The organism is Flavobacterium sp. LS1R10 (genome assembly GCF_003968825.1).
Taxonomy (GTDB): Bacteria; Bacteroidota; Bacteroidia; order Flavobacteriales; family Flavobacteriaceae; genus Flavobacterium.
The window spans coordinates 57,672-173,014 of sequence record NZ_RYDH01000003.1 but is presented as its reverse complement, the minus strand read 5'-3'; the positions used below and the strand labels follow the sequence as shown (position 1 = coordinate 173,014).

98 protein-coding genes, 3 tRNA genes, 6 pseudogenes and 1 CRISPR repeat array (2 of these 108 cut by a window edge) are annotated in these 115,343 nt (G+C 34.5%); of the genes and pseudogenes, 56 read left to right on the top strand and 51 right to left on the bottom strand.

Annotated elements, in window-relative coordinates; all coding sequences use genetic code 11:
* A CRISPR array of direct repeats spans positions 1-961; the repeat unit is 36 nt; unit sequence AATATCGTGTTTTCTAATCTTTAATCAAACCACAAC; it reaches 1,904 nt to the left of the window's first position.
* A gap of 359 nt (positions 962-1,320) precedes the next feature.
* Both EKL96_RS07895 and cas9 read right to left on the bottom strand, forming a co-directional pair.
* The gene (locus EKL96_RS07895) at positions 1,321-1,560 is read right to left on the bottom strand and encodes a type II toxin-antitoxin system ParD family antitoxin (protein ID WP_126460518.1); all 240 of its coding nucleotides are present in this window, start codon (positions 1,558-1,560) and stop codon (positions 1,321-1,323) included.
* A 55-nt stretch (positions 1,561-1,615) separates the two neighbouring features.
* On the bottom strand, positions 1,616-5,956 hold the full coding sequence (gene cas9, locus EKL96_RS07890; protein ID WP_126460515.1) for a type II CRISPR RNA-guided endonuclease Cas9: 4,341 nt from the start codon (positions 5,954-5,956) through the stop codon (positions 1,616-1,618).
* Between the two features lie 442 nt (positions 5,957-6,398).
* Between cas9 and EKL96_RS07885 the strand changes: the two genes are divergently transcribed.
* From EKL96_RS07885 to EKL96_RS07865, 5 genes and pseudogenes are all read left to right on the top strand, one after another.
* Positions 6,399-8,387, top strand: coding sequence for a DUF349 domain-containing protein (locus EKL96_RS07885; protein ID WP_126460512.1), 1,989 nt, complete (start codon positions 6,399-6,401; stop codon positions 8,385-8,387).
* 148 nt (positions 8,388-8,535) lie between these two features.
* A complete protein-coding gene (locus EKL96_RS07880) occupies positions 8,536-8,883 on the top strand; it encodes a hypothetical protein (RefSeq protein WP_126460509.1) in 348 nt (115 codons plus the stop codon).
* A 115-nt stretch (positions 8,884-8,998) separates the two neighbouring features.
* Positions 8,999-9,475, top strand: a complete 477-nt coding sequence (locus EKL96_RS07875) for a hypothetical protein (protein ID WP_126460506.1) — start codon at positions 8,999-9,001, stop codon at positions 9,473-9,475.
* A gap of 130 nt (positions 9,476-9,605) precedes the next feature.
* Positions 9,606-9,764 (top strand): annotated as a pseudogene (locus tag EKL96_RS14430) (coproporphyrinogen III oxidase); the annotation flags it as partial.
* A gap of 13 nt (positions 9,765-9,777) precedes the next feature.
* A pseudogene (locus tag EKL96_RS07865) lies at positions 9,778-10,315 on the top strand (Crp/Fnr family transcriptional regulator).
* Positions 10,316-10,326: 11 nt separating this feature from the next.
* Here EKL96_RS07865 and EKL96_RS07860 read toward each other — a convergent pair.
* The 4 genes from EKL96_RS07860 to def form a co-directional block, all read right to left on the bottom strand.
* The gene (locus tag EKL96_RS07860; protein ID WP_126460503.1) at positions 10,327-11,775 is read right to left on the bottom strand and encodes an APC family permease; all 1,449 of its coding nucleotides are present in this window, start codon (positions 11,773-11,775) and stop codon (positions 10,327-10,329) included.
* Positions 11,776-11,822: 47 nt separating this feature from the next.
* Positions 11,823-12,596 carry a nucleoside triphosphate pyrophosphohydrolase gene (gene mazG, locus EKL96_RS07855; RefSeq protein WP_126460500.1) on the bottom strand — a complete coding sequence of 258 codons (774 nt, stop codon included), beginning with the start codon at positions 12,594-12,596 and terminating at the stop codon, positions 11,823-11,825.
* 81 nt (positions 12,597-12,677) lie between these two features.
* The gene (locus tag EKL96_RS07850; protein ID WP_126460497.1) at positions 12,678-13,160 is read right to left on the bottom strand and encodes a DUF5606 domain-containing protein; all 483 of its coding nucleotides are present in this window, start codon (positions 13,158-13,160) and stop codon (positions 12,678-12,680) included.
* An 86-nt stretch (positions 13,161-13,246) separates the two neighbouring features.
* Positions 13,247-13,834 (bottom strand): peptide deformylase, encoded by a 588-nt coding sequence (def, locus tag EKL96_RS07845; protein ID WP_126460494.1) that lies wholly within the window; start codon positions 13,832-13,834, stop codon positions 13,247-13,249.
* A 195-nt stretch (positions 13,835-14,029) separates the two neighbouring features.
* On the opposite strand from def, the gene EKL96_RS07840 reads away from it, so the two are divergent.
* Positions 14,030-16,243 (top strand): FUSC family protein, encoded by a 2,214-nt coding sequence (locus EKL96_RS07840; RefSeq protein ID WP_126460491.1) that lies wholly within the window; start codon positions 14,030-14,032, stop codon positions 16,241-16,243.
* Positions 16,244-16,307: 64 nt separating this feature from the next.
* Here the strand turns inward: EKL96_RS07840 and EKL96_RS07835 are convergent, their stop codons facing one another.
* From EKL96_RS07835 to EKL96_RS07815, 4 genes are all read right to left on the bottom strand, one after another.
* Entirely contained in the window at positions 16,308-17,804 is a 1,497-nt protein-coding gene (locus tag EKL96_RS07835) for a malate:quinone oxidoreductase (protein ID WP_126460488.1), read from the bottom strand.
* 118 nt (positions 17,805-17,922) lie between these two features.
* The gene (gene ruvX, locus EKL96_RS07830; protein ID WP_126460485.1) at positions 17,923-18,339 is read right to left on the bottom strand and encodes a Holliday junction resolvase RuvX; all 417 of its coding nucleotides are present in this window, start codon (positions 18,337-18,339) and stop codon (positions 17,923-17,925) included.
* Positions 18,340-18,655: 316 nt separating this feature from the next.
* Positions 18,656-18,937, bottom strand: coding sequence for a type II toxin-antitoxin system RelE/ParE family toxin (locus EKL96_RS07820; protein WP_126460482.1), 282 nt, complete (start codon positions 18,935-18,937; stop codon positions 18,656-18,658).
* On the bottom strand, positions 18,927-19,160 hold the full coding sequence (locus EKL96_RS07815; protein WP_126460479.1) for a hypothetical protein: 234 nt from the start codon (positions 19,158-19,160) through the stop codon (positions 18,927-18,929). Before EKL96_RS07815 ends, EKL96_RS07820 begins: the two co-directional genes overlap by 11 nt.
* A 99-nt stretch (positions 19,161-19,259) precedes the next feature.
* Between EKL96_RS07815 and EKL96_RS07810 the strand changes: the two genes are divergently transcribed.
* The 4 genes from EKL96_RS07810 to EKL96_RS07795 are packed head-to-tail and all read left to right on the top strand — an operon-like array spanning position 19,260 to position 22,999.
* Positions 19,260-20,075: a 2,3,4,5-tetrahydropyridine-2,6-dicarboxylate N-succinyltransferase gene (locus EKL96_RS07810; protein ID WP_126460476.1), complete on the top strand. Its 816-nt coding sequence runs from the start codon at positions 19,260-19,262 to the stop codon at positions 20,073-20,075.
* A gap of 36 nt (positions 20,076-20,111) precedes the next feature.
* Entirely contained in the window at positions 20,112-21,092 is a 981-nt protein-coding gene (locus EKL96_RS07805; RefSeq protein WP_126460473.1) for a glycosyltransferase, read from the top strand.
* A gap of 19 nt (positions 21,093-21,111) precedes the next feature.
* On the top strand, positions 21,112-22,176 hold the full coding sequence (locus EKL96_RS07800) for a glycosyltransferase family 9 protein (RefSeq protein ID WP_233579278.1): 1,065 nt from the start codon (positions 21,112-21,114) through the stop codon (positions 22,174-22,176).
* Between the two features lie 31 nt (positions 22,177-22,207).
* On the top strand, positions 22,208-22,999 hold the full coding sequence (locus EKL96_RS07795; protein WP_126460470.1) for a glycosyltransferase family 2 protein: 792 nt from the start codon (positions 22,208-22,210) through the stop codon (positions 22,997-22,999).
* On the opposite strand, the gene EKL96_RS07790 is transcribed toward EKL96_RS07795, so the two are convergent.
* Positions 22,982-23,719, bottom strand: coding sequence for a lipopolysaccharide kinase InaA family protein (locus tag EKL96_RS07790; protein WP_410503641.1), 738 nt, complete (start codon positions 23,717-23,719; stop codon positions 22,982-22,984). The genes EKL96_RS07795 and EKL96_RS07790 overlap by 18 nt on opposite strands.
* Before the next feature lie 77 nt (positions 23,720-23,796).
* Positions 23,797-24,663, bottom strand: a complete 867-nt coding sequence (locus EKL96_RS07785) for a hypothetical protein (RefSeq protein WP_231507423.1) — start codon at positions 24,661-24,663, stop codon at positions 23,797-23,799.
* 54 nt (positions 24,664-24,717) lie between these two features.
* Between EKL96_RS07785 and glf the strand changes: the two genes are divergently transcribed.
* From glf to EKL96_RS07750, 7 genes are all read left to right on the top strand, one after another.
* The gene (gene glf / locus EKL96_RS07780; protein ID WP_126460467.1) at positions 24,718-25,830 is read left to right on the top strand and encodes a UDP-galactopyranose mutase; all 1,113 of its coding nucleotides are present in this window, start codon (positions 24,718-24,720) and stop codon (positions 25,828-25,830) included.
* A complete protein-coding gene (locus EKL96_RS07775) occupies positions 25,823-26,587 on the top strand; it encodes a DUF4422 domain-containing protein (RefSeq protein WP_126460464.1) in 765 nt (254 codons plus the stop codon). Before glf ends, EKL96_RS07775 begins: the two co-directional genes overlap by 8 nt.
* Before the next feature lie 2 nt (positions 26,588-26,589).
* Positions 26,590-27,183: an L-threonylcarbamoyladenylate synthase gene (locus EKL96_RS07770; RefSeq protein ID WP_126460460.1), complete on the top strand. Its 594-nt coding sequence runs from the start codon at positions 26,590-26,592 to the stop codon at positions 27,181-27,183.
* 39 nt (positions 27,184-27,222) lie between these two features.
* Complete coding sequence (locus EKL96_RS07765; protein WP_126460457.1) at positions 27,223-27,606, top strand: GxxExxY protein; 384 nt, start codon at positions 27,223-27,225, stop codon at positions 27,604-27,606.
* Between the two features lie 24 nt (positions 27,607-27,630).
* Positions 27,631-29,052 (top strand): CCA tRNA nucleotidyltransferase, encoded by a 1,422-nt coding sequence (locus tag EKL96_RS07760; protein WP_126460441.1) that lies wholly within the window; start codon positions 27,631-27,633, stop codon positions 29,050-29,052.
* 51 nt (positions 29,053-29,103) lie between these two features.
* Positions 29,104-30,126, top strand: a complete 1,023-nt coding sequence (locus tag EKL96_RS07755; RefSeq protein ID WP_126460437.1) for a COX15/CtaA family protein — start codon at positions 29,104-29,106, stop codon at positions 30,124-30,126.
* An 87-nt stretch (positions 30,127-30,213) separates the two neighbouring features.
* Complete coding sequence (locus EKL96_RS07750; RefSeq protein ID WP_126460434.1) at positions 30,214-30,987, top strand: CDP-alcohol phosphatidyltransferase family protein; 774 nt, start codon at positions 30,214-30,216, stop codon at positions 30,985-30,987.
* 93 nt (positions 30,988-31,080) lie between these two features.
* On the opposite strand, the gene EKL96_RS07745 is transcribed toward EKL96_RS07750, so the two are convergent.
* The 6 genes from EKL96_RS07745 to EKL96_RS07720 all read right to left on the bottom strand — a co-directional run bounded on the left by EKL96_RS07745 (position 31,081) and on the right by EKL96_RS07720 (position 37,142).
* The gene (locus EKL96_RS07745) at positions 31,081-31,836 is read right to left on the bottom strand and encodes a LytR/AlgR family response regulator transcription factor (RefSeq protein WP_126460431.1); all 756 of its coding nucleotides are present in this window, start codon (positions 31,834-31,836) and stop codon (positions 31,081-31,083) included.
* A gap of 62 nt (positions 31,837-31,898) precedes the next feature.
* Positions 31,899-32,234 (bottom strand): 2TM domain-containing protein, encoded by a 336-nt coding sequence (locus tag EKL96_RS07740; protein ID WP_126460428.1) that lies wholly within the window; start codon positions 32,232-32,234, stop codon positions 31,899-31,901.
* A gap of 68 nt (positions 32,235-32,302) precedes the next feature.
* Entirely contained in the window at positions 32,303-32,608 is a 306-nt protein-coding gene (locus EKL96_RS07735; protein WP_126460425.1) for a 2TM domain-containing protein, read from the bottom strand.
* Positions 32,609-32,651: 43 nt separating this feature from the next.
* Positions 32,652-34,007, bottom strand: coding sequence for a histidine kinase (locus EKL96_RS07730; protein ID WP_126460422.1), 1,356 nt, complete (start codon positions 34,005-34,007; stop codon positions 32,652-32,654).
* Between the two features lie 74 nt (positions 34,008-34,081).
* Positions 34,082-34,702, bottom strand: a complete 621-nt coding sequence (locus EKL96_RS07725; protein WP_126460419.1) for a hypothetical protein — start codon at positions 34,700-34,702, stop codon at positions 34,082-34,084.
* 235 nt (positions 34,703-34,937) lie between these two features.
* Positions 34,938-37,142 (bottom strand): TonB-dependent receptor, encoded by a 2,205-nt coding sequence (locus EKL96_RS07720; RefSeq protein WP_126460417.1) that lies wholly within the window; start codon positions 37,140-37,142, stop codon positions 34,938-34,940.
* Positions 37,143-37,423: 281 nt separating this feature from the next.
* On the opposite strand from EKL96_RS07720, the gene EKL96_RS07715 reads away from it, so the two are divergent.
* The 7 genes from EKL96_RS07715 to EKL96_RS14190 all read left to right on the top strand — a co-directional run bounded on the left by EKL96_RS07715 (position 37,424) and on the right by EKL96_RS14190 (position 42,717).
* Positions 37,424-37,984, top strand: a complete 561-nt coding sequence (locus EKL96_RS07715) for a sugar O-acetyltransferase (RefSeq protein WP_126455241.1) — start codon at positions 37,424-37,426, stop codon at positions 37,982-37,984.
* Position 37,985: 1 nt separating this feature from the next.
* Positions 37,986-38,375, top strand: a complete 390-nt coding sequence (locus EKL96_RS07710) for a VOC family protein (RefSeq protein WP_126460414.1) — start codon at positions 37,986-37,988, stop codon at positions 38,373-38,375.
* Between the two features lie 158 nt (positions 38,376-38,533).
* Positions 38,534-39,814 carry a chloride channel protein gene (locus EKL96_RS07705; RefSeq protein WP_126460411.1) on the top strand — a complete coding sequence of 427 codons (1,281 nt, stop codon included), beginning with the start codon at positions 38,534-38,536 and terminating at the stop codon, positions 39,812-39,814.
* 6 nt (positions 39,815-39,820) lie between these two features.
* Entirely contained in the window at positions 39,821-40,426 is a 606-nt protein-coding gene (locus EKL96_RS07700; RefSeq protein ID WP_126460409.1) for an HPP family protein, read from the top strand.
* Between the two features lie 181 nt (positions 40,427-40,607).
* On the top strand, positions 40,608-41,147 hold the full coding sequence (locus EKL96_RS07695) for an IS1096 element passenger TnpR family protein (protein WP_126460406.1): 540 nt from the start codon (positions 40,608-40,610) through the stop codon (positions 41,145-41,147).
* Between the two features lie 212 nt (positions 41,148-41,359).
* A complete protein-coding gene (locus EKL96_RS07690; protein ID WP_126460403.1) occupies positions 41,360-42,418 on the top strand; it encodes a nucleoid-associated protein in 1,059 nt (352 codons plus the stop codon).
* Between the two features lie 143 nt (positions 42,419-42,561).
* Positions 42,562-42,717: a hypothetical protein gene (locus EKL96_RS14190; protein WP_158614849.1), complete on the top strand. Its 156-nt coding sequence runs from the start codon at positions 42,562-42,564 to the stop codon at positions 42,715-42,717.
* 58 nt (positions 42,718-42,775) lie between these two features.
* Here EKL96_RS14190 and EKL96_RS07685 read toward each other — a convergent pair whose 3' ends face one another.
* Positions 42,776-43,840 (bottom strand): hypothetical protein, encoded by a 1,065-nt coding sequence (locus EKL96_RS07685; protein ID WP_126460400.1) that lies wholly within the window; start codon positions 43,838-43,840, stop codon positions 42,776-42,778.
* Between the two features lie 233 nt (positions 43,841-44,073).
* Between EKL96_RS07685 and EKL96_RS07680 the strand changes: the two genes are divergently transcribed.
* The 4 genes and pseudogenes from EKL96_RS07680 (at position 44,074) to EKL96_RS07665 (ending at position 51,268) form a co-directional block, all read left to right on the top strand.
* Positions 44,074-45,903, top strand: coding sequence for a PAS domain-containing sensor histidine kinase (locus EKL96_RS07680; protein ID WP_126460397.1), 1,830 nt, complete (start codon positions 44,074-44,076; stop codon positions 45,901-45,903).
* A complete protein-coding gene (locus EKL96_RS07675; protein WP_126460394.1) occupies positions 45,893-46,294 on the top strand; it encodes a response regulator in 402 nt (133 codons plus the stop codon). The genes EKL96_RS07680 and EKL96_RS07675 overlap by 11 nt, the downstream gene beginning before the upstream one ends.
* A 65-nt stretch (positions 46,295-46,359) precedes the next feature.
* A pseudogene (locus EKL96_RS07670) lies at positions 46,360-46,702 on the top strand (ATP-binding cassette domain-containing protein); the annotation flags it as partial.
* Positions 46,703-46,774: 72 nt separating this feature from the next.
* On the top strand, positions 46,775-51,268 hold the full coding sequence (locus EKL96_RS07665) for a T9SS type B sorting domain-containing protein (RefSeq protein ID WP_126460391.1): 4,494 nt from the start codon (positions 46,775-46,777) through the stop codon (positions 51,266-51,268).
* 350 nt (positions 51,269-51,618) lie between these two features.
* On the opposite strand, the gene typA is transcribed toward EKL96_RS07665, so the two are convergent.
* Positions 51,619-53,415, bottom strand: coding sequence for a translational GTPase TypA (gene typA, locus EKL96_RS07660; protein WP_126456299.1), 1,797 nt, complete (start codon positions 53,413-53,415; stop codon positions 51,619-51,621).
* Between the two features lie 172 nt (positions 53,416-53,587).
* On the opposite strand from typA, the gene EKL96_RS07655 reads away from it, so the two are divergent.
* The gene (locus tag EKL96_RS07655) at positions 53,588-55,300 is read left to right on the top strand and encodes a PAS domain S-box protein (protein ID WP_126460388.1); all 1,713 of its coding nucleotides are present in this window, start codon (positions 53,588-53,590) and stop codon (positions 55,298-55,300) included.
* Between the two features lies 1 nt (position 55,301).
* Positions 55,302-55,706: a response regulator gene (locus EKL96_RS07650; RefSeq protein ID WP_126460385.1), complete on the top strand. Its 405-nt coding sequence runs from the start codon at positions 55,302-55,304 to the stop codon at positions 55,704-55,706.
* A 70-nt stretch (positions 55,707-55,776) separates the two neighbouring features.
* Here EKL96_RS07650 and rpsT read toward each other — a convergent pair whose 3' ends face one another.
* From rpsT to proS, 5 genes are all read right to left on the bottom strand, one after another.
* Entirely contained in the window at positions 55,777-56,028 is a 252-nt protein-coding gene (gene rpsT, locus EKL96_RS07645; RefSeq protein ID WP_091166799.1) for a 30S ribosomal protein S20, read from the bottom strand.
* 33 nt (positions 56,029-56,061) lie between these two features.
* Positions 56,062-56,133: transfer RNA gene (locus EKL96_RS07640), tRNA-Glu, on the bottom strand.
* A gap of 41 nt (positions 56,134-56,174) precedes the next feature.
* Positions 56,175-56,246: transfer RNA gene (locus EKL96_RS07635), tRNA-Glu, on the bottom strand.
* Between the two features lie 46 nt (positions 56,247-56,292).
* Positions 56,293-56,364, bottom strand: a tRNA-Glu gene (locus EKL96_RS07630).
* 78 nt (positions 56,365-56,442) lie between these two features.
* Entirely contained in the window at positions 56,443-57,921 is a 1,479-nt protein-coding gene (gene proS, locus EKL96_RS07625; protein ID WP_126460382.1) for a proline--tRNA ligase, read from the bottom strand.
* Positions 57,922-58,021: 100 nt separating this feature from the next.
* Between proS and EKL96_RS07620 the strand changes: the two genes are divergently transcribed.
* The 5 genes from EKL96_RS07620 to EKL96_RS07600 all read left to right on the top strand — a co-directional run bounded on the left by EKL96_RS07620 (position 58,022) and on the right by EKL96_RS07600 (position 63,754).
* Positions 58,022-59,089: a hypothetical protein gene (locus EKL96_RS07620; protein ID WP_126460379.1), complete on the top strand. Its 1,068-nt coding sequence runs from the start codon at positions 58,022-58,024 to the stop codon at positions 59,087-59,089.
* A gap of 52 nt (positions 59,090-59,141) precedes the next feature.
* The gene (locus tag EKL96_RS07615) at positions 59,142-60,722 is read left to right on the top strand and encodes an OmpP1/FadL family transporter (protein ID WP_126460377.1); all 1,581 of its coding nucleotides are present in this window, start codon (positions 59,142-59,144) and stop codon (positions 60,720-60,722) included.
* Positions 60,723-60,984: 262 nt separating this feature from the next.
* Positions 60,985-62,298 (top strand): 30S ribosomal protein S12 methylthiotransferase RimO, encoded by a 1,314-nt coding sequence (gene rimO / locus EKL96_RS07610; RefSeq protein WP_126460374.1) that lies wholly within the window; start codon positions 60,985-60,987, stop codon positions 62,296-62,298.
* A 38-nt stretch (positions 62,299-62,336) separates the two neighbouring features.
* A complete protein-coding gene (locus EKL96_RS07605) occupies positions 62,337-62,816 on the top strand; it encodes a hypothetical protein (protein ID WP_126460371.1) in 480 nt (159 codons plus the stop codon).
* Between the two features lie 35 nt (positions 62,817-62,851).
* Positions 62,852-63,754 (top strand): N-acetylmuramoyl-L-alanine amidase, encoded by a 903-nt coding sequence (locus tag EKL96_RS07600; RefSeq protein ID WP_126460368.1) that lies wholly within the window; start codon positions 62,852-62,854, stop codon positions 63,752-63,754.
* 454 nt (positions 63,755-64,208) lie between these two features.
* Here the strand turns inward: EKL96_RS07600 and EKL96_RS07595 are convergent, their stop codons facing one another.
* Entirely contained in the window at positions 64,209-65,258 is a 1,050-nt protein-coding gene (locus EKL96_RS07595) for an outer membrane beta-barrel protein (RefSeq protein WP_126460366.1), read from the bottom strand.
* A 607-nt stretch (positions 65,259-65,865) separates the two neighbouring features.
* Between EKL96_RS07595 and EKL96_RS07590 the strand changes: the two genes are divergently transcribed.
* Both EKL96_RS07590 and EKL96_RS07585 read left to right on the top strand, forming a co-directional pair.
* Positions 65,866-66,174, top strand: a complete 309-nt coding sequence (locus EKL96_RS07590; protein WP_126460363.1) for a hypothetical protein — start codon at positions 65,866-65,868, stop codon at positions 66,172-66,174.
* Between the two features lie 196 nt (positions 66,175-66,370).
* Positions 66,371-66,850 carry a hypothetical protein gene (locus EKL96_RS07585; RefSeq protein WP_126460360.1) on the top strand — a complete coding sequence of 160 codons (480 nt, stop codon included), beginning with the start codon at positions 66,371-66,373 and terminating at the stop codon, positions 66,848-66,850.
* 141 nt (positions 66,851-66,991) lie between these two features.
* Here the strand turns inward: EKL96_RS07585 and EKL96_RS07580 are convergent, their stop codons facing one another.
* From EKL96_RS07580 to EKL96_RS07550, 7 genes and pseudogenes are all read right to left on the bottom strand, one after another.
* Positions 66,992-68,344, bottom strand: coding sequence for an NAD-dependent succinate-semialdehyde dehydrogenase (locus EKL96_RS07580; RefSeq protein WP_126460355.1), 1,353 nt, complete (start codon positions 68,342-68,344; stop codon positions 66,992-66,994).
* 232 nt (positions 68,345-68,576) lie between these two features.
* Positions 68,577-70,688: an ATP-binding protein gene (locus EKL96_RS07575; RefSeq protein ID WP_126460352.1), complete on the bottom strand. Its 2,112-nt coding sequence runs from the start codon at positions 70,686-70,688 to the stop codon at positions 68,577-68,579.
* Positions 70,689-70,988: 300 nt separating this feature from the next.
* A pseudogene (locus EKL96_RS07570) lies at positions 70,989-71,267 on the bottom strand (aldo/keto reductase); the annotation flags it as partial.
* Positions 71,268-71,481: 214 nt separating this feature from the next.
* Complete coding sequence (locus EKL96_RS07565; RefSeq protein WP_126460346.1) at positions 71,482-73,023, bottom strand: acyl-CoA carboxylase subunit beta; 1,542 nt, start codon at positions 73,021-73,023, stop codon at positions 71,482-71,484.
* A gap of 177 nt (positions 73,024-73,200) precedes the next feature.
* Complete coding sequence (accC, locus tag EKL96_RS07560; protein WP_126460343.1) at positions 73,201-74,643, bottom strand: acetyl-CoA carboxylase biotin carboxylase subunit; 1,443 nt, start codon at positions 74,641-74,643, stop codon at positions 73,201-73,203.
* Between the two features lie 93 nt (positions 74,644-74,736).
* The gene (locus EKL96_RS07555; RefSeq protein ID WP_126460338.1) at positions 74,737-75,222 is read right to left on the bottom strand and encodes an acetyl-CoA carboxylase biotin carboxyl carrier protein subunit; all 486 of its coding nucleotides are present in this window, start codon (positions 75,220-75,222) and stop codon (positions 74,737-74,739) included.
* Positions 75,223-75,323: 101 nt separating this feature from the next.
* Positions 75,324-77,528: a B12-binding domain-containing radical SAM protein gene (locus EKL96_RS07550; RefSeq protein ID WP_126460335.1), complete on the bottom strand. Its 2,205-nt coding sequence runs from the start codon at positions 77,526-77,528 to the stop codon at positions 75,324-75,326.
* Positions 77,529-77,859: 331 nt separating this feature from the next.
* Here EKL96_RS07550 and EKL96_RS14570 point away from each other — a divergent pair.
* A pseudogene (locus EKL96_RS14570) lies at positions 77,860-77,964 on the top strand (T9SS type B sorting domain-containing protein); the annotation flags it as partial.
* A 7-nt stretch (positions 77,965-77,971) separates the two neighbouring features.
* Here the strand turns inward: EKL96_RS14570 and EKL96_RS07540 are convergent.
* Entirely contained in the window at positions 77,972-79,255 is a 1,284-nt protein-coding gene (locus EKL96_RS07540) for an MFS transporter (RefSeq protein WP_126460332.1), read from the bottom strand.
* A gap of 103 nt (positions 79,256-79,358) precedes the next feature.
* Here EKL96_RS07540 and bshC point away from each other — a divergent pair, with 103 nt between their 5' ends.
* Both bshC and EKL96_RS07530 read left to right on the top strand, forming a co-directional pair.
* Entirely contained in the window at positions 79,359-81,002 is a 1,644-nt protein-coding gene (gene bshC / locus EKL96_RS07535) for a bacillithiol biosynthesis cysteine-adding enzyme BshC (protein ID WP_126460330.1), read from the top strand.
* Positions 81,003-81,087: 85 nt separating this feature from the next.
* A complete protein-coding gene (locus tag EKL96_RS07530) occupies positions 81,088-81,507 on the top strand; it encodes a nucleoside-diphosphate kinase (RefSeq protein WP_126460327.1) in 420 nt (139 codons plus the stop codon).
* A gap of 129 nt (positions 81,508-81,636) precedes the next feature.
* On the opposite strand, the gene EKL96_RS07525 is transcribed toward EKL96_RS07530, so the two are convergent.
* Both EKL96_RS07525 and EKL96_RS07520 read right to left on the bottom strand, forming a co-directional pair.
* Entirely contained in the window at positions 81,637-81,933 is a 297-nt protein-coding gene (locus EKL96_RS07525) for a DUF721 domain-containing protein (protein ID WP_126460325.1), read from the bottom strand.
* Positions 81,914-82,357, bottom strand: coding sequence for a hypothetical protein (locus EKL96_RS07520; protein ID WP_126455073.1), 444 nt, complete (start codon positions 82,355-82,357; stop codon positions 81,914-81,916). Before EKL96_RS07520 ends, EKL96_RS07525 begins: the two co-directional genes overlap by 20 nt.
* A 436-nt stretch (positions 82,358-82,793) precedes the next feature.
* On the opposite strand from EKL96_RS07520, the pseudogene EKL96_RS07515 reads away from it, so the two are divergent.
* Positions 82,794-83,003: pseudogene (locus tag EKL96_RS07515) on the top strand (serine hydrolase); the annotation flags it as partial.
* A 188-nt stretch (positions 83,004-83,191) separates the two neighbouring features.
* On the opposite strand, the gene ftsY reads toward EKL96_RS07515, so the two are convergent.
* From ftsY to EKL96_RS07455, 12 genes are all read right to left on the bottom strand, one after another.
* Positions 83,192-84,172 carry a signal recognition particle-docking protein FtsY gene (ftsY, locus tag EKL96_RS07510; protein WP_126460322.1) on the bottom strand — a complete coding sequence of 327 codons (981 nt, stop codon included), beginning with the start codon at positions 84,170-84,172 and terminating at the stop codon, positions 83,192-83,194.
* Positions 84,173-84,299: 127 nt separating this feature from the next.
* Positions 84,300-84,452 (bottom strand): DUF4295 domain-containing protein, encoded by a 153-nt coding sequence (locus EKL96_RS07505; protein WP_091205215.1) that lies wholly within the window; start codon positions 84,450-84,452, stop codon positions 84,300-84,302.
* A 76-nt stretch (positions 84,453-84,528) separates the two neighbouring features.
* Positions 84,529-84,711 carry a 50S ribosomal protein L33 gene (gene rpmG, locus EKL96_RS07500; protein ID WP_017495179.1) on the bottom strand — a complete coding sequence of 61 codons (183 nt, stop codon included), beginning with the start codon at positions 84,709-84,711 and terminating at the stop codon, positions 84,529-84,531.
* Positions 84,712-84,738: 27 nt separating this feature from the next.
* Positions 84,739-84,975, bottom strand: a complete 237-nt coding sequence (gene rpmB, locus EKL96_RS07495; RefSeq protein WP_126455077.1) for a 50S ribosomal protein L28 — start codon at positions 84,973-84,975, stop codon at positions 84,739-84,741.
* Positions 84,976-85,047: 72 nt separating this feature from the next.
* Entirely contained in the window at positions 85,048-86,301 is a 1,254-nt protein-coding gene (locus tag EKL96_RS07490) for a CinA family nicotinamide mononucleotide deamidase-related protein (RefSeq protein ID WP_126460320.1), read from the bottom strand.
* A 221-nt stretch (positions 86,302-86,522) separates the two neighbouring features.
* Positions 86,523-86,867: an Hpt domain-containing protein gene (locus tag EKL96_RS07485; RefSeq protein ID WP_126455081.1), complete on the bottom strand. Its 345-nt coding sequence runs from the start codon at positions 86,865-86,867 to the stop codon at positions 86,523-86,525.
* Positions 86,867-87,478: a fumarylacetoacetate hydrolase family protein gene (locus EKL96_RS07480; RefSeq protein WP_126460317.1), complete on the bottom strand. Its 612-nt coding sequence runs from the start codon at positions 87,476-87,478 to the stop codon at positions 86,867-86,869. Before EKL96_RS07480 ends, EKL96_RS07485 begins: the two co-directional genes overlap by 1 nt.
* Positions 87,479-87,520: 42 nt before the next feature.
* On the bottom strand, positions 87,521-88,297 hold the full coding sequence (locus EKL96_RS07475) for a 3'-5' exonuclease (protein ID WP_126460315.1): 777 nt from the start codon (positions 88,295-88,297) through the stop codon (positions 87,521-87,523).
* Between the two features lie 145 nt (positions 88,298-88,442).
* Positions 88,443-89,768: a dihydrolipoamide acetyltransferase family protein gene (locus EKL96_RS07470; protein WP_126460312.1), complete on the bottom strand. Its 1,326-nt coding sequence runs from the start codon at positions 89,766-89,768 to the stop codon at positions 88,443-88,445.
* Positions 89,769-89,852: 84 nt separating this feature from the next.
* Positions 89,853-91,010 carry a glycosyltransferase family 2 protein gene (locus tag EKL96_RS07465; RefSeq protein WP_126460310.1) on the bottom strand — a complete coding sequence of 386 codons (1,158 nt, stop codon included), beginning with the start codon at positions 91,008-91,010 and terminating at the stop codon, positions 89,853-89,855.
* 3 nt (positions 91,011-91,013) lie between these two features.
* Entirely contained in the window at positions 91,014-91,304 is a 291-nt protein-coding gene (locus EKL96_RS07460; RefSeq protein ID WP_126455091.1) for a type II toxin-antitoxin system RelE/ParE family toxin, read from the bottom strand.
* Entirely contained in the window at positions 91,304-91,546 is a 243-nt protein-coding gene (locus EKL96_RS07455; protein WP_126455093.1) for a hypothetical protein, read from the bottom strand. Before EKL96_RS07455 ends, EKL96_RS07460 begins: the two co-directional genes overlap by 1 nt.
* A 362-nt stretch (positions 91,547-91,908) precedes the next feature.
* Here EKL96_RS07455 and EKL96_RS07450 point away from each other — a divergent pair, with 362 nt between their 5' ends.
* Entirely contained in the window at positions 91,909-93,771 is a 1,863-nt protein-coding gene (locus tag EKL96_RS07450; RefSeq protein ID WP_126460307.1) for an ABC-F family ATP-binding cassette domain-containing protein, read from the top strand.
* A 183-nt stretch (positions 93,772-93,954) separates the two neighbouring features.
* Positions 93,955-95,526 (top strand): carboxypeptidase-like regulatory domain-containing protein, encoded by a 1,572-nt coding sequence (locus EKL96_RS07445; RefSeq protein ID WP_126460304.1) that lies wholly within the window; start codon positions 93,955-93,957, stop codon positions 95,524-95,526.
* 616 nt (positions 95,527-96,142) lie between these two features.
* Here EKL96_RS07445 and EKL96_RS07440 read toward each other — a convergent pair.
* Complete coding sequence (locus EKL96_RS07440) at positions 96,143-97,693, bottom strand: SDR family NAD(P)-dependent oxidoreductase (RefSeq protein WP_126460301.1); 1,551 nt, start codon at positions 97,691-97,693, stop codon at positions 96,143-96,145.
* 272 nt (positions 97,694-97,965) lie between these two features.
* On the opposite strand from EKL96_RS07440, the gene EKL96_RS07435 reads away from it, so the two are divergent.
* Complete coding sequence (locus tag EKL96_RS07435; protein WP_126460298.1) at positions 97,966-98,745, top strand: O-methyltransferase; 780 nt, start codon at positions 97,966-97,968, stop codon at positions 98,743-98,745.
* Positions 98,746-98,797: 52 nt separating this feature from the next.
* Here EKL96_RS07435 and EKL96_RS07430 read toward each other — a convergent pair whose 3' ends face one another.
* Positions 98,798-99,472 carry a hypothetical protein gene (locus EKL96_RS07430; RefSeq protein WP_126460295.1) on the bottom strand — a complete coding sequence of 225 codons (675 nt, stop codon included), beginning with the start codon at positions 99,470-99,472 and terminating at the stop codon, positions 98,798-98,800.
* A 379-nt stretch (positions 99,473-99,851) separates the two neighbouring features.
* Here EKL96_RS07430 and EKL96_RS07425 point away from each other — a divergent pair, with 379 nt between their 5' ends.
* The 8 genes from EKL96_RS07425 to EKL96_RS07390 all read left to right on the top strand — a co-directional run bounded on the left by EKL96_RS07425 (position 99,852) and on the right by EKL96_RS07390 (position 108,930).
* Entirely contained in the window at positions 99,852-100,538 is a 687-nt protein-coding gene (locus tag EKL96_RS07425) for an ABC transporter ATP-binding protein (RefSeq protein WP_126455103.1), read from the top strand.
* A 145-nt stretch (positions 100,539-100,683) separates the two neighbouring features.
* Entirely contained in the window at positions 100,684-101,541 is an 858-nt protein-coding gene (locus EKL96_RS07420) for a RimK family alpha-L-glutamate ligase (protein ID WP_126460292.1), read from the top strand.
* A 43-nt stretch (positions 101,542-101,584) separates the two neighbouring features.
* A complete protein-coding gene (locus tag EKL96_RS07415; protein WP_126455107.1) occupies positions 101,585-102,154 on the top strand; it encodes a cob(I)yrinic acid a,c-diamide adenosyltransferase in 570 nt (189 codons plus the stop codon).
* Positions 102,155-102,328: 174 nt separating this feature from the next.
* Complete coding sequence (locus EKL96_RS07410) at positions 102,329-102,550, top strand: DUF2795 domain-containing protein (protein ID WP_007138072.1); 222 nt, start codon at positions 102,329-102,331, stop codon at positions 102,548-102,550.
* Positions 102,551-102,634: 84 nt separating this feature from the next.
* Positions 102,635-105,985: a preprotein translocase subunit SecA gene (gene secA / locus EKL96_RS07405; protein WP_126460289.1), complete on the top strand. Its 3,351-nt coding sequence runs from the start codon at positions 102,635-102,637 to the stop codon at positions 105,983-105,985.
* 456 nt (positions 105,986-106,441) lie between these two features.
* Entirely contained in the window at positions 106,442-106,879 is a 438-nt protein-coding gene (locus EKL96_RS07400; RefSeq protein ID WP_126460286.1) for a hypothetical protein, read from the top strand.
* Positions 106,880-107,153: 274 nt separating this feature from the next.
* Positions 107,154-108,020, top strand: a complete 867-nt coding sequence (locus EKL96_RS07395; RefSeq protein WP_126460283.1) for a hypothetical protein — start codon at positions 107,154-107,156, stop codon at positions 108,018-108,020.
* A gap of 361 nt (positions 108,021-108,381) precedes the next feature.
* Entirely contained in the window at positions 108,382-108,930 is a 549-nt protein-coding gene (locus EKL96_RS07390) for an REP-associated tyrosine transposase (RefSeq protein ID WP_126460280.1), read from the top strand.
* A gap of 294 nt (positions 108,931-109,224) precedes the next feature.
* On the opposite strand, the gene EKL96_RS07385 is transcribed toward EKL96_RS07390, so the two are convergent.
* A complete protein-coding gene (locus EKL96_RS07385) occupies positions 109,225-109,881 on the bottom strand; it encodes a TrmH family RNA methyltransferase (protein ID WP_126460277.1) in 657 nt (218 codons plus the stop codon).
* A gap of 217 nt (positions 109,882-110,098) precedes the next feature.
* Between EKL96_RS07385 and EKL96_RS07380 the strand changes: the two genes are divergently transcribed.
* From EKL96_RS07380 to EKL96_RS07365, 4 genes are all read left to right on the top strand, one after another.
* Complete coding sequence (locus EKL96_RS07380; RefSeq protein ID WP_126460274.1) at positions 110,099-110,791, top strand: SIR2 family NAD-dependent protein deacylase; 693 nt, start codon at positions 110,099-110,101, stop codon at positions 110,789-110,791.
* Positions 110,792-110,858: 67 nt separating this feature from the next.
* Positions 110,859-112,208, top strand: coding sequence for an adenylosuccinate lyase (purB, locus tag EKL96_RS07375; protein ID WP_126460271.1), 1,350 nt, complete (start codon positions 110,859-110,861; stop codon positions 112,206-112,208).
* Positions 112,209-112,402: 194 nt separating this feature from the next.
* Complete coding sequence (locus tag EKL96_RS07370) at positions 112,403-114,643, top strand: cation:proton antiporter (RefSeq protein ID WP_126460268.1); 2,241 nt, start codon at positions 112,403-112,405, stop codon at positions 114,641-114,643.
* A gap of 254 nt (positions 114,644-114,897) precedes the next feature.
* Positions 114,898-115,343 carry the 5' portion of an NAD(P)H-dependent oxidoreductase gene (locus EKL96_RS07365; protein ID WP_126456328.1) on the top strand. The gene runs 160 nt beyond the window's last position, so the window shows 446 of its 606 coding nt (coding positions 1-446); it begins with the start codon at positions 114,898-114,900; its stop codon lies beyond the right edge, outside the window.

The following is a 115,343-nucleotide window of genomic DNA, read 5'->3' as shown; positions in this document are numbered from 1 at the left end:
CGAAAATATCGTGTTTTCTAATCTTTAATCAAACCACAACCATTGAATTCATAACCTTCCACGCGGTTGTAATATCGTGTTTTCTAATCTTTAATCAAACCACAACTACCCATCAGTTGATAAGTGATAATTATCAAATATCGTGTTTTCTAATCTTTAATCAAACCACAACCAAAGTATTACCATTAAAGAATGGATTGTAAATATCGTGTTTTCTAATCTTTAATCAAACCACAACCCTGCTAGAGAACTCATAGCGGAAAGATTGAATATCGTGTTTTCTAATCTTTAATCAAACCACAACGCATTCGGTGTGTTTTTAAACCATTCCAGAAATATCGTGTTTTCTAATCTTTAATCAAACCACAACTTACTTCATTAGTTAACGTCGCTCCGTCAAATATCGTGTTTTCTAATCTTTAATCAAACCACAACCCTGCAGCGTAACCATGTCCGGCTTGAAAAATATCGTGTTTTCTAATCTTTAATCAAACCACAACTAGACACTTATGTGGCTAAACTTGCGCCAAAATATCGTGTTTTCTAATCTTTAATCAAACCACAACTATTATCCGCATATCCTTTTGATTTGTTCCAATATCGTGTTTTCTAATCTTTAATCAAACCACAACCTGTTAGAGTATTTCAAACACCTACTCAAAATATCGTGTTTTCTAATCTTTAATCAAACCACAACCTACAGAGGCAAACGATGAAGTTTGTTTTTAATATCGTGTTTTCTAATCTTTAATCAAACCACAACCCTATTTTGAAACCAACGGTCACCGGACAAAATATCGTGTTTTCTAATCTTTAATCAAACCACAACCTATCTACATGATCAGCGTCTAACGTCCTTAATATCGTGTTTTCTAATCTTTAATCAAACCACAACTAACCAAGGCTGCCAAGAAGAAGCCAACAGAATATCGTGTTTTCTAATCTTTAATCAAACCACAACTGAAAGCTACTGCATCCCTGCTGGGCGGATGCCATACCTTTCAGTTGTGGTTTGGCTGTTTAAGACAATGAAAAACTGTATGTCAAAGAACCTTTAAAAATCTTGTCTTCCTATAATTGCCATTATTTCTATTTCATTGGCATTAATTTTATAAAAATAGTATCCACTCCACAAATACAATATCTATAACCTTGACGAAAACGAATAGCTTCAGGAAATAGATATGGATTTGATGCGATTTTTGAAAAGCAATCAAAAAACATTTCATAATATTTATTAACTTGAAGAAATCCGAAACGACCAATTCCATATTCAAAAATTCGAGTCAAATCTTCCCTGCTTGTATATTAAGTTTATAACTAAACATTTAGTTTTTTCTTAATTTCTGCTAATAATTCCTCTTTTGTTTTGGTGCTAAATCCGCTTTTTTCAGCTCTATCTAACTTCATTCGAACAAATTCAACATACTCATCTCGATCACGAGCTTGCTTGATTAAATAATTTACCGCTTCACTTTTGCTGGTAAATTCTTCGTTGGCAACTTGTTGTTTTAACCATTCATCATTTTGATTGGCTAAAGTGATACTTTGTCTAGACATGATAAAATTATTTAGTGGTGTAAATATACACCGACCTTTCAGTATCCAAAAAGAATTATTTTAAAATTATTTTACCCGATGCGGAAATTGTAAAATCATAATCTTGAACTAAACAATCAAATGAATTTTCACTTATTTTAATCCAAGGGAATTTTTGGTGCTCTCCCAAATTTTTCCCCCCTTTCATTCCAATTTTTAATCCCATTGATTCGGTAATAATTTTCTTTTCTCTTGCCTCCTGATGATACAATAATTTAATACAAGAACCTTCAACATCTAATTGTGTAATTTGAAATAATCTTTCTAAAATTTTATTTTCACTCATTTCCAGAAACTCATTTGGAGATTTGTCATACATCAAAACCATTTTACCTTTTGTTAAAACATATTTCAAAGGCAATTCATTTTCGTCTTTTTCTGGAGCAATTGGATAATTTTTTTTATTGTCATTACTCAATTTAAAATAATTTCCTGCATCAAACATATTTATTAATAAACTGCTTCGTTTTAATTTTCCTTTTGTATCAAGTCCTTCATAAATTGCCATTGCAAAATTCTCGTCATTTTGAGCATAAACCTTCTGTTTGTGCTCATGGCGTGATTTCGACAGCAAGGCATGATCCTTTATTTCCAAGGGATTTTTTACGGAATTAGCATACAATCTAACTTTGTTTATTAGAATCCCTTTTTCTTCATTCATCCAAACCTTTTGATTTTCAGCAAGTTTGTTTTTTTGTTGTGGATTTGAAGATAGCAGTAAAACCTTAGCGGCAATTGCTTGTTTTACCTTTTCTTTTACAACCTCATCCACAATATTTTCCACATCAGAAGCTTTAATACTTTCTAAATCTTTCCGGATTACATAGCGTATTTCTTCCTGATGCAATGGGTTTTTAATTGCCCCATAAATACTGTCTTGATGCAAAGAACCTCGAATAGTGTCACCTTGGTGAAACCTCGCCATTTTCTCTCCGTTGCTATCTTTCTTAAAAATTATTTTGTTATTGATGTCCGTTCTCGGAACATTTTTTCCGTTTGTATCAATTTCCATTTCGGCAACAAATTGTTTTTTCCCTCGTATTCTGATAATTTTTTTAGATTGTTTCTTTACATTATCTGGTGTATGATGGGAAACCAAAATTCCGTCCTCAATCTTTTTTAAATCTTCAGTAAAGGTTTTCCAAGGTTTTGATTGTTCTAAAACGGATTTCATCAATTTGTATTGATTTTTTTCCAAGTCATCTTCTAAATCCCAAGCATGCGCCATTACATCATATTTGTCTTTGGTCATACAGGCAATTGTAATCGCATCAATACAATGGTGTGTGTGCTTGCTGCGGTCTTTAATTTTATAATATTTCTTGCCGTCTTTAATATAACTTTCCTGAATTCCCCAGGCTTTTCTAAATTCAGCAACCATTCCGCCTTTTACGGCTTCTACTCTGCCAAAATATGATTTTAAATACGCACTGGCATATTTGGTTATAATTCCCGTATCTGGAATTTGGCTGTTTTTGAAACCTACTTTCGGTTCATTATAAGTAAACCGTTCGTATTTTCCTTTGAAATATTCCTTCTGTAAATTCAATTTATGGCGCAATCTGATTTTTCGGTCTTTTTGTTCCTTTGTCGTTGCCGCTTTAACTGCTCTTGAAATCCCTATAATATCATATTCCAATGCCAAATATTTTTTTTGCCAAGGTGCAACTCGATCTAAAATATCGCTATGATTACTCAACTCAATAGGCATTTTATTCTTTTTAATCTCCCGATTATATCGCTTGCTGCACAGCGTTTTATTCATTTGTGAATTGTCCTGTGACCTGCTTCTTGGAATAGTATGTTCTATATCATAATCAGGGTCACTACCTATAATTTGGCATATACTAATATTAGTATATTGCTCTTCATAAATTGTTTTTCTGTCTTGCTCAATCCATAACTGATAACGTAAAATATCGTCTTCCGTTGGCTCAATGTCTATTCCAGTTTCCGCTTTATAGTCTTTTTTAATCTCCTCAATGTATGCTTTTCTGCTGTTTTCTATATCTCTTTGATAATCCTGAATTCCTTTTCGTTTATTGGCATCGTTTAATTCTCTGGCCATTTCAATATGAATTCTAGTTTTTTCATCAATTAGACCTTCAATAATTAAAGCATTCAACACTTTCCGTAATTGGTGCAAGGCTCGCATCGCCATCGGATTTTTTATTGAAGAAATTAACGGACTTCCTAAAACTAATTTTTCGTTTCCATTTCCATCTTTTAAAATTTGCTTTCTAAAAACATCAATATCCGATGGATGATATAGTTTATTAAGTTTATTCTTGGCGTTACAAAAAACCTGTCCGTCATCATTTTGACCATCTAAAAAATCAAATACTTTTTCGTCTAATCGTTTTATTGTTAAAAATTCGTATTTTTTTAATTGCTCAATGTAAATAGGAAATAACTTTTTTACAATAGCCTCTTTCTGGTCATCAATTTTATTTGATTTCACAAAATAACTTACCTTTTTTTCTAAATCTGATTTATAGGTTCCTTCGGCTTCTTTTGAATAATAAAAACCACCAACTTTACATTCTTTAATGAGCCCGTTTACAATTTCCAATAAATTATTATCAAAAGTGTTTGTAGCTATTAATTCGGCAATTTTAGTTTGGATGTGTTTTCTATCCTCAAGATTTTTCCAAATGTCGACATCTACAATATTTTTAATATTGGCCATAAAAACAGCGTGCGAATACAACAATCCTTCTCTCAAAAAAGGATTTATTTTATTAATTGCTGTTACACTCAAACTGGCAAAGTCTTTCTTTAGCTTTATTTTACTGAATAAAATAGCTTTTTTATCATCCAATTTCAATTTATCTTTTGCAAATTCCTGTAAGTACAAATCAGAAGTAGATACGGAAATCAAATGCCATAAATCATTATAATCTACATTTCGTGTTACTATTTCACCGCTTTTATTAAGAGTTTCATAGCTATAGATTTTAGTCTTCCAATCTTCACCCAAAGCATTTTTTAATGAAGTAGATGCTACACATCCACTCACAGAAGAATTCATATTATAATTAAACAGGTAATTAACATTTGGAGCAGCAGATGATTTATAAAAAGCATATTTACCGCCACTTGGAACCAATTCTTTGGCTAAATCCTCAAAATTAAAATTGTCCTTTTTTCGCAAAAACTTGGGAGTGATTTTCAATCTTTCTTCGTTAGTAAGAAATCTTAGAGTTTCATCATCGGGAGTTTTTATCTTTATGGTATTAATAAAACACAACATTCTGTATTCCTCAAAATTGGGATGTGAAATGGCACATCTTGACTTACTTTTTTCAAAAGTACATTTGCCTATTAAGCCTTTTTGAGATTTTAAAGGTCTTTGAAAAAAGATAGCTTTATACAATTCTTTAGCTAGTCCAAAATATCTTTTTTCAGGCAATTTTTCAGTTGCTATTATTCCGTCTATTCCTTGAACCAAACAAATGACTTCAAATTCAGAAAGATAGTGTTCTTCCCGTGCCGTATATTGATTTCTAATTTTACCTTTATTGTATAAACTGAAAAAATATTGTCCTAAAGTTGCATAATTGCCCAATTTCATTGCTTGAGAAATCTCTCCAATCTTTTGTTTGACAGCCCCTAAGTCTTCTTTTTTATTCAACCGTTCAAGGAGTATGGTTTTAGTTCTCTCAAAGTCTTTTGGATTATCTTTAATCGTTTTAAGGAATGAATTATATAAGGTTTTCAGTTTCTTTTCTCCATCGTCTAAATCCGTTGCTTTGCGTTCAATTAAATCACGATCTTGAAAATAGTCCGTTAATTCCATTTGAAGTTCCGAAATAGTTGCTACGTTTTCAAGAATATCTTCTAGATCGGGTTTATGTTGCTCGATAACACCCTCCGCAGAAGGATCTAATCTATTGCTCAAAAAACCTCTTCGTTGTGCAATATGATAGAAAGCCCTTCCTAACGATAACAATGAAGTCTTTTGTTTACTTGATTTATCTCTAAAATAATAAGGATTTAAGTTTTTGTCATCATCGGTACGTAACCAAGCAATGAATTCCGGATTAAGTGGATATTTTTTAAAACCAGATTTTCTCCATTCTATAACTTCTTCTACAGATAATGGACACATATTATTTTCAGATAGAACTTTTAGAGTTTCATACTTTCTCAATTTTCTGCGAAACTTTATTTTTCTAGCACTTCTAAAACCTGTACGTTCTGCTGCACGAGAACTTTCAATTCCTTTTTCAGATTTAACCCCTTCGGAAAATATTCTGACTCCCTTATCTACAAGTGAAAAATCTGTTCCATCTTTATCCACAATTGCCCACCCAATGCTATTTGTCCCTAAATCCAATCCTAATATTTTTGCCATAACAATCTGTATTTTGTAAGAATTTTTAAAGCTACGGAGAAAATAATTACCTGCTTTACGGTTTCCCTCATTGCAACCTAATTATTTTATATGTATATTTACAACTGATTAAAATTTCTAATCTTTAATCTTATCACAATAAGGCTATATGCCGTAGATGAAAATCTTAAGTCCTGCTTCGGTGGGACTTTTTTTTTGAAAACAATTCATAATTTTAACCCAAATCCCTAGCCCTGATGGAAGCGGCATCTCCCGATTTAGAAAAACAAGGCTTTTCAGCCGTAGTTTTTATTAATTGGGAATACAGCGGACAGCAGGAAATAGCTCCAAAAAAAAGCCATTTAACCTAAAATGACTATAAATTAAGTTTTTGTTTTGTATTTTCATACTGCTTTAGTATCTTTCGAGTTGAATCTATTTAGAAACCTTACACATTGAAAAAATGTTAGAAGAAAAGAATGATAACCTGCCTGAAGCAGACGGAAAATTAGACAAAAATACTATTGAATCTAATTCATTAGAATCAAACGTTTTAGCAACTCACGCCACTGATCCAACAAATGAACCCGAAGCTGCTGTTCCCGCCGAAGAGAATGTAATAGCGCCAGAAACAGCAAATACAACTGCGCTTCATGCCATTACACAAACAAATGCAGCTGAAAGTGAAGACGAAACACTCAAAGAAAGTCACGATATTCCGATGCAGGATTATGATACCTTATCACTTGAAGTATTGGTCAACGAACTGAAAAATTTAGTTTCCAGCGACAAAATTTTGACTTTTAAGCAGCATATTGAAGAAATTAAAAAAGCATTTTTAGCTAAATACAACCACCTCCTCGAAGAAAAAAAAGAAGAATTTCTAGCAGAAAATCAAGACCCTAACGAAGAATTTCAATATCATTCTCCGTTGAAATCTCAATTTGATACTTATTACTCTCTTTTTAGAGATACTAAAAATACTCATTTCAAGAGCTTGCAAACGAATCTAAAAACAAATTTAGAAAATCGTTTGGCCATTGTTGAGGAATTAAAAGAGTTGATTAACCCTCAGGAAAACATCAAAGACACCTTAAAACATTTTAATGATTTAAGAGAACGATGGAAAACTGCCGGGCCAATTCCGAAGGACAAATACAACCACGTGTGGAATAACTTCCATTTTCATGTGGAAAATTTCTATGATTATCTGCATTTAGACCGGGAAGCGAGAGATTTGGATTTCAAACACAACTTAGAACAAAAACAAAAAATTGTAGCGCGTGTTGAAGAATTGGTTACTGAAGCTGATATTAACAAAGCCTTCAGAGAACTACAGGATTTACATCGAATCTGGAAGGAGGATATTGGACCGGTATCTAGAGAACATCGAGATGATATTTGGAATAAATTCAGTGATTTGACCAAGCAAATGCATGATAAACGAGAAGTTTTATTCGAAAATCAAAGAGGAACTGAACAAGAGAATTTAGAAAAGAAAAAAGAAATTATTGCTCAAATTGAAGTTTTGGCGACCGAGAAAGTGAATGCACATTCTCAATGGCTGGCTCAAATAGAAAAGGTAGAAGCCTTGAGAACTGCTTTCTTCTCTGCCGGAAAAGTGCCATCGGAGGTAAATGAGGATACTTGGGCCAGTTTTAAAACTGCTGTAAGAAATTTCAATTCTTTCAAAAATTCATTTTATAAAGACATTAAGAAAGACCAAAACGACAATTTAAGCAAGAAAACAGCTCTTGTAGCTAAAGCCAAAGAATTGCAGGAAAGCACTGATTTTGATGCTACAACTCCTATCATGAAACAAATTCAGGATGAATGGAAACAAATAGGGCATGTACCAAGAAAATATTCGGATAAAATATGGAAAGAGTTTAAGGATGCCTGCAATCATTATTTTGACAAATTAAAAGAGCAAAAAAATGAGGAAAATGGGGAAGAAGTAGCTGCTTTTGATGCTAAAAAAACCTACCTGGAAACCTTAAGAGAGTTCCAATTGATCGGAGACCATAAAACAGATTTAGACTCCATAAAATTGCATATTGAAACCTGGAAAAACTTTGGTAAAGTACCGTTCACAAGAAGACATATTGAGGGAAAATTTAACAAAATACTGGATGCCCTTTTTGAAAAATTAAGTTTGAGTAAAAAAGATACTGATATGTTGCGTTTCTCAAACAGAATGGATCATTTGTCAGAAAGCCATGATACGCGCAAATTAGATAATGAAAAGATTTTTGTAATGCGTAAAATTGATGAAGTTCAAAATGAAATTTTTCAATTGGAAAATAACATTCAGTTTTTTACCAATACCCGAAATGCAAAAAAAGAAAATTCCATCGTATTAGAAGTTCGTAAAAACATTGCTATTCATAAAGAGAGTCTTGATGTTTGGAAAGAAAAACTCAAACAATTACGAAACTTAAAAACCGAATAAATTTCAGCACATACTGGTGATCAAAACCTCGAGAATAAACTGCTCGAGGTTTTTTTATGGGGAGACACTACTTAGCTGATTTTAACATTTAACGTTCATTTATTAAAAAAAATTTCATAAAGTCAGTCTCATTTTTTATGTTTACAAAATGAAATGGATTCAGAAAACTGTCTTTTTTATTGGCTTTTCAATAGCTCTGTTATTTGCTTTTAATGCAAATGCTATTTCATTGGATTCAATTCAAACAGAAAAGTCACATTCATTCTTTTCTGCTGACAGCATTCATTCTTCAGCTTTTATTCAACCACAGGTACATACTGTATTTGCTTTACATGATCGTTCTATTGATCCTAACGTTAGTAATTTTTACGAAAATTACTTGGTAGCTGTTCCAAATTTTAAAGCCTCTAAGTACATTATTCATTTTGCAAAACAAGACATCAACCGTTGTGAAATGGTTTCGCTCTTACTCTTTCCTTTTCATTTTTTCTGGTAATTTAAAGCACTGAAACCCTAATTAGAAGATATATTTATCTTCTATTTTGAATTGATTCCTTTTTAGTTTTCAGTTCAATTAATCCTGCATTATAAATCTAAAAAAAATAAAAAAAATGGATACATCCGTAACTATAATTGGCCTGGTACTAACGTTAATAATCGCCATCCCCATTTTCTATTCCATTCGGTATAGTTCACTAAATAAAACAAAAATTAAATCAATAAAACAGAAATTCAGTCAAAACAATCGCTTTAATTTTGAGTTAATGGAAACACAAAACAAAAAAGTATTGGCTTTAGACCAAAAAAACAAAGGGTTTCTTTTGATGGATTTTAATGCTAAAGAAGAAGTTGTTTCTTTTGTAGATTTAAATACAATTCAATCCTGTAAACTGATTCCAACAACGGAGAATAACAGCGATACGATAGTAAAAATTGAATTTCAATTTCACTATAAAGAAGGTAAAAAAACAGACACCATTCCATTTTACACAATTGAGAATGATCAAATAGGTCAGGTTTGTTTGCACGAAGATCATCAAATAGCTAAAAAATGGATAAAAATGATTCAGGATTGCATTACTATTTAAAGAACAAATTTCTTTGTGAAGAGGCTTTAGAAGCCTCTTTTTTTTGTAAAAGTTTTTTTTCAATATGATAATTGTCATTTTAATATGTGAGCAGTCGCTTTACTTTTGACTAACTATAAATGATTTTGCCATGAAAAATTCCTTAATACAAAAATACAATGTTTCGGAACCAAAATACACCAGTTATCCTAATTAGGATGAAATGGATTTTTCAGAAGAAATTTTGAAGAAATCTTTCACAGAGAGCAATCGTTCTGAAGGTATCAGTTTGCATATCCATTTGCCTTTTAATACCAAAGAATATGAGCAAATGCGAACAATGTATCGTTAGAGAATTTAGCTCTTTAAAAACCTTAACAAAAGACGAATTACTAAAACTTTCTTATTGTAAAACCTCCCATAGTAGTAAAAAAGGAGCGGTTACATTTGAAGAGGGAGAGAATGTAAATGGTATTTACTGTCTAAAAGATGGTATTTGTATTCCAAAATCAGAAGTGATGGGATGCTTTGGCAAGAACAATCAGTTTTCGATGAATGTGATGAAAAGCATTTGCGGTGATCTAAAAGAAGCCGACGATCACATGGTGCATTTAGCCCAAAAAACAGTCAAGAGAAGATTAGCCGAGGCACTTCTCTATTTGCATGACACCTTTGGAAAAAACGAAGATAACTCCTTAAAAGTACAACTTTAGAGAAATGAACTAGCCAGCATGATTGGAACAGCCATTGAAAGCTGTATCCGTTTACTTTCGGATTTAAAAAAACTAGGATTGATTGAATTAACCGGTAAAAAAATCGTTTTAAAAAGACATCAATTCACTCAAAAAATTAGCTAATTAATTCCATTTGCTTTACTCTTTCTTGTTCATTACAAAATAATACACCGGAATTCCTAACGCCACAATGCACAATCCCAATCCCGTATTGAAGGTATCATAAATCAGTAAAGTCAGACAAATGGCTGATGTCACCACAATATAAAGTGCGGGTACAACCGGATATCCAAACGCTTTATAAGGCCTATCGGCATTGGGTTCTTTTTTTCTAAGAATGAAAACTCCCAGAATAGTCAGGATATAAAACAACAATGACGCAAAAGTAGCATAGGTTAATAAGTCCCCAAATTTTCCTGAAATACAAAGCATACAAGCCCAAATGCATTGCACCCACAATGCTTTGGCCGGAACCTGGTTTTTATTCAGTTCTGTAGCCTGTTTAAAAAAAAGTCCGTCTTTTGCCATAGCAAAAAATAATCGTCCTCCCGAAAGAATCAATCCGCTGTTGCATCCAAAAGTAGAAACCATAATCAATGCACCCATTACAAAAACGCCTACATTTCCCATAATCATACTTGCTGCGGCCGCTCCTACTCTATCATTACTGGCAAACATGATTCCGTTACTGGCAATATCAGCAGCGTTTGGAGCTCCCTGCATTGGCAATAAAGCCAAATACGCCAGATTTGCTAAAACATAAATAACAGTAACAATTAAGGTTCCAAGAAACAAACTACGGGGGATATTCTTTTTAGGTTCTTTAATTTCCCCTGCAATGAAAGTGACATTATTCCATGCATCACTAGAAAACAAGGAATTAATAATGGTAGCTCCTGCTGCTCCCAAAATAGCCATTCCTGCTAATTTTGTTACTGTAATTGTTCCGTCAGGATTGACTACCGTTTTGCTGGATTCCCACATAGTTGCGAAATTATTGGACAAAACATCCGTTTGCAGACCCACGTATAATCCTAAAATTATCAAGGCAAAAAGCGCTATTAATTTTGCCGAAGTAAAGAGCAACTGAACTGTTTTTCCGCTTTCTACTCCTTTGGTATTGATGTAGGTTAACAGGATTATACTAAAAATAGCCAATACTTTTTGATACGAAAAAATAAAATCAGTACCGACTGTAAAAAGAGTTTGATCTAAAACAGGAAAGAATATAGCGGCATAATTCGCAAAAGTAACCGCTATAGCCGCAATAACTCCCGTTTGAATTACTGTAAAAACAGTCCAACCATACAGGAAAGAAACCAATCGCCCATAAGCGCGTTGAATATACACAAATTGTCCGCCCGCATTAGGCATCATTCCTGCCAATTCTCCATAACTCAATGCCGCGGCAACCGTGATTAATCCCGTTACCAACCAAATAACTAATAACCAGGCAGCAGAACCAATATCTCTTGCCATGGCTGATGTTACAATGAAAATTCCGGATCCTATCATGGAACCGGCAACTAAACTCGTGGCATCGATTAATCCTAAAGAACGTTTTAACTCGGTTTTATTTTCTGGCATTGGATAATTTTATAAGTGATCCTAATTTAATTATTTAATAATAAACACTATAGTTTCTTCGCTTCTTCCCAAAAAACATCCATTTCAGCAAGTGTCATATCCATTAAAGGTTTTCCCAATTCTCCTGCTTTACTTTCCAAATATTGAAAGCGCTTGATAAATTTTTTATTGGTTCGTTCCAAAGCATCTTCTGGATTTACATTTAAAAATCGGGCATAATTGATCATTGAAAATAAAACATCCCCAAATTCGGCTTCAATTTTATCCTGATCTCCTGCTTCAACCTCAACGTGTAATTCGTCTAATTCTTCTTGAACCTTATCCCAAACCTGATGCGATTCTTCCCAATCAAAACCCACTCCTTTTACTTTCTCCTGGATTCGGCTTGCTTTTACTAATGCGGGTAAACTTCTTGGAACACCTTCCAGAACGGACTTTCTGCCTTCTTTGAGTTTTAGTTTTTCCCAGTTTTGTTTCACTTCTTCCTCGTCTTTTACCACCACATCACTGTAAATATGGGGATGACGGTGAATTAGCTTTTCACAAATTTCATTACACACATCAGCAATGTCAAAATCGTTCGTCTCGCTTCCTATTTTGGCATAAAAAACAATATGCAACAACAAATCACCCAATTCTTTTTTGACTTCGTTCAAATCATTGTCTAAAATAGCATCGCCTAATTCATAGGTTTCTTCAATGGTAAGATGGCGCAAGGTTTGCATAGTTTGCTTTTTGTCCCAAGGACATCTTTCACGCAAATCATCCATAATATCTAATACTCGTTCGAAAGCTTGCAGTTGGTTTTGTCTTGAATTCATTAGAGATAGTTTTTGGTAAAAATAAAAAAATCCTGTTCAGAAAAACAACTGAACAGGATTAAATAGTATTTTAAAATATGATTATTCTTTTTTAGCTTTTGCTTTTTTAGCAGGAGCGTTAACTTCCGCTACTGGAGTTTCTTCGGCTGCAACCTCTTCTGTCACTGCGGCAGCAGGAGCTTCATCAGTAACAAGTCCTTTTGCTTGAAGCATATTATACCAGTTCAGCACTTTTTTGATATCAGAAGGATATACTCTTTCTTCATCATAATCAGGTAAAACTTCTTTGAAATAAGCCATCAATGTAGTGTTGTCTTCTTTATGGGATATTGCCGCACCTTTGCTTTCTTTATCAGCAATTTTTTGCATGATTTCAGCTAAAGGTTTTTCGCCTTCATAGGTATAAATTGAAATTTCCGATAGTAAGCTTACATTGCTTTTCAAGTTTACGGTGATTTTTTTTCCATCCGCTAATGATTCTGCTACAAATCCGGTTCTTGTTTGCACTTTCAATACATATAAACCTGGTTTCCCAGAAATGGCTAATATTTTTTCTAAATTCATGTTATTGTGGAATTATTATTAAGAATTTGACTTATTTATTTTTATTTGAAACCAAAAATCATACCAAGCGAAGTTAAAAAGCTGTTTTATCTTCCTTTTTTGGCAAAGAATTTCATTCGGTAGTCTTGGAATGTTTTTCCCTCTAAAATGTTTTTCAGTTTCTTTTGAATCAATCGTTTTTTTAATGATGAAATTTTATCGGTGAATAAAATTCCTTCAATATGATCGTATTCATGTTGGATTACTCTGGCGATTAATCCGTCAAAAACTTCGGTTTTCATTACAAAATCCTCTTCGCAATACTCAATTGTTATGGTTGGATTTCTATAAACATCCTCTCTGACATCCGGAATACTCAGACAGCCTTCATTAAAACTCCATTCTTCACCTTCTTCTTGTATCATTTTTGCATTGATAAAGGTTTTTTTGAATCCTTTTAATTCTTTTTGTTCTGCATCTTCTAATTCCTCATCGTCGCTAAAAGGAGTCGTGTCGATTACAAATAAACGAAGCGCTAATCCTACTTGTGGCGCAGCAAGACCCACACCATAGGCATTATACATCGTTTCATACATATTGGCAATCGTTTCTTTCAAGTTTGGATGTTCTGGTGAAAGAACTTCCCCTGTTTTTCTTAAAACTGGATCACCATATCCTATAATTGGTAAAATCATTCGTGTTGTATTAAATATTAGCTATTAAAATCGAAATAAGTTCTCTTTTAATTCGGTCTGCAAAAATAGTAAAAAAATAGCCAATGAATAATGCTCTAATGATAATTCATCACTATTTAAAATTTAGGTTAAAAGACCGATAGTATTCCTTTGAAAAATTCCTACAATCCTTACCTTTGCAAGCAATACAATTGTATGATTCATAAAATCCAAAAATTTACCGATACGACGTATTTCACTAATGCCCTAAAAGTAACTATCGCCACTGTGATTCCGGTGATGCTGTTTTCTTTTTTTGGCAAATTCGAAGTAGGTTTTACAATAGCTCTTGGAGCCTTTTTTACTTATCCCAGTGACATTCCAAGTAGTCTGAAACATAAAGTCAACGGGATTCTTGTTGCCACCATTCTTGTTGCTTGTGTGAATTTGCTGGTAAATATAATTTATCCGTATTCTTGGATTTTTCATCCTTTTTTAGCCTTATTAGTTTTCCTGACATCCATGTTATCCGTTTACGGACAACGAGCTACAATGGTTTCTTTCTCCTCCCTGATTTCACTCTCCTTGACATTTTCTGATATAAATACCGGTTGGGCTATGGTACAACATTCCGGTTTGATTCTAGCAGGAGGATTATTCTACCTCGTTGTTTCCCTTATTTTTCACTACATCAGACCACATCGCTACATCGAATTACAAATTGCTGAATGCATCAAACTTACGGCTAAATATTTGAAACTAAGAGGAGATTTATGGACCATAGACGCCGATAAAAAAGCAATTATTGAAAAGCAGTTAAACCTTCAGGTCGAGTTGAACACCATTCATCAAAACATAAGAGAAGTATTGATTAACAGCCATATCAGCGCAGGTTCTTCTAATCAAAATCGAAAAATGTTGCTTGTATTTATAGCAATGGTAGAAATCCTTGAAGTGGCATTGTCTACAGCATTTGACCATGAAAAATTGCACCAAAAATTCGACAATCATCCAAGGGTCTTGCTGACGTATCAAAACTTAGCCTACAATTTGGCCGCAAGTTTGAAGCAATTATCCAAAAGTGTAAAAAAACGAACGAATTATATTCCAAAACACACATTGCTAAACGATTTGAACGCCTTACAGCTGGCAATCACTGATTATGAGAAGGATTTAGGAAAAAATTATGCCTCAGAAGGCGTTTTTATGCTTACCACTATGCTGGAATATGCGGAAAAGCAAGTCGAGAAAATAAAAATTGTAGAACGTGCTTTTACCTCAATTGTTAATTTACAGGATTTTACAGGAATCGATACCGATTTAGAAAAATTCTTAACGCCGCAGTATTATCCGTGGCGTACTTTGACAGAGAATCTGAGTTTTTCCTCCACTATTTTCAGGCATTCCTTACGATTAACAATAGCGCTATTAGTTGGTTTTATTATTGGAAAAATACTGCCTTTTCATAATGTATACTGGATTTTATTGACTATTATCGTTATCATGCGACCCGGTTACGGCTTGACTAAACAACGTTCTTTTCATAGAATTCTAGGTACTGTTTTAGGTGGATTAATTGCCTTTGGAATTCTTTTCTTTGTCAAAGACAACATTATAATCAGTATTCTTTCTATTCTTTGCATGCTTTTAGGATTATCTTTTACCCAAACAAATTACAAAGTCAGTGCCACATTTGTAACCATGTATGTTGTTTTTATTTATGGAATTGTGACTCCTAACATAGGGGATCTTGTTCAATTTAGAATACTGGACACCATTGTAGGTGCCGGTCTTGCTTTTTTGGCCAATCATTTTTTATGGCCTTCTTGGGAATTTTTAAACATGCCCATGCATTTAGAAAAATCCATCAATGCCAATCAAAATTACCTGAAGGAAATTTCAATTTTTTATAATAAAAAAGGAACCGTTTCTACATCGTACCGCTTGGCTCGTAAAAATGCTTTCATCGAGATTGGGAATTTAATGGCTTCTTTTCAGAGAATGGCACAAGAGCCTAAATCAAAACAAAAACAGCTGCCTAAAGTCTATAAACTAACGGTATTAAATCACTCTCTTCTCTCCTCATTAGCGTCTTTAGGAACTTACATTCAATCCCATAAAACAACCTCCGCATCTGAAGCATTCAATGTGGTGGTGGATACTGTGATTAGAAATCTGGATGAGGCTATTGCACTTTTGAAGGAAAATGATTTCAAGCTAAAAGAAAACCTTCCCAAAGAGGATTTAGCGCTACGTTTTACCGAATTGAAAAATATACGTGCCCGAGAATTGAAAGCAGGAATTCCTATTGATGAAAAGGCTTTTCAATTGAAAATGCAAGAAGCACAATTGGTAATCGAACAATTAATCTGGCTGACCAGTTTATCCGAAACTATTTTAAAAACCACAACAGCATTAAAGGAATCTTAACAAGAAAAGCGCTTGAACCAGATTCTTATCTAATTCAAACGCTTTTTATTTTTGTGCTGACTTTCTAATTATTCAGTTTTAGGACGGCAGCCGTTTCTTTTCTGATTTTCTCTAATAAAATTGGATCTTCATTGAGATTTTGACCATAAGAAGGAATCATGATTTTTAATTTCTCCTGCCACTCCGCCGTTTTAATTTCCTCTTTGAAACATCTTCCTATCAAATCTATCATAATAGAAACTGCTGTTGAAGCACCTGGAGAAGCCCCCAGCAAAACGGATAAAGATCCATCTGCAGTGGTAATTACTTCGGTACCAAACTCCAGTATGCCTCCTTCTTTTTCGTCTTTTTTTATCACTTGTACCCGTTGTCCGGCACGTTCAATTTTCCAGTCTTTGGATCGTGCCTTGGGAACATATTCTCTTAACGCATTAATTCGGTCTTTAGGGGATTGGCGCACTTGCTCAATTAAATATTTGGTAAGGGGTATATTCTTAATACCTGCGGCTAACATTGGAATAATATTATCTGATTTTATCGATAAAGGTAAATCTGAATAGGAGCCATTTTTTAAAAACCGAGTCGAAAAACCCGCAAAAGGACCAAAAAGCAATTGCTTTTCTCCATTTATCATTCGGGAATCAATATGTGGTACAGACATTGGTGGTGCTCCCACGCTTGCCTTACCATATACTTTAGCCTGATGTTTTGCAATCACTTCCGGATTTGTGCATTTTAGCCATTGTCCGCTCACTGGGAAGCCGCCATAGCCTTTGCCTTCGGGCACATTTGCTTTTTCTAATAATGGCAAGGAACCACCCCCAGCACCAATGAAAACAAAGTTAGAGTATGTTTTTCTCTTTTGACCGGAAGCTAAATCAGTGATTTTTATGCGCCATAACTTATCTTCTCGTTGTTTTAATTTTTGAACTTCGTGGTTATAATGAATGGTAACCCCATCTAGTTTTGCTAAATAACCAAAAATACTTCGGGTCAATTCTCCAAAATTTACATCTGTCCCAATTGCCATTGAACTGGCGGCCACTTTTTCGGTTTCTGATCTCCCTTCCATAACCAGCGGCATCCATTCTTTTAATTGTGCAAAATCAGTACTAAAAACCATTTGCTTAAAAAGAGGATTCAAATGCAACGCGTCAAATCTTTTTTTAAGATAAGCAACATTTTTTTCTCCCCATACAAAACTTATGTGGGGAATGCTTTTAATAAAATTTTCAGGAGAAGGAACTCTGTTTTCTTGAACGAGATATGCCCAGAACTGTCTGGAAACTTCGAAAGACTCCGCGATACTGATCGCTTTTTTTGGGCTGATGCTTCCATCAGGTCCTACGGGAGTGTAATTGAGTTCACAAAAAGCAGCATGTCCAGTTCCTGCATTATTCCATGCATCAGAGCTTTCAGCCGCCGCTCTATCTAATCGTTCGTAAATTTCAATTTTTATATCCGGTTGCAGTTCTTTTAGGATTAAGCCCAGCGTGGCGCTCATAATTCCAGCTCCAATAAGAACTACTTCACTATTTGTACGTATGGTTGTGTCAGGCATAACTAGATTTTAAAGTGCAAAGGTAAATGATATATTCACAAAAAAAAGCATAAATTTTACCTCAAAAGTTACATTTATCAAACCGTTTTAGCAAAAAAATAGCTTTTTTACACTGATTTTAAAATTTTTTCCTGGTCAAATAGTCCTGAAGCATAATCGTGGCCGATATTTCGTCAATAAGTGCTTTGTTTTGACGCTGTTTCTTACTCATGCCGCTATCTATCATGGATTGAAAAGCCATTTTTGAAGTAAACCGTTCATCAACCCGAATGACTTTCATCTCCGGAAAATGATTGGTAAAGTGCGTGACAAATCCTTTAATGATCGATGCACTTTCTGAGGGTTCGCCATTCATTTGTTTGGGTTCACCAATAAGAACGGCTTCTACTTTTTCTTTAGCAAAATAATCCTTCAAAAAAGCAATTGCAGTTGCCGATGGGATTGTGGTTAAACCCGAAGCTATAATTTGCATTTCATCAGTAACCGCTATTCCGGTTCGTTTTTGACCGTAGTCTATGGAGAGAATTCTAGGCATTTATAAGAAGTTTTACAAACATATTGAGCTTAATCGGCTAAATCCATAAAAAAAATCAGAATAATTAATTTTCATATTTTGAAATCACTTTATCAAGATAGGCATCAACTTAGTATATTGTATAAAGTTTTGCAGTACCATTATGATTTTTTTCTAGTGAAGCGTCTAATTTTTTTTTATTTCTAGTAAACGCCTCATCTTCCTGTACTATTTACTATTGTAAGTTCATCTGATGAAAAGAAACTCAATAACTCCAGAATTTTGGCTTTGATTTCGGGTTGAAATTCTAATCTAATGGTTTCCATACTATTTTTACTTAAAACGAATTCCTATGTTTCAAAATTGCCACAACTAAAACAGTTTCGTGTGCAACATCAACTTTAAAAACGATTGTATAACCTTTAAAAACATAATCTCTTGTGTTTTCATTATCAAAATAAATTGATTTTTTGAAAAGAAAAGGCTGCTGCATATCTTTTTTTATGTTTTTTATCAATGCAATTTTAAATTTTCTTGCAGTAAGCGGTTTGTCTTTTGAAATGAAATCAATTATAACATCTAAATCATGATTAAATTCGATAGTTAATTTAATCCTCATATTTTGATATCGTTTTTTCCAGCAAAATATCCAATTCCTCAAAAGTAGAATATACAGCAGTACCATTATCAATCTTATCAATCCTGGACTGAAGCATTCTTTTTTCTTCTTCAAAAATTGACCTTTCCTGAACTATTGTAAGTTCATCTGATGAAAAGGAACTCAATAACTCCAGAATTTTGGCTTTGATTTCGGGTTGAAATTCTAATCTAATGGTTTCCATAGTACCTACAATTTAAAGTACAAATATATAACATTTTCAAATTAATTTGACTTTTTGCTTTTAGTTAAAAACCCTATCTTTGTCAAAAATCTATCAAAAATGAATCCATTACAGCCGATTATAGAACAAGCTTGGGAAAACCGTGCTTTGTTACAAGAAACTACAACAACTGATGCTATCAGAGCAGTTATTGAATTATTAGATACCGGAAAATTACGTGTTGCTGAACCAGTTGGAGAGGGATGGCAAGTAAACGAATGGGTAAAAAAAGCAGTAGTAATGTATTTCCCTATTCAAAAAATGGAAACATTAGAGTCTGGAATTTTCGAATACCATGACAAAATGTTATTGAAAAGAGGCTATGCCGAGAAAGGAATTCGTGTTGTTCCTAACGCAGTAGCGCGTTACGGTGCTTATATTTCCAGTGGTGTTATCTTGATGCCAAGTTATGTAAACATTGGTGCTTATGTAGACGAAGGAACTATGGTAGACACATGGGCAACCGTAGGTAGTTGTGCTCAAATAGGTAAAAACGTACACTTAAGCGGTGGTGTAGGTATTGGTGGCGTACTTGAACCTTTGCAAGCGGCTCCTGTAATTATTGAAGACGGCGCTTTCATTGGTTCCCGATGTATCGTAGTTGAAGGGGTACATGTTGGGAAAGAAGCGGTACTTGGTGCCAATGTTTGCCTGACTGCCTCCACAAAAATTATTGATGTAACCGGAGAAACTCCCGTTGAAATGAAGGGATATGTTCCTGCCCGTTCCGTTGTGATTCCAGGAAGTTACACTAAGAAATTTCCAGCAGGAGACTTCCAGGTTCCTTGTGCTTTAATCATTGGAACTCGTAAACCTTCAACTGATTTAAAAACATCATTGAATAATGCTTTACGTGAATATGACGTAGCGGTTTAATCCGTATTCGTTTAAAAATCTTTATAAAAAGACCTATTGGATATTTCAATAATTATTGTCAATTACCGTGGTTGGAAAGCCTTAGACGAATGTTTAGAATCCATTGATACAATTATTTCGAAAACATTCTCATTCGAAGTCATCATTGTTGATAATTTTTCGAATGACGGACAATTCAACATTTTTAAACAAAAATATTCCAAGTTTACATTTATAGAAAACACTGGTAATAATGGTTTCTCAAATGGTTGCAACTTTGGTGCAAGCATTGCTACGGGAAACCATTTCCTTTTTTTAAATCCAGATACAAAACTTACTCTTGAAGCCCTTGAAACTCTTTTAGAAACGGCTGTTTCCCATCCAGAAATTGGAATTTTATCCTGTTTACAAATAAACGAAAACGAAGTTTTTTACAAACAAAACAATTTATTTCCGGCTTTAGGACGATTTTTCGGAGTGTCAAGATCTATTTTTAGAAAACTGAATAAGGCAAAATTAGAAAAACGTTTTAATAACAACAATGAGTTGTTTTACCCAGATTGGGTTACCGGAGCGGTCATTTTCATAAGCCGAGAATGGTTTAACAAAATTCAAGGCTGGAATGAAGATTTTTGGCTTTATTTTGAAGATGTTGCACTTTGTAAAAAAATTTCTGATACGGATGGAAAAGTTGCCGTTACCCGAAAAGCTACTATTTTCCATCAACATGGTGGTGCATCCCGATTAAACGTAAAGACAAAAGCACTCACGAAAACAGAAGTGATCATCTCAAAACACGTGTACATCAGCAGTCAATTTTCAACAGGAATACAACTCTATTTACATACATTATTAATTTTAGGAGTTCTTAGTGAGAAACTATTTTTGTCGCTTTTAAGCGTGTTTTTATTTTTTATTCCAAAATTGAAAGTGAATCGATTGATGCTTAAAAATTTATCCATTTATTATTTAAATGTCCTACGAAAACAAACCTGGATTAGTCCTCGTGCAATGAATTACTTGAAAACAAAAGCATAACTTTTCAAATTTACTTCAAATGAAAATACTTGTAATTCAACAAAAAATGATTGGAGATGTTTTAGTAAGCTCCATATTATGCAATAATTTGCGCAAAGCCTACCCAAAAGCGCAAATTGATTATATGGTTTACGAATCTACCATTGCTGTTTTACAAGGAAATACAAGTTTCGATAATCTCATCCTTTTCCAGGAAAAACATCAAAAAAGCAAATGGGAATATTTTAAATTATTGAAATCCATTCGAACTGAAAAATATGATATTATTATAGATGCGTATTCCAAATTAGAAAGCTGGCTTGTCGTATTGTTATCGGGTGCAAAACAAAAAATATCGTATTGGAAAAAAGGAAGAGACTTTCTTTATACGGATACGGTGATTAGAAAAAAAACGACCAATACCAATTTAGGTTTAATAATTGAACAGCGATTAGCATTGCTAAATCCTTTGCATCTGGATATTGAATTAGAAACATTTCCCAGAATTTATGTCACAAAAGTAGAGAATGATTTTGCTAGTTCACTTTTTGAATCTCACGGTATAGACCAATCTAAAAAAACAGTTATGGTCAGCATAATTGGAAGCAGTCCAGACAAAACCTATTCGTTGGAATATATGTCTCAATTAGTCGATTTTATTGCAGATAAGGAAGATGTGAATATTCTTTTTAATTATTTTCCAAAGCAAATTGAAGATGCAAAAACAATTTACAATGGGTGTAAAGAAAGTACTAGACAAAAAATTTATTTCTCCCTCTTAGGAAAAAACATTCGAGAGTTTATCGCCATCATGAATCATTGTGATATGATAATTGGCAACGATGGCGGGGCAATAAATATGGCAAAAGCATTAGAAAAACCCTCTTTTATAATTTTTTCGCCTTGGATTGACAAAAAAGGATGGGCCACATTTGAAGATGGAATTAATCATGTTTCTCTGCATTTACAAGAGTTTAAACCTGATTTATTTGAAGGCAAAACGGCTAAAATCATAAAAAAAGAAACCATTGCGTTTTACAAAGAGTTTACTCCCGAGTTGATTATTCCTGCTTTACATACTTTCTTGGAAACACATTTAGAATAATATTCTATTTTTGTAAAACATTCAAAAATTAATGAAATACAATCACAACACGAACATTTCAGTTTTAATAATTACATTAAACGAGGAAAATCAAATTAAGCCACTTTTGGTTGATTTAGATTTTGCTGATGAAATTATTGTTGTCGATTCATTCAGTACCGATAAAACAGAAGCTATTTGTAAATCATTTGAAAAGGTCACTTTCATTCAAAATAAATTCGAAAACTATTCTTCTCAAAGGAACTTTGCTATTTTACATGCAAAAAATGACTGGATTTTATTTTTGGATGCAGATGAAAGACTGACTCCTGCATTAAAGAATGAAATTATAGCCACAATAAAAACCAATGAAACCTTTTCGGCTTTTCTTTTCTATAGAACTTTTATGTTTGAAGGCAAAGTATTGCATTTCAGCGGGAATCAGAATGATAAAATATTTAGGCTTTTTAATAAAAATCAAGCTGAATATAACACAGACCGGCTTGTTCATGAAAAATTAAAAGTAAATGGAAAAATAGGTGTTCTAAAAAACAAACTGATTCATTATTCCTATGCTAATTTTCAAGCGTATAAATCGAAAACGATTCGGTACGGAGAATTCAAAGCACAGGAGAAGTTTTTAAAAAAGCAAAAGCCTTCGGTTTTATTACATTTTTTGCATCCTGCATATAATTTTTTGTTCAATTACATTATCCGATTAGGATTTCTTGACGGAAAAAAAGGCTTGATTATTTGCTATTTAAACGCAAATTCAATTCACATCCGATATCAAGAATTAGAACAACTTTGGAAAAGACAACAACAGTTATCTCCAAAACAATAATTTCTTTTTACGAGCAATTTTTCTATGAAATTTCATTTGAAAATCATTGGTATAAAAGCACATTTTTACAAAAACTTTATCGTATTTCTTATTGTAAAGTTTGGCATATTCATCACTCATTATTGCCAGCATTTCTTTTTTTGGCGTAAGCCTGTTGAAATTTTTCATGCGTAGCTCGAAGTCCATAAACTGATGGAAATTCATTCTATTTAAATCAACTAGGTAGAAACTATAGCTTCCATCATCTGCTTTTTTAATCAAAGTATTTCCTGGAGAATGATCTAAAAACTCAATTCCTTTTTGATGTAAATCAAATGTAAATCGGGTAAACTGCCGCAAGATATTCTCATGATCCGGATAATCAGGTTGCAGCACTAATTCTCTGAAAGTTAACTCTGCCTGAAGATGCTCACTGATATAAAAACTTTCTTGTAATCCCAACAAAGTGAAATTTTCAGCACAAGCTATAGGTTGTGGCGTACCAATTCCCTTTTCTAATAAAATAGCTGCATATTCGAAAGAACGTCTGGCTTTAGATTTTCTGAAATATTTGTAGGCAATTTTATTGATCAGATTTGGGGTTTTGAAAGATTTGATATTTATCGTTTTCCCTTCTAATTCAAAAAGTTTTATTTTGTTTCGCACTCCGTCACCAAAAAGAATTCCTTTTGAATTGAAGCTTTCAATGATATCAATTAACACCTTTTGATTGGTTATCAATGACGTATTAAAAATTATAGTTCTTTTCAATTGTTTTATTATAAGATTAGTCGATTGTTTTAATAAAAGCAAAAATATTATTTAGCTAAATACTTAAACCATTGTCCGAAATTTTTAAAAAAAAGATAAAGTGATGAAATTCTAAGTACTTTATTATTACTAACATAGTTTTTAATTTCATCTATGTTTTTTGTAGGAAAATAACCTAAATTCTTCCATGTATCAGCTTCTATGTAATAAAAATCTTTAAATGTTTTATAATTTTCTTGATTTACTAATTTCCATTTTTCAAAGAAAGAGTTATTAATTTGTACATTATGTCCCCAATTTTTTAATTTGAAAGCTAATTGGTCTTCGGTTCTTGATAAACATTCATGCAAAAGAATTTTATCCGTGTAAATTACCCTTGCTTTTGTCTTTCTGCCTACTTTGTAATTTGGATAGTTTGTAGCAAGTAAAACTCTTGTAAGATTTTCAACATACAATATTCCTTCATTAGTGTATTTGTACAAGTGAGTTAAAAAACAACCTATTTGAACAGGATTTTCTTTTGGGTTTTTCAAAAAAGAATCATACTTCCTAAGATCATTTATAAAACCTGAAAAATCTAAAAAGTATTCATCTGCATCAATTTGAATTAACCAATTTCCTATTCCCATTTTATCAGAAAGCATTTTTCTTTCTCTAACTTCGCATTCCATTGTAGTTAAACTTGACACGTAAAAATCATCTTCATATATAACAATTTTATTTTCAACATCAAATGCATCAATCCATTCAAAAAAAGTATCATCAATAGTAAAAAATTCACCGTTCCATGTTTTTCGTTCCTTATCAATAGCTAAAAAAATAGTATTAGATTCTTTGTATATTGTTGGTATCGAATTTTTTAATAGTTCATAATCGTACGAGACTAAATAACCTACTTGTATTTTTCCTAACATAAACATCAATTTGAAATTTGTTGCAATTTAGTATTAAATATCTATTTTTGTTGAATGAAAAAAGAATATGATTATTTAATAGTAGGATCAGGTCTTTTCGGTAGTGTTTTTGCGCATGAGGCAACAAAAGCGGGTAAAAAGTGTTTGATTTTAGATAAAAGAAAACACACCGGAGGAAATATTTATTGTGAAAATATTGAAGGGATAAATGTCCACAAATATGGCCCGCATATTTTTCATACCAATGACAAGAAAATATGGGATTATGTAAATCAATTCGTGAATTTTAATCATTTCGTATATTCGCCTCTATCGCTTTCAAAGGGTAAACTTTATAATCTACCTTTTAACATGAATACCTTTTATCAGCTATGGGGAACCAAAACGCCGGCTGAAGCAAAAAATAAAATTGAGCAGCAAATTAAGGAATTTGGAAGCGACAACCCTAAAAACCTCGAAGAACAAGCACTTTCATTGGTGGGAAAAGACATATACGAAACCTTGATCAAAGGGTATACTGAAAAGCAATGGGGCAGAAAGGCCACCGAACTGCCTGCTTTCATTATTAAAAGACTTCCCGTTAGATTTACTTTTGACAATAATTATTTTAACGATCGCTACCAAGGAATCCCCATTGGAGGTTACAATAAAATTATAGAAAATTTATTGGAAAACATTGAAGTGAAACTTGATACAGATTATTTCGAAAACAAAGAGTACTTTGAAAATATCGCAACAAAAATTGTTTTCACGGGGAAAATTGACGAATATTTTGATTACCGGTTTGGAAAACTAGAATATCGCTCGTTGCGATTTGAAACACAAATTCTGGATACCGAGAATTTTCAAGGAAATGCAGGCATTAACTATAATGACATTGAATATCAACATACGAGGATCGTAGAGCATAAACATTTTGAATTTGGCAACCAAAAGAAAACTGTAGTGACAAAAGAATATCCTGAAAATTGGACGTCCGAAAAAGAGGCTTATTATCCTATTAATGACGAAAAAAATCAAGCGATATATCTCAATTATAAAAAGCTTTCCGAAACCCTTAATAATGTAATTTTCGGAGGCAGATTGGCAGAATACAAATATTACGACATGCACCAAATAATTGCATCCGCATTAATTAAATCTAAAAAAGAACTAGAAAATGGTTAAAATTTTTACAGTTACACATAAAGAGACCCCTATTTTATTTAACGAATTGCATATCCCGATACAAGTCGGCGAAAATGTAGACATTGCAACAAATATTTTGCGAGACAACACGCTCGATAACATTGCTAATAAAAACAAAAACTACTGTGAATTAACTGCTTCTTATTGGATTTGGAAAAATATTACGGATGTTGAATACGTTGGAATCTGTCATTACAGGAGGTATTTTAATTTTTTCAATCCCTTTTATAATTTCCAACCTTCCGCTCAAAAAAAAATTAAGATTGATGATTTTAAAAAAACAAAATTAGTTAAAACTGATGGAGAAATTTTAGAAAAAAAAATCATTAAAATACTCTCGGAGTACGATGTAATTCTTTGTAAACCATATAAATTTAAAAATACTACACTGACTCAAAACTACTGTGAAGATCACCGAAAAGAAGATTGGGATTTAACAAAAAAAATAATTAGTGAGAAGTACCCGCAATACAAAGAAAGTATTGTAACCCATTTAGACGAAGGTCGACTGTTTCATGTAGCAAATATGATGATTTGTTCCAAGAAAATTTGGGATGATTATTACACCTGGCTTTTTTCTATTCTATTTGAATTGGAATCTAAAGTCAGTATTCCCAAGGATGACTATCAAGCACGAATTTTCGGGTTTATATCTGAAAGATTAATTAATCTATATGTTTATCATAATAAATTAAAAATCAAAGCAATTCCCACTTATAAAATAATCGATCTATAATCATGGATATCAACCAAGAAATACACAATGCTTACGAAGTCATAAAAAATGGAGGAATCATCCTCTACCCCACTGATACCGTATGGGGAATTGGTTGTGACGCCACAAATCCAGAGGCTGTCGCTAAAATTTACAAACTCAAGAAAAGAGCCGAAACCCAAAGCATGATTGTTTTGATGAATGGCGATAAAATGATTTACAATGTATTCAAAGACATTCCGGAAGTAGCCTGGCAAATTATGGATTTCTCTGACCTGACCGATAGTGAACTGGCAAATCAAAACCCAACCACTTTAATTCTGGACAAACCACGAAACGTAGCACCCAATTTAATTGCAGCTGACAACTCACTAGGAATTAGACTTGTAAAGGAACCTTTTTGTTTTAAATTGATGGAAAAAATGAAAAAACCGTTGGTTTCCACATCGGCAAATATCTCCGGACAACCTACTCCAAAAAGTTTCAAAGAAATCAGTCCTGAAATTATAAAAGGCGTGGACTATGTTGTAAATTTGCATCGCGAAAAAATTGCCGAAAAACCATCTACAATTATAAAATTGACAAGTGATTCTCAGGTAAAAGTGATTCGGAAATAATTGTTTTTTTACCGCTAATTCACTAATTCAATTTTAAAAATGGATGATTTAATTTATAAAGATGAATGTTATAAAATTGTTGGACTCCTGTATGAAGTACACAAAAATCTTGGTAAAGGTTTCTCTGAAATAGTTTATAAAGATGCCTTAGAATTGGAATTTAATGAAAATAATATTCATTATGAGAGGGAAAAAGAATATTCTGTTAGTTATAAAAATTCAATTTTAAAACATAAATTTTATGCAGATTTTATTATCCATGACAAAATAATTCTTGAAATAAAAACTGTCGAATGTTTTAACAATAGTCATTACAATCAGTGTTTAAATTATTTAAAAAATTCTGGAAACAAACTTGCAATATTGGTTAATTTTAACTTGACCTCTTTAGAATACAAACGTATCGTTGATACCAAAAAATAATTAGCGAATTTGCGGTAATAAAAAATGAACTACAAAACAGCCTTACATAACAAAATATTCGAAGTAATTTCTCAAGCTTCTCAAGAACTTAGCGTTGACAGTTATGTGATTGGTGGTTTCGTAAGAGATTTACTTTTGAAGAGAGACTTTAAAAAAGACATTGATATTGTTGCCGTGGGCAGCGGAATTGAATTGGCTTTAAAAGTGTCACAACTGCTTCCTAACAAACCAAAAGTTCAGGTTTTCAAAACTTACGGAACAGCGATGCTGCGTTTTGAAGACACCGAAATTGAATTTGTTGGAGCCAGAAAAGAATCCTATAATTTTGAAAGCAGGAATCCAGTTGTAGAAAACGGCACCTTAGAAGACGACCAAAACCGTCGTGATTTCACCATAAATGCACTGGCTTTATCTTTGAACACCGCTAATTTTGGAGAACTCTCCGATCCTTTTAACGGATTGGAAGATTTAAAAAACAAAATAATCAGAACCCCTTTGGATCCGGATATTACTTTTTCTGACGATCCTTTGCGCATGTTGAGAGGGATTCGTTTTGCAAACCAATTGGGATTTGAAATCGAAGAAGATTCGCTGAATTCGATAACCAAAAATGCGGAACGAATCAAAATTATTTCCGGAGAACGCATTGTCGATGAATTGAATAAAATACTTTCGACAGACAAACCCTCCGTAGGATTCTTGCTATTGTTCAAAACTGGACTTTTAGATATTATTCTTCCAGAATTGACTGCTCTGAATCAAGTGGAAGAAATTGAAGGCCATACCCATAAAAATAACTTTTATCACACGCTGGAAGTTGTCGATAATATTTGTCCGCATACTGATGATGTTTGGTTGCGCTGGTCAGCATTATTGCACGACATAGGTAAAGCACCAACGAAACGTTTTACTAAAAAACAAGGCTGGACCTTTCACGGACATGAATTTCTTGGTGGCAAAATGGCAAAAAAGATTTTTGAACGTTTGCACATGCCGTTGAATCAAAAAATGAAATTTGTGCAAAAAATGGTCATGATGAGTTCACGACCGATTGTTTTATCCCAAGATACGGTAACGGATTCTGCAGTGCGCCGTTTGGTTTTTGACGCTGGCGAAGACGTTGAGAATTTAATGACACTATGCGAAGCGGATATCACAACGAAGAATCCAAATAAATTCAAGAAATACCACAATAATTTTGAAATCGTCCGCCAGAAAATTGTAGAAGTCGAAGAACGGGATCAGGTACGTAATTTCCAGCCACCAATATCAGGTGAAGAAATTATGGAAAAATTTAACTTAAAGCCTTCAAAAGAAATCGGAATGCTGAAAGAAGCCATAAAAGAAGCCATTTTAGAAGGAGAAATTCCAAATGAATATGAAGCTGCTTTTCAATTTATGCTAAAAAGAGCCGCAAAAATCGGATTAAAGATTAACGCTTGTTGAATTAACAATTAATTACATTTCAAATATCTTTGCAAAAATTAATTTCAAACAATGAAAAAAGAGAATAATTACGTTATCATTTGGTTGTTATCAGGATGCTTATTATTGTTTATGATGGTTGTAGTGGGAGGAATTACCCGATTGACCAATTCCGGTTTATCAATGACCGACTGGCATTTAGTAACTGATACTTTTCCTCCTTTAACAGAAGAAAAATGGTCACACGCTTTTGAAGAATATAAAAAATTTCCGGAGTACCAAAAAATAAACATCCACAATGATTTTACGTTAAGTGATTACAAATTCATTTATTTCTGGGAATGGTTTCACCGTTTTATAGGGAGAATAATAGGTTTAGCGTTTATCCTTCCTTTTATATATTTCTTGTTCAAGAAACGTCTTTCGACAGAGACTATAAAAAAATGTGTTGTTCTACTATTCATGGGTGGTTTTCAAGGATTTCTGGGCTGGTTTATGGTACGTAGCGGATTAATCGACAATCCGGATGTAAGTCATTTTAGATTGGCATTACACCTTACATTTGCTTTTATAACGTTTGCTTACACACTCTGGGTAGCTTTGGATTTAATCTACCCAAACAAAGCGACAGCTATACCTCCATTACGAAATCTCGCGCGTGTCGCATTAATTTTTCTAGTTATCCAAATCATTTATGGCGGGTTTGTTGCGGGTTTAAATGCGGGTTTGATTCACAATCATTGGCCGCTGATGAGTGATGGTCAATTCATTCACGAGAGTGTCTTTATAGAAAAAAGCACCTTGTTTTTAAATCTTATCGAAGGAAAAAGCGGCGTTCAGTTCGTACATCGAACTATGGCGTATGTCGTGGTAGGATTAATTCTTGCTCTTTATTTTACAAGCAGAAAATACACTCTTTCCTCACTTCAGAAAAAAGGAATCAATATATTGGTGTTGATTGTCTTCTTGCAATTTGCATTAGGTATCCTTACTCTGCTTTACAGTGTCCCACTTTGGTTGGGATTACTACATCAAGTGATGGCTTTCTTTTTATTAACGGCAATGACATTCACTTTACACCGATTATCTAAATAAGAAATAAACATAACCCATGGTTTAAACCGTGGTCAATTCAAAATAACACCTGACTATATTGTCGCATTTCTTTGTTTACCAACATAAATGTCTAAACTTGCTGCTCAAGATAAATTTTTAGATTTATCAGATTATGGAAGACCATTTGGAAAATTTCTTGCCAATCAATTAAAAAACACTCGGTTTACCCCTATTCATGTCACCTTACTTTTTGGTGTTTCGGGCTTGATTGCTATTTACTGTATTCTGCAAGGAAGTTACTATTTCGCAAGTTTTTTTATCATTTTGAAATCAATGATTGATGCAGCAGATGGTGAACTGGCACGCTTAAAAAACACGCCTTCTTATACTGGAAGATACTTGGACAGTGTATTTGATATCATCTTAAATTTTCTGCTTTTAATGACTATTTGTTATGTTTCAAAAACATCATTTTGGGTTACTATTTTGGCTTTTATCGGCATCCAATTGCAGGGCACTTTATACAATTACTACTATGTGATTTTAAGAAATAAATCCGTTGGCGGAGACACTACCAGTAAAATTTTCGAGTACAAATCACCCAGAGCTTTACCCGGCGAAACCCAAAAATCTGTCGATATTCTGTTCCGTGTTTACACCCTCGTTTATGGAACATTCGACAAGATCATTCACACACTTGATAAAGAAGCTTACAAAGTAAAAACGTTTCCTAATTGGTTTATGACGATACTTTCTATCTACGGTTTGGGCTTCCAACTATTGATAATTGCGGTAATGTTACCTATGAATTTAATTGAATATATCATTCCGTTTTTTATACTTTACACGGCACTCATTTTTGTTCTAATTGGAATCCGAAAAACATTTTTAAAGGTATAAAAGCACTATAGACATATTCTATACTAAATACCTAATTCGCTAAAAAAGAGCTATTTAACACCTATTATATACTTTATCTATTTAATACCATTATCAGCCTATCCAACTCTTGAAATCAGAAACCTTTTCTCTACTCACAATTACTTCTTCGTCTTTGTAAGAAGGTAAAATAACTTTCAAACGGGAGTTGCTGTAGACTACAATTTCTTTAATTGCTTTAAGAGGAACTATGAATTTTCGGCTTACCCGATAAAAATCCTTTGGATCTAATTCCTGTTCCAAAAGTTCTAAAGTTGTTTCTATTAAATAATTCCTATTGTCAAAAGTATGCAAATAGGTTCCTTTATTTTCACTAAAAAAACACTCAATTTCATCGGCAGAAATCACCTTTAAATGTTGGCCTATTTTTACAGAAAATCTTTTTTTGTAATTTTTTTCAAATGGATTAGACAGCATTTTTTTGATTTGTTCAAAATCCAATTGTACTGTTTCCAGTTTAGGCAAACGCGCCTTAAATTTTGTAACGGAAACCTCTAAATCATCTTCATCAATAGGCTTCAAAAGATAATCAATACTATTCAATTTAAAAGCCCGTAAAGCATACTCATCATAAGCCGTGGTGAAAATCACAGCACTCTTAATTTCAACTTTATCAAATATTTCAAATGACAATCCATCCGACAATTGAATGTCTAGAAAAATCAATTCCGGATGTTCATTATTAGAAAACCAATCAATTGCTTCTTCTACAGAATGCAACATCACTCCTACTTGAATATTTAGTTTTTCTAATTTTCGCTGCAGTAATCTTGCAGCTGGTTTTTCGTCTTCGATTATTATTGTCATCATTTAATATTGAATCGTTTATTAGGTTATTTTGGTTTACTGAAAATTGCGGCTGAACACTTATTTCACTCCCATTTTTCACTTTTCTCTTTCTCCATCAACTCCTTGATTTTTTTCTCTTCCCAGTTTCTTCCAAAAATCCAATTGGGCAAGAAAACAGAAAATCCGTGTACCACTATTCCTATTCCCCAAAAGAATGCAGTAAAGAAATTCTCTATTTTGAAATAGCTTTCTCCCGGATCCAAATCTCTAACATTGAGGAATACAATCATTATATTTATGGCTATATATACTATTAAATGCGTATAAAACCCTTTCAATCGCTTGACTTCTCGTTGGGCGGCAGTGTATTTGTCTTCTGGCTGAAATCCTTCAAACTCAGAATTAAAATTTCTTTTCATTTTACTGATATTAAGTGTCATTTACTATTTAAAAAAAGCAATTCAATTGTAATAGAAGAATTGTGACTTTACGTCCAGGTATCTTTTCTCTCATTTTCTTTATCCATAAACTCTTTGATTTTTTGTTCTTCCCAATCTTTACCAAAAAATGGCATATAATTAAAGACTTTCATGCCATGAAAAATTACTCCAATTCCCCACCCTAACATAGGCCAAAAAAACCATAAATGCTCGGGAGATGTCACTAAATTTATAATTAAGAGAGCAATATTAAAGACAATATAGGCTGTTAAGTTCCCATAGAAACCTTTAATTTCTTCCACTTGTTTTTTTGCTTTAAAATAGCGCTCTTCGTTTTGATATGTATTTTCCATAATTTCTTATTTAATTTTTTTACGTTTATAACAGCTCATATTCTTATTTCCAAGTTTGTTTCTGCTCCTCTTTGCGCAAAATTTCTTGAATTTTTCTTTGTTCCCAATTAGAACTGTAGCCAAAAACCTTTAAAGCATGCATCGTCAATCCAAATCCCCATCCGGCTGCAGAAAACCAAAACCATTGAAAATGTGGCGAAAAAGTTAAATTGATATAAATTAAAAACGGAATAACACAACAGTAAGAGATCAAGTTTCCGTAAAAACCTTTAAGCTCATCCACTCGTTTTTTAGCTCTGTAATAAGCCGTATCTTCATTGAAATTTGTAGTTGTTTCCATAACTGTAATTTGTTTTGTCAAAAGAGGTATTTTGACTGTAAATGTTGTTTCATTTTGAATAACCAAGACTTTTCTGTTGGTTATAATTCCATACCTGTTGACGATATTTTGCAAACCAACACCTTGACGATCTTGCAATACTTCTTTCTTTTGATAATCATTCTGGATTGCTAAATAATCGCCCTCAACATAAATCCGAATGTGCAATGGCCTTTGTTCACTTACCACATTATGCTTCACTGTGTTCTCTAATAAAAGTTGCAAAGAGAGCGGTACTACTTTGGCTTCTGTCATTGTGAGGGACGAAGCAATCCCATCATTTTGGATTGGCAATTCATAAAACAAGCTGTTCTCAAAACGCATTTTTAATAAATTCATATAGGTTTTGGCAAAAGCCAGTTCTTCTTCCACTGGAACCAATTCCTTGTCTTTTTGTTCTAAAACATACCGGTAAATTTTAGATAATGAAGTCGTAAATCGTTGTGCATTTTCTGGATTTTCTTCAATAAGAGCACTTAAAACATTCAAACTATTGAAAAGAAAATGGGGATCTATTTGATTTTTTAAACTTTCAAACTTAGCATTTGCGGTTCCTGCGATGATTTTCTGTTCTTTGACTTTATTTTCATTGTAAGCTTTATAAAAATGCAAAGCGTGAACGCCTAACAGTACAATAAAAGTAATAATTGATGATTCTATATAAGCCTGAGGAGTTTCATTGGACAAAAATTCTGAAAATGAGTTTCTTTCTATAATTACTTTTATAAAAATTCGCAACAAAAAAATCACAAATAAGGTGAGAAAAAAAGAACTTACAAATCCAATTAGTATCCGTTTTGGAACGTAAATATTATCTTTAAAAACTTTGTCCAAAAATACGAACAAAGCAGCATTTACAAGATACAAAGTAACACTATAAAGCATACAATATAAAAAGTAAACGTACAATCTAGGACTAAACACCTCACTCCCAACAGTAATAAATTCAATAAGAAACGACACTAAAAAAATTATAACCCCAATAAATAAAGCTTTTAGTAATTGTGGTTTTATATACATTATTCTCTTTTTTTCAATAGTTTTTATTCTCTATTTTTTTCATTAAAATGACTAATTCGAAACAATCAACTGAATTATTTACAATTTTTCTGTGCTGCTAATGCTCTGTCCAATCCCCATTTTGGAGAAAAAGGTGTTTCAGGTTTAAAAGTAGCAAAAAGTCCGATAGCTTTTTCAATTTGCGCACACATTGGTTTGGTGTCTGTTCCCCAAAATTGAGCGCTATCAATTTCAAATTCGGCTTTACCAAAAACAACTCTTGGGTTTTCCGGAGCAATTGCTTGTGCTTTTCCGTACAATTCCATAACCGTTCCGGATAATTTTTGTCCGTTTGTCATTGGGTCAAAAGCAATCCAAGCCGTATGAATCATTGCTTGCATAACCAATAATTCGGCATTATTTGGATTTTTATCCATTTCTAAATCTAATGATTTTTGCGCTTTCGAAAGTAATAAATTCATTTGATCTTTATCTTTTGTTCTAAAAGCAGTTGTGGTATTCACCAATGCAACATAATAATTTGGCAACCAGCTTGTTTTTTCAGCACCGGAAATTCTTTCGAACAAATCAGAAGCTTCCGTGTTTTTTCCTTCGCCCCATAATTGGAATGCTTTTCCCATACCTTGTTCGAATTGCCCTTGAGCCGATAATAAACTACAGATAAAAAATGCGATTGTGGTGATAATTTTGGTCATGATTTCTTGTTTTTAATGGTTGTTTTTTTGATGATTGAAACATTGTGTTATTTATACTTCAAAAGTATCTCGGTTTTCATTGGATTAAAATTTATAAATACTGAACTGTCAATTTTGATGGATGAATTGTGTGTCAGTCGAAAGTCATAAAGTCGAAAGTCTTAAAGCCGAAAGTCATAAAGTGGAATGAATTTACGTTTATTAGGATTTTATACCTTTGACATTATGACTCGTTTTAAAGATTTTTCAACTGATTGTCTTTTTTATCGTTGCTAATCGTCCAAAAGAATCCTACGAAGAAAAAACGATCGGCCGTAGGAATAATTGCTTTTCTGTTATAAAAGCCCGCATTATCCGGATTGTTCGCATATTCGTAGCCAAAAACATTTTGACTTCCTAAAACATTCGAGACCGAGAAGTATAAAATCTTTTGCTGTGATAGCAAATACGCCCAATTGAAGCTCAAACTGTTGTACGATTTGGTTTTTCCATTCATAAATTTCGTTTCATTTGGATTGTTGTAGGGTCGTCCGGAACTGTATGAATTCGTGAAACCTATTTGCGATTTCCAATCGTTTATCCAGTATTTAGTAACTATCGACAAACTGTGATCCGCAACAAAACTTGGTGTAACTTGAAAACTGAAATTTTTATAATCTCTTTCGGTATCAATGTAGGAATAGGAAACCCAATATTCTAAATTTTTGATTGATTTTCCATCTCTCCAAAACAAATCCAAACCTTTAGCATAACCAGAACCGGTATTATTGTAAACCGAATTATATGCGGCCATTTGGGTGTCGAATTTTACTAAATCGCGATAGTCTTTATAATAGGTTTCGGCACGAAATGTTTTCCCGTTTTTATGGTATTGAAAATTCAAAATGTAATGCGAGGCTTTTTCGCTTTCAAACTGATTGTTGTTGGAATATTTAATGTATTCAGCACTTGGAGTTTGAGTAAAATCGCCATAGGCAAATGAAAACTGACTGTTCTTTGCCATTTTATACGCAAATGAAATTCGGGGGGAAATAGCGGTTTCGTTCAGCAAATTGTTATTCGAAGCTCTTAAGCCTACTTTTGCAGCCCATTTTTTAGAGAAGAAAACATCAGCTTCCGTATAAACAGCCGCAATGTTTGCATTGTAGCCATTGGTGAAAACCGACCCTGAATTTTCGTTGAAATCTTCATTGAACTGGGTAATAAAATAATCTGCTCCAAAGGAAATTTTTACTCTTTCAGAAAAACTTTTTTTCAATTTTAATTTCAAATGAGCCGCATTTTCATCATTCGCCACTTTATCTGAATCTAAATTTATTTTGTTGTTGCTGTAGCCATAACTCAATCCAGTAGTAATTTGCCAATTGTTCCCAAAAACGCCTTTGTAAGACGAATTTAAATAGAAATTATTGTTATTTAAATCAACTCTGATTTTCTCCGGCGAATTGATATTTTCCTGATTAATATCAAATTTTGAAGAGTCAAAAGCAGCGTATACTTTCAAAATCCCATTATTAAAATTATAACGGTACACCGTTTCTCCAGACACCGATTGAAAAGGACTATTCCAATCCACATTTTGTGGAATCAAAGCCTGATAAGGTGCTAAATTGATGTAATTCGCATTTACGCTCAACGAACTTTTTTTCCATTTTTGGGTATTTCCAATTCCTAAACCCACAGTCATCAATGCTATTTCAGTTTTATTTTGGTCTGGGTCATCTTGTGTATTCAACAATAAAACACTGGATAACGCTTCGCCATATTCCGCTGAATAGCCGCCTGTAGAAAATGAAATTCCGCTGAACAGAAAAGGAGAAAACCTTCCTCGTGTAGGCAGATTATTCGTGGTTGCACCATAAGGTTGCGCCACTCGAATCCCATCAACGAAAGTTTGTGTTTCATTAGCCTCGCCGCCACGAACAAACAATCGCCCGTCCTCACCTACCGTCTGTGTTCCTGGCAACGTTTGCAAAGCCGCAATAATATTTCCCGCAGAACCCGCTGTAGTTACGATGTCTAATGGTTTCAAAACCGAAACTCTAGCTTTATCGCCCGCTTCTAAAGTTCCAGCCGTAATCACAACTGCATCTAGCGACGTAACGCTTTCTCGTAATTTGATAGTTTTATTTTTAAAATTAGCGACATCAATTATGGTTTTTAAAGTTTCATAAATCAGGAAACTCACCACCAAACTCTGATTTCCAGTTGTCATAGTCGTAAAACTAAAATCACCCGTTTCACTGCTGGAAGCGCCGTCATACGTTCCTTCGATAAAAATATTAGCTCCAGAAACCGGTTTTCCTTTTTCATCTACCACTTTCCCGGAAACTGTATTTTGTGAAAAAATAGTCAAGCTGAATAATAAAAAGGCAAATAAAAAAATCGAATTAAAACTTTTCTTGAAATGATTTGGCTGCTTAGTACATGTTAGTTTCATCGTATTTAATTTTTTTATAAAGCAAATGTATTTTAGAAAAGAAGGTGGCAAAACAATACAATACTGAACTGTTGAAATACGAGGATGAGTTGTAATAATTTTAATTTTAGATTATATTTACAACGTACTATTGCCCTTCAAAAGCAGGATCAGCATGAGGGATAGTAGTGAAAATCCTTTCTTGGCAAGCTGTTAAAGCGAGACAAGAAAGATTGTAACGAATAGCCCGACCGGAGCTTTTGCGCAGGGCATGCCCAAAAACAAAAAAACTAAGTATGGAAATAAAAACCGAAAAAGAGAAAATGATTGCCGGAGAATATTATTTAGCAGGCGATCCTGTTTTAGTAAAAGACAGGCGAAAATCTAAAAATTTGCTCCACCGATTAAATGTTGTGGAATACAGAATAACTAAAAAAGCACGGGAAATTCTAAAAGAACTGATTCCCAATGCCGGAGCAAATCTATATATTGAACCTCCATTCTTTTGCGATTACGGCTACAATATCAGTTGTGGGGAAAATGTGTATTTTAATGTAAACTGTGTTGTTTTAGACTGTGCCAAGGTCACTATTGGTTCCAATGTGTTTTTTGCACCGGGCGTTCAATTGTACACCGCCACACATCCGCTGGATGCTGAACTGAGAAAAACGCTGGAAAATGCCTTACCAATCACCATTGGTGATGATTGCTGGATTGGAGGAAATTCCGTTATTTGTCCTGGAATCACTATTGGAAATGGCTGCGTTATTGGTGCAGGTTCAGTGGTTACTAAAGACATTCCTGATAATTCTTTGGCAGTAGGAAATCCGGCAAAAGTGATCCGGCAATTAAATCAACAATAATATGATCCAACTTAACAAAATTCATCATATTGCCATTATTTGTGCCAATTATCAAAAATCTAAAACGTTCTATACAACTGTTTTAGGACTTACCATTATTCAGGAAATTTACCGTGAGGAAAGACGATCGTATAAACTTGATTTGGCACTTAACGGAGAATATGTAATAGAATTATTTTCTTTTCCAAATCCGCCAAAACGTTCTTCCGCTCCTGAAGCGGCAGGAATGCGTCATTTAGCTTTTGAAGTAGATGATATTCAGAAAACACGCGATTATTTTTTGAATCAAAACATCCCTTCCGAAGAAATACGCATCGATGAATTTACCCAAAAAAAGTTCTTCTTTATTGCCGATCCGGATGAATTACCTTTAGAATTTTATGAAAAATAAGATGCTTCCTAAATTTAAAAGAATAAAATAATACCAGAATCGCAAAAGAAAACCATGCCTTTCTTTTTTTAATTCTAATCTGGCTTTGTTTCTTTATCTTTGCAACATTGAGTTAAATTCTTTTTATTACACTAATAAAGATTCCATCCCCCTTTTAAATGAACACTACTGCAAGAATAAAAAAAAATTATCGCTTCATTAAATTCCGAAAATTAGTTATTGTCTCTGTTTTGATTGGTTTTCTTTCTGCTTTTTTAGGTGTTATTTTAAAAAATGCTACAGAATATTATGAGGAAATATTTTTTCATCAAGCGACTATCAATCCACTATTCTTAGTTATTTTTCCCGTATTTGGATTGTCGATTATTTATTTTCTTAGGGAATATTTATTCAAGAAAAAGGAAAACAAAGGCATAAAAGAAATCTTTGAAAGCACCAATTCTAAATCTAAAAATTTACCCAGTTATAAAATCCCTTCTCATTTCATTAACGGATTATTGACCGTCGTTTTTGGCGGTTCCACCGGGATAGAAGTCTCAACTGTTGTGGCTTCGGCAACCATTGGCTCCGTTGCTCAAAGAAAGCAAAATGTGTTTAGACAATACAAAACTGAATTGATATGTGCCGGAATTGCCGCTGGAATTACAGCTATATTCAGCAGCCCGATCGCTGGAATTCTTTTTGCGATAGAGGTTATTTCTAGAAAAGTCACTCGAGCATTCTTACTTAGTAACTTGATTGCGGTAGCCATTGCTTTTGGGCTGGTATTTTTATTGGACGAAAAACCACTGTTTGCAGTAAATATTACAACTTGGCATCTTAAAGCCATTCCCTATTTTATTCTTTTAGGCATTTTGTCAGGATTGAATTCTGTGTATCTAACGCGCAGTGTATTGTTTTTCAAAGCCCAATTTACGAGAATAAAAATTCCATATTTCAAAATTATAATAGGATCGCTGATTTTAAGTTCCTCTTTATTCCTGTTTCCACAGCTTTATGGCGAAGGATATCATGCTATTAAAACTATTTTTGTTAGTTCGAATGAAATGTCATTGACTTTCCCTCTGGCACTAACAATCATTGGCATCATCATCCTGAAACCCATTGTAACATCAGCCACACTTGCTTCAGGAGGAGATGGAGGTGTTTTTGCACCCAGTCTTTTCATGGGTGCTTTTTTAGGATTGCTTCTTGCTTTAGTTACAAACACTTATTTTAATGCTCATGTAATTCCGATAAACTTTATTATCATGGGGATGGCTGCCGTTTTAAGCGCAAGTATTCATGCCCCTTTTACTGCTATTTTCTTAGTTTGTGGTTTAACGAATGATTACACTTTGTTTATTCCTATTTTGTTGGTTTGCTTAATATCAAAATATACGGCAAAAATGATTTACCCTTTTACCGTTTATTCCTATTCGCCAAGTTTAATAAAATAATCTCCTATGCACGTTCAAAAAATAAAAAGGAGTTATCGCAAAACCAAATACATCCTCTACAAGGAGACTTTGGTTGATTTCAAAGAACATTCCTGGGCTTTTTTGGGTTCTTTTATTGGCATTGGAATAATAGCCTATTTGCAATCAAAAGCTTTACCAGAATCTGATGTTATATATTTAATTGGATCCTTTGGCGCATCGAGTGTATTGGTATATGGTGTGATTCAAAGTCCATTAGCACAGCCTAGAAACCTTATTGGAGGCCACCTGGTTTCAGCAATTATAGGTGTAACAATTGCTAAATTTGTCCCTGATATTCTATGGTTATCCGCACCGCTTGCAGTTTCCTTGTCTATAGTTTTGATGCAAATGACAAAGACGCTTCACCCGCCGGGAGGTGCCACAGCATTGATAGCCATAATTGGCTCCCCAAAAATTAAAGAACTGGGATACTGGTATGTGCTGTATCCTGTGCTAACTGGCTCACTCATACTCCTTGTTATTGCATTGATTGTAAATAACATGACATCAAAAAGACAATACCCAAATCATAAAAAATACCACCAGTACCGAAAAAGAGTAGCCCGTGTATTTAAAATAAAAAAACTGTAACTTTTTATTCAAATAAGTGATTTGAAAACAAAATACACTTTCCTTCTTTTCTTCAAAAAGACTTTGACATTGATGTATTCCTTTCTCGTGCATACGCAAAAATCTTATTAACAAATCTGAAATCTGAAATCTAAATCTAAAATTATATTTTACCTTTGGACTTTTAATATAAATAAAGATTATGGTTTATAAATTTAGAGTGATTCTAGACGCGGAAGAAGATGTTTTTAGAGACATTGCAATACTTGAAGACGATACTTTAGAAGATTTACACAATGCTATTTTCAATTCTTTTGGTTTTGACGGGATGGAAGTAGCTTCTTTTTATACTTGTGATGAGACTTGGAACCAAGAAGAGGAAATTTCACTTTTTGATACCGGTGATGTTCCCGGTGAGCAAAAAATCATGAGTGACTATCAATTATCTGATATTTTAGACAAACAAAATACCAAAATTCTTTATGTCTATGACTTTATCAATATGTGGACATTCCTTGTAGAACTTGCTGCTGTAGAAGACCAAGTGCTGGGTAATTTATATCCGGAAACTATTTTTTCTCACGGGGAAATGCCGGATGAAGCGATGGAGAAAAACTTTGAATCTGACAATGCCGATAACTATAATGATGAATTTGAAGATGGCTTGGACGAAGATGATCTGAACATGTTTGAAGGCGATGATAGTTTTGAAGACTACGGATTTGAGGAAAATTGGAATTAGCCCTCTCCCCAACCTGCTCCAAAGGTGAGGGGAGACTAACCATATAAAAATAAAATGAATGTCCGTATTGATACCCAATGAACATTTTTTTACGTGGCTTTCTTTGTTAGGTATGATTCCAGACAATTATAAAAAAAATCAACAAATACAAAATTACGTCTCATCTACCCCTCCTTAGGAAGGGACTGAGGGGAGGAAATCTTATAAAAAACATGATCAACTTATATAACACACACATCGAGAACTTATCCATTCATAGAGTGGGTAATAAAAGCAGAAACGAAGCCATTTTTTTATCAGAGCAGCCCTTTAATTTAAATGATGAAATTGTTCCCTTGATGAAAGAATTTTTCTTTAAACCCTTTAGAGAAAAAGAAGAAAACTATTTTCAGTTTGCCCATGAAATTGATTTGGATTACAATGATATGTTCAAGTTTGCAACAGAAGTTTTTGACAATCCAAGCAGCGTTCATGAGATTTCTAAAAAAATCACAACCCACTTATTTGAGCAATCCAATCATCCGCATATCAAGAATGGCGAAGTGTACGTTACATATTTATCTAACGTAAGTATTGATAATAATGTCGTGGATGCGATAGGGATTTTCAAAAGTGAAATACAAGCAGATTTCTTGCAGTTTGAAGAAAAAGCAACCCATTTAGAGATGATTTTGCAACAAGGTGTGAGTTTAAACAAGTTAGATAAAGGCTGCATCATTTTTAATTATAAAAAAGAGGAAGGATACAAAATCCTGACTGTTGACAGCAACCGCTACGATGCCAGATACTGGCTAGAGCATTTCTTATCAGTAGATGCTTTTGAGGATGAAAACTTTATCACTAAAAAGTATTTAAAATTTTGTCAGAACTTTGCTAAGGATGTTGTTTTCCCAGCCGAGGACAAGAAAGAAGAAGTAATGTTCATGAACCGTTCCGTGAACTATTTTGCCAAAAATGATCAGTTTGAAGAAACTAATTTCCTGAACGAAGTTTTAGACAATCCAGACCTTATTCCTGAATTCAAGAACTACAAAATGGACAAAGGAGAAAAATACAGTATTGAAGATGTTACTTCTTTTCCAATTGCAAATGCAGCAGTTTCTGATGCTAGAAAATCAATCAAAAACATCATTAATTTAGACACACACATCCAAATTAAAATGGATTTTATCAATCCTGAAAGTGCTGAAAAATATGTTGAAAAAGGATGGGACGAGGAAAAACAAATGTACTACTATCTCGTTTATTTCAACAAAGAAGAGAAGAGCTAGTTTAAGTTTACAGTGTTCTATTGCCGTTTAAAGCACCAATAATGATATCAATCTCCAATTACGAAAGTGTAATTGGAGATTTTTTTTAGAAATAAATGCAAAAACCAACCTTGTAAATTTACGGTTCTTAAAAACTACCAAAAATGGCGCATCCATTTTTCAAAGAAAGTCCGTTCAAAACCTTGATTTCATTTCATAAGCTTATCGAAGCCTTGGAAGAAATTGCGGGTGCCAACGTAGATTGTCACGCCAATTATGCCAAAGCATTACTCCTAAAAATCGAGCGTTTTCCAGTTTAAACTAGGTGATTTTTTTAAAACACAGCAATACCGTGATTCAACTGAAAAACAAGGAAATTTATACTTTTGTTTTGAATAAAGTACTGGTTTTGAAATTTCTGGTAATAAAATGAAAAGCTGCACTCATGATACCGCCCATTGATTTTGCACTTTTAAAATTCAAATCATTGGTGTACCGATAAAGCTCTAATCGCAATTGTTCAATATGTGCCTCGGGAGCAATTACGTCCTCGCGCATAATTTTCAACAACCGCTTGATCCTGTTTTCGGCAGAAAGGATTCTTTTGGCTAAAACGGCTCTTTCTTCATCCTTATATTGCTCTATGGAACTGTTTTGAAGCTTTTCTTTAACTAATTTTACCATGGGGTAATTTTCTTTAAAAAACTGAGGACGGTACACTTTGAAATTTCCTTCGTAGCATTGCTGATCAAAATCAATAGCACGTATTTTATAGACCACTTGATCAAAATCATGGGTGGGCACAATTACATAATTATAGGAACGCATATCCCCTAATAATCGAATCATACAGCGCTCATTGAACTTGACAAATTCTTTGGCTATTTGCGCTTTTTCGGTTTCGGTGCAATCAATGAGCAGTGTTTTCATAAACACATCACCAGGAATCCCCATAATATGCTCTTCTATTAAAGTGTCTTCATATACTAAAAAATTTATTTTGTCCGGAGAAAGAATATGCTCTAACTCCAGTCCGTAAATACGAGAAGCATCTGCTTTTTTAATATAAAAATGGGTGTAATTATCATTTAGTATATTCCTGACTTTTATTCGAAAAGGTTTTGAATTTCCAAAAGTGCAGTAATCAATGGAATCCACATTCAAGAATTTGATAATCCCCAGATTACCGTCAGAATGGAGTAGTGAATAGATTTTTTTTAGATTCAAATCAATTTCTTCTCGCTCAAAATCATTGTAGTATACCCGTATCCATAACGTATCCTGGTCATTTTTATCATAGACCGTTATTGATCCGGAAAAACGCAATAAGTCATCGTAAAAAATAGAAACTTTTGACAAGCGATCAAACCGTCCCAAGTATTCTAAAAGTGATTTATTTACAGGATAGGATGGTTTTTTAAAAAGCATTACTGGCTCACTCATTGAAAAAAAAATTTAATACAAATTTACGATAAATTAAGGCGTTGCTTGCGATTAGTTTCTAAAAGATATTTTAATAAATTCTCATTTTTTTTCATAAAATAAATACTGACTAGACAATAAAATAAGATATAAATAGCAAAACCATCATTTTATGTTAAAAATATTTGATACAAAAAAAAATAACCTTTATATTTGGTAGTCTCCAAGACTCTTTAACTATTTAAAACCTACTGATGAAGAACAAACTAGAACTTTATTTCAGGGCGGCTCAATCAGCTAAGATTGGAATATGGAAAATGGACCTGCAAACGAATCACATTTTTTGGGATGCGGTTACAAAATGTATTCTGGAAGTTCCTGAAAATTATGAACCCATAATTGGGAATGGAATTAATTTTTACACCATGGGTGAGAATAGAGACCGAATCAAAGTTCTTATTAATAGTGCAATAAACCACGGGATTCCATTTAGTGATAAATTTGAGATTACGACCGCAAAAAACAATATCAAATATGTAGAATGCATTTGTCAAGTCGATGTGATTGATGGAAAAGCAGTATCTCTACTAGGTACTTTTCAAGACATTACAAAGGAGCAAAATCTAATCAATGAACTTCAGCTCAGTGTTGAAAAATTCTCTTCTGTTTTTTCCAGTGCCAATGATGCAATCCTAATTATAGATACCTCTAATGGTATTATTACAGACTGTAATTCCAGATCCACCGAACTTACCGGATATTATGATTCGGAAATCAAAGGAATACACCATTCGAAACTGTTTCCTATGACATTTAGAAAAGAGCTTCGTTTTTTCTTGAAATACAATTTAACAAAGAATGAATATACTGTCAACGAAACATCCTTAAGGACCAAATCTGGAAAATCAATTGCTGTTGAAATTGCTTCAGGCAAAAAATTTATGGTGGACAACATTACCTATTTAGTCTGTTTTGTCAGAGATATCAGCGAAAGAAAAAATGTTGAAGCAAAAATGAGTTTGCTTTCCCTAGCAGCCTCCGAAACTACAGACACCATTGTAATTGCAAATCCTAACGGTGAAGCAGTATGGGCAAATCAGGCTTATTTAGACCTTACAGGGTTGAAAATGGAAGAAGTAATAGGCCAAAAACCCGGCTATGCCTCTAAAGGTCCAGAAACGGATGAACAAGCCTGCGAATTCCTGCGAAAGGCAATTCAGAATCAGGAAAGTATAAAAATCACCATTCTTAATTACACTAAAAACAAAGAAAAATATTGGTTTGAACTTAATATAACAACGGTATTTGACAGCCATAATACCTTTATTCATTTCATAGGCGTAGGCCGAAATGTAACCTCAAGAATTGAAAAAGAAATAGAGTTAAAAAAATTATTGGATATTACCAACATTCAAAATAATAAATTATACAATTTCACGCATATTGTTTCCCACAACATCCGCTCCCACACCAGCAATCTATCTATGGTAATTGATGTGATAGATCATACCGATGATATTACTGAAAAACTATCTTATTTTGATTTATTCAAAGAAGGCACCCAAAAACTCTCTGAAACAATTGAATATTTGAATGAGATTATAACCATTCAGCAAAAAATAAATATTGAAAAGAAAGGAATTCGCTTAAGGCAAGAAATTGAAAAAACAAGAATGGCTTTGAGTCAGGCCATCAAAGAGAGTCAAATAGTAATTACTCACACCATTCCTGACCATTTGATTGTAAATGCTATCCCCGCTTATTTAGACAGCATATTACTTAACTTATTTACCAATGCAATTAAATATAAATCCCCCCATAGAACTGCAACTTTAGAAATTAGCTACGAAGCTAAAGACAATTACAGCATTATCAATTTCAAAGATAATGGTTTGGGATTAGATTTAGAAAAAAATGGTCACAAGCTTTTTGGTATGTACAAAACGTTTCACGGCAATGAAGACGCGAAAGGAATTGGATTATTCTTAACCAAAAACCAGCTGGAAGCCATGGGTGGAAAAATTGAAGTAGAAAGTGAAGTGGGGCAAGGTTCTAATTTTAAAATTTATTTATATGAAGAATAAATTAACATACATCATTGACGATGATAAATTAAATGTAAAATTGATGAGCATTCTCATTTCTAAAAATAAGTTTTGTGACGAAATTGAATCTTTTCATAATCCCCAATTAGCCTTAGATAAATTAAAACATTGTTTTGATACTAATGAAAACCTGCCGGACACTATTTTATTAGATTTAAATATGCCGGTCATGGATGGTTGGCAATTTTTAGATGAATTTTTGCTGATAGCCTTAGAAAAAAAAATTATAATTTTCATCATGACATCCTCAATTGACCCTAATGATATTGAAAAGACAAAAAAATACCGTGTAGTAAAAGACTATATCGACAAACCTATTACGGCACAAAAATTAGATTTATTACGTAAATTAATCGAAGAAATAAACTAATATGAATTTTAGAGTACCAAAATCATACCTTATTCGTCCTATATAAAATTATAAAGATGACCCCTTTGGAAACGATACTCTTTATTAAAAATCTCCACAAACGTTATGGCACACTTCAAGCTTTAAAAAACGTTTCTTTCGAAATACAAAAAGGTAATGTATACGGGATTCTAGGTCCTAACGGCAGCGGGAAATCAACTACTTTAGGAATTGCGCTGAATGTGGTCAATAAAACCTCCAGTGTATACCGCTTTTGGCGGGACAATGGAAACTCATGAAGCCTTGAAAAAAGTGGGTACCATTATTGAAAGACCTAACTTTTATCCCTACATGACGGCTAAGGAAAACTTAAAGTTGGTTTGCAAAATCAAAGGAATCCAATCTGCAAAAGTCAGTGAAAAGCTGGAATTTGATACTGGCAAAGTAATAAAAGGCGATTTTTCAGTAAGAAGATAATATAAATTTTGTTATTTTTAACACATGAAAAAAACTTTACTTATTTTCTTCACTTTTTTATCAATAAGTTGCTTTGCTCAATTTAGCAAAACACATTATATACCGCCATTGACCTGTTCTACAAATTTAGCAGGCGATCAGTATTTATATCTTTCTACACCTAGTAGTACCGATGTCAATTTTAAAATCATTGCAAACGGAATCCCTATTGTTACAGACGTTTTAAGAAATAATGCTCCCTATATTTATCGTATTGGTCAAGGTCAGGACACACAATTATTTACTCCAAAAACCAGTATTGGCATCCTTACAAACAAAGGATTTATAGTAGAAGCCGAAGATTTAATTTATGTAAGTGTTAGAGTTAATGCAGGGTTGAATGTCAATAATGGTAGTTATGTTCATGCTGGCGGACTTGTATCTAAAGGAAACAGTGCATTAGGTAAAACTTTTAGGCTAGGCGCCATGTTAAATCCGCTTTATGACAGTACTGTACTGAACTTTGCTTCAGTTTTAGCTACAGAAAACGGTACGAAAATCACTATTTCAAATATAGAAAATGGAACAAGATTATCCAATGGAGAAATTATTTCTGGGCCTATAGAAATTCCTTTAAACAAAAATGAAAGTTATGTTATAGCTTTAGAAAACTACAACAATTCTGTTTCTAATAGCTCTAAAATGATTGGGGCTTTAGTAGAATCAGACAAACCAGTGGTGGTCAATTCAGGATCTTTTGGAGGCAGTAACAGCACTTTGGTTAATGCTCAAGGCTTGCCAACAGGCAGAGATGTAGGTTTTGACCAAATTGTCCCTTTTGAAAAAACAGGCAAAGAATACGTTTTTGTTAAGGGACTTGGCACAGATGAATTAGAAAGGGTTTTATTGATTGCAAATCTTGATAACACCAAAATTTTCATCAACGGATCAACAACTCCTCTTCCTACTATTAATAGCGGACAATATACTGTAATCAATGGAAGCCAATTTATTGATGGAAACTTATATGTTTCAACCTCTGAAAACGTATCAGCTTATCAAAGTATCGGTGGCCTGGCTCCCGGTTTTCTCACAAACGGCACACCTAATAATCCTCCTGCAAATCAAAACTTGTTTTTTGTTCCACCATTAAATTGCGCTACACCAAATAGTGTTGATAATATCCCTCACATTGAATCGATAGGAAACGTAACATTTAACGGAGGTGTAAACATCGTTACTGAAACAGGAGCTACCGTGACTATAAACAACAATCCACTCAATAATAACACTGCTATTCCTGTAACAGGAAATTCAGGTTTTGTGAGATATACAATTAATGGTTTATTCGGCAATATATCAGTAAAATCTACCCGACAAGTGTATGTTTCTTACTTTGGAACAAATGGAGCTGCTACTTATGGCGGTTATTATTCCGGATTTGACACTAAACCAGAAATTGTTACCGATAAAATTTCGGTAACCAACTCAGCCTGTATTCCTTACGTTATTTTGAAAATTAATACTTTATCCTCTTATGATTCTTTTCAGTGGTATTTCGACGACACTCCAATAATTGGTGCCAATTTAAATTCATACAAACCAACTCGAGCAGGATATTACCAAGTAAAAGGAAGTATTTTGGGATGTCCAAACACTGTTCCTATTTTTTCAGACAAAATTCCAGTCAGTGATTGCCCACTGGATACAGATAATGACGGTACCAATAACAACATTGATATTGACCTGGATAATGATGGCATAACGAATACTCTTGAAGCCACTATTTCGTCATTCAATCAGTCAAATACTACCTCAAGCCCGGATTATAGTGCTACAATTACGGGAAATGGAACAATTACCGAAAAACCAGTATATGGATTCGTATCTGCTGTTCCGGCTGGACAAACCAGTTCAGTTTCCTATTCCTTAAATCTAACCAAAACAGAAAGCATAAGTATTAATTACATCGCGCAGGACAACCCAAACCAAACTACTGCTGTTTCTGACTATTTAAATGCTGAAGGTGATTTTATAATAAAAGTTCCAACGAATAAGACAATTACATTGACAGACCCGCAAAATCAGTTACTGGTCGATACTAACTATGACGGAATTTATGAAAGTGGCGTAACTGAATTTTCCTCTTTTGAAATTCGTTTCAGGCTAAAAAGTACCACTCCACTGATGCCTGGTTCAGGTGGTTTTAATTTTTCATCGTATCACACTAACGCAGTAACATTCACGCATAGGAACCTCTCCGAAACAACCTCGAACAAAGCTATTTTTACAATAAGCCACACTGCAACGCATGATTCGGATTGGGACATAATACCAGATTTAGAAGATAGTGATAGCGATAATGACGGAATTCCGGATGTAATTGAAGCGCAAGGAAAGGGATTCAAAGTTTTTTCTGGAACAGATTCTGATAAAAATGGACTAGACAATGTCTTTGAACCCGGGATTACACCAATTGATACCGATCGAGATGGAGTTACAGACCATCTGGATACAGACAGCGATAATGATGGTATTTATGATTTAGTAGAAGCCGGTCATAACGCTATAGATGCTAATAAAAATGGAATTCTAGATGGCAGCCCTATTTTTTTTGGAACAAACGGACTTTTTGACCCTCTTGAAACAGCTCCGGATAGTGGCAAACTAAATTATACCAGTGCAGATACTGATTCGGACAACACTTTAAATTATATCGATCTGGATAGTGATAATGATGTTTGTTTTGATGTTACAGAAGCCGGATTTTTGGATCCTGACAATAATGGACAGTTAGGCAATAGTCCCGAAATAGTAAACCTGAACGGTAAGGTCATGAGTGGTATTGGCTATACTACTCCAAGCAATAACTACACCACTGCTGCACCAATAGTAATTATTGCGCAACCGCAAGCACCACCCACATGTGAACTGCAAAATGCGGTAATTACTCTAGCTGATAATGGCGGAAACACCTATCAATGGCAAGTATCCACTAATGGAACCATTTGGACTAATATTACTGATGACGCAACATATTCTGGAGTAACTACAAATTCATTGACTGTTACCAGTGTAAAAACCACAATGAATGGTTATAAATATCGTGTAAAATTAGATAAAATTGGAAACAGTTGTGGCTTAATTTCTTCCGAAACGACTTTGATAATTCATACTTTACCGGTAGTCAATGCTGTCACAATTGTACAATGTGATGATGACGAAGATGGTTTCTCTGATTTTAATTTAACCGTGAAAAATGATGCGATTTCTTCTAATGCATCGGAAACATTCACTTATTACACCTCACTTGCTGCTGCTGAAAATCAAGATTCCACTAAATCAATCCCCAATCCCTTTGCTTTTAGAAATACAACTGCTGGTAGTATGACGGTTTATACACGGGTTACAAATTCAAATACCTGTTACAGCACCACAGCAATTGATTTAATTGTTTCTACGACGCAAATACCAGCTTCCTACAGTAGAACTTTTAGCGATTGCGATGATTTAGGTTTAAATAATAATGATACGGATGGTATTGCTACATTCGATTTCAGTAGCGTAACCACGGATGTCCTGGCCATTCTCCCGCAAGCAAGCACTCCTTATTCGATACAATATTACAAAAATGAGCAAGATGCTTTATCTGAGAATGATGCCATTACAAACACAACGAACTATAGAAATGAGGGCTATCAAAATCAACAAAAAATTTGGGTCCGAGTAGAAAGTACCGCTGATAATACCTGTTATGGTTTAAGTCCAAAAATCACATTGCTCGTAAATCCAAAACCCATTATTGATACCAATGCAGATTTAGCAGCAAATGAATTGGTCTGTTCGAACCTTCCTACTTTTTTTGTAACACTAAATGCAGGGATTCAAGATGGATCCCCAACTACTGACTACACCTATGTCTGGTCCAAAGATAATATCATTCTGACAAATCAGACAAGTTATACTTTGGATATAAATCAGGAAGGTAATTACACAGTGAAAGTCAGTACTAATGCAGGCTGTAGCAGAACGAGAACGATAAAAGTAACGGCTTCAGATGTTGCAAGAATTACCAATATTGCTATTATAGATTTATCAGATGTAAACTCCATAACTATAAATGTTAGTGGACAAGGAGACTATGAATACAGTCTTGATGCTCCGTCCGGACCGTTTCAAGATTCAAATTTCTTTGACAATATAGCTGCTGGAATTCATGAAGTATACATCAATGACAAAAATGGTTGTGGAACAGTGAGCCAAAAAATAGCCTTAATTGGCGTACCTAAATTTTTCACTCCAAATGGAGACGGCCAAAATGATTATTGGAATGTAAAAGGAGTAAATGCTGATTTTAATGCAAATTCTACCATCTATATTTATGATAGATACGGCAAATTACTAAAACAAATTACAGCTTCCAGTCAAGGCTGGGACGGTACTTTTACAGGGCAGCCATTACCCTCTGATGATTATTGGTATACCATAAAATTAGCTGATGGAAGAGAAGCTAAAGGTCATTTTAGTTTGAAACGATAAAACAATTAATAGGGCATGCCACCATAAATAGAAAAGGCCTACTTATCATTATGCGGAATTAGCCCTTTCTATTTATGCTGTCGGGCTATCCGCGCTACTTCGGTAGCTTGCTGCTATCCCTCATGCAAATCCCGGATAATATTATTTATGAATATCAATTAATCTAAATTTTATGGTACAATACCGTCATAGTTAAAATGTGCCGCAAAAAAACAACTGACATTTATACCTCACAAGAGGCCATTAAAATTGTGTAGCAAACAGCGAATTAAAATCAATAAAAGGGATCTAAACACCAAAAAAAAGCCATTCGAATCAACGAATGGCTTTTCAGTTTTATAAAAATAAAATTAGATTTTAAATCTTTTTCTATCCGTTTCTGTCAAATATATTTTTCTCAAACGAATCGATTTTGGAGTTACCTCAACATATTCATCTTTTTGAATGTACTCTAAAGCTTCTTCAAGAGAGAAAATAACTGGAGGAATAATTCTAGCCTTATCATCATTTCCTGATGAACGAACGTTAGATTGTTTTTTCTCTTTAGTTACGTTGACACACATATCATCGCTACGGGAGTTTTCTCCAATTACTTGACCTTCGTAAATTTCATCATTAGGATTAACGAAGAATCTACCACGATCTTGCAATTTATCGATAGAGTAAGGAATCGCTTTTCCTTTTTCCATAGAAATCAATGACCCTTTGTTACGTCCAGAAATTTCTCCTTTGTAAGGCTCATATCCTATAAAACGGTGTGCCATAATAGCCTCACCAGCTGTAGCAGTAAGCAATAGGTTACGCAATCCAATGATTCCACGAGACGGGATATTGAATTTTATGATCATACGCTCCCCTTTAGTTTCCATACTCAACATTTCTCCTTTACGGAAAGAAACAAACTCTACCGCTCTTCCAGACAAATTCTCTGGTAAGTCGATTGTCAATTCCTCAATTGGCTCACATTTTTTGCCATCAATTTCTTTGATGATAACTTGTGGTTGCCCAATTTGTAACTCATACCCTTCTCTTCTCATTGTTTCAATAAGAACAGACAAGTGAAGTACTCCACGACCAAAAACCATGAACTTATCCGCTGAATCAGTTTCACCCAATTTCATCGCTAAGTTTTTTTCCAATTCTTTATTCAACCTGTCTCTGATATGACGAGAAGTTACAAACTTACCTTCTTTCCCAAAGAAAGGAGAGTCATTGATGGTAAATAACATACTCATCGTTGGCTCATCAATAGTAATTGTTTGTAAGGCTTCCGGATTTTCAAAATCAGCGATAGTATCCCCAATTTCAAAACCTTCAACTCCAATAATTGCACAAATATCTCCAGCAATTACTTCTTGCACTTTTTTACGACCTAATCCTTCAAAAGTATGTAATTCTTTAATACGTGATTTCATGATTACACCATCTCTTTTGCACAAAGAAATCTGCATTCCTTCTTTCAAAACACCTCTTTCTAAACGACCAATAGCGATACGACCTGTAAAAGCAGAGAAGTCTAATGAAGTAATCAACATTTGAGGAGTTCCTTCTGATACTTTAGGAGCCGGTACATTAGCAATAACCATATCTAATAATGCTTCCACATTATCAGTTACGTTTTCCCAATGATCAGACATCCAATTGTTCTTAGCTGATCCGTAAACTGTTGGAAAATCCAACTGCCACTCTTCTGCTCCTAATTCGAACATTAAGTCAAAAACTTTTTCATGCACTTCTTCAGGAGTACAGTTTTCTTTATCTACTTTATTAATAACAACGCATGGTTTCAAACCAAGGTCTAGTGCTTTCTGTAATACAAAACGAGTTTGTGGCATAGGCCCTTCAAATGCATCTACTAGTAGACAAACACCATCAGCCATATTCAATACACGCTCTACCTCTCCACCAAAATCGGCGTGACCAGGAGTATCAATAATGTTGATTTTTGTTCCTTTGTATACTACAGAAACATTCTTTGAAGTAATGGTAATACCTCTTTCACGCTCTAAGTCGTTGTTGTCAAGGATTAAGTCACCTGTATTTTCGTTATCGCGAAATAACTGACAGTGATACATAATTTTATCAACCAAAGTTGTTTTACCGTGATCGACGTGGGCAATAATTGCAATGTTTCTAATAGATTCCATCTGTGATTTTTAATGGGTGCAAAGGTACACTTTATTTTGATATAAAAAATATTTATGTAATAGTTTACATATTCTTAACGCATTAGACACAGAAATAGGTCTTTAAAAAAATCACGAAAAATAAGTTATTATGTTGTTTAATAATTCACAAATAATTATTTATATTTGAGTAATGAAAAGTAAAACCAATCAAATAATTATCATTTACATTGTAATTTCAATGTTTGTAGCAACCATTAGTCATAAATTATTACAACCTTTTATTTCTGATTCAAACCACCAATTTTACACTTTCACAAAAGACATCTTATACATATTTTTAACCGGAATAATTTTCAAACTCATTTTATCAAAAAATGACACTCGAAACATATCCATTTTTGAAAAGCTGAAAAACACAAATGATGAAATAAAGGAATCGAATGAACAATACCATATTGTAGCAAAAGCGACAAGTGATACTATTTGGGATTGGAAAATACAAGAAGACAGCTTTTCTTGGAACAAAGGTATTGAAACTGTTTTTGGCTATAAAGAATACGAAGTTGGTAATAGTTCAAAATGGTGGTTTGATAAAATTCACCCCGAGGACAGTATTAAAATGTCTGTCAAACTCTACTCTTTTATCGAACAAAAAACCGAAAACTGGCAAGATCAATACCGTTTTAAATGCGCTAACGATTCCTATAAGTATGTTCTTGACAGAGGTTTTCTCTTGAAAGATGAAAATGGGAAAGCCGTTAGAATGATTGGAGCCATTCAAGACATCACAAAACAAAAAGAAGAAGAACAAAGACTAAAATTGCTAGAGACTGTTATTATTCAATCAAAAGATTCCATCATCATCACCGAAGCCAATTCGATCGACGGAAATATCCCAAATATCACCTATGTAAACCCGGCTTTTTCAATCATGTCAGGATACAATTCCGAAGAAAGTATAGGAAAATCCCCAGAACTTTTTAATAGTCCCAATTCAGATTACGAGGAATTAAAAAAACTGATAGCCGCTATACAAAATAAAGAAGAGTGCATTATTGAAACCATCAGCTATACAAAAAACAAAAAAGAATACTGGGTACGCTTCTCCATGATACCAATATACAATACTGATAACGAACTTTCACATTGGATCTCCATCCAGAGAGACATCACTGATGAAAAAAAACAAGAAAAGGAAAAAGAACAGCTTATTCGAGAGCTAACACAAAACAACAAAGATCTAAAACAGTTTTCGTACATTACTTCACACAACCTTAGGGCTCCATTATCAAATTTGACAGGACTTTTGAACTTAATCGAAGACATTCCTATTGATAATCCAGAGTTAAAAGAAATTTTATATGGCTTCAATAAATCTACGCATTTATTAAACGAAACCATTAATGACTTAGTCAAAGTAATCATTATCAAAGACAATCCATCAATCAAAAAAGAAGCAGTACTTCTTCAAGATATTTTTGAAAATGTGTTCAATCAACTCAACTTTCAAATTGAATTATACAAACCCATTATAAAAATTAATTTTGAAAAAGTTTCAATTATCAACATCAATAAAGCGTATATAGAAAGCATTTTACTAAACCTATTAACCAACGCTATAAAATACAAATCCGAAAATAGAAAACTAAAAATAACAATCACAACTAGCGAAATTGACGACACAATTGTATTAATTTTCAAAGACAACGGAATAGGCATCGATCTGGAAAGAAACAGAGATAAAGTTTTTGGCCTTTACCAGAGATTTCATAATTATCCGGACAGCAAAGGATTAGGGCTCTATTTAGTAAAATCTCAAGTTGAAACTATGGGAGGAACAATTAATATTGAAAGTGAAGTCAATAAAGGAACTATATTTACATTAACTTTTAAAAATAAATAATATGTTAGATACAATTTTATGTGTTGATGATGACCCAATAACACTTATGCTATGCAAAAAAGTAATCAACAAATCATCCTTTTCTAACGAAATAATTACTTCTCAAAATGGCGAAGAAGCGCTGAAATACTTCAATACTATCAGACAAAATAATGATGACAAACACCACCATCCGCAATTAATTTTTTTGGATCTAAATATGCCCGTAATGGGAGGATGGGAATTTCTGGATTATTTTAACAGCCCGGAGTTTTCAGATTTTAGTGCTATTAAGGTAATTGTACTTTCTTCTACAATTGATCCGGAAGACTTAGAAAAAGCAAAAAAATACCCCATGGTAATTGACTTTTTATCAAAACCAATAACCCTATCTATGCTTGAATATTTAAAAAATAAGATTAGCTAATATTACCCATAAAAAAAACTCCCATCCTAAGAATGAGAGCTTTTTATTTATATAAAATAAATTGTTTTAATTACAATTTAGCAACAAGCTTCGTTAATTTAGATTTTAAATTAGACGCTTTGTTATCATGAATGATATTCTTTTTAGCTAATTTATCAATCATAGAAATCACGTTTGATAATTTAGAAGTAGCATCTACTTTATCAGTCGCTATTCTTAATGCTTTTATAGCATTACGAGTAGTTTTATGTTGGTATCTATTTAATACTCTTCTCTTTTCGTTACTTCTAATTCTTTTTAGAGCTGATTTATGATTTGCCATTTTATTATGTTTTTATCTTTTACTATATTTTTGTAGTCCGTAAGGGAATCGAACCCCTGTTACCAAGACGAAATCTTGGCGTCCTAACCCCTAGACGAACGGACCATTATCCCCTAAGTTTTATCAATTAATCAAAATTGAATTTGTAGCCCGTAGCGGAATCGAACCGCTCTTACATGGATGAAAACCATGCGTCCTAACCGATAGACGAACGGGCCATTTTCCCTCTGAGTTCAGGATCACTTTAACCTGCAAAAAAAATAGTAGCCCGTAGCGGAATCGAACCGCTCTTACATGGATGAAAACCATGCGTCCTAACCGATAGACGAACGGGCCCTGCTTCTCTAATGCGGATGCAAAAATACAACTATTTTTGAAACGTACAATAGTACATGCAAAAAAAATTATTTTTTTTTAATATGCCTTCGCAAACAGTACTCGGCCTACTGAGTTTTCACCAGTAAAAACGCAGCTTCCCGCTTCTTCTATTCGGTCTAAAGGGATGCATCTGATGGTTGCTTTCGTTAAGTCTTTAATCTTTTCCTCAGTTGCTGCAGTTCCATCCCAATGTGCTGATACAAAACCTCCTTTCGCATCTAAAACCGCTTTGAACTCTTCAAAACTGTTTACCTCAGTAACATGTGTATTTCTATATTGCAATGCTTTTTCAAATAATTCTTTTTGAATTTGCGCTAGTAAATCGTTGATATACGTTTCAATTCCATCTTTAGAAACGACTTCTTTAGTCAATGTATCTCTTCTTGCAACCTCAAAAGTTCCATTTTCTAAATCTTTTGGACCTACAGCAATCCTAACCGGCACCCCTTTTAATTCCCATTCTGCAAATTTAAAACCAGGCTTTTGAGTGGTTCTGTTATCATATTTGACAGCGATTTGTAATTTTCGCAAAGCCACAGTCAAAACAGTTACTGCTTCAGTTATTGCCGCTAACTGTTCCTCTGTTTTATAAATAGGAACAATCACGACCTGAATAGGCGCTAAACTAGGAGGCAATACCAGGCCTTGGTCGTCTGAATGCGTCATCACTAATGCCCCCATCAAACGAGTAGAAACACCCCACGAAGTTCCCCAAACGTACTCTTGCTTTCCTTCGGCTGTAGCAAATTTGACATCAAATGCTTTAGCAAAGTTTTGCCCTAAAAAATGTGAAGTCCCCGCTTGTAATGCTTTACCATCCTGCATCAACGCTTCGATACAATAGGTTTCTTCTGCTCCAGCAAAACGCTCGGTTTCAGTTTTTATTCCTTTTATAACTGGAATTGCCATAAAATTCTCGGCAAAATCAGCATACACATGCATCATTTTTTCTGATTCTTCTACCGCTTCTGCTTTAGTAGCGTGAGCGGTATGCCCTTCTTGCCATAAAAATTCTGCAGTACGCAAAAACAATCTCGTTCTCATTTCCCAGCGCACCACATTTGCCCATTGGTTAATCAGTAATGGCAAATCTCTATACGATTGTACCCATCCTTTATAAGTAGACCAAATAATAGCTTCACTTGTAGGACGTACAATTAATTCTTCTTCTAATTTTGCATTGGGATCCACCATTAGTTTACCAGGTCTGTCAGGATCGTTTTTTAATCGATAATGGGTAACAATAGCACATTCCTTAGCAAAACCTTCTGCATTTTTTTCTTCGGCTTCAAACATGCTTTTAGGAACAAATAGAGGGAAATATGCATTTTGATGTCCGGTTTCTTTAAACATTCGATCCAACTCCGCTTGCATTTTTTCCCAAATTGCATATCCGTAAGGCTTGATAACCATACACCCCCTCACCCCTGAATTTTCGGCTAAATCGGCTTTGACAACCAACTCGTTATACCATTTTGAATAATCTTCCGCTCTTGTAGTTAAGTTCTTACCCATGTTTTATATTTTGGCACAAATTTTGTTTAATATTTATTTAACTAATAATTACGCAAAACTAACTATTTTTGTATTGTCCAACAATAAAAACTCCACATATATGAAAACTACCCCTTTTTCCGCCCCGAACACATCAATATATTATACGATCAGTTTTTTAACACTATTGTTGGCCTCTTGCAGCTCTTATCAAAACAGTTCGTACTATGATTCTGACGGAATATATGGTAACACTTCCTACAAAATTACTGAACGAGAACCACAAAATGATCCAAATAACCAATATACTGCGTATTTCAATTCACTTCAAAACAACTACCAATCCAATGAAATTTTTACAGATGTAGATACTTACAGTGATTATGATTTAGAAAATGACACTCTTCAGGAAAACTACACTACTTATCCTGGATGGGGAGGTAATGCGCAATCCGTAAATGTCTATGACAACGGATGGGGTATGAATAACTGGTACGGAAACAATTGGGGTATGAACAATTGGGGCATGAATAACTGGTACGGAAACAACTGGGGATTTAACGGTGGTTTTGGATGGGGAATGAGCATGGGATTTGGGTGGAATAACTGGTATGGCAACAATTGGGGATGGAACAACTGGTATGGAAACAACTGGTATGGAAACAATTGGGGATGGAACAATTGGTACGGTAACGGCTGGGGAAACTATGGAGATGGTCAAAACAATGTCAATTATTCTTCTAATGCAGGCCGAAGAGGGTCTTCGTATTCCAATTCAAATACGATAAACAACACCAATCAAACAAGCAGAGAATATTCCCGAAACCAAACCAATACCACTATTGGCAGACGAACTAATAACGCCAACTTTAGAAACAACACCACTGATTTGCGACGAAACGCAACGAATAGCATCAACCGAACAAGTCCTACATTCTCTAGGAATCAAGGTCAACCACAAAACAGTTCGTACAATACTCCCAGAAGAAGATCCGATATAAACAATGTGCGCAATCAAAACAATGTGCCTTCACGATCTTTCACACCAACAAGAAATGACAACAACAGCCCGTCGTCTTATAGCCCTAGTTCAAACATGTCCAGATCTAATAATTCAGGTGGCGGAAGATCTGGTGGTAGTGGTGGTGGTAGATCATCTGGCGGTGGTGGAAGAGGTGGAAGAGGATAAAAAATAGTGCGGAACCATCCTTTTTGATAAAAATTAAATATCCCAACAAAAAATGAAAAAACACCTATATTTATTACTCGCTGGCTTATCGTTTACCGTAGCCCAATCACAAGAAATTTCTGATGCACTTCGGTATTCACAGGACAACTTAAATGGAACAGCCCGTTTCAGAGCCATGAGCGGTGCTTTTGGAGCGCTTGGGGGCGACCTGTCATCTATCAATGTAAACCCTGCTGGTTCAGCGGTGTTTACCAATAATCAAATGGCTGTTACATTGACAAACTTCGATACTAAAAACAATTCAAATTACTTTGGCGGGACAGCAACAGAGAAAGAAAACTCCTTTGATTTGAATCAAGCAGGAATTGTATTTGTTTTTAATACCAGAAACCCAAACAGCAAGTGGAGAAAAATTTCCTTAGCCATAAATTATGAAAACGCCAATAATTTTGATAATGGGCTGTTTTCCGCAGGAACCAATCCAAACAATTCTATAGCTAATTATTTTTTGAGTTATGCCAATAATGGGAACGGTGGTGCTCCAGTTCCTCAAGATTTTGTAAACACAAATCCGGGAGAATCTATATCCCAATTGTATTCTTTCTTGGGTAGCAATCTTCCAAATGGTCAATATCCTAATTTAAGTGGCTTCGCAGCTCAACAAGCATTTTTGGGGTATCAAGGTTATGTTTTAAATGCCGCAGACGAGTCCAATAACAACTCTACTTTTTTATCCAACGTTCCTGCTGGAGGAAATTATTATCAAGAAAATTCCGTTTACAGTACGGGATACAACGGAAAATTATCTTTTAATGCAGCAACCTCTTATAATGACCAATTTTATTTTGGACTAAATTTAAATTCTCACTTTACTGATTTCAATAAATCGTCTAGCTTTTACGAAGACAATAGCAACCCATTAGGCACTAATGATCAAATCACAAGAGTACAATTTGACAATGATCTTTATACTTACGGATCGGGATTTTCATTTCAAGTAGGTGCTATTGCAAAAATTACTAACGAAATTCGAGTAGGTATGGCATATCAATCTTCTACATGGTATACTTTGAACGACGAGCTTTCACAAAAGTTAATTACGGTAAGCGGCAATTCAACCGGTGAATTACCGCAAGATGTGGTAGACCCGCAAGTGGTTAATGTTTACGAGCCCTATAAATTGCAAACGCCAAGTAAGTTGACCGGGAGTTTTGCCTACGTATTTGGAAAATCTGGATTAATCAGTATCGATTACGCTTTTAAAGATTACAGTGACACCAAATTTAAACCTGAAAACGATCCCTTATTCAGAACCTTAAATAATGACATGAATGAATTGCTCAACGTTACCGGAGAGTTAAGAATAGGTGCCGAATATAAAATTAAGGCATTAAGTCTAAGAGCAGGATACCGGTACGAACAAAGTCCGTATAAAAATGCCGTAACCGTGGGTGATTTAACTGGGTATTCCGCAGGTTTAGGATATAATTTTGGATCTACCAAACTGGATTTAGCCTATTCCTATGCCAAAAGAAATTCCCAACAAGGTTTTTTTAACCAAGGATTCACTGATGGAGCAAGTATAGATGCTATTAACAACAATGTTTCTTTGACACTATTGTTTGAGTTGTAACGTCCTGAAAAATGAATTAGAAAAATCCGTTTCGTGATTGTGAAACGGATTTTTTTTAGCCCTGATGGCAGTGAAAATCCTCCCGATTATTTTCGGGAGATTACTTCCTCTAGTAGTCATTTTTATAGGAGTTCAGTGAACTTTGTTTGTAGCGTACAGCAGGAATAGCTCCTTAAAAAGTGTAAAAGAAACAGAAACAAGTTCCGTTTGAATAAAAAAGTGTAATTTTGCAAAATTCCCAAATTATCGGGATTCTAATGTTATGAGAACGAAGTCTTTAAAAAAGAATAAAATAAACGTGATCACTCTTGGGTGTTCAAAAAATGTATATGATAGTGAAGTGCTTATGGGTCAGCTACGCGCAAGCGGCAAAGACGTTACGCATGAAGCTCCGGAAGCCGAGGAAGGAAATATCATTGTAATAAATACCTGCGGATTTATTGATAATGCCAAGGCCGAATCTGTCAACATGATTCTGGAATATGCGGACAAAAAAGAAAGAGGATTAGTTGATAAAGTATTTGTTACTGGATGTCTGTCCGAGCGTTACCGACCTGATTTAGAAAAAGAGATTCCAAATGTGGATCAATTTTTTGGAACTACAGAGCTACCACAATTATTAAAAGCCTTGGGAGCGGACTACAAGCACGAGTTGCTTGGAGAACGACTGACTACAACTCCAAAAAATTATGCCTATCTAAAAATTTCCGAAGGTTGTGACAGACCATGCAGTTTTTGTGCAATACCCTTAATGCGAGGAAAAAACGTTTCACAAACAATTGAAAAACTGGTAAAAGAATCCGAAGGTCTAGCAAAAAATGGCGTTAAAGAATTGATCTTGATTGCTCAGGATTTGACGTATTACGGATTAGATATCTACAAAAAAAGAGCGCTTGGAGAACTACTGGAAGCTTTAGTTAAAGTAGAAGGAATTGAGTGGATTCGTTTGCATTATGCTTTTCCAACCGGTTTTCCTATGGATGTACTGGAAATCATGAAACGCGAACCTAAGATTTGTAATTACATTGATATTCCGTTGCAACACATTTCAGATTCAATTTTGAAATCCATGCGTCGCGGAACAACGCAAGCAAAAACAACAAAATTATTAAAAGAGTTTCGCGAAGCAGTACCTGGAATTGCAATACGCACCACTTTGATCGTAGGATATCCCGGAGAAACACAAGAAGATTTCAATATATTGAAAGACTGGGTTCAGGAAATGAAATTTGATAGAATGGGCTGTTTTGCTTATTCTCATGAAGAAAACACACATGCCTATTTACTGGAAGATGATGTTCCAGATACTGTAAAACAAGAGCGCGCCAATGAGATTATGGAGTTACAATCACAAATTTCATGGGATTTAAATCAGGAAAAAGTAGGTCAAACGTTCCGATGCATCATCGACAGAAAAGAAGGTGGCCATTTTGTAGGCCGAACTGAGTTTGACAGTCCAGACGTAGACAATGAGGTTTTAATAGATGCATCAAAACATTATGTAAAAACAGGAGAGTTTGTGATGATCAAAATTATCGAAGCAACGGAATTTGATTTGTACGGAGAACCGGTATAATTTTTTAAACGATTTTTTAATATTTTAAAATGCTACACATGAAAACAATTCAATCAGTACTAGTGATCACATTTGTATTATTATCAGTCCACACCATTTCAGCACAATACGGAAACGGCGGTTATAATAATGGATATGGAAACGGGAACGGTTACGGAGGAAATCGTAGGATGAATAGCGGAATGGATCAAACCAGAACTCCTGAAAAACCTAAAGAAATTCCTGTTGAAGTTTCAGTTGCTAAAATAATGGAAACTATAAAACCGGAACTTAATCTGGATGAACTCCAAGTGGTAGCAATGTCTAATATCTTCATTGAAAGCTTCAGAACTCAAGGAATGCTTCTAAAGGCAGAAACCAGTCAGGAAGATAAAATTAAAAACATCGAGGCACTATCTGAAGTTACCGATAGAAAATTAATGGCATTATTAAATGAAGATCAGAAGGAAAAATTCATTATTTTAAAAAAAGAGCAGAAAAATCCAAAAAAATCAAAGTCTAAAAAGAAATCGAAATAATCGTTTTTTTATTTCATTATAAAACTCAAATCCTAATGAGAAATATTTTTTATACCCTATTTTTCGCCCTTGCTATTGCTGCTTGCTCTACAAATCCATACAAGAAAACTGAAAAGGTATATGACACCAAACTCAAAACATTAAAAAAAACGATTTCTAATAAGGATCCTAAACCCCTTCCGGTTGTTCCTCCGGTTGAATTAAACAGAGATACATTATACACGCAGCAATTACATACCTATAAGGATACTATTTTCAAAATGGGATCTACGTTTTTGGAGAATGGAATCAATACAAAATGGATTGGTACCGTCAATTTTAATTTACGCAAGCCTAATTTTATCATTATTCATCATACAGCGCAAGATTCATTGCAACAAACCATAAATACATTTACAAAAACAGAAACTCAGGTAAGTTCCCATTATGTAATTTCAGATGATGGTAAAGTCGTGCAAATGCTGAATGACTACCTAAGAGCCTGGCATGCCGGAAATGGCTCTTGGGGAAAAAATACGGATATTAATTCAGCTTCTATAGGAATTGAACTCGACAATAACGGATCCGAAGTGTTTTCAGAATCACAAATCAATAGCTTATTAGCCCTTCTAACTAAGTTAAAAAAAGATTATAACATTCCTGCTCAAAACATTTTAGGTCATGTGGATATTGCCCCAACCAGAAAAAAAGATCCTAGCGCCTTATTTCCCTGGAAAATTTTAGCCGAAAAAGGTTTTGGAATTTGGCCTGATGAATTTCTACAAACAGCTCCTTTTGATTTTAATGTCGATCAGGGATTACGAATTATTGGGTATGACACTAAAAACATATCTGCTGCTATTATTGCTTTTAAACTTCATTATATTCAAGATGAAGTTACTGATGTTTTAGATGAGAAAACAAGAAATACCATTTATTCTATTTACAAACAACAATAGCAAAAGCCCCTAAAACAATCCTAAACGGTTTTTTGAATTTTCAAAGAGCCGTTTTTTGTGTCCAAAATTGAATAATTAATATTTCTCCAAACCACTGCCGAAATTATTAATGAGTACTGAAGTAAAACCAAAATCGGCATTAGTTTTTAGTCATACATTGGCACTCGTTGGGTGCAATTGTTCAAAACGTCAGTCCGAGTGTTTTTTGTGGAGTAAAACGGAACAAAGCTTCTCGATACGCTTCGCACTTGAAGTGACGTGTATCGAGAACTGTTTTTAATACTAATTTTCTAGTTCTTGATATAATCCCGCCCAAAAGCGGGATCATTCGAACTGACGAAAATTTCCATCAAAAACTAATTACACCCAACGGGTACTTTAGGAAATTTTAAACAAAAAAACTGCCAAAATACAAAAGAGTATCCTGGCAGCAAAAAAAATATTGTTTTAAATACTAGAATGAATAGGTTGTAGCGAGCAGTGCAAATGCGGTCAAGACTTTTGGAGCAGCATCATTATTTGAAAAAATAGCTTCAGAGGCGGAGTCAAGTCTGAATTCCGGAATGATAGTCAAGTTACCAACCTTGTAGTTTAATGACAATGTATTCCCTATAACACTAGTTCCAGCAAGCAATCCCAGCGCAGGAGTTGCCTCTTTTGCATCTAAATATTCCAATCTGTATGTCAGACTTAGAGATTCTTTTATAGCAACATTTGCATAGCCTACTAATGCAAACCACTCTCCATCCAATGAACTGTCAAAGTCGTTATCAGTCATTGCATACGTACCATTAAACCCTAAGGAAAATGCGTCACTAAGTTTCTTTGTTCCAACGAAATCAAACTGCGTCTTATTTTCATCAGAAGCTGGATTACTACTACCAGATGTTACATTAAAAAAGGCGCTACCTGTGTCGCCCAGAAACGCAAGTTGCCCTATAAACGTTTTTTGAGTTGAGCCTGCATCAATAGTAGATTTAAAATCTGTAGGATTAGTAACTCCCGCCATAAAACTGAATTTTCCAGTAGTATATTGTGCTTTTACCCCTGTATTAAAAAAGGGTCCGTAAGTAAAGGCATAGGACATACTGTAGTTTTTATTATCAACAGCATCCAATAATTCATATCCCAGATGAGTTCCAAAACTACCAGCAGCAACTTTGAACTTATCTGAAAATTCATATGTGAAATTTAATTGCTTAATCATAAAAGTTGCATTGGTATCATTATAAGTAAACTGAGCGGCTCTGTTACCAAAACCTAAATCTACAAAAACAGAACCTTTACCCCTTTTATGTGATGCTTCAATAGAAACCATTCCTAGTTCAAACGAGTTATGAGAATTAGTAAAACTTGTCAAACTGTTGTCTATTCCGGAAAAATCATATTTGTAATATGCATCTGCAGATCCTGCAAAAGTTGTTGCTGGAACCTCAGAGCTTTCTTGTGCAAATATAAAAGTTGTGGTTAGCAATACTGCTAAGATAGTTACTGTTTTTTTCATCTTTAAGGTGTTTTAATTAATAATACAGCTTGGTAATTATTTGGTTTTGGTTACTATTTAAAAAAATCAGAAATAAAATAATTGCTAAAAACATTATTTTATGCTGCTTTTGGTGTGAATTTTTCCCTAATCCTAAAGCGAATTTATTAACTTTTACTCCACTTAAATTACTATTTCCCACTTTTTTATCTTGTTTAGAAAAGAATTATCAATAACGAAAAATCAATAAAAAAAAATCATTATTCCATATTTTTACGAAAGTATTTTAAAAATTCAATAATTAAATTTTACAACACACCCCATATTTTTTTGATTAAAATAAATTTAAAATATAAAAAATAGAATATTATCAATAAATAAATATACTTAATAACAGCAACCCCCATAAAAAAGACAGTTAAAAAAAATTAAATATTTTTTACTAAATTTAAATAATTTTGTTTTTTTATAGTTCTACGTTTTGTAACACAAAAAAAATATTCTTTTTTTTTAAGTCTAAGAAACGAGTTCTAATGAGAATTAAACAGTAACAAAAAACGTTTTTTCTATTTTTTATTTTATGAAAATTTTAATGGTAACTCCCATTCAATTGTATTAAATTTATACCATGCTTCGTACCCTAATTAAATTAAATCTTATAGTCCTTTTTATTGCTTTTTCCGTTACATGGATTAGTGAGGCAGTTGCTGTTTTTGTCATTGACAGGAAATACGAAGTGTACGAAGTGTTTGAAAATAATACGGAAGAAAACAATTTCGAGAATAAACTAAAAACGCTTTTCATAGGTACCGTAGCCCTCCCAAATGCATTAGCATACGATTCCATTGTTCCAAACAGAATAAACGCTTTGGATTTATTCAAAGCAAAAGAGTCGCATTTAAAAAATTCAACTCCACCTCCGGAGGGCATCGCTTGATTTTATTATATGTTTCCTAATACACCAAAAGGAGCTATACCCATATAAAGCCATTACACACTTGAGATATGATTTACTATCGATAGCAATGAACTGTACTCTAGTATTTTTTTATTAGCTGAAAGTAAAGCGCTGTAATTAAATTAAAGAAGTTGGCAAAACAGCAAAAGCAAACAATCCCTTAATATCTGAACACATGAAAAATCTATTTATATTATTCACAATTTTATTCAATGTTGCATTAGTTGCACAAACTCACGAAATCATTACGCATGACGATAAAAAAATGGATGTAAACTTCATCAAAATGGAGAATAATCTGGTTTATTTTGCAGTACCAGGCAGTAGTGAAGAAAAAAAAATCAGCCAATATGCCGTTGCTCAATTAAATGAAAAATCAGCTGCCGATTCAAAACTAGTTTCGGAAAAAATCAATGTCCTTGCAAAATCAGATTATAAAAAAGTAATCGTCTTAAAAGACTTTCAGACAATTGGTCTAAAAAAATCCGGGGTCATCACTAGTTTTTATGGAAAAGCAAAAGGAGAAACTAATACCTCCTTTATACATGGAGGAGAAAAGCGATTAAAAGAGAATGCTGCTCGCAAAGGATATCCGTTTATTGTTATTCTATCCAATACACCTAACGATATAAAAGCAGCAGTCTATACCTACTAGGACAAAAAACTAGGACAAAAAAATTTTACGAAACAAAAAAAAAATAAATAAAAAAAACGAGAACTGGTTTTGTACTTACAATTCCGGTTCTCGTTTTCCTTTTTTTATCCACACCAACTGAATACTAGTAGCTGAACAAAACTATTCTATAACCAATGATTTCATATTCATAAATTCTTTGATCCCTACGGCCCCTAATTCCCTGCCATAGCCTGATTTTTTTATGCCTCCAAAAGGGACTCTGGAATCAGAACGCACTAATGAATTTACAAATACATTTCCTGCTTCTATTCTCCTCGCCAAGGTGTATGCCTTTTCACGGTCTTCAGTCCACAGGGCAGAAGCCAAGCCATAATGATGATTATTGGCAATGGCAATGGCATCATTTTCATCTTTAGCCCGTATAATTGTTGCTAACGGACCAAAAGTTTCTTCCTGAAAAGCAATACTATCTACAGTTACAAAATCAATCAATGTGGGTAGAAAATTACAATTTTCCCGCTCCCCGCCCACAATTAACTTGGCACCCTGTTCCAATGCTTTATGCAATTGGCGGGACAATTGCTTCGCTAAGTCCAATCGAGCCAAAGGCCCCATATCAATCCCTTGCTGGAGCGGATTCCCTTGCTGCAACAACTGTGTTTTTTGAGCAAAAAGAGCAGAGAATTCATCCGCTACTTTCTCAGTAACGATAAAACGTTTTGCACAAATACAAGCCTGACCTGCATTGAGCATTCTGGATTGTGTTGCAATACTGGCGGCTCTCTCTAGATTAGCATCATTCAAAACGATAAATGCATCTGAACCACCCAATTCCATCACTGATTTCTTGATGTGCTTTCCAGCCAAGGAAGCCACTGAGGAGCCAGCCTTTTCGCTTCCGGTCAAAGTCACTCCCTGCACAATATTTGAAGCAATAACACTTTCAACCTGGGGAATATCAATAGTAATTTGCAGAAAAACACCTTCAGGAAAACCCGATTCCAAAAAGGCATTTTCAATAGCTTTGGCACAACCTATAACATTAGGAGCATGTTTCAAAAGCGTCACATTCCCCGCCATAATTGCCGGCGCAGCATAGCGTAATACCTGCCAAAAAGGATAGTTCCAAGGCATAATGGCAAAAACAGCTCCCAAAGGATCGTAAACGGAAAGGCTCTTGAAAGACGTATCATAATATTCATCTTTCAACATTTGTTCCGCATGCTCCGCATAAAAATCGCAGTTTGCTGCTGATTTTTCGACTTCAGAAATACTTTCGGACACAATTTTACCCATTTCATTGGTAATAAGCAATCCTAATTTTTCTTTATTTGCTCTTAAAACGTGAGCTAATTTTTTCATTTTATCCGCCCTTTCCTGAAAAGTGGTATTCCTCCACTTTTTAAAGGCCCGTTCAGACAGTTGCAGTTTTTGATTTAATTCCCCATTCGTAAGCACTTCATGTTCAGCGATAATTTCTTGCGAGAATGGATTTATCGATTTAAATATCATTTTTTATGTTTTAATTTTTTTGAAAATGTAGTTTTGAAACAGGAAATTGTATCGTCTTACTGTATAAAAAGCGACACTATTTCTTCTTGAAAATTGTATATAACCAAAGACACTCCTTAAAACTTTAGTAAAAATCCAAAAAAAGCCGACAAAAGAATTTGGCTTATGCCTTTCATTAGAGGTTGAGAATAAAAAACCAAAAAGTGTTACAAGAGGAACTCCTCAGATAATTCTAGGAATTAATTTCCATAAAAATAACATCCAATAGCGCAAAGACTTTTTCCTTGTCCAAAGGTTTTGTAATGTAGTCATTAAAGCCGCACTGAACTATTTTTTCTCTCTCTTCTGCGGATGAATACGCTGTCTGGGCTATGACTGGAAGTCCCGGTTTAATTAACTTTATTTTTTCAAAAGCCTCATAACCACTCAAAATAGGCATTTTTATATCCATAAAAACCAAACTGATATCCGGATTTTCGGAACAAATAGTAACTGCTTCCTGACCATTAAAAGCACGCAAAACTGTATGGTTTTTTGACTCAATAATTTTCTTTAACAACAAGAAATTGATAGTATCATCTTCAGCAATTAAAATTATTTCATTCTCCTGGTTTCCTGAAAAAGATATCGTCTTACTTGACACAATGTCTTTTTCAGTCTGATCAAATTTTAATGGAAACGAAAAGGTAAAAACAGATCCTACTCCAATTGTAGATGTCACTGTTATTTCCCCACCCAGCATCTCTACATACGCCTTCGAGATGGACAAACCAAGACCTAATCCCGTTAATTCAGTAGTGCCGTCCCCTTCAATTCTTCGGAAACGATCAAATATTACTTTCAGATGATTTGTACTCATACCGATCCCTGAATCTTCAATAGTAAACGCTAAAATTCCTTTTTCTTTGTGGACTGTGTATCCAAAAGCAACAAATCCATTATCGGTAAATTTTACCGCATTTGTAATTAAATTCACAATAATCTGTTTCAGTTTCGTTTCATCAGTAAGAATATTTTCTGTAATTTTAGCTGAATTTTCAAGAATATAAAATTGAATATTTTTATCTTTAGGAATCGTAACTTTGATGGAATCATACAACTCTGTCATACATTTTTCAATGTCTAATCCTTTATAATTAGGTGTAATTTGCTTGGCGTCAATTTTAGACATTTCAATAAGATCTTCAATTATTGAAACCAGGTTGTTCCCACTGTTTTTTATTATTTTTAAATATTCCAATTTCTCACTTTCTGTCAAATTTGCATCCGTTAGCAAATCACTAAATCCCATTATGGCATTCATAGGAGTTCTGATTTCATGCGATAAATTAGCCAAAAAAGAAGATTTTAAGGTATCGCTTTCCTCCGCCTTTTGTTTGGATATCTCTAATTGTCTCCTTTGATTGCTGTTCTCTTCAAAAAGATTCCCTATATACCCAAACTCTCCTTTGAATTTTCTTAAAGAAGCTATCGCTTTAATATTACCTGTTTCTAGAATACTTTTGACTAATTTTAGTGGGTTATAAACCCATCGTTTTGTATAATACACAAAAATAAAAATGTTCAATAAAGAAACCAGCACCACAATAAAAAGAATTTCTTTTGAATTTTTATAATTCAAATTGAACGGCCTTTTGAAAAGCAATGTAGCCACAACGTCATTTTTCCAGTCTTTCAGATCTAAACTTACAATTACAAAATCACTTTCTTCAAGAACCGTACGATGCGCCGGAACTAAATTAACTTTTGAACTGCTTATATTTCCTAAAGAATTCAAAAAAGGCTTATCTAAAAGTCTAGCTATAAAAAAGTAACCGGACGGAGCTGTTTTATTCTTTTTAGGATCTATTGAAGGATGAATCGTTGCACCAAAAACCTCGACAATTCCTTCTGGAATTTTAATATAGAATTTTTTTAGTTTCGATTTATAAAGCACTGTCATCATCTCTTTTGGGATAAAGTCAAGGCTTTTAATCTTAGAGGAAGCTGTTTTATTTATTATTTTTTTGTCAAGGCCATACACCCCAACATAATCCGCATTATAAAATTCAAATTCGCTTAGAATATATTTATCATACCATTTTGCATCTTTTGTTATAGTATAACTAACCAAATTATCCCAATGGGTAACATCAATAATGGTGGCGGTAGTGGTTTTAGAATTGAGTCTAAACAAAGATCTCACTTCTTTATCGTATTGATTGTAAGTGGTTTTATAAAAATTTCGTTCTTCCTGAATAGTATAAAGATATAAGGTGATGTAAATTACAAAAAAGAAAATACTTGCCGAAAGTATCAACATCAGTAGTTTATAGTACGTATTTAATCTAATCAATCTTTTCATGGAATCACTCGAATAAAACTAAAACACAGCCTACTTTTGTAAGACATATCAGTTTTTTTCTATGCCGCAAGTTAACCATTTTTATCAGTAAAAAAAATAAGCCACTTCAAACTAAGTATTTTTTTTATAATAAAACCTTATTTATCAGCGGTATACTTTTAAAAAAGCATTCTAATCTTTCTTAAATCCCTTTTAAATGGCAACTTTTCATTTTTTTTCAGAATTAAAAAAAGATTATTTTTTTTTCCTTGTCAAAACAGAAGTGATTCGGTTCTCTTTTAGCAACCAAGCCAATGTCATTTGTGTCAAAGGAGAAAAAGCAACACAACCCTCTCCTTTGTCTTCGAGAACATCTAATAATCCCGCTTCTGGTTGCCACGCAAACATGGAATATTTCACTTGATGAATAAAGCAGGGTGTCTCCAATTGTTTCAGTATTTCAGTAGTTTCCTTAGTTTGCGCTGCTGTATAATTAGAAATTTCCACATACAATGCTTTTCCGCTTCGTACGGCGTAATCCAGCGCCATCATGGTTTCCTCCAATAGCGTTTCCGGATCAAAACGATTCGAATAAAAAAGAAATTTGTGGCAGTAACAAATCACTTTTTCCACATCTGTCCTATTTCATCTAGTTGTTTTTTTAGCCAAATTCTAATTTAATTTTTATAGTCCGATTGAAAGATACTAAAACGTCAAATGATCCCCCAAAACACCAACTAGTTTTTGATATTAAATGTAAAACTAAAAAACCACCTAAAATAATCAGGTGGTTTTTTCATTTCTTAAAAAAATACTACAACGGAATATTCCCGTGTTTTCTATCTGGAGTAACACTAACTTTATTTTCTAGCATGCTAAAGGCTTTTATCAGTTTGCATCTGGTGTCTTCCGGTAAGATTACCTCATCCACAAAACCACGTTGTGCTGCGGTATACGGATTCGCAAACAAATTCGCATATTCAGCTTCTTTTTCCAAAAGTTTAGCGGCAGGATCTTCGGCCTCATTGATTTCTTTCTTGAAAATAATTTCAGAGGCTCCTTTGGCTCCCATCACAGCTATCTCGGCACTGGGCCAAGCAAAATTCATGTCGGCACCAATGTGTTTCGAGTTCATCACATCATACGCACCACCGTAGGCTTTACGTGTAATTACCGTAACTCGTGGCACGGTCGCTTCGCTTAAAGCGTACAATAATTTCGCTCCGTGAACGATAATTCCATTCCATTCTTGGTCCGTTCCCGGCAAAAACCCCGGCACATCCACTACAACCAATAACGGAATATTAAAACAATCACAAAAACGAGTAAATCGAGCTGCTTTTTTCGAGCTGTTCACATCCAGACAACCCGCTAAAATCATCGGTTGGTTGGCTATAATCCCAATGCTTTTTCCTCCCAATCGAGCAAAACCCACCAAGATATTTTCGGCATAGTTTTTATGAATTTCATAAAACGAATCTTCGTCAATAATGCCGCTAATTACCTCGTGCATATCGTACGGTTTATTGGGATTATCCGGAATAATAGTCGCTAATTTGGGACGAACCTCATCATTGAGTTCATACCGTAAATTGTGTGCTTTTTCTTTGTTGCTTTGTGGTAAATAACTCAACAAGCGTTTCAAATCTTCCAGACATTCCACATCATTAGCAGAAGTAATGTGCGCCACACCGGATTTCGTAGAATGCGTGCTTGCCCCTCCCAATTCCTCTGAAGTCACCGTTTCATTGGTTACTGTTTTCACGACATTCGGGCCTGTTACAAACATATAACTGGTATCTTCAACCATCATCGTAAAATCAGTCATGGCTGGTGAATATACCGCTCCACCAGCGCAGGGACCCATAATTGCAGAGATTTGCGGAATTACGCCACTGGCTTGTACGTTTCTATAAAAAATATCAGCATAACCACCCAACGAACGAACACCTTCCTGAATACGTGCCCCACCAGAATCATTCAGGCCAATCATGGGTGCGCCCATTTTGACTGCCATATCCATAATTTTACAAATTTTTTCGGCATGAGTTTCAGATAATGATCCCCCAAAAACGGTAAAATCCTGCGCAAAAATATAGACCAATCGACCGTTTATAGTTCCGTATCCGGTAATGACACCATCTCCAAAAAACAGTTCTTTTTGCATTCCAAAATCAGACGTTCGATGGGTAACTAACATCCCGATTTCTTCAAAAGAGCCTTCATCCATCAAATAATTGACGCGCTCTCTTGCCGATAGTTTTTTATTAGAATGTTGTTTTTCGATACGTTTTTTACCGCCGCCCAAATGAGCTTCAGCAATTTTATCGTTTAATGTTTTTATTTTAGATTCCATACTTTATTTAATTGGATACTATTGTTTTTTAAAATTTCGTCACTTCGAGTGGTTTTGAAAAGTAATGCGATAGCTTTAATGTTTAAAATTGTATCGAGAAGCCTTGTGAAATGTAAAGTTCTCGATACTTCTCAAAGGTTTTTTGTTCAAAACCTTTGCTCAACTCGAACTGACGTTTTAAGAGTTTAGTAAGCGTACGATTTTTTGATCTTCAAAATACTGTTTCAACGCCACCAAAGCAGCGATTTCGGCTTCTTGCTCCATTTGATTTTTCAATACATCCATATTGTAATAGTTCTTTACAAAATGCGTGTCAAATTTCCCGGAACGAAATGCCTCGTGTTCAAAAACAAATTTCCCAAAAGGCAACGTTGTTTGTACGCCTTCCACATGATAATCTTCAATGGCTTTGAGCATAATTTGAATGGCCTCTTCACGGGTTTCGCCGTACGTAATTAATTTGGCTAACATAGGATCGTAATAAATAGGAATGTCCATGCCTTGTTCAAAACCATTGTCCACACGAATACCCTGGCCAACTGGCAATTGATACACCTCCAAATTCCCCACACTCGGCAAGAAATCATTCATCGGATCTTCGGCATACACACGTAATTCCATTGCATGCCCTTTTATTTTCAAATCTTCTTGTTTTATTGCTAATGCTTCTCCCCTGGCCACTCTGATTTGAAGTTCAACCAAATCAGTTCCTGTAATCCATTCCGTAACAGGATGTTCTACCTGCAAACGAGTATTCATTTCAAGAAAGTAGAAATTATTATTTTCATCCAATAAAAATTCGACAGTTCCTGCTCCTAAATAATCACATGATTTAGCTACCAAAACAGCAGCTTCTCCCATTTTTTTACGCAATTCAGGTGTTAAAACCGAAGAAGGCGCTTCTTCTATTACTTTTTGGTGACGACGCTGGATACTGCACTCTCTTTCGAATAAATACAACACATTCCCGTGGCTGTCTGCCATAACTTGAATTTCGATATGCCTTGGCGAACCCACATATTTTTCGATAAAAACAGAACCATCACCAAAAGCGGAAATCGCTTCACTGATGGCGCGATCCATTTGAGATTCGAAATCAGCTTCACTCTCTACCACACGCATTCCTTTTCCGCCACCACCTGCAGAGGCTTTAATCAGAATTGGAAAACCAATTTTTTTAGCAACCACTTTCGCTTTTTCGACATCCGTAATGGCTTCGTCAAAGCCCGGAACCATTGGAATGTTGTATTGCTTAACAGCCTCTTTCGCCGCTAATTTACTTCCCATGATTTTGATCGCTTTCGACTTTGGACCAATAAAAATGATGTTATTTTTCTCTGCTTCTTCGGCAAAATCAGCATTTTCACTCAGGAATCCGTACCCGGGATGAATTGCATCTACGTTTAATGATTTCGCAACCTCTATGATTTTACTTCCCAATAAATAGGATTGATTAGAAGGAGCTTCGCCAATCCAAACGGCTTCATCAGCAAATTTTACGTGCGGTGCATTTCTGTCGGCAGTAGAATATACTGCTACAGTTTTAATGCCCATTTTTTGTGCGGTTTTCATCACTCTTATGGCGATTTCACCTCTATTGGCAACTAATAATTTTTTCATTTTATATTTTTTAACCGCAGATTCGCTAATTTTAATTCTCTCACAATCAATTGCGTTATATAATTTAAAATTTTCTTTTAAATTAGTGGTGTTTTATTCGAATTCAATTAACAACTGTCCTTTATCTACGGCATCGCCCATCATTACTGATATGGTTTTGATAACGCCATCACGCGGAGAAAGAAAGCTATTTTCCATTTTCATGGCCCCTAAAATAATAAGGTTGTCATTCTCTTTGACGGTTTGTCCTACTACCACACTGATTTCGAGAATTAAACCTGGCATGGGTGCTTTGATAAAATTGACTTGTTTGGTAAGCCCTACTTCGAATCCCATTTCCTTAATCAAAACATCCAAAGGATTTGAAATGGCAACGGTGTAGGTGTTATTGTTTACCTTTACGGTGTAGCTTTTTTGAAGAAAATCAGAAGTGATGATTTCCGCTTGATAAGGAGTGTTTGAGTGCAAAACATGAAACTTATTCGTTTCCACACTTACTGCATCCAGTTGTGAAATACTTTTCTTTTCTAAATCAAAATGAAAAGTGTCATTTACATTAACTTTATAACCAATACTCATTTGCTTTTATTTTATGGTCGTAAAAATAGGCAAAAGAAAACGTTTTCGTAAACCAATGAAGAAAGTTTTATGCTAATTTAGTATAGGTATCAAAAATAAAATTATAATACTAATAACCCATATTCCCGCAGCGTTTTAATTGGTTTGGAGTACCAAAACAATTCAAAGTCCTCCAGATATGATTCGAAATCTATTTTTATTTCTTGAAAGCTGTGAGTTTTAGAATTCGAAACAGCGATTTTCTGTAGCATTTCTACCAGCCATTCTCCCTCCCTTTTATTCGTTTGAATACTGAAACTTTCTTTTTTATCATGAAATAGCAAAGTCATTAGTTCCCAAGAATTTCCTTTTTTAGATTTGGTAAAATGTTCCACAAATGGTTTGCCGCCTAACCAAACGATTTTAGCAGTGGGTTTGACGCTAAAATCATTGTCTTCTTGTAGAGCATCAAAAATAAAATCAGGTGAAATTTTAGTTTTTGGAATTTTAAATTCAAACCAATCCTGCAATTCGTAATCAAAACAGATTCCGTGCATGAAATTGAACAACGATTTCTTAAGTCCAAAACTGAATTTATCATGGTCGATTCCTGTTGCATCGGTATAATTAATATCGTTATTGGCAAAAGTTCCAATGATTTCGGTTTCTTTTGTCACACCAAATTTCTCTGGATACAAGCCTACTGGACTGTGCGCCGTCATAGCAAATTGATGCCAAAATCCCGATTGTAATACCCCAACTTCAAATAACTGACGCACCATTTCGAGACTATCTATCGTTTCCTGAATGGTTTGTGTAGGATAGCCGTACATCAAATAGGAATGAACCATGACTCCTGCTTCGGTAAAATTTCTGGTGACTTTAGCCACTTGCTCCACCGTAACGCCTTTGTCAATCAATTTTAATAATCGATCAGAAGCTACTTCGAGACCACCAGAAACCGCAATGCAACCGGAAGCTTTAAGTAGCAAACACAAGTCTTTGGTAAAACTTTTTTCGAATCGAATGTTCGTCCACCACGTCACGGCTATTTTCCTACGAAGAATTTCGAGAGCTAGAGCCCGCATCAAAGCCGGTGGCGCCGCTTCATCTACAAAATGAAATCCGTTCTCACCTGTTTGGGCAATCATTTCCTCCATTCGGTCGCACAATAAATTGGCCGCCACGGGTTCGTAAATTTTGATGTAATCCAAAGAAATATCGCAAAACGTACATTTCCCCCAGTAACAACCATGTGCCATGGTAAGTTTATTCCATCTCCCATCACTCCACATGCGGTGCATGGGATTCACAATTTCGATAACCGAAATGTATTTATCCAAAAATAAATCCGAATAATCCGGAGTTCCTACTTGTGATTGTTTGTAATCGTGTTTCAGGGAATTATTTTTATAAACTACTTTTCCGTCTTCCAACAGAAAGGTTCGTTTATAGGAATTGTAATCTGTCCCGAAATTTCGGGATTCAATATTAGAGATTAATTCTTCAATTGGCATTTCCCCATCGTCCAAAGTAATAAAATCGAAAAACTCAAACACACGAGCATCTGAAAGCGAACGCAATTCTGTATTTGGAAAACCACCACCCATCGAAATCTTGATATTGGGATAATGCTTTTTAACCCATTGTGCCGAACGAAAAGCCGCGTACAAATTTCCTGGAAACGGAACTGAAATCAAGAATAATGTAGGTTTTATAGTTTCTATTTTTTCTTTTAAAATAGAAAGAAGAACGGTATCAATATAAGTTGGTTCCTGTTGCAAGGCTTCATACAATTCGTCAAAAGAATTCGCACTTCGTCCCAAACGTTCTGCATAGCGGCTGAAACCAAAATTAGCATCTACACATTCGACAATAAAATCTGAAATATCTTCGAGATACAAAGTCGCTAAATGCTTGGCTTTGTCCTGTGTTCCCATCGTTCCGAAAGCCCAATCAAGTTCTTCCAATTGTGCAAAACGGGACGCTTCCGGCAAGAAATCTTCTTGACAAATTTGAAGCGCCAATGTTGGATTTTTTCCTTGCAGAAAAGCAATCACGGGATCAATCGTTTTTAGATATTCATCTTGCAAAGCTTGAATTCTTTGGGAGTTGGGTGTTAGCTTTTGGGTCCTAGCTGTGGCAATAGCAAACACATTTTGCAAACCTTCATTAGAAAACAATTCCAAAATCACCTCAATACCCAAATCCGCCTGAACAGACTCAATGTTTTTGGTATTCAGAAACCCTTTAATATAAGCGGTCGCCGGATACGGTGTGTTGAGTTGGGTAAACGGAGGCGTGATGATGAATAATTTGGTTTTCAAAAGAAATAAGTTTTGTGCAAAAATAAGGGATAATTCTGTTCTTATCACCAAAGTAAAAGTCCATATTATTATTTATTCTTTGGATTCAAATATAAAACAAAGCTATTTTTAGTTTCAACGTAATATATAGGTATTTAATTATATTTATCTTGCTGTAAATCTTACTTCTGAAGCGAATTTTTCCTTTTTCATTTACAATGCAAAGTCAATGTTTTGATTGTGCCAAAAACCTACGTGGTTGCAATGATGATGATGCTGCCGATTTAAAGAAAGCAAGCGATGGTATATACCTAGCAAAGAATTAAACAATTAACTCAAAAATAGTTCATGTGACGGAAGTCTTAATGGTCATCAACTTCCATCAGGTGATTATTGGTATACAGCAACCAGAACTGATGAAAATGAATACAAAGGTCATTTTAGTTTGAAGCGATAGCAAATCATCAAAACTTATGCTCTTTTTTGCTGACCATCAACAATGAAAATAAAGAGACACAGGCTGCCGTACTTAAGTAAAACCCAACGTAGGTCAGGCTATACTGTGTAGCTAACCAAATCGCAATCATAGGGGCAAAAGCGGCTCCGATAATTCCTGCCATGTTAAATGCCAAAGAGGTCCCTGAATAACGCACCGTTGTAGGAAACAGTTCCGATAAAAAAGTCCCCAATGGGCCATATGTGAATCCCATCAGCGCCATTCCAACACATAAAAACAAAGTCACAAGAACCGAACTGGCAGAATTTAAAAAAAATGAAAATGCAAAACCAAAAACAGCTATTGCTATCGTTGCATAAATAAGCATTTTTCTACGCCCAATACAATCCGCAATTAAAGCAGAAACAGGAATAAAAAGCGCAAAAAACAATACCGAAAACAATTGCATCAATAGAAAATCCCTTTTGGAATAACCTAAATCTGACGTTGCCCAGCTAAGCGTGAACACCGTCATGAGATAAAAAACCAAGAAAGTTGTAATCGACGCAAATGTGCCAAAAATCAATTGGTTTTTATAAAATTTTAATAAAGTAAAAAAGGGAATTTTAACCTCTTGTTGTTCTTTTTTAGAGTTTTTGAAAGCAGGAGTTTCATCAATTTTTAATCGGATATAGAAACCTACAACAACCAATAACGAACTCCCTATAAACGGAATTCTCCACCCGTAGTCCAGAAAAGCTTCGGCACTCATTGTGTCTGTCAAAATCAAGAAAGTACCACCTGAAAGCAACAAGCCTATTGGAGCTCCCAATTGCGGGAACATACCATACCAAGCACGCTTATTAGGCGGAGCATTTTCGATTGCTAATAAAACCGCTCCACCCCATTCGCCACCTAAACCAACTCCTTGACCAAAGCGACACAACATAAGTAATAAAGGAGCTGTAATTCCAATACTGGCATAACTTGGTAAAAAACCAATACAAACAGTTGAAATCCCCATTGTTAATAATGCAATTACTAAGGTGGTTTTACGTCCAATTTTATCACCATAATGGCCAAAGACTGCGGAACCTAAAGGTCGGGAAAGAAAAGCAATCGAAAAAGTTGCAAGAGATAATAAAACAGAATTAGTATTATCTGTTGAAGGAAAAAACAATTGAGGAAAAACTAAAACTGCTGCATTAGCATATATATAAAAATCAAAAAACTCTATAGTTGTACCAATTAAACTGCCAAAAAGAACATGTTTTAAAGAATTTTTATTCGTAAGCTTTAAATTATCTTTCATAAAATTGTTAATTTTTTTTGATAAAATTGATACTATTTTTCGAAAGTAACAAATATTATAGTTCCAATATTTTTCGGTAATTTAGCCTCAAATAAAATTCCATATGCCAACCGACTGTATCAGCTATCAAAATTCAGGATATTTCTCTTCTTTGATGAACGATTATTTAGATCAAAAAAATAATTTACATTCTCTATACAATAGATTTCCAACGCTGGAAAACTTTGAAAAGCAAATCCTTGAAAAGCAAAATAACTTCCCCTCCCCAGCCCTCCCCGAAGGAGAGGGAGTCGAAATGGATAAAAAAATTGTCAATGACAATAAAAGAAATATTTTAGTTTCAGTCTTAAAAAAACAATATTCGGCTATTTCAACTTCTGTTTTAACAAAACAAAATATTGAAACTTTAGCCCTTCCAAATACATTTACTGTAACCACTGGCCATCAGCTAAATTTATTCAGTGGACCTTTATATTTTTTATACAAGATTATTTCGACAATTAATTTGACAACCGAATTAAAAGCGAAATATCCCACCTATAATTTTGTCCCCATTTACTGGATGGCTACCGAAGACCATGATTTTGAAGAAATCAATTATTTTAATTTTAAAGGCAAAAAATTCCGTTGGAACAAAGAAAGTACAGGTCCTGTTGGACGATTGTCTACTAAAGGTTTATCCGATTTTCTAGAAGTATATGCGCTGGAATTAGGTTCCGGTACGAATGCAGATACTCTAAAAAAATTATTCAAAGACTCTTATCTGAATCACGATAATTTAGCCGATGCCACACGATTTTTGGCAAATGCATTATTTGGTGCAAATGGTTTAGTCATTTTAGATGCGGATAATTCAGACTTAAAAAGAGCTTTTATTCCTTTTGCAAAAGAAGAATTACTACACCAATCCTCGCATAAATTAGTACTAGAAACTGCCGAAAAATTAAAAGAGTATACGATTCAAGTGAATCCTCGTGAAATCAATTTGTTTTATATTGAAGATAGTATCAGAGAACGCATCATCTTTGAAAATGATCGATACAAAGTAAACCATACTAAAATTGAGTTTTCTGAAACAGAAATTCTATCCCTTTTAGAAAATCATCCAGAGAAATTCAGTCCTAACGTGATTATGCGTCCGTTATATCAAGAAGTGATTCTCCCCAACTTATGCTACATTGGCGGAGGAGGAGAGATTGCCTATTGGCTAGAGCTACAATCGTTTTTTGCCGCTGCAAAAGTAACTTTTCCAATACTTTTGCTTAGAAATTCCGTACTATTAGCAACCGAAAAGCAAGCTAAAAAAGCAGACAAATTAGAATTGAATTGGGAAAATTTATTTTCGAAACAGGCGAATTTAGTACCTACTAAAACCAAAGAATTATCAGATTTCCCAGTCGATTTAACGCATCTCAAAATCCAATTGGAAAAACAATTTCAGGAGCTTTATGATGTTGCGACCAAAACCGATAAATCTTTTATTGGAGCGGTAAAAGCCCAGGAAATAAAACAAAACAAAGGATTAGAAAATCTGGAAAAACGATTGCTAAAAGCACAAAAAAGAAAACTAAGTGACGTTTTACAACGCATCACCTACTTGCAAAATGAGCTGTTTCCCAACCAAAGTTTACAGGAACGACAAACTAATTTTTCCGAATTTTATTTGGAATACGGAGACAATCTGATTCCTACATTAGTCAAACAACTCCAACCGCTGGATAATAAATTTGAAATTATTGTACTTTAATCAGATTACGATTATTTGAATGTCTTAATTGTAAAAATATTCAATAAAAAAATGCTAATTTTGCATAAAATTAAAAAAAATAAAAATGGCTACTAATAGAACTTTTACCATGATCAAGCCGGATGCTGTTGCTAACGGACACATCGGAAACATACTTGCAATGATTACTACGGCAGGTTTCAAAATCGTTTCTTTAAAATTGACACAATTAACTGTTGCTGATGCACAAGCTTTTTACGAAGTGCACGCTGCAAGACCTTTCTATGGTGAATTAGTAGAATTTATGTCAAGAGGACCAATTGTTGCTGCTATTTTAGAAAAAGACAACGCTGTTGAAGATTTCAGAACTCTAATTGGAGCTACAAACCCAGCTGACGCTGCTGAAGGAACTATCCGTAAAGCATACGCAACCTCTATTGGAGAAAATGCAGTTCACGGTTCTGATAGCGATGAAAATGCAGCTATCGAAGGTGCGTTCCATTTTGCCGGAAGAGAGCAGTTCTAGTATCGGTTTTCAGTCGCAATTGACAGTTACGAATTATAATAAAATAGAAATCCCGTTTCAAAATTGAAACGGGATTTTTTTATATCAAAAATCTGAAATCTAAATTCGTTAATCAACAATCTAAAATCATTACCTTAAAACCACATCCTTCACCACATCTCGTCTTAGTTCCTCATTAATCATAGCCACAATTTTTGATTTACCATGACTTAATTCCTCTCGTAAAACGGACGAGGTCAACTCTACATACAACGTACTTCCTTTCAAAACTACATTATTGGTATAACTGTTCACACCGTTACCCATCAAGTTTTTCCAAGCGTATTTTACGTCCATTTGATCCATTCCGGGCTGCAGCTTATTTACTTGGATAATTTGTTTCAAAACATCCCCTATCGTACTTTGATTATTTAGTCTCTTTGCCATCGCCCAGTAAATTTATTGGTGTTGCTTTCTTGTAATGATATGCTGTTTTTTCTTTGTTCAGTAATACTAATTCTTCCGCTGACACTGCAATTATTTCCTCACTCCATTTCATATAAGGTGTTGAATAATCCACAAACGCCTTGTCATCTGCAAATCGAATTGAAACCTTTTCATACGCATCATTCACCATAAAAGTACCGTCTAGTTGTGGCATGACTTTCTTTCGAAACCCTTTATTCTTTTTGTCAACTTCAAAATAATCATACACTTCATTCATCTTATACTCCTTGTTTTCCCCCTTATCAAAAACAACCTTTTTAATTTCCCAATAGCCGTTTATGTTGGCAATATCAGCAGGTATAATTTCTTGCTGGCATCCCACAAAAAGGAATGCAATAAAAAGAAAGCTAAATGTATTTTTCATATAATTAATATTTTTAGGAGCTATTTCCTGCTTTTCACTTCAATCTTTTTATCCGCCTAAAAAGCGGCTAAAAAAGGATTTCCGCTTCAATCAGGGCTAGGTATTTTGAAGTAACCATACTTAAATTGCATACAACAAAGTTACTCTTATTAAATTCACAGAAAACAAAAAAAGTAGAACACATTAAACTATTTTATATATTACTAACCATAAGGTAATTAGAACTAAATCAGAGCAAAATGTAAAAAATAATCTACCGTATCGTCCTCACAATATTTTGCATAAGCTACAGTTCTGAAACTTCAGAACCAACGCCTACTCCAACAGATACACTCTATTTCCTTCCACTAACCGGCGCCACTTGGGTAACAAAATCTAGTATCATTCTTGTCAACGGCCGAATTGTTATGGAAAATCATTTCAATGGTCATCACGCCAATTGGAATTCAACGGTAGTTTAATACCAACAGCTCCTGCCGACATGTTTATGGCCTTAGGCAAAAACGATCAAAAAATTTATGTCATTCCGAGCAAGAAAATGGTCGTTATCAGAATGGGAGAGGTGGTAAACCTTGATAATCCAACTTTAGCTTTATCTGATTTTGATGAAATATTACAGCAGAAAACTAGTGTTTTATATCAGTAAATCTATTTGGTTTTCAAACGTTTAAGAAACCCTAAAACAAAGAAAACCAATCCCATAAGTATCAAAAAATAATACAGACTGATACTTAAATCTCGAATAAGATTAGCCGTTATAAAAGAAACTATACTCCCAAAATAAAGGTATAGTGGTGGTACATTTTTTAAAGAAGAAAAATCCATAATTGTCTTTTATTTAAAGAATGAATCTACAAATTCATATTTATTAAAAACCTGAAGATCCTCAATTCCTTCTCCAACACCAATATATTTTACAGGAATTTTAAACTGATCTGAAATTCCTATCACCACACCGCCTTTAGCAGTGCCGTCAAGTTTTGTAACCGCTAAACAAGTAACCTCAGTAGCGGCAGTGAATTGTTTGGCTTGTTCAAAAGCATTCTGACCCGTTGAACCATCCAAAACTAACAGTACATCATGTGGCGCATCTCCAACAATTTTTTGCATCACTCGTTTTACTTTGGTCAATTCGTTCATTAAATTAATTTTATTATGCAAACGACCTGCGGTATCAATGATAACGATATCCGCATTTTGCGCCACCGCGGATTGCAAGGTATCAAAAGCCACCGAAGCCGGATCACTTCCCATATCCTGACGAACAATAGGAACTCCTACTCGATCCGCCCAAATTTGCAACTGGTCAATGGCAGCGGCTCGAAAAGTATCAGCTGCGCCCAGCACAACGTTGTATCCTTGTTTTTTAAACTGAAAGGCTAATTTACCAATAGTAGTAGTTTTACCAACTCCATTTACACCCACTACCATCAAAACATACGGCTTAGTCTGAGTTGGAATTACAAACTCAGTGGCTTCACCGGAGTTAGTCTCTGATAATAAAGCCGCAATTTCTTCTCTGAGGATCAGATTGAGTTCTTCAATTCCCAGATATTTATCTGCTGCTACCCGACTTTCTATTCTTTCAATGATTTTCAAAGTCGTATTGACACCAACATCGGAAGCAACCAGAATTTCTTCTAAATTATCCAGGACTTCCTCATCCACTTTTGACTTTCCGGCAACCGCTTTGGTTAACTTAGAAAAGAAATTTGTTTTTGATTTTTCAAGACCTTTATCTAATGTTTGCTTCGCCTGTTCGGTTAGGCTCGGGTCTTTTTTGTCTGCTGAAAATATTCTTTTGAAAAAACTCATTGTGTAAATAGTATTAAGAATGAAGTATTTAAGTCCAAAGAACAAATACAATTTCTAATGGTAAATATAGAAAATAAAAAAGCTACTTCCGAATGAAAGTAGCTTTTCTATATACTGCTGTTGTAAATTATTTCTTTTTCAAGAATTCATCAACTGATTCTGGAGTCATAATAGATTCTACGAATGTATATGCACCTGTTTTTGGAGATTTCACCATTTTGATGGCTTTTGATAATCTCTTAGAAGATGTCTGTAACGATGCTACGGTTTTCTTTGCCATGATTCAAATGTTATTTAAATTTAAATAAAATCTCTAAATGTGACCATTTCTAGATTTCTATTAAAATCTCTAATTATTATTTAATTTCTTTGTGAACAGTTACTCTTTTCAAGATTGGATTAAATTTTTTAATCTCTAATCTGTCTGGAGTATTTTTTTTGTTCTTTGTTGTTATGTATCTTGAAGTCCCTGCAACACCTGATGTTTTGTGTTCAGTACATTCTAAAATTACCTGGATTCTATTACCTTTCTTTGCCATCTTGCTATTTTTTTATTTTGGAAGGGATTATTTAATAAATCCTTCTGCTTTTGCTTTTTTCAAAACTGCAGCGATTCCATTTTTATTAATTGTTTTTACCGTAGATGCAGCTACTCGTAGAGTAATCCATCTATCTTCTTCTGGAAGATAAAAACGCTTTTTAACTAAGTTTACAGAAAATTTTCTCTTAGTTTTGTTCATAGCGTGAGAAACGTTATTTCCTACCATCGCTCTTTTACCTGTAAGGTCACAAACTCTTGACATTATACTTATCTTTTATCGTTATTCAAAATCAGGGTGCAAAGAAAAGAAAAATAAACCTATTAAGCAACATATTTACTGCACATTTTTTAAAATTTCTTTCTGTACTAGTTCTAAACTTTTTATTACCGCTCTATCTATCACTTTTTCACGGGGTTGACCAAAATTGAATTCTTCAACAATTACTTCCTTTGGTGTTGCTATTGCAATAAAAACAGTGCCAATTTCTGCATCTGAGTCGCCTTTTGTTGGTCCGGCATTTCCTGTTGTCGCAATTGCATAATCCGTATTCATTCTCTTTTTTATACTCAAAGCCATTGCAGAAGCTACCTCCTTACCGACTACGGAATATTCCTTTATCAGACTTTCCGGAATACCCAAAACATTTATTTTAGCCTGGGTTGAGTACGAAACTACACTTCCTGCAAAATAATTGGAAGCACCGGCAACAGCACTTAAAAGCGTTGCTATTTTACCTCCTGTACAACTCTCGGCTGTAGCTATTGTTTTGTTTTGTTGGGTCAAAAGTTTCCCTACTGCAACTTCAATCGTTTCGTCTTCATCATAACCAACGATGATATCATGAATAATTGCGTCCAACAAGTTTACATTTTCAAGTAGCGCAGCCTCTAATTTATCTTTATCTGTACCACGTGCCGAAAGACGCAATCGTACGCGTCCCGGAGCAGGCAAATAAGCCAGCTTAATAAATTCAGGAAGGTTATTTTCCCAGTCTTCGATGCGCTCTGCCACCAGACTTTCGCCCTGACCATAGGTCAGAATTGTTTTATGAATTATATAAGGGCGCTCATATTCCCGAACTACTTTTGGGATGATTTCATGTTCAACCAAATATTTCATCTCGTAGGGAACTCCAGGGAGCGAAATAAAAACAGTGTTTTCCTTTTTCATCCACATTCCTGGTGCCGTACCTACCTGATTGTGAAGTACCGTACATTTCGAAGGAACCAGCGCCTGATCTTTATTGATTTGCGTAATGGTTCGCTTATAAAAACCTTCTATAAGTTGCGTGACATGAGCTAACACTTTTTGATCAACAACTAATTCATCTTCAAAGTAATCACAAAATGTTTTCTTGGTAATATCATCTTTTGTTGGTCCTAGACCTCCAGTTATAATAACCAAATCGACTTTGTTTTGAAGTGCTGTAAACGTATCAAAAATGTGTTTTTTATCATCACTAATCGAAATCATTTCGTTGATTTCAACACCAATTTTATCTAACGATTTGGCTATAAAACCAGAATTTGTATCGACAATTTGGCCTATTAAAATTTCGTCACCTATGGTAACTATGGTTGCTTTCATTTTTTTTGGTGCTGCTTATTTTGTAAAACTGTATTTAAAAAAGGAAAGTGTAAATTGGCAGATTCCATTTTTTGCGTGAGGGATAACAGTGAAAATCCTTCCGTTTTTTCGGAAGATTACTTCACCTAACAATTATTTCAATAGGGGTTCAGTGAACTTCGTTTGCAACGGATAGCCCGACCACGCTTTAACGTAAGTGAAAGCGTGGTCACGCCCAAATTTTACAAATCAAAGTCTTTTTTAATTTCTTTAATGGCTTCTTTCACCTGATTTTTTACACTCTTAAACGTTTCTTTGATTTCTTTCTTTTTACCTTCAGTCTTTGTCCAGGCTTCAACTTGAAGAATTTCTTCAAAAGCAACATTAAGTCCCATCAAATCCAGGGTTGGCTTTATTTTGTGTGCATAAGCATAGGCATGCTTGTGGTCTTTCTTTTTTATTCCTTCTTTAATTTGCTCTAGATCTGCCGGAACTTCAGTCACAAACAAAGTCAGAATTTCATTTACAAATTCAGGGTCGTTGTCCGACAGTGCGTACACTTTTGACAGGTTGTAGTTTATTGCCATTATTTTACTTGTATTCTAAATAGTTGTTGCCCTTCTAAAAATCCTTCTAAAACGTCCTCCGGCTTTACCGCTGCCACTCCTTCCGGGGTTCCTGTAAAAATGATATCGCCAATTTTTAATGTGAAAAACTGAGAAACGTATGAAATCAGCTCATCAATTTTCCAGAGCATCAAACTCGAATTACTCATTTGAACCGTTTCATTATTTTTCTTTAATTCAAAAGTAATATTTTCTACGGAACTAAATTCATTTTTTGATACAAATTCACCTATAACTGCCGAGCCATCAAATGCTTTGGCTTTTTCCCAAGGCAGCCCTTTTGCTTTTAATTTGTCTTGTAAATCCCGAGCGGTAAAATCGATTCCCACACTAATTTCGTCATAATATTTATGAGCAAACTTAGGCTCGATGTATTTCCCTACTTTACTTATCTTGACTATAATTTCGATTTCGTGGTGCACCTCTTCCGAAAATTCCGGGATTACAAACGGATGTTGTTTTAATAAAACGGCTGAATCCGGTTTCATGAAAACCACAGGTTCCGTGGGCCGCTCGTTTTGTAATTCCTCTATGTGATTGGTATAATTCCTACCGATACAGATTATTTTCATTTTTTATTAATTAAAAAATTTAATGATTGAAAGATTCAAAAATTAACTTAATTTATTATTCAGTTTTCGTAGTTTAATTGCCGTTAAAACTTTCTTGGTGTACAACGGAAAATCGGCATTTTGAATCCAACTGAAATAACCGGGCTCTGTTTCCAGAATTTTACCCACTTTGACTCCTTTGTGTTTTCCAAAAGTAAAAATCTCCTCCTCATCCTTATCAAAAGCTATCATTCCTGCGAAATCAGCAATTTTCTTTCTTGTTGTAAACTCGGACAATAATTTCATATCGTTTTCAAGTTCCGGATAGCGATCCAGTTGCGCTTTCAGAATCTCGTAAGTTGCCATGGTATCTGCTTCTGCAGAGTGTGCGTTTTCAAGTGTTTTTCCACAATAAAATTTGTGAGCTGCGCTCAATGTACGCTCTTCCATTTTATGAAAAACGGTTTGCACATCAACAGAAACCCTTCCTTTCATATCAAAATCTACTCCGGCACGTAGCATTTCTTCAGCCAATAACGGAATATCAAAACGATCCGAATTAAATCCAGCCAAATCACTGTCTTTAATCATATTATACACTTGAGTCGCCAATTCTTTGAATGTAGGTTCATTTGCTACTTTTTCATCTGTGATCCCATGAACAGCAGTTGTTTGCGGTGGAATTGGGATTGTTGGATTGACCAACCAAGTTTTACTTTCTTTATTTCCGTTCGGAAAAACTTTTAAAACTGAGATTTCTACAATTCTATCTTTTCCGATATCAATCCCTGTGGTTTCTAGATCGAAAAAACAAATTGGTTTATTGAGTTTGAGTTCCATTTTTAATTTTTGTGTGGTTACAAATATAGAAATTTGGGTTTAATTTCATTTAAAGTTCACCGTTTAAAGTTTCATAAAATCTTAAAAAAAGAAAACCCGATTGATTTTTAAAAATCAATCGGGTTTTTATTCTAAATATTAGCTTTTAAACATCTCTGTTTACATCAAATGCTTCTAAGTATTCAGCGACTCTTTTTACAAAACTACCGCCTAAAGCTCCATCTACCACTCTATGATCATAGCTGTGTGATAAGAACATTTTTTGACGAATCCCGATAAAATCTCCTTCAGGGGTTTCGATTACTGCCGGCATTTTACGGATTGCTCCAAGGGCTAAAATACCCACTTGAGGCTGATTTAAAATTGGCGTACCAAAAACACTTCCAAAAGTTCCCACATTAGTAACTGTATAGGTTCCGCCTTGAGTATCGTCCGGTTTTAGTTTTCCAGCTTTTGCACGACCTCCTAAATCATTGACCGCTTTAGCCATTCCTACTAAATTCAACTGATCCGCATTTTTAATAACGGGAACAATTAAATTTCCGTTTGGTAACGAAGCAGCCATTCCTAAGTTGATGTTTTTCTTCTTGATAATATAATCGCCATCCACAGAAATATTCATTCCTGGAAAATCTTTTATCGCTTTAGCAACCGCTTCCATGAAAATTGGCGTATACGTCAACTTCTCCCCTTCTCTTTTTTCGAAAGCAACTTTATTTTTCTCTCTCCATTTCACAATATTCGTCACATCGACTTCGATAAACGATTGTACGTGAGCCGAAGTTTGTACCGAAGCGACCATGTATCCCGCAATTAGCTTGCGCATTCTGTCCATTTCTATAATTTCATCACCACCGCTTACGGATACCGGAGCTGCTTTTTGAGCTGCTGGCACTGCAACCGGTTTTTGAACTGCTGCCACCGGAACTGCAACTACAGGCTGACTAATTCTGTTTTTTACATACTCTAAAATATCATTTTTAGTCACTCTTCCCTCTTTTCCTGTTCCCGAAATTGCTGCTAATTCAGCCACAGAAACCCCTTCTTCTTTAGCAATATTTTTTACCAAAGGCGATAAGAATTTTTCAGATTCCGAGTAATCGGAAGACAAATCTACCGGAGTCGCAACACTTTCGTTGGATCCTAAAGCTTCGGGATTAACCATTTTTGTTACTTCAGCAATAACCTCAGGAGCTACAGCTTCTTTAACAATTGGCACAAGCGCTCCATCTTCAGTCTCAATAATAGCAATAGTTTGCCCTACCTGAACTAAATCATCTTTACCAAACAGTTGTTCTACTAAAATTCCCGAAACTTCGCTTGGCACTTCACTGTCTACTTTATCAGTAGCAATTTCAAGTACTGCTTCATCCGCTTCAATTTTGTCGCCAACTTCTTTTAACCAGTTTGTAATGGTTGCTTCTGCAACGCTTTCTCCCATTTTTGGAAGTTTTAATTCAAATCTTGCCATATTGTTAACCTAAAAGGTGATATTGATTTTCAGTTTGCGAAATTACTAAATATTTCAAACATAAATTACATTAAATGTAATTTTTTACTCTATTTCTATAATCTCACCTCTCTCATTACTATTATTACTTCCTATTAAAAAATTAGCGTTTTTTGGTATAATTTTAAAGGTAAATCCTTTATTCCTTGAAGATTCGAGAATTGCGATACATTTTTTGAAAGAAATGAATTCGTTATCTAAAATAATTTCTGCACCTATTTTACTTTTAACAGAAGACGAAATTACTGTTTTTTCTGTTTTCAAATCGTGAAACAGGACTTTTTTTTGCAAAACCAAATGGAGCTTATCTGCTAATTTTTGGTTAGCTGAATACAAAAGATATGATTTTGGAATGATTTTTATTCCTGGTTTCCCTTGAAACATTTTCGCCAAAGAAAAAAAGACAATCCCAATTTTCATAAAAAGGGAGAAAAATAAAACACTTTTAAAATGCTTTTTGTAGAAGAAATTCATCGCTTCCTGAAACCGTTTCATATACGTTTCATCCTTAACCGTGCTTTCTCCTTTGTAGTGAATTGCGGTCGTTTCATGGAAATAATAATTGAATCTTCCTTCTTTCAGGACTCGATACGACAAATCAATATCGTCAGAATACATGAAACAATCTTCATCAAATCCGGCTACTTCAAGATACAAATCTCTTTTCATAACCATAAAAGCACCCACAAGAATGGCTACTTTTCCGGTTTGGTTTTCACTTAAATGTTGCGCATAATATTTCCCGAATGTTCCAGGAAATAATTTGTATAAACCTGTGATTTTGGTAAAAGCGACCCAAGGTGTCGGAACGCCACGTTTACTTTCGGGCAGAAATCTTCCGGTTCCATCGATGAGTTTACAACCCACAATTCCTAAATCCGATTGTTTTTGGGCGAAAGCCAATACTTTCATAAACGTATCTTCGGCAACAACAGTATCGGGATTCAGAACGCAAATGTATTCGCCTTGCGCTTGGGCTACCCCAATGTTATTGCCTTTGGGAAAGCCAATATTTTCTTTGTTTTGAATGAGTTTTACGTTAGGAAAAAGCTTTTGCATCATTGCACAACTGTCATCCGAAGAATTGTTATCAATTACAATAATTTCGCCGTCAATGGTTTCTAATGCGTTTTGAACGCTTAAAACACAGAGCTCCAGAAAATAGCGAACGTTGTAATTGAGAATAATGACGGATAGTTGCAAAGCTTATTGTTTTAGTTTTTTGGGATTTTGTTTCGTGTTGAAAATTCTCAAAACTACAACACTTTCTTTCTCTACGGAATAGATAATTTTAAAACTCCAAATGGCCACAAATCTAACTTTTTGGATATTAATTATTGGCTCAACCGGAAATTTATAAGGAAAATTCGGCAGAGAATTTGCCAAATCATAAATTTCATTAAATACTAAAATAGCATTTTGAGGACTTTCTTTTTTTATGTACTTATAAATAGCTTCTAGTTCATTTGATGCTTTTTTACTCCAAAGCACCCTCATTAACCTAGAATTTTTTTTCTGACATCTTCACTAGAATAGGTTTCTAACTTTCCTTCATTCAATTGATGTAAAGCCTCATGAATGTCTTTAGTATATTCTTTTTCAGAAATTGGGTTTCCATCTGCGTCATAACCAACTATATTTTCTTCATCAAGAAGTTTTGCTATTTTACTAAGAATCTTATTGTCGTTAATACTTAAGATTCTTTGCGTGATGCTGATTTTTAAAGTCTCCGTTTTCATGATACAAATTTTTAACCACTCAAATTTACGTCATTTTATTGAAAATTAAAAAAAAACATGTTTCTCCACTAGCCCCGAAGGAAGGGAAAAATTTTTTTTGTTCTTTCTTTAAGGACTAAAAGAGTACTTCACCAAGTTAATATTTTCATCGGTGTTCAGTGAATTTCATTTAGAATGAAAGCTGGACCTTTAGTTCCAACTAAAACCAAGTCATTCGCTCCTAAAAAACAGGTTATCATGTTTAGTTTTAACATTACTTAAACGATAAAACTTGAAACCTAATATAAATGAATTACTTTTGCAAAAAAGTTATGTTTAGTAATGCATGCATCTCTTATAATTTATAACTCATACCCTACAAAGTGAATTACTTATCTGTCGAAAATATCTCTAAATCTTTTGGAGAAAGAACACTTTTTGAAAACATTTCTTTTGGAATTAGTAAAGACCAAAAAATCGCCTTCATTGCCAAAAATGGCTCTGGAAAAACGACTATCATGAGCATCATTAACGGTTTGGAAGAATCAGATACCGGACAAGTTGTACTCAGAAAAGGTATCAAAATGGCCTTCCTTTCGCAAAATAACAATTTGCAGGAAGAATTGACGATTGAAGAAAGCATTTTCGCATCGGATAATGAGACTTTGAAAGTGATTGAAGCGTATGAAAAAGCATTAGAAAATCCGGAAGACGAAGAAGCCTACCAAAAAGCTTTTGACGGAATGGATCAGCACAATGCGTGGGACTTTGAAACACAATACAAGCAAATTCTGTTCAAACTGAAGTTGGAAGATTTCAAACTGAAAGTAAAAAATCTTTCTGGTGGACAGAAAAAAAGACTTTCATTAGCTATTATTTTGATCAATCGTCCCGATTTATTAATTCTGGATGAGCCTACCAACCACTTGGATTTAGAGATGATTGAATGGCTGGAAAGCTATTTTACTAAAGAAAATATTACGTTGTTTATGGTGACGCACGACCGTTTCTTCTTGGAGCGTGTTTGTAACGAAATCATCGAACTGGATAACGGAAAATTATACCAATACAAAGGAAATTACTCGTATTATTTAGAGAAAAAAGAGGAACGCATTGCATCAGAAAATTCGAGTGTGGATAAAGCGCAAAACCTTTTTGTAAAAGAACTGGAATGGATGCGTCGTCAGCCAAAAGCGAGAACGACCAAATCTAAATCCCGTCAGGATGACTTCTATGACATCAAAGAAAAAGCACAAAGCCGCCGCCGTGAAAACAAAGTAGAGCTTGAAATTAACATGGAACGTATGGGAAGCAAGATTATCGAGCTTCACAAAATTTCCAAGAAATTCAAGGATCATGTCATTATGGATAATTTCAGTTTTGATTTTCAACGTGGCGAACGCATTGGAATCATTGGGAAAAACGGAACTGGTAAATCTACTTTCTTGAATTTATTGACCGGAAACGTTTCGCTTGATAGCGGTAAAGTGGTGATTGGGGAAACGATAAAAGTAGGTTACTACACGCAAAGCGGAATAAACCCAAAACCGGGTCAGCGTGTGATTGATGTAATTAAGGAATACGGAGAATTCATTCCGTTGATGAAAGGGAAATTGATTTCGGCTTCACAATTGTTAGAGCGTTTCTTGTTTGATGCTAAAAAACAATACGATTTCGTGGATAGATTGAGTGGTGGAGAATTGAAACGTTTGTACTTGTGTACGGTTTTGATTCAGAATCCGAATTTCTTGATTCTGGATGAGCCTACGAATGATTTGGATATTGTGACACTGAATGTTTTGGAAAGTTTCCTTTTGGACTATCCAGGTTGTCTTTTAGTGGTTTCTCATGACAGGTATTTCATGGATAAAATTGTGGATCACTTATTCATTTTTAGAGGACAAGGTGTAGTGGAAGATTTTCCCGGCAACTATTCTGATTTTAGAGCCTACGAAGACAGTGCTGATGTTGCTCAAAAAGAGGAAAACAAAGCGGATAAGAAAGACTGGAAACAAAATAATCCAACCGGAAACCTGACGTTCAACGAGCAAAAAGAATTCCAGAAAACAGAGAAAGAAATCAAAGATTTAGAGCTTCAGAAAGTAGCTATTGAGCAATTATTCTCAGATGGGAAAATTGCTGACACTGATATTGAGAAAAAAGGAAATGAATTGCAAAACCTCATCCAAAAGATGGAACTCAAAGAAGAGCGTTGGTTTGAATTAAGTGCCAAAATGGAAGGATAAAAAACTTATAATTGTATTCAATTTTTGTAAAAACCCCATCACAAATTACATAATAGTAGCTTGTGGTGGGGTTTTTCGCATGAGTATATTAACAGAAAATTAGCACAATTATGCTACTTGAGTATTGAAATAACATATACATTTGACTATCAATTTCAATCATCAAACTGTAAATCAACTCAAATGAACGTAAAATCTACAAACACATCCATCAAAAAAAAATCTAAATTCATTCCATACCTGCTCTTGTTGAGTACTATTTTGTTTTTTCAATATTCTTGGTCACAAAATATTTCAGTAAAAATAATTGATGCAACTACTAAAGAACCTATTCCCTACGCCACCATCAATATTGATAAAAAAGAGCATTTGATTTCAAATGCCGAAGGTTTTTTTAACCTATCTGAAACTGCAATTCAAGATGAAAATACACTAATCATTACCTATCTAGGATATAAAAATCTTGAAGTTAAGGTGAGTCAATTATCAAAACTAGATTATATCATAGCACTCACTCCTACTATTTTTGAATTAAATGATGTACAAGTAAATGGTAAAAAACCCAATCCTTATGTTATAATGGCTGCGGTAAAGGCTAATCTTTCTATAAATTATAGAAATACCGATAATCCTATTAAAGACATGTTATTTGTGAGAAAATCAACGGCGACATATCCTAAAGAAGTTGTAGTTGATATAAATCAGTCGACAGGTTTTTCAAAACAAGCGCTTAAGCAAGTCAATAGTGATGTTCAAAATTTCACCAATGCCTTAATTAAATCACCCCCAAAAGAGTATACAGACATGTTGTGTAATTTATTTACTCATACTATTAAAAAAGATAATAAGTCATTTGAATCACATAAAATGAACGTTCTCAAAGCAACTGTTCTCAAAAATGAAGGAAGTGCAACCTCATCAGAAGAGTTGAAAGAAATTGGTATAAAAACAATGTTAAAGCACTTAGATTCTACAAAGTATTACCGCATTAAAAGTGGACTCATCGGTTCTCGAGATACTATTTCTTTAAGAAAAGATTTCAACAAAAAGAAAACAAAATCTAAAACAGCAGATCAAAGTACGCTCTTAACAACTACCAAATACAATTTAACACAATTCATCAAGAACAATAATTTAGGTAAATCTTCTGAGCATGATTTTATAAATAATCCAGAACTTTACACTTACAAATTTGAAGGAACTACTTTTACTGAGGATAACGATTATGCATTTGTACTTTCATTTTTACCAAAAAAAGGTAGTGCAAAATTTACCGGTAAACTCTATATCAATGAGTCGGATTATGCCGTTCTTAGAGCTGAATACCAACTTGATGAAGGAGAAAATTTACACAATGTTAATTTAAAATGGCTTTTTGGCATTAAAGTAGCCCAAAATAACAACAAAGGAATTTTAATGTTTCGCAAAAAATCTGAAAACAAGAATTATTACTTGCATTATGCCTCTGAAGAAAATGGGAATTATTTTTATATAAACCGACCTTTGAAATTTATTGAAATCACCAAAGAAGACAAAGACATTCTATCATTAGACATAAAATATGAAGGAAACTCTACGACTAAAACTGAATTTTTAAATCTATCACATTCCCTTGTAACAGATACTGATGTTACTAAAGTTGTTGAAAATGAATTCAATATTGTATCCTTAAAATCATACGATCCTAAAATATGGAAAGGATACCATGCTATTGAACCAGTTGCAGAATTAAAGCGTTTTAAAGTTAAAGAATAATACCTCTGCACAATGTTTCTGTATCAAATCTTTTTAAAAACTAGATTCAACTAATTAAAAAAAAACCTCATCAATAAAATTGAAGAGAAAGAGGAACGCTGGTTTGAACTGAGCGCGAAGATAGAAGGATAAAATCCCCCTAACCCCCGAAGGGGGAATAGAAGTGAACATAGCATACTATTTACAACCCCAACACTTTTAGCGGTAACGCTAGAAATGTTGGGGTTTTGTTTTTTAGGAAAAACAGTGATTACAAATTAGTAAGAAATATTAGAATTAATAAAAAGTCCATTTGATGCTTTGTAGTTTTATTTTCACAGCTATCCGAAAGTTTTAATAAAAATCAAAAGTTCCCGTCCTAGCTCATATAAACAGGCTCTAAGTATTTTATTACCCTGAAAAAAAGTCTGGTTTAAATATAATTTCAGATTTTTTCCTTATTTTTTTAGAAGCCCCGCTCTTCAAAGCATACAATAGTTCTTGATTATGCTGCGCAAATGTCTCCGACTTTGCGCTCACAATAGTAATCACAAAAAAACCACAACAAATTTAATTCTGTTGTGGTTCTTTTATTTTTAACCATTTTTAATTCCTCCTTCGGGGGTTAGGGGGATTTCTACCAAGGAATCGGATTGTAATCTTTCAAAAACTTCCCGCACCAATGTTTTCCTGTATTAATACCGTCAAACAACGGATCCATCACTCGTGCTGCTCCATCCACAATATCCAATGGCGGTTGAAAATCCTCTTCTTCCTGTTTTCTTTTGGCTAATTCTGCAGGATCTTCGTCGGTTACCCAGCCGGTATCAACCGCATTCATAAAAATGCCGTCTTTTGCTAAAGTTCCTGAGGAAGTATGTGTCAGCATATTCAAAGCAGCTTTGGCCATATTGGTATGTGGATGACGGTCTTCTTTGAAAAAGCGATGAAACTTCCCTTCCATCGCCGACACATTAATGATGTGCTTTTTCCCAGTGTTCTCTTTCTTCATCACTTCTGAAAGGCGGTTACATAATACAAAAGGCGCCACGGAATTCACCAGTTGCACTTCGATCATTTCTGTGGTTTCTATTTGTCCCAAACGTAAACGCCAGCTGTTGGTTTTTCTCAAATCGACTTGCTGTAAATCGGCATCAAGTTCCCCTTCCGGGAAAACTTCATTTGCCACCAAAGCATTATCAAACGAATACGGAATTTGAGACAATTTAGCGGAAGCCCGCAACCCAATTCCAGGTTCTGGTCCGTGCCAAGTCACCGGCATATTCTGATTGGAGGAAGCCCCTGCTGTCAACACTTTTAATTCATCCAAACAATTGGTATGATCCAGCAATAATTCTTGTGTCTGTTGCGGCAAAGAAGCGATAGAACGCTCCTCATTTTCCATTAGATGCGTATAAAATCCCGCAGGACGCCTCACCGTTTGCGCCGCATTATTAATCAGAATATCCAAACGCTCGTATTTTTGCTCTATAAAATTGCAGAAAATCTCTACACTGGGAATGTGTCGCAAATCCAATCCGTGAATTTTCAAACGATGTCCCCAATCCATGAAATCGTCTTCCTTAGAAAAACGCAATGCGGAATCCACCGGAAAGCGAGTTGTTGCAATAACGGTTGCTCCACCACGCAACAACATCAACGTAATGTGATATCCAATTTTTAGACGAGAACCTGTGATAACGGCAACTTGCCCATTTACATCTGCGGTTTGAAAACGTTTGGCATAATTAAAATCGCCACAATCGGTACACATTGTATCGTAAAAATGGTGCATTTTAGTAAACTCCGTTTTACACACGTAACAGTTTCGTGGAGTTTCCAGTTCCAATTGTTCTTTGTTCACAAGATCATTATAAGCCAAAAGTTTTGGCGCCATAAAAACACTTGCTTCACGCGCATGGCGGATTCCGGTTACCTTACGGGCGGTTCGGTCTCGTTTTTCCATTTTGCGTTTAGCAGCCACTTTACCGTCTTTTTTTCTCCGGGAAAGCTCGTCACGATCGGGTCTGGAAAACATACCTGCCGCTTTGATTAAAGCGGTGCGTTGCTCTTTTGGAATATCAAATATTTGATCCGTATCCGTATTCAATTGTGCTAAAATAGCGATGCAGCGGTCAATTTCTTCAGAGCTTATCGTAGTTTTATGTTCTATTTGTTCAATCATCATCGTAAAAAAAATGGATATTATTCTTGTGTAAATTCCAAGGCTGCAAATATAGCCTTTTTAAAGTCGTAATGTTTCGAAGCAATACTGTCGGAAGTCGAAGCGCAAAGATGATAGAATTGTATTTTGACTTTCGACTATTATCTTACTATCTTCGCACCCACAATGTTCTTTCACCAAGATGCACGATGCAACCGCAAAGATTCACAAAATTGAAAAACTCAGTGTATCTTCGTGTTTTCTCTTTGAGAATCTCTGTGTAACAAAAAAGTTCCATGCTGTTTCAAATCAAATCGTATTTACAATTCCTTTGGCACTCAAAAAATGAGCATGCGGTGCATTCGCCATTTGTGTTTACTTTATTGACGAGATGCTTTTATGATAAAAAATCAAAACCGGAATATACGATTTTAAGAGAATATAGAAACTCGCTTTTAGCAAACAATAATACCATTGAAGTCACTGATTTTGGTGCGGGTTCCAAAGTGTTTAAATCGAATTCCAGAGTTATTGCCAAGATTGCCAAAACAGCAGGGATTTCTCCCAAGCGAGCTGAATTACTTTTTAGAATCACCAATTATTTTCAACCGGACTCTATTTTAGAAATTGGAACTTCATTGGGATTGGCGACTTCTGCCCTAGCTTTAGGGAATTTAAAAGCCCAAATAATCACTTTAGAAGGTTGTCCTGAAACCGCTAGACAAGCTCAATTGCAATTTAAAAAATTCAATTTCAATACTATATGTTCCGAAATAACAGAGTTCAATGCTTATCTGCAAAACTGTACACTGAACACAGAACACTTTTCTTTAATTTATTTCGACGGCAATCACTCCAAGAAAGCAACATTAGACTATTTTGAAGTATTACTTCCTACCATTACGAACGAAACCCTTTGGATATTCGATGACATTCACTGGTCGCCAGAAATGGAACAAGCTTGGGAAATTATAAAAAACCATCCCAAAGTAACGGTAACAATTGACACATTTCAGTGGGGATTGGTATTTTTTAGGAGAGAACAACCAAAAGAACATTTTGTGATTCGAACCTAAAAAAAGTGACAGCCATTGCTGACTGCCATTTTCAATATCGAATAACTACTTTTTATTCTTTAGCTTTTTTCATTTCTCCAGATTTTGCTCCCATTCTGTTTAGCGTATAAATTGGTGCAAATTTTAATTTTAAACCCGGAATTTTTCTGTTATCATCCACTGAAAGTCCTTCTTTTTCAACTGTATTTTTTCTACTGTCCAATGCTTCATACATCAATTTGATTTCGTCCCAGTCTTCACGAGAATACTTATCTTTATTCGTTTCAACTGCATCTACAAATTGCTGGTACACGCTAAGAATATTATCTTTATCCACCCAGGCAAAACTCATATCCTCACCCACTTTCCCTTCACCAAATAAAGTATTTCTCATTTGTTGTTTTGGGTTTGCAGCAGCGGCGGCTTTATCTTGAGCCTCTATTTTGGCTTCGTATTTTGCTTTCAAAGCCTCGTATTTAGCATTTGCTTCATCAAGGTATTTCTGCGCCTCCGCATTGTCTTTCATATTTGCCAATGCTGCCTTTGCATTACCACTTTTTAATTGATACGTAGCTTCAATTCCTTGCCAGTTTGCTTTAGCATTCTCGGAAGAAACATTCCCTAATGAATCCACATACATCACATAAGAATCCACTATTTTCTCCGCTTGCTCTGTTTTTTCATCTTTACAGGAGGCAAATCCTAAAGCGACTACCGCTATTCCTAACACCATTTTTGTACTTTTCATAACTTCTTGATTTGATTAATACTTTTAACAAAAATAAGTAATATTATTATATTATCAATTATGACCAAAAAATGTTATAAATAATTAAAATAATTATGAAATAAATACCAATAAAGTGTGAATTATACAAATTTATACTATAATAACATAAAATTTAATAGAATGATTTAACGTATTAAAAAATACATTTACAAAGAAAATAGAAATAAACGCAAGTACTTCATTAATAAAAAATTATCTGACCGCATAAATCTAAGCTCAAAATGTAACAAATTTAAAAAACATCTACTTATTAATAATTCAAAAGTCTTTTGTACTTTTAAAATCTAATTTAATAGCACCCTACGCACCGTCGAAGGTCAAAAAATCATACATTCTAATGGCAAACCCGCTAATCAAAATAACCAATATCAAACGAGATTTTGTGCTTGGAAATGAAATTGTATATGTTCTCAAAGGCATTGATTTAGAAATAAATAAAGGCGAATACGTAGCATTAATGGGACCTTCAGGATCCGGAAAATCTACCTTAATGAATTTATTAGGTTGCTTAGACACGCCAACTTCTGGCAGTTACATCCTGAATGGGAAGGATGTCAGCCAGATGAAAGATGATGAATTAGCCGAAATTCGCAATAAAGAAATAGGATTTGTTTTCCAAACTTTCAATCTTTTACCCAGAACAACCGCACTAGACAATGTAGCTTTACCCATGATTTATGCCGGTTTCTCTAAATCTGATAGAAATAAACGCGCCACGGAAGTTTTAGAACAAGTAAATCTTGCTGACAGAATGGATCACCAACCCAACCAACTTTCAGGAGGTCAACGCCAGCGGGTGGCAATTGCACGTGCCTTGGTCAATAAGCCGTCCATCATTTTAGCGGATGAACCTACAGGAAATTTAGACAGCAAAACCTCTCTTGAAATCATGAAACTTTTTGGAGACATCCATACCAATGGGAACACCGTTATTTTAGTAACGCACGAAGAAGAAATTGCCGCGTATGCGCATCGAATTATACGATTGCGCGACGGAATTATTGAAAGCGATACGACCAAATAATTTTTTTTAGGAGCTTTTTCCGGCTATACGCTTGTATCTCTTTCTTTTTTAAAAAGAAAAAAGAAACAGGATACCGCTTCTATCCGGGCTAAAAAATCCCACTCACAAATATCTTTTAAACCCCAAATAAAAACTAGTACCTAAAATGAATATCGCCATACTAACCTGCCAAAAACTTCCCGATTTAAATCCTGAAGATCAAAAAATAATTCCTGCACTAGCCAAACATAATATTAACGCCAAAGCGGTGATTTGGAGTGACAAAACCATTAACTGGGCTGATTTTGATTACCTAATTTTTCGCAATACTTGGGATTATTTCGAAAAAGAAACCGAATTTAATATTTGGCTCCACCAAATAGAAAAACTGGGTATCAAAACACTTAACCCGATTGAAATAATCAAACAAAACATACACAAGTTTTATTTGCGTGAAATGCAAAAGCAAGGAATCACAATATTACCAACCGTATTTATTGACAAAACAGACACTCTGAATCTAGCTGAACACCTACCTTCCCATTGGAAAAAAGCAGTCATAAAACCTGCATTTTCGGCAGGATCGTATCTCACTGAAGTTTTTGAAACATCAGATAGTGAAGAAATAAACCAGAAATATGCGACCATAGCTGCAGAGAAAGAATTGCTGTTACAGGAATTTATGCCGGAGATTCAAACTCTAGGTGAAACTTCATTTATCTTTTTCAATAAAAAATTCTCTCATGCGGTTAACAAAAAGCCGGTAGATGGAGATTTTAGAGTACAGTCCCTATTTGGTGGTATCTATAATTTGGTACATCCCAGTTCAGAATTGATTGAAAAAGCACAAAAAGTTGTTGATACTTTTCAAGAGAACTTACTGTACGCCAGGGTAGATGGGATACTGATTGATAATGAACTTTATTTAATGGAAATTGAATGCATTGAACCTGATTTATATTTCAATTTAAGTGAAGGTTCACTGGAACGATTTGTTACGGCAATAGTGGAATTAATACAGTAAATTTGTTTCCATCAAACAAATTATAAATTAACACAAACCTTGGATGAAAGTATATACAAAGACTGGTGATAAAGGAACCACGGCACTTTTTGGCGGAACCAGAGTCCCAAAGGATCATGCACGAATAGAAAGTTATGGTACGGTAGACGAATTGAATTCTCACATTGGACTAATCCGAGATCAGGAGATGAATTCCCATTACAAAGAAATTCTAATCGAGATTCAGGATCGTTTGTTTACAGTAGGCGCTATATTAGCAACGCCACCGGAAAAAGAAGTACTGAAAAACGGCGAACTTCGTTTGAAAAAACTGGGGATTATAGAATCTGATATAGAATTATTAGAAAATGAAATTGACAGCATGGAAGAAGCATTACCACCCATGACTCATTTCGTACTTCCTGGCGGACATACAACCGTGTCATATTGTCATATAGCACGTTGCGTATGCCGTAGAGCGGAGCGTTTAGCAGTTCATTTAAGCCACAATGAACCCGTAGCTGAAATCGCAATAAAGTACCTAAACCGACTTTCTGACTACCTTTTTGTGTTGGCACGAAAGTTGTCTCATGATCTGAAAGCTACGGAAGTTCAATGGATTCCTAGAAAATAATTTGCAGCATTTAAGGTCTTTTTCAGTTGTATTTATGGTGAAAAAATGCAAACTTTTTAACCGCAAAATTTAAATCAAAAAAAACGTTCTTAACTTTTTATTAAAATAAATGATTTTTTACTTGTCTTTTTCAGTAAAAAATTTATTTTTGCACAAAACTAAACAGACAACAAGATGTATTGGACATTAGAATTAGCATCCTATCTAAGTGATGCACCGTGGCCTGCTAACAAAGACGAACTTATTGACTACGCTATTAGAGCAGGAGCTCCATTAGAAGTAGTAGAAAACCTTCAGTCTATAGAAGATGAAGGCGAGATATATGAATCAATGGAAGAAATTTGGCCAGATTATCCTACAGACGAAGATTATCTTTGGAATGAGGATGAATATTAAAAAGTAAACCAAGAAAAAGTCTCTAAAGAGGCTTTTTTTTTGTTTAAATTTACAGAATTACACAAACAGAAATAAAAACATATTATGAGTTTTATAAATAGTATTATCAAAGTCTTTGTTGGGGATAAATCTCAAAAAGATGTGAAAGCTTTACAGCCGTATCTTAACAAAATTAAAACTTTTGAAACTCCTCTAATGGCATTATCTAATGATGAGCTTAGAGCGCGTACTGCATTTTTCAAAGAAAAAATAAAACAAGACCGTTCTGAAAAAGATGCTAAAATTAGTGCTCTGAAAGTAGAAGTTGAAAGTATTGAAGATATCGACAAACGAGAGGATATTTACGTCGCTATTGATGCGCTGGAAAAAGAGGCTTATGATATTTCGGAAAAAACGTTGTTAGAAATTCTTCCGGAAGCTTTTGCTGTAGTCAAAGAAACGGCTAGACGTTTCAAAGACAGTACGCAGGTAGTTGTTACTGCTACCGCAAAAGACCGTGAACTTTCGGCAACAAAAAGCTATATAACTCTAGATGGAGACACTGCGATCTGGGCAAATTCTTGGAGTGCTGCGGGTAAAGAAATTACTTGGGACATGATTCACTACGACGTACAATTAATTGGCGGAATGGTTTTACATGAAGGAAAAGTAGCAGAAATGCAAACAGGTGAAGGAAAAACATTAGTGGCAACTTTGCCGCTTTACTTAAATGCATTGACAGGAAACGGAGTACATCTAGTGACTGTCAACGATTATTTGGCAAAAAGAGATAGTACATGGAAAGCACCTTTATTTGAATTTCATGGTATGTCAGTAGAATGTATTGACAATTATCAGCCAAGCTCAGAAGGACGAAAAAAAGCATACGATGCTGATATCACGTACGGAACCAATAATGAGTTTGGTTTTGACTACTTGAGAGATAATATGGCACATTCTCCAGAAGATTTAGTGCAAAGAAAACATAATTATGCGATTGTCGATGAAGTCGATTCTGTTTTGATTGATGATGCAAGAACACCATTAATTATCTCAGGTCCAGTTCCTCAGGGAGATCGACATGAGTTTAATGAATTGAAACCGAAAATTGAAAATTTGGTTAGTTTACAACGTCAATTGGCAAACGGCTTCCTATCTGAAGCTAAAAAATTAATAAAAGAAGGAAATACCAAAGATGGTGGATTCCAATTGTTAAGAGCCTACCGAGCATTACCAAAAAATAAAGCATTGATTAAATTTTTGAGTGAAGAAGGAATTAGACAATTGCTTCAAAAAACCGAAAATCAATACATGCAGGATAACAAAAGAGAAATGCACAAGATTGATGAGGCTTTGTATTTTGTTATTGAAGAAAAAAACAATCAGGTAGAACTGTCTGACAATGGTATCCAATTCCTTTCCGGAGATACTGATTCTGACTTTTTTGTACTTCCGGACATTGGAACCGAAATTGCCGCTATCGAAAAAAGAAAACTTGATAAAGATGCAGAAGCGGAAGAGAAGGAAAAATTATTTCAAGATTTCGGAATCAAAAGTGAGCGCATCCACACCCTGACACAACTTTTGAAAGCATACGCTTTATTCGAAAAAGATGTAGAATATGTAATCATGGACAACAAAATCATGATTGTTGATGAGCAAACGGGACGTATAATGGACGGTCGCCGGTATTCTGACGGTTTACACCAAGCCATTGAAGCCAAAGAAAATGTAAAAATTGAAGCAGCAACACAAACATTTGCAACAGTTACATTACAGAATTACTTCAGAATGTATAACAAACTGGGAGGAATGACAGGAACAGCCTCTACTGAAGCAGGTGAGTTGTGGCAAATATACAAACTGGACGTGGTAGAGATTCCTACGAACAGACCAATGGCCAGAAAAGATAAAGAAGATTTTATTTATAAAACTACTCGTGAAAAATTCAATGCCGTAATCGAAGACGTTTCAGAATTATCTAAAGCAGGGAGACCGGTTCTTATTGGTACAACTTCAGTAGAGATTTCAGAATTGTTAAGCCGAATGTTGAAAATGAGAGGTGTTGCACACAATGTCTTGAATGCAAAAATGCACAAACAAGAAGCGCAAATTGTTGAAGAAGCAGGGAAACCTGGTGTGGTAACAATTGCAACAAACATGGCTGGTCGTGGTACCGATATTAAATTATCTGCCGAAGTAAAAGCCGCAGGTGGATTAGCAATTGTAGGAACAGAACGTCATGATTCGCGTCGTGTAGACCGTCAGTTACGTGGTCGTGCAGGACGTCAAGGTGATCCTGGAAGTTCTCAGTTTTATGTTTCTCTTGAAGACAACCTCATGCGTTTGTTTGGTTCTGAAAGAGTGGCAAAAGTAATGGACCGAATGGGATTGCAGGAAGGCGAAGTGATTCAGCATTCCATGATGACTAAATCAATCGAGCGTGCCCAGAAAAAAGTAGAAGAAAACAATTTTGGTGTTCGTAAGCGTTTACTGGAATATGATGATGTCATGAATGCGCAACGTGAAGTAGTGTACAAACGCCGTCGTCATGCCTTGTTTGGAGAGCGATTGAAACTCGATATTGCCAACATGCTTTATGACACTTGCGAATTGATTGTGGACCAAAACAAAGCGACTAACAATTTCAAAAACTTTGAGTTTGAGTTAATTCGTTATTTCTCTATTACATCACCGGTTACTGAAAGTGAGTTCATAAAACTCAGCGAAATGGAATTAACAGGTAAAGTGTACAAAGCTACATTAGAATATTACACCGAAAAAACAGTACGAAGCGCGAGAGAAGCATTTCCTATTATAAAAAATGTTTACGAAGACAAAAACAACCAATTTGAACGCATTGTTGTTCCATTTACAGATGGAATCAAATCGTTGAATGTAGTTACTGATTTGAAAAAAGCCTACGAAACTGAGGGAGCTCAACTTGTTGCTGATTTTGAAAAAAATATTACGTTATCTATTGTTGATGAAGCTTGGAAAAAACACTTGCGCAAAATGGATGAGTTGAAACAATCGGTACAACTTGCGGTTCACGAACAAAAAGATCCATTGCTAATTTACAAACTCGAGGCTTTCAATTTGTTTAGAGCCATGATTGACAATGTAAATAAAGAGGTAATTTCATTTTTGTTCAAAGGCGATTTACCGGCTCAAGAAAACCAACAAATTCAAGAAGCGAAAGAAGTACGTCAGAAAGAAGACTTTCAATTGAGCAAAGACGAGGTGCTGAATTCTGATGAATTAGCAACACAAAATCGTGAAGCGGGACAAACGCAACAACGCCAAGTTACCGAAACTATCGTGAGAGATATGCCAAAAATTAATCGCAATGATACTGTTACGATTCAAAACGTGGCCAACGGACAAACACAAGAAATGAAATACAAAAAAGCCGAAAGCCTAATCGCTTCAGGACAATGGGTTATCGTTAACTAATAACCGTTTCGATACCTTAAATTAAATTCCCCAATTACGAAAGTAGTTGGGGAATTTTTTTTGTTCTTAATTTATTTCAGGAGCCATTCCCGCCCTACGCTGCAAGCTATTTGGTTTCAAACCCTTTTTCTAGGTGCTGTCAGGAGCTTCCTCTGGTCGCTCTGCCACCATCAGAAAAAAGTGATTTTCAACCGGCATAGGCTTTCCGCTGCTGTCGGGGCTAGTGATTTTGCGATACATAAAAGAGTAGCGATCAAATACACGTTTACAAAAAAACGTACAATAAATAAAAAACGCATTTGATGATTTGTAAAGAATTATTTACATATTTGGAAATTAATAAAGCGAAAGAAACCTTCGCCAATCTACCCATATATGGGTGTATATGCGAAAGTTTGTATCGCCTATATACAAGTTAGCGGTAATGCTCTGAAAAAATAACGCAAAAACACTATTATGGAAAAAACACACCAAATTATTTTGACTTTTTTATGTTTAGTTTTATCGTCTTGTCAAAATAACTCGCTCAATGGAAAAACATTATCGGGACTTGAGGAAGATGAATATTTTGATGCTGCAAACCAGCACTTTCAAACAAATTTAACTTTTAAAAATGATAGCGTAATAGTTGAACGAAATTCAGTTTCGATAACAACAGATGAAAAATCAGCTTTCAAAAAAACTGGTGAAATGTATCGTTACAAAGGAGCGGTTAAAAAGAATGAAAATAAATTGAGTTTTGTTGCTGTTGAATATAAATGTAGTGATTGCCCACCAATAGTTGAAGTTGGAGAAAATGGTGATATTAAAGATGTTTTAGATAAAAAAAAATATGAAGGTTACATGACAAAAAATGGGGCGAAATTTAACGGAATAGAATTTAAAGAGAACTAAGCACTACCGCTAACAGCTAGTAAGCAATAGTCGGGAATTAGGCTTAATTTGAAGTTGGTTTTGTACTTGAAAAATAGTGATTATCCGAAATAATAGCTTTATTTAGCCCGACCATCGCCTACTAGCGGGACGTTATACCACATTATTGAATAACGTTATGAAAAAAAGATAAAAAATCTTTCCGAATTTTCGCAAGTAATTATAATTTAATTACTTACGAACAAATCAAATAAATTTTATACTTTTAAAAGTAATAATTTAAACTATATAAAAAATGAAAAAATATTTTACAAATCTAGTAATCATTATGGCATTATCTATTCTTTTTATTGGCTGTTCCAATGAAGAAAATGAGATAAAAGTAGAAACACTTGACTCAAGTAAAGATGCAAAAAGAATTGCAGATATTATAAATTCTGGAACTGAAGGCATTCCATTTCCTGAAGGTAGCAAAGTTTTTAAAAAATCCGAAGATAACTTTGAAATACGTTTGCCAAAAGATTTTTACTTTTTAATTTCAGAATTAGACTCAAATGGTAATTCAAGTCATCGAGCAATCGCTGAAATTTCTGATGTAAGTGTTACATGTTCATGCACAAAAGGTTCAGGTTGTTCTCCTGTAAAAGCTCAAGGTGAATATTATTGTGTAATGAATAGTGGTTGTACAACATGCACGACGTCAACAGCTAGAATTGGAACAAAACAAAATATTAAAATTCTTGGAATAATTGATTATAATATGGGGGTTAGTTTTGTATCTGAATCAAAAAGTCTTTTAACTTCATCGAAAAACAAAATTATTTCTAAAAGTATTTCAGAGCATTTTTTAAATAAAACAGAAGTTAAAAAAGCACTTTTGGAATTTTATTCTGTAATTTATGATAAAAATATACCAAGTTTTATTACTGAAAACAAAAATCCACCTGCGGGTTATTCATTTTCAAAAGTTAATTTATTTGGTAATGAAATAATGGTTCCAGTAAAATCAAATTCTTTTTCAACAGAATTAGGTATTTCTGAAATTGATGATGCAGCTGTTACTTGCAGTTGTAGTAGTGGTTCTGGTTGTGTAAAAAAATCATTTATGGGTGCAAAATATTGTGATGCTGGTTCTTGCACAAAATGTACTTTGAATGATTAAATCTGAATTTTAACTTATAATAAAGAGTGAATTTCATAAATTATGGAGTTCCCCGCTAGCGCGAGCGTCTCGCTCGTGCCCACAAAGTAAACACAATATTAATGCGAATCAAGGGTTTAAAAAAGAAAGAAATGTCTGTTTAAAATTATATTAATAAGCTGATAACCAGCATATTTATAGTGTATCTAACGCACGTTTAAATATATGATTAATCAGCCTAAAGCCCTAAAATTAATAAAAATCTACTCAATAATCTGCGACAGATTTGAAAAAGATTTAAAATATACTTGCGAACGTTTTAGCAACCCCGCTAGCGCGAGCGTCTCGCTCGTGCCCACAAAGTAAACACAATATAAACTAAATGAGCACAAAATATAAATTTGGAGAGAAAACGGGAGCTTATTTTGTGAGCTTCGCAACTGTAAATTGGATTGATGTATTTACTAGAGACGCATATTTTTGTAATATTATTGAGTCATTGGACTTTTGTCGAAAGAAAAAGGGAATGGAGATTTACGGCTATTGTATTATGCCTAGTCATGTGCATTTAATATTTCGTTCCGAAAATGGAGACCCATCAGGATTGATGCGTGACTTCAAAGGTTTTACATCAAAAAAATTGCTCAAAACAATTGAAGAAAACGCTCAAGAAAGTCGAAGAGAATGGATGCTTTGGATTATGGAACGAGCAAGAAAAAAGAATAGCAATGTAAAGCATAGACAATTTTGGCGACAGGATAATCATCCCATTGAGATTTGGTCGTTAAAAGTTTTTGAACAAAAGCTTACCTATATTCATCAAAACCCTGTAGAATCTGGTTTTGTAACCGATCCGATAGATTGGAAATATAGTAGTGCTAGAAATTATGGAAATAACGATCAAACGATTTTAGAAATTGATTTGAATTGATTTAGATTGTGGGCACGAGCGGGACGCTCGCGCTAGCGAAGGTCTAGAATCAGACAGTCTATAGAATCTCTTTTTAATTAGTTGATTAAAAACACAAATATTCAAAGAGCATGCAAAGTTAGATCCGCAAAAGGATTATTAGTGCAGCTGCTTGGCAAGATAGCAGCTGCCTTTATAAACTTAATATTTTAACCCTTGATTCGCTTTATTTGTCATTGGAAATAACGGCGTCTATCGCTATAAAATGAATCCGAACAATATAAAAGACATACAACTAGAAAGTGAAACAACGTTTTAATGCTCCTCAAAATACCGTTCTTCAATTCGCTTAATGTCTTTTATTGAATTTTTAGCCCAAGCCAATCGCTTTTCTAAAATTTCATTTTCGGATAAATGCCAATCAATGTTTGAATTGCGCAATCGATTCGTCAGGTTTTGAATGATAATTGCAGCTGAGACTGAAATGTTTAAACTCTCTGTAAAACCCACCATGGGAATTTTTAGAAAACCATCGGAGCGCTTCAAAATTTCTTCTGATAATCCGTCTCTTTCTGTTCCAAAAAATAAAGCGCTGGGTTTCGAAATGTCAAAATCTTCCATCAAACAATCATTCTCATGTGGCGTGGTAGCGATTATTTGATATCCTTTACTTTTTAACGCGTCCACACAGTTTGTAATGCTGTCGAAGGTATTGATATCGACCCATTTTTGGGCGCCCATGGCAATTTCCTTGTCGATACTTTTTCCGTAGCGTTGCTCGATAACGTTCAACTCCTGAATTCCAAAAATCTCGCAGCTTCGCATCACTGCACTGGTATTGTGCATTTGAAAAATATCTTCTACAGCAATCGTAAAATGCTTGGTTCTGTTTTCCAATACTTTCAAAAATTTTTCTTTGCGATTATCAGTCAGGATATTTTCAAGAAAATTAAGGTAATCGATGTCAATCATTAGAATATTTATTTATGCAAAAATAGTAAAAAAGACTAGCTTTATAGCTTCAAAAGTAGATTCTGACAGCTGCTTTTGGGATTGTTCCATAAAAGCTGAATTATAAATGATTGCGGAATTTGCGTGAGGGATAGAGGCGGTATCCTTTTTGGGCTTTTTAGCCAAAAAGATAAAGCTGAAAGCCCGACCCTTGTGGTCACGCCCAAATTGATATAAAATGAAAAAGAAATTAGTGGTTTTGACAGGAGCGGGGATTAGTGCCGAAAGTGGCATCAAAACCTTTCGGGATAGCGACGGACTTTGGGAAGGGCATAATGTGCTGGATGTGGCCACTCCAGAAGGTTGGCATAAAAACCCGGCTTTGGTGCTGGATTTTTATAATCAAAGACGAAAACAACTCAAGGAAGTGCACCCTAATTTAGGCCACCAAATTCTGGCTGAATTAGAAAATGAATTTGATGTTTTCATCATCACACAAAATGTAGATGATTTACACGAACGCGCCGGAAGCACGAATGTGTTGCATTTGCACGGCGAATTGTTGAAAGTAAGAAGCACCAAAAACCCAAATTACATTCTGGATTGGCAGGACGATTTGAATTTTGGCGATTGCGATGAAAATAAAAATCAATTGCGTCCACATATTGTTTGGTTTGGCGAGGAAGTTCCAGCACTTGATCAAGCCATTAGAATTAGTGAAGGTGCAGATTATTTTGCGGTGATTGGGACATCTTTGCAAGTGTATCCTGCAGCCGGATTAATCGATTTTACATCCCGCGAAACACCTATTTTTTATATTGATCCAAAACCCATAAAAATTCCAAATCTCCGAAATCCATTAGATGTGATTCCTGAAGTGGCATCAGAAGGAATGAAAACACTAAAAAAGAAGCTAATCGGCTTTATTTAAAAACCATTCGTTTTCTATTTTGTCACGAAAGGGTTATATTTGCGCCTTTCGAACAAACAACAAAACAATGACTACTTTAAACGAATTGAATGCTATTTCTCCTATTGATGGAAGATATAGAAACAAGACTATTTCGCTGGCTCCATTTTTCTCTGAAGAAGCCTTAATCAAATACCGTGTATTGGTTGAAATTGAATATTTCATTGCTTTGTGCGAAGTACCTTTGCCTCAACTTGCAACCGTAAACCCAGATGTATTCGACAGTTTACGTAATATTTATAAAAATTTCTCTACTGAAGATGCCCTTTGGATCAAAGAGACAGAGAAAGTAACCAACCACGACGTAAAAGCGGTAGAATATTTCATCAAAGATGCTTTTGAAAAACTAGGCTTATCCCAATATAAAGAGTTTATTCACTTTGGATTAACATCTCAAGATATTAATAACACGGCGATTCCGCTTTCGACAAAAGAAGCTTTCGAGAAAGTATACATGCCTTCCTTAATCACTTTGACATCAAAATTAAAAGATTTAAGTGTCGAATGGCACGATATTCCAATGCTTGCCCGTACCCACGGACAACCGGCTTCACCTACTCGTTTGGGTAAAGAAATTGGTGTTTTTGTAGAACGTCTGGAAGAACAAATGCGTTTGTTGTTTAATATTCCTTTTGCAGCTAAATTTGGTGGTGCAACTGGAAATTACAATGCGCATCATGTGGCGTATCCTCAAATTGACTGGAGAAAATTTGGAGGGAAATTTGTAGAGGAAAACCTTGGGCTACACCACTCCTTCCCTACTACTCAAATTGAACATTACGATCATTTTGCTGCATTTTTTGATGCGTTGAAAAGAATAAATACGATCATCATTGATTTGGACCGAGACATTTGGACGTATGTTTCGATGGAATATTTTAAGCAAAAAATCAAAGCGGGAGAAATAGGTTCTTCTGCTATGCCACATAAAGTTAATCCTATTGATTTTGAAAATTCAGAAGGAAATTTAGGAATGGCCAATGCGATTTTCGAACATTTATCAGCTAAATTACCTTTGTCTAGATTGCAACGTGATTTAACGGACAGTACCGTTTTGAGAAATATTGGTGTACCAATAGGACATACGTTAATCGCTTTTGAAGCTACTTTGAAAGGCTTGAACAAATTGTTATTGAACGAGCCAAAATTCCACGAAGATTTAGAAAAAAACTGGGCTGTAGTTGCCGAGGCAATTCAAACAATTTTGCGTCGTGAAGGATATCCTAATCCGTATGAAGCATTAAAAGGATTGACCAGAACCAATGAAGCTATTGATAAAAAAGCGATTCACGGTTTTATAGCAACACTTGAAGTTTCGGATGCCATTAAAGCTGAATTAATGCAAATAACTCCTAGTAATTTTTTGGGAATCAGCTAAAAAAAAATAACCCGTCTTCTTATTAAATTCTGCTTCTATAAAATTTTAACGTTTTATGGGAGCAGAATTTTCTTTTAAGACTAAAATTATCATAAAAAAAAGTTATCCTTTAACGTTTTTTTTGATAAATAATAATAAAATTATATATTACAACAATACCAAAAAACATTTAATACAAATCAGTACATCCATCAATGAATCCCATAGAAGCAACATCACAAATAACACAACATTTACATCCTCTGATCAGTGATTTAGGATTAATATTAATGACCGCTGCAGTTGCGGTACTTTTATTCAAAAAAATAAGACAACCTTTAGTCTTAGGATATTTAATCGCTGGTTTTTTAGCGGGGCCAAATTTTATTTTTTTTCCATCAGTACAAGAAATAAACAGTATCGAAGTCTGGGCTGAGATTGGTGTTATTTTCCTTTTATTTAGTTTAGGCCTGGAATTTAGTTTTAAAAAACTGATGAAAGTTGGAGGTACAGCCGCTATTACGGCGCTGTTTCAAATAACCACTATGATCGTTTTAGGGTATCTCGTCGGACAATGGATGGGATGGTCCTTGATGGATAGTATTTTTTTAGGCGCTATTTTATCGATGTCTTCAACAACAATTATTCTTCGTGCTTTTGATGAGCTGAATGTAAAGGGGAAAAAATTTGCTGGAATTGTTTTTGGAACCTTGATAATAGAGGATATTGTAGCCATTTTGCTGATGGTCTTACTTTCAACAATAGCTGTCAGTAAACAATTTTCAGGAATGGAGTTATTCGAATCTGTTTTAAAACTCTTTTTCTTCTTAATATTATGGTTTGTAGGTGGTATCTTTTTCATACCCACCCTTCTTAAAAAAGCAAAAAATTTATTCAATGAGGAAACCCTATTGATAATATCAATCGCACTCTGTTTAATGATGGTTATCTTAGCTACAAAAGCAGGTTTTTCCCCAGCACTAGGTGCCTTTATAATGGGCTCTATCATTGCTGAAACCATTCATTCAGAAAGAATTGAGCATTTAATTAAACCCGTAAAAGATTTATTTGGAGCTGTTTTCTTTGTATCCGTAGGAATGTTAATCAACCCAAATACTTTAGTAGAATATGCAGTCCCTGTTGTAGTAATCACGTTAATTACAATTTTTGGAAAATCGATAAGTACGATGTTTGGAGCGCTAATTGCCGGTCAGCCCCTAAAGCAATCAGTCCAGTCAGGGATGAGTTTAGCACAAATTGGCGAGTTTTCTTTTATCATTGCCACCTTGGGAATGACATTAAAAGTGACAAGTGATTTTGTGTATCCAATTATTGTTGCAGTTTCAGCAGTAACGACTTTCACTACCCCATTTATGATCAAAATAGCGTTGCCAGTTTATGAACGCTTAATAAAAATACTGCCTAAAAAATTGATAGATGCTATAGATCGATATAGTGTGAATTCACAATCTGTAAAAACGACCAGTAATTGGCAGATTGTTTTGAAAGCAAAGTTGTCACAAATTGTGGTTCATTCTGTAATTATTATTGCCATAATTATTTTATCTGACCGCTATATTATTCCAATGACAGAAAGTTCTAAATTTGGAAACGCAGCAGCAGCCTTGGTAACATCCATAATAATAGCTCCTTTTTTATGGGCGTTATCCTTCAGAAAAGTGGCGGTAGAGCAGATTGAAGCTTTACAAAAAGCAGGCAAACATCGTGGTCCAATAATGGTATTGATTCTAATCCGAATTAGTTTAGGAATCTTTTTTATTGGCTTCTTATTAGATAATTTTTTGTCGCCTTGGATAGCCTTCGTCGCTTTGATCGCTGCAATATCTGTTTATTTATTGTTCCCAAAAAAATTAAACACTTTGTACAATAAAATTGAACTTCACTTTTTTCGAAATTTCAATGATAGAGAAATTTCTCAAGCACAGAAGAAACGAAGTGATTTAACTCCTTGGGACGGGCATATGGCATTTTTCGAAATTACCAAAGAATCAAATCTGGCAGGTAAAGCATTGAATGAACTTGAAATCCGAGAAAACATGGGTATTAATATTGCTTTTATAAAACGTGGAGGCATTACTATAAATATTCCTGATGGCAATGAACGTGTATTTCCCGGTGATGAAATTTGCGTCATTGGAACCGATGACCAAGTTCAAATATTTAAATCTTATCTGGATCAGAATGAAATTGAAGTTCCTGAATTAGTACAAGAAACCGCTATAATATTAAAACAAGTAGAACTAGAAAATGAAGAATTTATCGGAAAAAGCATTCGGAAATCACAGCTAAGAGAAAAAACGAATGGTCTGATCGTCGGGATTGAAAGAAATGAAAAACGGATTCTTAACCCGAATTCGGATATTATCTTAGAGAAAAATGATATTCTTTGGATTGTAGGAAACGAAAAATTACTCACTGCCTTTTTTGAAAAGTAAAACAAGGTCTTTTGTTGTACTCCAAGTTTGATAAAATTATAATTCAACAGGGTCCTCTTTTATTTGAGATGTATTTTACCATCGTCTAAAATAAATTATTATCTTTATTAAGAGACGTTCTCAATAAATCTATCGATTTTTTTGCCAGGATTTCTTGTTTTATTTTTAGTAGTACTGTAGCAATTAATATCATTATTAAATTTTAAATGCGAAAAAAAAATATAATTCAATAAGCTAATCACCTTATCAATTTTATGTCAAAAAACAAAATATTAATCCTATTTTCCCATCCACTTTACGAGAAATCGCACGCAAATAAAGCCTTGGTGGAAAATATTCCAGAATCAGAAAACATAACTTTCCATGATTTATACGAAGAGTATCCTGATTTTGATATTGATGTAAAACACGAACAGGTTTTGTTAAGTCAGCATGACATCATCATTTGGCATCATCCCATGTACTGGTATAGTTGTCCGCCATTGATGAAACAATGGATTGATATGGTACTGGAACACAACTGGGCATACGGAAAAAAAGGAAAAGCCTTGCAAGATAAAATTATTTTTCAAGTAATTACTACCGGCGGAGACAAAGAAAATTATTGCAAAACCGGCAGTGAACGGTACAGTATTCCCGAATTGCTCGAGCCGTTTAACCAAACCGCAAAAGTATGCAACATGATTTACTTACCCCCTTT

What these genes read in the sequence shown, in the direction of transcription:
- EKL96_RS07895 (WP_126460518.1), bottom strand. Translation starts at nt 1,560, where the DNA reads ATGTCTAGACAAAGTATCACTTTAGCCAATCAAAATGATGAATGGTTA.
- cas9 (WP_126460515.1), bottom strand. Translation starts at nt 5,956, where the DNA reads ATGGCAAAAATATTAGGATTGGATTTAGGGACAAATAGCATTGGGTGG.
- EKL96_RS07885 (WP_126460512.1), top strand. Translation starts at nt 6,399, where the DNA reads ATGTTAGAAGAAAAGAATGATAACCTGCCTGAAGCAGACGGAAAATTA.
- EKL96_RS07880 (WP_126460509.1), top strand. Translation starts at nt 8,536, where the DNA reads ATGAAATGGATTCAGAAAACTGTCTTTTTTATTGGCTTTTCAATAGCT.
- EKL96_RS07875 (WP_126460506.1), top strand. Translation starts at nt 8,999, where the DNA reads ATGGATACATCCGTAACTATAATTGGCCTGGTACTAACGTTAATAATC.
- EKL96_RS07860 (WP_126460503.1), bottom strand. Translation starts at nt 11,775, where the DNA reads ATGCCAGAAAATAAAACCGAGTTAAAACGTTCTTTAGGATTAATCGAT.
- mazG (WP_126460500.1), bottom strand. Translation starts at nt 12,596, where the DNA reads ATGAATTCAAGACAAAACCAACTGCAAGCTTTCGAACGAGTATTAGAT.
- EKL96_RS07850 (WP_126460497.1), bottom strand. Translation starts at nt 13,160, where the DNA reads ATGAATTTAGAAAAAATATTAGCCATTTCTGGGAAACCAGGTTTATAT.
- def (WP_126460494.1), bottom strand. Translation starts at nt 13,834, where the DNA reads ATGATTTTACCAATTATAGGATATGGTGATCCAGTTTTAAGAAAAACA.
- EKL96_RS07840 (WP_126460491.1), top strand. Translation starts at nt 14,030, where the DNA reads ATGATTCATAAAATCCAAAAATTTACCGATACGACGTATTTCACTAAT.
- EKL96_RS07835 (WP_126460488.1), bottom strand. Translation starts at nt 17,804, where the DNA reads ATGCCTGACACAACCATACGTACAAATAGTGAAGTAGTTCTTATTGGA.
- ruvX (WP_126460485.1), bottom strand. Translation starts at nt 18,339, where the DNA reads ATGCCTAGAATTCTCTCCATAGACTACGGTCAAAAACGAACCGGAATA.
- EKL96_RS07820 (WP_126460482.1), bottom strand. Translation starts at nt 18,937, where the DNA reads ATGAGGATTAAATTAACTATCGAATTTAATCATGATTTAGATGTTATA.
- EKL96_RS07815 (WP_126460479.1), bottom strand. Translation starts at nt 19,160, where the DNA reads ATGGAAACCATTAGATTAGAATTTCAACCCGAAATCAAAGCCAAAATT.
- EKL96_RS07810 (WP_126460476.1), top strand. Translation starts at nt 19,260, where the DNA reads ATGAATCCATTACAGCCGATTATAGAACAAGCTTGGGAAAACCGTGCT.
- EKL96_RS07800 (WP_233579278.1), top strand. Translation starts at nt 21,112, where the DNA reads ATGAAAATACTTGTAATTCAACAAAAAATGATTGGAGATGTTTTAGTA.
- EKL96_RS07795 (WP_126460470.1), top strand. Translation starts at nt 22,208, where the DNA reads ATGAAATACAATCACAACACGAACATTTCAGTTTTAATAATTACATTA.
- EKL96_RS07785 (WP_231507423.1), bottom strand. Translation starts at nt 24,663, where the DNA reads ATGTTAGGAAAAATACAAGTAGGTTATTTAGTCTCGTACGATTATGAA.
- glf (WP_126460467.1), top strand. Translation starts at nt 24,718, where the DNA reads ATGAAAAAAGAATATGATTATTTAATAGTAGGATCAGGTCTTTTCGGT.
- EKL96_RS07775 (WP_126460464.1), top strand. Translation starts at nt 25,823, where the DNA reads ATGGTTAAAATTTTTACAGTTACACATAAAGAGACCCCTATTTTATTT.
- EKL96_RS07770 (WP_126460460.1), top strand. Translation starts at nt 26,590, where the DNA reads ATGGATATCAACCAAGAAATACACAATGCTTACGAAGTCATAAAAAAT.
- EKL96_RS07765 (WP_126460457.1), top strand. Translation starts at nt 27,223, where the DNA reads ATGGATGATTTAATTTATAAAGATGAATGTTATAAAATTGTTGGACTC.
- EKL96_RS07760 (WP_126460441.1), top strand. Translation starts at nt 27,631, where the DNA reads ATGAACTACAAAACAGCCTTACATAACAAAATATTCGAAGTAATTTCT.
- EKL96_RS07755 (WP_126460437.1), top strand. Translation starts at nt 29,104, where the DNA reads ATGAAAAAAGAGAATAATTACGTTATCATTTGGTTGTTATCAGGATGC.
- EKL96_RS07750 (WP_126460434.1), top strand. Translation starts at nt 30,214, where the DNA reads ATGTCTAAACTTGCTGCTCAAGATAAATTTTTAGATTTATCAGATTAT.
- EKL96_RS07745 (WP_126460431.1), bottom strand. Translation starts at nt 31,836, where the DNA reads ATGATGACAATAATAATCGAAGACGAAAAACCAGCTGCAAGATTACTG.
- EKL96_RS07740 (WP_126460428.1), bottom strand. Translation starts at nt 32,234, where the DNA reads ATGAAAAGAAATTTTAATTCTGAGTTTGAAGGATTTCAGCCAGAAGAC.
- EKL96_RS07735 (WP_126460425.1), bottom strand. Translation starts at nt 32,608, where the DNA reads ATGGAAAATACATATCAAAACGAAGAGCGCTATTTTAAAGCAAAAAAA.
- EKL96_RS07730 (WP_126460422.1), bottom strand. Translation starts at nt 34,007, where the DNA reads ATGTATATAAAACCACAATTACTAAAAGCTTTATTTATTGGGGTTATA.
- EKL96_RS07725 (WP_126460419.1), bottom strand. Translation starts at nt 34,702, where the DNA reads ATGACCAAAATTATCACCACAATCGCATTTTTTATCTGTAGTTTATTA.
- EKL96_RS07720 (WP_126460417.1), bottom strand. Translation starts at nt 37,142, where the DNA reads ATGAAACTAACATGTACTAAGCAGCCAAATCATTTCAAGAAAAGTTTT.
- EKL96_RS07710 (WP_126460414.1), top strand. Translation starts at nt 37,986, where the DNA reads ATGATCCAACTTAACAAAATTCATCATATTGCCATTATTTGTGCCAAT.
- EKL96_RS07705 (WP_126460411.1), top strand. Translation starts at nt 38,534, where the DNA reads ATGAACACTACTGCAAGAATAAAAAAAAATTATCGCTTCATTAAATTC.
- EKL96_RS07700 (WP_126460409.1), top strand. Translation starts at nt 39,821, where the DNA reads ATGCACGTTCAAAAAATAAAAAGGAGTTATCGCAAAACCAAATACATC.
- EKL96_RS07695 (WP_126460406.1), top strand. Translation starts at nt 40,608, where the DNA reads ATGGTTTATAAATTTAGAGTGATTCTAGACGCGGAAGAAGATGTTTTT.
- EKL96_RS07690 (WP_126460403.1), top strand. Translation starts at nt 41,360, where the DNA reads ATGATCAACTTATATAACACACACATCGAGAACTTATCCATTCATAGA.
- EKL96_RS14190 (WP_158614849.1), top strand. Translation starts at nt 42,562, where the DNA reads ATGGCGCATCCATTTTTCAAAGAAAGTCCGTTCAAAACCTTGATTTCA.
- EKL96_RS07685 (WP_126460400.1), bottom strand. Translation starts at nt 43,840, where the DNA reads ATGAGTGAGCCAGTAATGCTTTTTAAAAAACCATCCTATCCTGTAAAT.
- EKL96_RS07680 (WP_126460397.1), top strand. Translation starts at nt 44,074, where the DNA reads ATGAAGAACAAACTAGAACTTTATTTCAGGGCGGCTCAATCAGCTAAG.
- EKL96_RS07675 (WP_126460394.1), top strand. Translation starts at nt 45,893, where the DNA reads ATGAAGAATAAATTAACATACATCATTGACGATGATAAATTAAATGTA.
- EKL96_RS07665 (WP_126460391.1), top strand. Translation starts at nt 46,775, where the DNA reads ATGAAAAAAACTTTACTTATTTTCTTCACTTTTTTATCAATAAGTTGC.
- typA (WP_126456299.1), bottom strand. Translation starts at nt 53,415, where the DNA reads ATGGAATCTATTAGAAACATTGCAATTATTGCCCACGTCGATCACGGT.
- EKL96_RS07655 (WP_126460388.1), top strand. Translation starts at nt 53,588, where the DNA reads ATGAAAAGTAAAACCAATCAAATAATTATCATTTACATTGTAATTTCA.
- EKL96_RS07650 (WP_126460385.1), top strand. Translation starts at nt 55,302, where the DNA reads ATGTTAGATACAATTTTATGTGTTGATGATGACCCAATAACACTTATG.
- rpsT (WP_091166799.1), bottom strand. Translation starts at nt 56,028, where the DNA reads ATGGCAAATCATAAATCAGCTCTAAAAAGAATTAGAAGTAACGAAAAG.
- proS (WP_126460382.1), bottom strand. Translation starts at nt 57,921, where the DNA reads ATGGGTAAGAACTTAACTACAAGAGCGGAAGATTATTCAAAATGGTAT.
- EKL96_RS07620 (WP_126460379.1), top strand. Translation starts at nt 58,022, where the DNA reads ATGAAAACTACCCCTTTTTCCGCCCCGAACACATCAATATATTATACG.
- EKL96_RS07615 (WP_126460377.1), top strand. Translation starts at nt 59,142, where the DNA reads ATGAAAAAACACCTATATTTATTACTCGCTGGCTTATCGTTTACCGTA.
- rimO (WP_126460374.1), top strand. Translation starts at nt 60,985, where the DNA reads ATGAGAACGAAGTCTTTAAAAAAGAATAAAATAAACGTGATCACTCTT.
- EKL96_RS07605 (WP_126460371.1), top strand. Translation starts at nt 62,337, where the DNA reads ATGAAAACAATTCAATCAGTACTAGTGATCACATTTGTATTATTATCA.
- EKL96_RS07600 (WP_126460368.1), top strand. Translation starts at nt 62,852, where the DNA reads ATGAGAAATATTTTTTATACCCTATTTTTCGCCCTTGCTATTGCTGCT.
- EKL96_RS07595 (WP_126460366.1), bottom strand. Translation starts at nt 65,258, where the DNA reads ATGAAAAAAACAGTAACTATCTTAGCAGTATTGCTAACCACAACTTTT.
- EKL96_RS07590 (WP_126460363.1), top strand. Translation starts at nt 65,866, where the DNA reads ATGCTTCGTACCCTAATTAAATTAAATCTTATAGTCCTTTTTATTGCT.
- EKL96_RS07585 (WP_126460360.1), top strand. Translation starts at nt 66,371, where the DNA reads ATGAAAAATCTATTTATATTATTCACAATTTTATTCAATGTTGCATTA.
- EKL96_RS07580 (WP_126460355.1), bottom strand. Translation starts at nt 68,344, where the DNA reads ATGATATTTAAATCGATAAATCCATTCTCGCAAGAAATTATCGCTGAA.
- EKL96_RS07575 (WP_126460352.1), bottom strand. Translation starts at nt 70,688, where the DNA reads ATGAAAAGATTGATTAGATTAAATACGTACTATAAACTACTGATGTTG.
- EKL96_RS07565 (WP_126460346.1), bottom strand. Translation starts at nt 73,023, where the DNA reads ATGGAATCTAAAATAAAAACATTAAACGATAAAATTGCTGAAGCTCAT.
- accC (WP_126460343.1), bottom strand. Translation starts at nt 74,643, where the DNA reads ATGAAAAAATTATTAGTTGCCAATAGAGGTGAAATCGCCATAAGAGTG.
- EKL96_RS07555 (WP_126460338.1), bottom strand. Translation starts at nt 75,222, where the DNA reads ATGAGTATTGGTTATAAAGTTAATGTAAATGACACTTTTCATTTTGAT.
- EKL96_RS07540 (WP_126460332.1), bottom strand. Translation starts at nt 79,255, where the DNA reads ATGAAAGATAATTTAAAGCTTACGAATAAAAATTCTTTAAAACATGTT.
- bshC (WP_126460330.1), top strand. Translation starts at nt 79,359, where the DNA reads ATGCCAACCGACTGTATCAGCTATCAAAATTCAGGATATTTCTCTTCT.
- EKL96_RS07530 (WP_126460327.1), top strand. Translation starts at nt 81,088, where the DNA reads ATGGCTACTAATAGAACTTTTACCATGATCAAGCCGGATGCTGTTGCT.
- EKL96_RS07525 (WP_126460325.1), bottom strand. Translation starts at nt 81,933, where the DNA reads ATGGCAAAGAGACTAAATAATCAAAGTACGATAGGGGATGTTTTGAAA.
- EKL96_RS07520 (WP_126455073.1), bottom strand. Translation starts at nt 82,357, where the DNA reads ATGAAAAATACATTTAGCTTTCTTTTTATTGCATTCCTTTTTGTGGGA.
- ftsY (WP_126460322.1), bottom strand. Translation starts at nt 84,172, where the DNA reads ATGAGTTTTTTCAAAAGAATATTTTCAGCAGACAAAAAAGACCCGAGC.
- EKL96_RS07505 (WP_091205215.1), bottom strand. Translation starts at nt 84,452, where the DNA reads ATGGCAAAGAAAACCGTAGCATCGTTACAGACATCTTCTAAGAGATTA.
- rpmG (WP_017495179.1), bottom strand. Translation starts at nt 84,711, where the DNA reads ATGGCAAAGAAAGGTAATAGAATCCAGGTAATTTTAGAATGTACTGAA.
- rpmB (WP_126455077.1), bottom strand. Translation starts at nt 84,975, where the DNA reads ATGTCAAGAGTTTGTGACCTTACAGGTAAAAGAGCGATGGTAGGAAAT.
- EKL96_RS07490 (WP_126460320.1), bottom strand. Translation starts at nt 86,301, where the DNA reads ATGAAAGCAACCATAGTTACCATAGGTGACGAAATTTTAATAGGCCAA.
- EKL96_RS07485 (WP_126455081.1), bottom strand. Translation starts at nt 86,867, where the DNA reads ATGGCAATAAACTACAACCTGTCAAAAGTGTACGCACTGTCGGACAAC.
- EKL96_RS07480 (WP_126460317.1), bottom strand. Translation starts at nt 87,478, where the DNA reads ATGAAAATAATCTGTATCGGTAGGAATTATACCAATCACATAGAGGAA.
- EKL96_RS07475 (WP_126460315.1), bottom strand. Translation starts at nt 88,297, where the DNA reads ATGGAACTCAAACTCAATAAACCAATTTGTTTTTTCGATCTAGAAACC.
- EKL96_RS07470 (WP_126460312.1), bottom strand. Translation starts at nt 89,768, where the DNA reads ATGGCAAGATTTGAATTAAAACTTCCAAAAATGGGAGAAAGCGTTGCA.
- EKL96_RS07460 (WP_126455091.1), bottom strand. Translation starts at nt 91,304, where the DNA reads ATGAGGGTGCTTTGGAGTAAAAAAGCATCAAATGAACTAGAAGCTATT.
- EKL96_RS07455 (WP_126455093.1), bottom strand. Translation starts at nt 91,546, where the DNA reads ATGAAAACGGAGACTTTAAAAATCAGCATCACGCAAAGAATCTTAAGT.
- EKL96_RS07445 (WP_126460304.1), top strand. Translation starts at nt 93,955, where the DNA reads ATGAACGTAAAATCTACAAACACATCCATCAAAAAAAAATCTAAATTC.
- EKL96_RS07440 (WP_126460301.1), bottom strand. Translation starts at nt 97,693, where the DNA reads ATGATGATTGAACAAATAGAACATAAAACTACGATAAGCTCTGAAGAA.
- EKL96_RS07435 (WP_126460298.1), top strand. Translation starts at nt 97,966, where the DNA reads ATGCTGTTTCAAATCAAATCGTATTTACAATTCCTTTGGCACTCAAAA.
- EKL96_RS07430 (WP_126460295.1), bottom strand. Translation starts at nt 99,472, where the DNA reads ATGAAAAGTACAAAAATGGTGTTAGGAATAGCGGTAGTCGCTTTAGGA.
- EKL96_RS07425 (WP_126455103.1), top strand. Translation starts at nt 99,852, where the DNA reads ATGGCAAACCCGCTAATCAAAATAACCAATATCAAACGAGATTTTGTG.
- EKL96_RS07420 (WP_126460292.1), top strand. Translation starts at nt 100,684, where the DNA reads ATGAATATCGCCATACTAACCTGCCAAAAACTTCCCGATTTAAATCCT.
- EKL96_RS07415 (WP_126455107.1), top strand. Translation starts at nt 101,585, where the DNA reads ATGAAAGTATATACAAAGACTGGTGATAAAGGAACCACGGCACTTTTT.
- EKL96_RS07410 (WP_007138072.1), top strand. Translation starts at nt 102,329, where the DNA reads ATGTATTGGACATTAGAATTAGCATCCTATCTAAGTGATGCACCGTGG.
- secA (WP_126460289.1), top strand. Translation starts at nt 102,635, where the DNA reads ATGAGTTTTATAAATAGTATTATCAAAGTCTTTGTTGGGGATAAATCT.
- EKL96_RS07400 (WP_126460286.1), top strand. Translation starts at nt 106,442, where the DNA reads ATGGAAAAAACACACCAAATTATTTTGACTTTTTTATGTTTAGTTTTA.
- EKL96_RS07395 (WP_126460283.1), top strand. Translation starts at nt 107,154, where the DNA reads ATGAAAAAATATTTTACAAATCTAGTAATCATTATGGCATTATCTATT.
- EKL96_RS07390 (WP_126460280.1), top strand. Translation starts at nt 108,382, where the DNA reads ATGAGCACAAAATATAAATTTGGAGAGAAAACGGGAGCTTATTTTGTG.
- EKL96_RS07385 (WP_126460277.1), bottom strand. Translation starts at nt 109,881, where the DNA reads ATGATTGACATCGATTACCTTAATTTTCTTGAAAATATCCTGACTGAT.
- EKL96_RS07380 (WP_126460274.1), top strand. Translation starts at nt 110,099, where the DNA reads ATGAAAAAGAAATTAGTGGTTTTGACAGGAGCGGGGATTAGTGCCGAA.
- purB (WP_126460271.1), top strand. Translation starts at nt 110,859, where the DNA reads ATGACTACTTTAAACGAATTGAATGCTATTTCTCCTATTGATGGAAGA.
- EKL96_RS07370 (WP_126460268.1), top strand. Translation starts at nt 112,403, where the DNA reads ATGAATCCCATAGAAGCAACATCACAAATAACACAACATTTACATCCT.